At 70.8% G+C, this 114,863-nt stretch carries 95 protein-coding genes, 3 tRNA genes and 5 pseudogenes; 45 read left to right on the top strand and 58 right to left on the bottom strand.

Annotated elements, in window-relative coordinates; all coding sequences use genetic code 11:
* The first annotated feature begins 220 nt into the window (after window positions 1-220).
* Window positions 221-1,285: an Lrp/AsnC family transcriptional regulator gene (locus AQJ46_RS11715; protein WP_079072219.1), complete on the top strand. Its 1,065-nt coding sequence runs from the start codon at window positions 221-223 to the stop codon at window positions 1,283-1,285.
* A gap of 97 nt (window positions 1,286-1,382) precedes the next feature.
* Here the strand turns inward: AQJ46_RS11715 and AQJ46_RS11710 are convergent, their stop codons facing one another.
* The 12 genes from AQJ46_RS11710 to AQJ46_RS11655 all read right to left on the bottom strand — a co-directional run bounded on the left by AQJ46_RS11710 (window position 1,383) and on the right by AQJ46_RS11655 (window position 16,116).
* Window positions 1,383-2,846 carry an APC family permease gene (locus AQJ46_RS11710; RefSeq protein ID WP_059205490.1) on the bottom strand — a complete coding sequence of 488 codons (1,464 nt, stop codon included), beginning with the start codon at window positions 2,844-2,846 and terminating at the stop codon, window positions 1,383-1,385.
* A 95-nt stretch (window positions 2,847-2,941) separates the two neighbouring features.
* Complete coding sequence (gene gabT / locus AQJ46_RS11705) at window positions 2,942-4,297, bottom strand: 4-aminobutyrate--2-oxoglutarate transaminase (RefSeq protein WP_059205489.1); 1,356 nt, start codon at window positions 4,295-4,297, stop codon at window positions 2,942-2,944.
* Between the two features lie 154 nt (window positions 4,298-4,451).
* The gene (gene speB, locus AQJ46_RS11700; protein ID WP_059205488.1) at window positions 4,452-5,465 is read right to left on the bottom strand and encodes an agmatinase; all 1,014 of its coding nucleotides are present in this window, start codon (window positions 5,463-5,465) and stop codon (window positions 4,452-4,454) included.
* A 516-nt stretch (window positions 5,466-5,981) separates the two neighbouring features.
* Entirely contained in the window at window positions 5,982-7,475 is a 1,494-nt protein-coding gene (locus AQJ46_RS11695) for an aldehyde dehydrogenase family protein (RefSeq protein WP_059205487.1), read from the bottom strand.
* Window positions 7,476-7,510: 35 nt separating this feature from the next.
* Entirely contained in the window at window positions 7,511-8,950 is a 1,440-nt protein-coding gene (locus AQJ46_RS11690) for an NAD-dependent succinate-semialdehyde dehydrogenase (protein WP_059205486.1), read from the bottom strand.
* Entirely contained in the window at window positions 8,947-10,134 is a 1,188-nt protein-coding gene (locus AQJ46_RS11685; RefSeq protein WP_059205485.1) for a CaiB/BaiF CoA transferase family protein, read from the bottom strand. The genes AQJ46_RS11690 and AQJ46_RS11685 overlap by 4 nt, the downstream gene beginning before the upstream one ends.
* Window positions 10,127-11,137: a hotdog family protein gene (locus tag AQJ46_RS11680; protein ID WP_059205484.1), complete on the bottom strand. Its 1,011-nt coding sequence runs from the start codon at window positions 11,135-11,137 to the stop codon at window positions 10,127-10,129. Before AQJ46_RS11680 ends, AQJ46_RS11685 begins: the two co-directional genes overlap by 8 nt.
* A complete protein-coding gene (locus AQJ46_RS11675) occupies window positions 11,134-11,958 on the bottom strand; it encodes an HpcH/HpaI aldolase/citrate lyase family protein (RefSeq protein WP_059205483.1) in 825 nt (274 codons plus the stop codon). The genes AQJ46_RS11680 and AQJ46_RS11675 overlap by 4 nt, the downstream gene beginning before the upstream one ends.
* Window positions 11,955-13,175 carry a cytochrome P450 gene (locus AQJ46_RS11670; protein ID WP_059205482.1) on the bottom strand — a complete coding sequence of 407 codons (1,221 nt, stop codon included), beginning with the start codon at window positions 13,173-13,175 and terminating at the stop codon, window positions 11,955-11,957. Before AQJ46_RS11670 ends, AQJ46_RS11675 begins: the two co-directional genes overlap by 4 nt.
* Before the next feature lie 21 nt (window positions 13,176-13,196).
* Entirely contained in the window at window positions 13,197-14,177 is a 981-nt protein-coding gene (locus AQJ46_RS11665) for a PDR/VanB family oxidoreductase (protein ID WP_059205839.1), read from the bottom strand.
* Window positions 14,178-14,384: 207 nt separating this feature from the next.
* Window positions 14,385-15,164 carry a maleylpyruvate isomerase N-terminal domain-containing protein gene (locus AQJ46_RS11660; protein ID WP_159064014.1) on the bottom strand — a complete coding sequence of 260 codons (780 nt, stop codon included), beginning with the start codon at window positions 15,162-15,164 and terminating at the stop codon, window positions 14,385-14,387.
* 172 nt (window positions 15,165-15,336) lie between these two features.
* Entirely contained in the window at window positions 15,337-16,116 is a 780-nt protein-coding gene (locus AQJ46_RS11655) for a coniferyl-alcohol dehydrogenase (protein WP_059205480.1), read from the bottom strand.
* A gap of 288 nt (window positions 16,117-16,404) precedes the next feature.
* Here AQJ46_RS11655 and AQJ46_RS11650 point away from each other — a divergent pair, with 288 nt between their 5' ends.
* Window positions 16,405-16,719: a DMT family transporter gene (locus AQJ46_RS11650; protein ID WP_059205479.1), complete on the top strand. Its 315-nt coding sequence runs from the start codon at window positions 16,405-16,407 to the stop codon at window positions 16,717-16,719.
* A gap of 270 nt (window positions 16,720-16,989) precedes the next feature.
* Here AQJ46_RS11650 and AQJ46_RS55405 read toward each other — a convergent pair whose 3' ends face one another.
* On the bottom strand, window positions 16,990-17,142 hold the full coding sequence (locus AQJ46_RS55405; RefSeq protein ID WP_159064013.1) for a hypothetical protein: 153 nt from the start codon (window positions 17,140-17,142) through the stop codon (window positions 16,990-16,992).
* Window positions 17,143-17,154: 12 nt separating this feature from the next.
* Here AQJ46_RS55405 and AQJ46_RS52040 point away from each other — a divergent pair.
* Window positions 17,155-17,373, top strand: a pseudogene (locus AQJ46_RS52040) (oligopeptide/dipeptide ABC transporter ATP-binding protein); the annotation flags it as partial.
* A pseudogene (locus AQJ46_RS52035) lies at window positions 17,366-18,012 on the top strand (ABC transporter ATP-binding protein); the annotation flags it as partial. The pseudogenes AQJ46_RS52040 and AQJ46_RS52035, both read left to right, overlap by 8 nt.
* 121 nt (window positions 18,013-18,133) lie before the next feature.
* Here AQJ46_RS52035 and AQJ46_RS11635 read toward each other — a convergent pair.
* The 5 genes from AQJ46_RS11635 to AQJ46_RS11615 form a co-directional block, all read right to left on the bottom strand.
* Window positions 18,134-18,532, bottom strand: coding sequence for a PIN domain-containing protein (locus AQJ46_RS11635; RefSeq protein ID WP_059205476.1), 399 nt, complete (start codon window positions 18,530-18,532; stop codon window positions 18,134-18,136).
* Window positions 18,520-18,771 (bottom strand): type II toxin-antitoxin system Phd/YefM family antitoxin, encoded by a 252-nt coding sequence (locus AQJ46_RS11630; RefSeq protein WP_059205475.1) that lies wholly within the window; start codon window positions 18,769-18,771, stop codon window positions 18,520-18,522. Before AQJ46_RS11630 ends, AQJ46_RS11635 begins: the two co-directional genes overlap by 13 nt.
* 442 nt (window positions 18,772-19,213) lie before the next feature.
* A tRNA-Ile gene (locus AQJ46_RS11625) sits at window positions 19,214-19,287 on the bottom strand.
* 168 nt (window positions 19,288-19,455) lie between these two features.
* A tRNA-Asn gene (locus AQJ46_RS11620) sits at window positions 19,456-19,528 on the bottom strand.
* Window positions 19,529-19,534: 6 nt separating this feature from the next.
* Window positions 19,535-19,607 (bottom strand) — tRNA-Asn (locus AQJ46_RS11615).
* A gap of 155 nt (window positions 19,608-19,762) precedes the next feature.
* Here AQJ46_RS11615 and AQJ46_RS11610 point away from each other — a divergent pair.
* From AQJ46_RS11610 to AQJ46_RS11595, 4 genes are all read left to right on the top strand, one after another.
* Window positions 19,763-20,068 (top strand): hypothetical protein, encoded by a 306-nt coding sequence (locus AQJ46_RS11610; protein ID WP_057615653.1) that lies wholly within the window; start codon window positions 19,763-19,765, stop codon window positions 20,066-20,068.
* Between the two features lie 140 nt (window positions 20,069-20,208).
* A complete protein-coding gene (locus AQJ46_RS11605) occupies window positions 20,209-21,651 on the top strand; it encodes a xylulokinase (RefSeq protein ID WP_208616915.1) in 1,443 nt (480 codons plus the stop codon).
* Window positions 21,652-21,820: 169 nt separating this feature from the next.
* Entirely contained in the window at window positions 21,821-23,554 is a 1,734-nt protein-coding gene (locus AQJ46_RS11600) for an ABC transporter ATP-binding protein (RefSeq protein ID WP_059205473.1), read from the top strand.
* A complete protein-coding gene (locus AQJ46_RS11595) occupies window positions 23,554-25,482 on the top strand; it encodes an ABC transporter ATP-binding protein (protein ID WP_057615656.1) in 1,929 nt (642 codons plus the stop codon). Before AQJ46_RS11600 ends, AQJ46_RS11595 begins: the two co-directional genes overlap by 1 nt.
* A gap of 86 nt (window positions 25,483-25,568) precedes the next feature.
* Here the strand turns inward: AQJ46_RS11595 and AQJ46_RS11590 are convergent, their stop codons facing one another.
* From AQJ46_RS11590 to AQJ46_RS11570, 5 genes are all read right to left on the bottom strand, one after another.
* Window positions 25,569-26,858: an RNA polymerase sigma factor gene (locus tag AQJ46_RS11590; RefSeq protein ID WP_059205472.1), complete on the bottom strand. Its 1,290-nt coding sequence runs from the start codon at window positions 26,856-26,858 to the stop codon at window positions 25,569-25,571.
* A gap of 149 nt (window positions 26,859-27,007) precedes the next feature.
* The gene (gene dnaG, locus AQJ46_RS11585; RefSeq protein ID WP_059205471.1) at window positions 27,008-28,915 is read right to left on the bottom strand and encodes a DNA primase; all 1,908 of its coding nucleotides are present in this window, start codon (window positions 28,913-28,915) and stop codon (window positions 27,008-27,010) included.
* 29 nt (window positions 28,916-28,944) lie between these two features.
* Window positions 28,945-30,210 (bottom strand): NAD(P)/FAD-dependent oxidoreductase, encoded by a 1,266-nt coding sequence (locus AQJ46_RS11580; protein ID WP_059205470.1) that lies wholly within the window; start codon window positions 30,208-30,210, stop codon window positions 28,945-28,947.
* Between the two features lie 155 nt (window positions 30,211-30,365).
* The gene (locus AQJ46_RS11575; RefSeq protein WP_059205469.1) at window positions 30,366-31,607 is read right to left on the bottom strand and encodes a deoxyguanosinetriphosphate triphosphohydrolase; all 1,242 of its coding nucleotides are present in this window, start codon (window positions 31,605-31,607) and stop codon (window positions 30,366-30,368) included.
* 55 nt (window positions 31,608-31,662) lie between these two features.
* Window positions 31,663-32,457: a sirohydrochlorin chelatase gene (locus tag AQJ46_RS11570; protein ID WP_059205468.1), complete on the bottom strand. Its 795-nt coding sequence runs from the start codon at window positions 32,455-32,457 to the stop codon at window positions 31,663-31,665.
* A 211-nt stretch (window positions 32,458-32,668) separates the two neighbouring features.
* On the opposite strand from AQJ46_RS11570, the gene AQJ46_RS11565 reads away from it, so the two are divergent.
* Entirely contained in the window at window positions 32,669-33,358 is a 690-nt protein-coding gene (locus AQJ46_RS11565) for a SanA/YdcF family protein (RefSeq protein WP_059205467.1), read from the top strand.
* 56 nt (window positions 33,359-33,414) lie between these two features.
* On the opposite strand, the gene AQJ46_RS11560 is transcribed toward AQJ46_RS11565, so the two are convergent.
* Genes AQJ46_RS11560 through AQJ46_RS11550 form a run of 3 tightly spaced genes read right to left on the bottom strand, consistent with a single transcriptional unit; the run spans window position 33,415 to window position 36,959 of the window.
* Entirely contained in the window at window positions 33,415-34,182 is a 768-nt protein-coding gene (locus AQJ46_RS11560; protein ID WP_059205466.1) for an enoyl-CoA hydratase-related protein, read from the bottom strand.
* Between the two features lie 12 nt (window positions 34,183-34,194).
* Window positions 34,195-35,442, bottom strand: a complete 1,248-nt coding sequence (locus AQJ46_RS11555; protein ID WP_059205465.1) for a ferredoxin reductase domain-containing protein — start codon at window positions 35,440-35,442, stop codon at window positions 34,195-34,197.
* Window positions 35,439-36,959, bottom strand: coding sequence for an amino acid adenylation domain-containing protein (locus AQJ46_RS11550; RefSeq protein WP_059205464.1), 1,521 nt, complete (start codon window positions 36,957-36,959; stop codon window positions 35,439-35,441). The genes AQJ46_RS11555 and AQJ46_RS11550 overlap by 4 nt, the downstream gene beginning before the upstream one ends.
* 302 nt (window positions 36,960-37,261) lie before the next feature.
* Here AQJ46_RS11550 and AQJ46_RS11545 point away from each other — a divergent pair, with 302 nt between their 5' ends.
* The gene (locus AQJ46_RS11545; protein ID WP_059205463.1) at window positions 37,262-39,343 is read left to right on the top strand and encodes a molybdopterin oxidoreductase family protein; all 2,082 of its coding nucleotides are present in this window, start codon (window positions 37,262-37,264) and stop codon (window positions 39,341-39,343) included.
* 1,111 nt (window positions 39,344-40,454) lie between these two features.
* Here the strand turns inward: AQJ46_RS11545 and AQJ46_RS11540 are convergent.
* A complete protein-coding gene (locus tag AQJ46_RS11540; protein ID WP_208616914.1) occupies window positions 40,455-40,880 on the bottom strand; it encodes a gamma-glutamylcyclotransferase family protein in 426 nt (141 codons plus the stop codon).
* 130 nt (window positions 40,881-41,010) lie between these two features.
* Between AQJ46_RS11540 and AQJ46_RS11535 the strand changes: the two genes are divergently transcribed.
* From AQJ46_RS11535 to AQJ46_RS11525, 3 genes are all read left to right on the top strand, one after another.
* Entirely contained in the window at window positions 41,011-42,666 is a 1,656-nt protein-coding gene (locus tag AQJ46_RS11535; RefSeq protein WP_059205461.1) for a M4 family metallopeptidase, read from the top strand.
* A gap of 68 nt (window positions 42,667-42,734) precedes the next feature.
* On the top strand, window positions 42,735-43,079 hold the full coding sequence (locus AQJ46_RS11530; RefSeq protein ID WP_107117245.1) for a hypothetical protein: 345 nt from the start codon (window positions 42,735-42,737) through the stop codon (window positions 43,077-43,079).
* 82 nt (window positions 43,080-43,161) lie between these two features.
* Window positions 43,162-44,064 carry an aminoglycoside phosphotransferase family protein gene (locus tag AQJ46_RS11525; RefSeq protein WP_059205459.1) on the top strand — a complete coding sequence of 301 codons (903 nt, stop codon included), beginning with the start codon at window positions 43,162-43,164 and terminating at the stop codon, window positions 44,062-44,064.
* 240 nt (window positions 44,065-44,304) lie between these two features.
* Here the strand turns inward: AQJ46_RS11525 and AQJ46_RS11520 are convergent, their stop codons facing one another.
* Window positions 44,305-44,733: a VOC family protein gene (locus AQJ46_RS11520; protein ID WP_059205838.1), complete on the bottom strand. Its 429-nt coding sequence runs from the start codon at window positions 44,731-44,733 to the stop codon at window positions 44,305-44,307.
* A gap of 63 nt (window positions 44,734-44,796) precedes the next feature.
* Window positions 44,797-45,378, bottom strand: a complete 582-nt coding sequence (locus tag AQJ46_RS11515; protein WP_059205458.1) for an NADPH-dependent FMN reductase — start codon at window positions 45,376-45,378, stop codon at window positions 44,797-44,799.
* A 275-nt stretch (window positions 45,379-45,653) separates the two neighbouring features.
* Between AQJ46_RS11515 and AQJ46_RS11510 the strand changes: the two genes are divergently transcribed.
* Both AQJ46_RS11510 and AQJ46_RS11505 read left to right on the top strand, forming a co-directional pair.
* A complete protein-coding gene (locus tag AQJ46_RS11510; RefSeq protein ID WP_059205457.1) occupies window positions 45,654-46,172 on the top strand; it encodes a hypothetical protein in 519 nt (172 codons plus the stop codon).
* A gap of 111 nt (window positions 46,173-46,283) precedes the next feature.
* Window positions 46,284-46,916: a class F sortase gene (locus tag AQJ46_RS11505; RefSeq protein WP_059205456.1), complete on the top strand. Its 633-nt coding sequence runs from the start codon at window positions 46,284-46,286 to the stop codon at window positions 46,914-46,916.
* Here the strand turns inward: AQJ46_RS11505 and cpt are convergent.
* Window positions 46,900-47,445, bottom strand: coding sequence for a chloramphenicol phosphotransferase CPT (gene cpt / locus AQJ46_RS11500; protein ID WP_059205455.1), 546 nt, complete (start codon window positions 47,443-47,445; stop codon window positions 46,900-46,902). The genes AQJ46_RS11505 and cpt overlap by 17 nt on opposite strands.
* A gap of 375 nt (window positions 47,446-47,820) precedes the next feature.
* Here cpt and AQJ46_RS11495 point away from each other — a divergent pair, with 375 nt between their 5' ends.
* The 6 genes from AQJ46_RS11495 (at window position 47,821) to AQJ46_RS11470 (ending at window position 54,182) form a co-directional block, all read left to right on the top strand.
* Window positions 47,821-49,035 (top strand): NAD(P)/FAD-dependent oxidoreductase, encoded by a 1,215-nt coding sequence (locus AQJ46_RS11495; protein WP_059205454.1) that lies wholly within the window; start codon window positions 47,821-47,823, stop codon window positions 49,033-49,035.
* Between the two features lies 1 nt (window position 49,036).
* Window positions 49,037-51,631 (top strand): nitrite reductase large subunit NirB, encoded by a 2,595-nt coding sequence (gene nirB / locus AQJ46_RS11490; RefSeq protein WP_059205453.1) that lies wholly within the window; start codon window positions 49,037-49,039, stop codon window positions 51,629-51,631.
* Entirely contained in the window at window positions 51,628-51,978 is a 351-nt protein-coding gene (gene nirD / locus AQJ46_RS11485) for a nitrite reductase small subunit NirD (RefSeq protein ID WP_057615701.1), read from the top strand. The genes nirB and nirD overlap by 4 nt, the downstream gene beginning before the upstream one ends.
* A gap of 46 nt (window positions 51,979-52,024) precedes the next feature.
* Window positions 52,025-52,609, top strand: a complete 585-nt coding sequence (locus AQJ46_RS11480) for a TetR/AcrR family transcriptional regulator (protein ID WP_059205452.1) — start codon at window positions 52,025-52,027, stop codon at window positions 52,607-52,609.
* 89 nt (window positions 52,610-52,698) lie between these two features.
* Complete coding sequence (locus AQJ46_RS11475) at window positions 52,699-53,460, top strand: SDR family NAD(P)-dependent oxidoreductase (protein WP_059205451.1); 762 nt, start codon at window positions 52,699-52,701, stop codon at window positions 53,458-53,460.
* Between the two features lie 71 nt (window positions 53,461-53,531).
* Window positions 53,532-54,182 carry a LysE family translocator gene (locus AQJ46_RS11470; RefSeq protein WP_059205450.1) on the top strand — a complete coding sequence of 217 codons (651 nt, stop codon included), beginning with the start codon at window positions 53,532-53,534 and terminating at the stop codon, window positions 54,180-54,182.
* 4 nt (window positions 54,183-54,186) lie between these two features.
* On the opposite strand, the gene AQJ46_RS11465 is transcribed toward AQJ46_RS11470, so the two are convergent.
* The 3 genes and pseudogenes from AQJ46_RS11465 to AQJ46_RS11455 all read right to left on the bottom strand — a co-directional run bounded on the left by AQJ46_RS11465 (window position 54,187) and on the right by AQJ46_RS11455 (window position 58,054).
* Window positions 54,187-55,113, bottom strand: coding sequence for an oxidoreductase (locus AQJ46_RS11465; protein ID WP_059205449.1), 927 nt, complete (start codon window positions 55,111-55,113; stop codon window positions 54,187-54,189).
* A 716-nt stretch (window positions 55,114-55,829) separates the two neighbouring features.
* Window positions 55,830-57,452: pseudogene (locus AQJ46_RS11460) on the bottom strand (SulP family inorganic anion transporter); the annotation flags it as partial.
* Window positions 57,449-58,054 carry a carbonic anhydrase gene (locus tag AQJ46_RS11455; protein ID WP_059205448.1) on the bottom strand — a complete coding sequence of 202 codons (606 nt, stop codon included), beginning with the start codon at window positions 58,052-58,054 and terminating at the stop codon, window positions 57,449-57,451. The pseudogene AQJ46_RS11460 and the gene AQJ46_RS11455, both read right to left, overlap by 4 nt.
* A gap of 195 nt (window positions 58,055-58,249) precedes the next feature.
* Between AQJ46_RS11455 and AQJ46_RS11450 the strand changes: the two genes are divergently transcribed.
* The 3 genes from AQJ46_RS11450 to AQJ46_RS11440 all read left to right on the top strand — a co-directional run bounded on the left by AQJ46_RS11450 (window position 58,250) and on the right by AQJ46_RS11440 (window position 61,051).
* Entirely contained in the window at window positions 58,250-58,954 is a 705-nt protein-coding gene (locus AQJ46_RS11450; protein ID WP_059205447.1) for a response regulator transcription factor, read from the top strand.
* Window positions 58,951-60,456, top strand: a complete 1,506-nt coding sequence (locus AQJ46_RS11445; protein ID WP_059205446.1) for a sensor histidine kinase — start codon at window positions 58,951-58,953, stop codon at window positions 60,454-60,456. Before AQJ46_RS11450 ends, AQJ46_RS11445 begins: the two co-directional genes overlap by 4 nt.
* Before the next feature lie 127 nt (window positions 60,457-60,583).
* On the top strand, window positions 60,584-61,051 hold the full coding sequence (locus AQJ46_RS11440) for an excalibur calcium-binding domain-containing protein (protein WP_059205445.1): 468 nt from the start codon (window positions 60,584-60,586) through the stop codon (window positions 61,049-61,051).
* Between the two features lie 160 nt (window positions 61,052-61,211).
* Here the strand turns inward: AQJ46_RS11440 and ppdK are convergent, their stop codons facing one another.
* Entirely contained in the window at window positions 61,212-63,932 is a 2,721-nt protein-coding gene (gene ppdK, locus AQJ46_RS11435) for a pyruvate, phosphate dikinase (protein ID WP_059205444.1), read from the bottom strand.
* Window positions 63,933-64,350: 418 nt separating this feature from the next.
* Window positions 64,351-65,553 carry an ROK family transcriptional regulator gene (locus tag AQJ46_RS11430; RefSeq protein WP_059205443.1) on the bottom strand — a complete coding sequence of 401 codons (1,203 nt, stop codon included), beginning with the start codon at window positions 65,551-65,553 and terminating at the stop codon, window positions 64,351-64,353.
* A gap of 119 nt (window positions 65,554-65,672) precedes the next feature.
* Here AQJ46_RS11430 and AQJ46_RS11425 point away from each other — a divergent pair, with 119 nt between their 5' ends.
* From AQJ46_RS11425 to AQJ46_RS11415, 3 genes are all read left to right on the top strand, one after another.
* On the top strand, window positions 65,673-67,097 hold the full coding sequence (locus AQJ46_RS11425; RefSeq protein ID WP_059205442.1) for an MGH1-like glycoside hydrolase domain-containing protein: 1,425 nt from the start codon (window positions 65,673-65,675) through the stop codon (window positions 67,095-67,097).
* Window positions 67,094-69,034 carry an amylo-alpha-1,6-glucosidase gene (locus AQJ46_RS11420; RefSeq protein ID WP_059205441.1) on the top strand — a complete coding sequence of 647 codons (1,941 nt, stop codon included), beginning with the start codon at window positions 67,094-67,096 and terminating at the stop codon, window positions 69,032-69,034. The genes AQJ46_RS11425 and AQJ46_RS11420 overlap by 4 nt, the downstream gene beginning before the upstream one ends.
* 176 nt (window positions 69,035-69,210) lie before the next feature.
* Complete coding sequence (locus tag AQJ46_RS11415) at window positions 69,211-70,962, top strand: alkaline phosphatase family protein (protein ID WP_208616913.1); 1,752 nt, start codon at window positions 69,211-69,213, stop codon at window positions 70,960-70,962.
* Window positions 70,963-71,479: 517 nt separating this feature from the next.
* Here the strand turns inward: AQJ46_RS11415 and dusB are convergent.
* Window positions 71,480-72,637, bottom strand: a complete 1,158-nt coding sequence (gene dusB, locus AQJ46_RS11410; protein WP_059205440.1) for a tRNA dihydrouridine synthase DusB — start codon at window positions 72,635-72,637, stop codon at window positions 71,480-71,482.
* Window positions 72,638-72,733: 96 nt separating this feature from the next.
* Between dusB and AQJ46_RS11405 the strand changes: the two genes are divergently transcribed.
* Window positions 72,734-74,179 carry an MFS transporter gene (locus AQJ46_RS11405; protein WP_059205836.1) on the top strand — a complete coding sequence of 482 codons (1,446 nt, stop codon included), beginning with the start codon at window positions 72,734-72,736 and terminating at the stop codon, window positions 74,177-74,179.
* Window positions 74,180-74,292: 113 nt separating this feature from the next.
* Here AQJ46_RS11405 and AQJ46_RS11400 read toward each other — a convergent pair.
* The 7 genes and pseudogenes from AQJ46_RS11400 to AQJ46_RS11370 all read right to left on the bottom strand — a co-directional run.
* A pseudogene (locus AQJ46_RS11400) lies at window positions 74,293-74,718 on the bottom strand (hypothetical protein); the annotation flags it as partial.
* A 306-nt stretch (window positions 74,719-75,024) separates the two neighbouring features.
* A complete protein-coding gene (locus AQJ46_RS11395; RefSeq protein WP_059205438.1) occupies window positions 75,025-75,888 on the bottom strand; it encodes a LysR family transcriptional regulator in 864 nt (287 codons plus the stop codon).
* 13 nt (window positions 75,889-75,901) lie between these two features.
* Window positions 75,902-77,131: an MFS transporter gene (locus AQJ46_RS11390; protein ID WP_063803792.1), complete on the bottom strand. Its 1,230-nt coding sequence runs from the start codon at window positions 77,129-77,131 to the stop codon at window positions 75,902-75,904.
* The gene (locus AQJ46_RS11385) at window positions 77,128-78,183 is read right to left on the bottom strand and encodes a Gfo/Idh/MocA family oxidoreductase (protein WP_059205437.1); all 1,056 of its coding nucleotides are present in this window, start codon (window positions 78,181-78,183) and stop codon (window positions 77,128-77,130) included. Before AQJ46_RS11385 ends, AQJ46_RS11390 begins: the two co-directional genes overlap by 4 nt.
* Window positions 78,180-78,689, bottom strand: coding sequence for a GNAT family N-acetyltransferase (locus AQJ46_RS11380; RefSeq protein ID WP_059205436.1), 510 nt, complete (start codon window positions 78,687-78,689; stop codon window positions 78,180-78,182). Before AQJ46_RS11380 ends, AQJ46_RS11385 begins: the two co-directional genes overlap by 4 nt.
* Window positions 78,686-79,912 carry a 5-aminolevulinate synthase gene (gene hemA, locus AQJ46_RS11375; protein WP_059205435.1) on the bottom strand — a complete coding sequence of 409 codons (1,227 nt, stop codon included), beginning with the start codon at window positions 79,910-79,912 and terminating at the stop codon, window positions 78,686-78,688. Before hemA ends, AQJ46_RS11380 begins: the two co-directional genes overlap by 4 nt.
* A gap of 167 nt (window positions 79,913-80,079) precedes the next feature.
* Window positions 80,080-80,982 (bottom strand): MmyB family transcriptional regulator, encoded by a 903-nt coding sequence (locus tag AQJ46_RS11370; protein ID WP_059205434.1) that lies wholly within the window; start codon window positions 80,980-80,982, stop codon window positions 80,080-80,082.
* Window positions 80,983-81,077: 95 nt separating this feature from the next.
* Between AQJ46_RS11370 and AQJ46_RS11365 the strand changes: the two genes are divergently transcribed.
* The gene (locus AQJ46_RS11365) at window positions 81,078-82,511 is read left to right on the top strand and encodes an MFS transporter (protein WP_059205433.1); all 1,434 of its coding nucleotides are present in this window, start codon (window positions 81,078-81,080) and stop codon (window positions 82,509-82,511) included.
* Window positions 82,512-82,609: 98 nt separating this feature from the next.
* A complete protein-coding gene (locus AQJ46_RS11360; protein ID WP_059205432.1) occupies window positions 82,610-82,816 on the top strand; it encodes a hypothetical protein in 207 nt (68 codons plus the stop codon).
* Window positions 82,817-82,822: 6 nt separating this feature from the next.
* Here the strand turns inward: AQJ46_RS11360 and AQJ46_RS11355 are convergent, their stop codons facing one another.
* From AQJ46_RS11355 to AQJ46_RS11340, 4 genes are all read right to left on the bottom strand, one after another.
* Window positions 82,823-83,407, bottom strand: coding sequence for a TetR family transcriptional regulator (locus AQJ46_RS11355; RefSeq protein ID WP_059205431.1), 585 nt, complete (start codon window positions 83,405-83,407; stop codon window positions 82,823-82,825).
* Window positions 83,408-83,432: 25 nt separating this feature from the next.
* Window positions 83,433-84,443: an aldo/keto reductase gene (locus AQJ46_RS11350; RefSeq protein ID WP_059205430.1), complete on the bottom strand. Its 1,011-nt coding sequence runs from the start codon at window positions 84,441-84,443 to the stop codon at window positions 83,433-83,435.
* A 67-nt stretch (window positions 84,444-84,510) separates the two neighbouring features.
* Window positions 84,511-85,122 carry a LysE family translocator gene (locus AQJ46_RS11345; protein ID WP_059205429.1) on the bottom strand — a complete coding sequence of 204 codons (612 nt, stop codon included), beginning with the start codon at window positions 85,120-85,122 and terminating at the stop codon, window positions 84,511-84,513.
* Between the two features lie 82 nt (window positions 85,123-85,204).
* A complete protein-coding gene (locus AQJ46_RS11340) occupies window positions 85,205-86,587 on the bottom strand; it encodes a glycine--tRNA ligase (RefSeq protein WP_057615743.1) in 1,383 nt (460 codons plus the stop codon).
* Window positions 86,588-86,749: 162 nt separating this feature from the next.
* Between AQJ46_RS11340 and AQJ46_RS11335 the strand changes: the two genes are divergently transcribed.
* From AQJ46_RS11335 to AQJ46_RS11315, 5 genes are all read left to right on the top strand, one after another.
* Complete coding sequence (locus tag AQJ46_RS11335) at window positions 86,750-87,697, top strand: metal ABC transporter substrate-binding protein (protein ID WP_059205428.1); 948 nt, start codon at window positions 86,750-86,752, stop codon at window positions 87,695-87,697.
* On the top strand, window positions 87,694-88,470 hold the full coding sequence (locus AQJ46_RS11330) for a metal ABC transporter ATP-binding protein (RefSeq protein ID WP_057615747.1): 777 nt from the start codon (window positions 87,694-87,696) through the stop codon (window positions 88,468-88,470). The genes AQJ46_RS11335 and AQJ46_RS11330 overlap by 4 nt, the downstream gene beginning before the upstream one ends.
* Window positions 88,470-89,372: a metal ABC transporter permease gene (locus AQJ46_RS11325; RefSeq protein ID WP_059205427.1), complete on the top strand. Its 903-nt coding sequence runs from the start codon at window positions 88,470-88,472 to the stop codon at window positions 89,370-89,372. Before AQJ46_RS11330 ends, AQJ46_RS11325 begins: the two co-directional genes overlap by 1 nt.
* Window positions 89,373-89,428: 56 nt before the next feature.
* Entirely contained in the window at window positions 89,429-89,845 is a 417-nt protein-coding gene (locus AQJ46_RS11320; RefSeq protein ID WP_057615751.1) for a Fur family transcriptional regulator, read from the top strand.
* Window positions 89,846-89,994: 149 nt separating this feature from the next.
* Entirely contained in the window at window positions 89,995-92,394 is a 2,400-nt protein-coding gene (locus AQJ46_RS11315; RefSeq protein WP_059205426.1) for a M4 family metallopeptidase, read from the top strand.
* 34 nt (window positions 92,395-92,428) lie between these two features.
* Here the strand turns inward: AQJ46_RS11315 and AQJ46_RS11310 are convergent, their stop codons facing one another.
* The 3 genes from AQJ46_RS11310 to AQJ46_RS11300 form a co-directional block, all read right to left on the bottom strand.
* The gene (locus tag AQJ46_RS11310) at window positions 92,429-93,277 is read right to left on the bottom strand and encodes an isoprenyl transferase (RefSeq protein ID WP_057615755.1); all 849 of its coding nucleotides are present in this window, start codon (window positions 93,275-93,277) and stop codon (window positions 92,429-92,431) included.
* 19 nt (window positions 93,278-93,296) lie between these two features.
* Window positions 93,297-94,049 (bottom strand): DNA repair protein RecO, encoded by a 753-nt coding sequence (recO, locus tag AQJ46_RS11305; protein ID WP_059205425.1) that lies wholly within the window; start codon window positions 94,047-94,049, stop codon window positions 93,297-93,299.
* Between the two features lie 70 nt (window positions 94,050-94,119).
* Window positions 94,120-95,079 (bottom strand): FAD-dependent oxidoreductase, encoded by a 960-nt coding sequence (locus tag AQJ46_RS11300; RefSeq protein WP_059205835.1) that lies wholly within the window; start codon window positions 95,077-95,079, stop codon window positions 94,120-94,122.
* 192 nt (window positions 95,080-95,271) lie between these two features.
* On the opposite strand from AQJ46_RS11300, the gene AQJ46_RS11295 reads away from it, so the two are divergent.
* On the top strand, window positions 95,272-96,753 hold the full coding sequence (locus AQJ46_RS11295) for an alpha/beta hydrolase (RefSeq protein ID WP_059205424.1): 1,482 nt from the start codon (window positions 95,272-95,274) through the stop codon (window positions 96,751-96,753).
* Here the strand turns inward: AQJ46_RS11295 and AQJ46_RS11290 are convergent.
* A complete protein-coding gene (locus AQJ46_RS11290; protein WP_059205423.1) occupies window positions 96,741-97,862 on the bottom strand; it encodes a hypothetical protein in 1,122 nt (373 codons plus the stop codon). The two genes, AQJ46_RS11295 and AQJ46_RS11290, sit on opposite strands and share 13 nt — an antisense overlap.
* 111 nt (window positions 97,863-97,973) lie before the next feature.
* Between AQJ46_RS11290 and bla the strand changes: the two genes are divergently transcribed.
* Window positions 97,974-98,903 carry a class A beta-lactamase gene (gene bla, locus AQJ46_RS11285; RefSeq protein WP_059205422.1) on the top strand — a complete coding sequence of 310 codons (930 nt, stop codon included), beginning with the start codon at window positions 97,974-97,976 and terminating at the stop codon, window positions 98,901-98,903.
* Here the strand turns inward: bla and AQJ46_RS11280 are convergent.
* Window positions 98,878-99,315 carry a protein-tyrosine phosphatase family protein gene (locus AQJ46_RS11280; RefSeq protein WP_225887299.1) on the bottom strand — a complete coding sequence of 146 codons (438 nt, stop codon included), beginning with the start codon at window positions 99,313-99,315 and terminating at the stop codon, window positions 98,878-98,880. The genes bla and AQJ46_RS11280 overlap by 26 nt on opposite strands.
* An 81-nt stretch (window positions 99,316-99,396) precedes the next feature.
* Here AQJ46_RS11280 and AQJ46_RS11275 point away from each other — a divergent pair, with 81 nt between their 5' ends.
* From AQJ46_RS11275 to AQJ46_RS11265, 3 genes are all read left to right on the top strand, one after another.
* Entirely contained in the window at window positions 99,397-99,924 is a 528-nt protein-coding gene (locus AQJ46_RS11275) for a SigE family RNA polymerase sigma factor (protein ID WP_057615769.1), read from the top strand.
* Window positions 99,921-100,841, top strand: a complete 921-nt coding sequence (locus AQJ46_RS11270) for a hypothetical protein (RefSeq protein ID WP_059205420.1) — start codon at window positions 99,921-99,923, stop codon at window positions 100,839-100,841. Before AQJ46_RS11275 ends, AQJ46_RS11270 begins: the two co-directional genes overlap by 4 nt.
* A gap of 94 nt (window positions 100,842-100,935) precedes the next feature.
* Window positions 100,936-101,871 carry a dihydrodipicolinate synthase family protein gene (locus AQJ46_RS11265; RefSeq protein ID WP_059205419.1) on the top strand — a complete coding sequence of 312 codons (936 nt, stop codon included), beginning with the start codon at window positions 100,936-100,938 and terminating at the stop codon, window positions 101,869-101,871.
* A 3-nt stretch (window positions 101,872-101,874) separates the two neighbouring features.
* Here AQJ46_RS11265 and AQJ46_RS11260 read toward each other — a convergent pair.
* The 5 genes and pseudogenes from AQJ46_RS11260 to leuA all read right to left on the bottom strand — a co-directional run bounded on the left by AQJ46_RS11260 (window position 101,875) and on the right by leuA (window position 108,642).
* Window positions 101,875-102,545, bottom strand: a pseudogene (locus tag AQJ46_RS11260) (response regulator transcription factor).
* Complete coding sequence (locus AQJ46_RS11255; RefSeq protein ID WP_059205418.1) at window positions 102,542-103,831, bottom strand: sensor histidine kinase; 1,290 nt, start codon at window positions 103,829-103,831, stop codon at window positions 102,542-102,544. Before AQJ46_RS11255 ends, AQJ46_RS11260 begins: the two are co-directional and overlap by 4 nt.
* Window positions 103,828-105,903 (bottom strand): MMPL family transporter, encoded by a 2,076-nt coding sequence (locus AQJ46_RS11250; protein WP_107117244.1) that lies wholly within the window; start codon window positions 105,901-105,903, stop codon window positions 103,828-103,830. The genes AQJ46_RS11255 and AQJ46_RS11250 overlap by 4 nt, the downstream gene beginning before the upstream one ends.
* Before the next feature lie 138 nt (window positions 105,904-106,041).
* Window positions 106,042-106,734 (bottom strand): TerB family tellurite resistance protein, encoded by a 693-nt coding sequence (locus AQJ46_RS11245; protein WP_059205416.1) that lies wholly within the window; start codon window positions 106,732-106,734, stop codon window positions 106,042-106,044.
* A gap of 186 nt (window positions 106,735-106,920) precedes the next feature.
* On the bottom strand, window positions 106,921-108,642 hold the full coding sequence (gene leuA / locus AQJ46_RS11240; RefSeq protein ID WP_059205415.1) for a 2-isopropylmalate synthase: 1,722 nt from the start codon (window positions 108,640-108,642) through the stop codon (window positions 106,921-106,923).
* A gap of 329 nt (window positions 108,643-108,971) precedes the next feature.
* On the opposite strand from leuA, the gene AQJ46_RS11235 reads away from it, so the two are divergent.
* The 4 genes from AQJ46_RS11235 to AQJ46_RS11220 are packed head-to-tail and all read left to right on the top strand — an operon-like array spanning window position 108,972 to window position 112,943.
* The gene (locus AQJ46_RS11235; RefSeq protein ID WP_059205414.1) at window positions 108,972-110,039 is read left to right on the top strand and encodes a M4 family metallopeptidase; all 1,068 of its coding nucleotides are present in this window, start codon (window positions 108,972-108,974) and stop codon (window positions 110,037-110,039) included.
* Between the two features lie 21 nt (window positions 110,040-110,060).
* Entirely contained in the window at window positions 110,061-110,327 is a 267-nt protein-coding gene (locus AQJ46_RS11230; RefSeq protein WP_059205413.1) for a protealysin inhibitor emfourin, read from the top strand.
* Window positions 110,328-110,385: 58 nt separating this feature from the next.
* Entirely contained in the window at window positions 110,386-111,708 is a 1,323-nt protein-coding gene (locus tag AQJ46_RS11225) for a GH1 family beta-glucosidase (RefSeq protein ID WP_059205412.1), read from the top strand.
* The gene (locus tag AQJ46_RS11220) at window positions 111,705-112,943 is read left to right on the top strand and encodes an MFS transporter (protein ID WP_059205411.1); all 1,239 of its coding nucleotides are present in this window, start codon (window positions 111,705-111,707) and stop codon (window positions 112,941-112,943) included. The genes AQJ46_RS11225 and AQJ46_RS11220 overlap by 4 nt, the downstream gene beginning before the upstream one ends.
* A 94-nt stretch (window positions 112,944-113,037) precedes the next feature.
* Here AQJ46_RS11220 and AQJ46_RS11215 read toward each other — a convergent pair whose 3' ends face one another.
* Window positions 113,038-113,892, bottom strand: coding sequence for an NAD-dependent epimerase/dehydratase family protein (locus AQJ46_RS11215; protein WP_059205410.1), 855 nt, complete (start codon window positions 113,890-113,892; stop codon window positions 113,038-113,040).
* Between the two features lie 118 nt (window positions 113,893-114,010).
* Here AQJ46_RS11215 and AQJ46_RS11210 point away from each other — a divergent pair.
* Window positions 114,011-114,863, top strand: an 853-nt coding sequence (locus AQJ46_RS11210) for a helix-turn-helix transcriptional regulator (RefSeq protein WP_057615797.1), incomplete at its 3' end; no start/stop codon positions are given.

Raw genomic sequence — 114,863 nt, 5'->3', positions numbered from 1 at the left:
GCACCAGTCCGTCTCCGGCTCATCCGGGAACGCGGGCTGATCGTCGAGGTAGTTCGAGCTCTGACGGGCCGACCCAGGGAAACCTTGAGGGTGCGTGAGCGCGGCCGGGGAGCCGAGGGCATGCCACGTCCGCCTCCGCCCCAGGCGGAGCGGGCAGACGCGACCCAAAGACCGAGTCGGCCGCGCGGAACTGCGAGCATCTCTTGCAGATGGTCCAGTAATGCAAACTTCACGGGTTGCGGAGGTACGATATGAAATCGTAGCGCCACCTGAGGGGGACCACATTTTGGAAACGTCAAGCCAGTCCGCAGGTAGGTCATCGAGGGGCAGGGAGGCTCCTGGAGGGCTGCTCGATGCTGTCGATCAGCAGCTCGTCAAACTTCTCATCGCAGACGGGCGAGCGGGGTACGCGGACCTCGGCGCTCGGGTCGAACTGTCGGGCGACGCGGTACGTGAACGGCTGAAGCGCCTGATCGCCGACGATGTGATTCACGTGATCGGCAGCGTCTCCCCCACCACGGTGGGCTTGGACAGCTTTGCGTTGGTGGGAATCACGGTGCGAGGGCCAGTACTCCCAGTGGCCCGAGCACTGGCAGAGATCCCCGAGGCCGACCTTGTCGTGCAGACGACCGGGATGTTCGACATCATCGTCGAACTCGTGTGCCGGGACGACCGAGAACTGCTCCGGGTCCTCGACGAGTCGGTGCGTGGCATTCCGGGAGTACTCACCTGTCTTGCCATGCAATACCTGTCGGTGGAGAAGTACGCGACAGAAGGCTCCCAGCAGCTCCTCCTCGGTGGGGGGCGTCCCGGCACCGCTACAGGCGCGGGCGCGAGGGAGGAGTTCGATGATTCCGACCGTGCCCTGATCGCTGTTCTCCAGCGGGACGGCCGGGCCTCGTTCAAGGAGTTGGCGGAGCAGTCGGGCGTGCCGTACGCAAGCGCCCGCCGCCGGGTGCTACGCCTCCTTGAACGGGACGTGGTCAGGATCGTGACCATCACCAACCAGCTTCTGTACGGTCGGCGGGTACAGGCAGGGGTGGGACTGCGGGTGCAGGGGCCGATCCCCGAGGTCGTGCACGCCCTACGAGAGATCGACGAGGTGGAAGTGGTAGCGGCGACCACCGGGCCGTACGACCTGCTGCTGGAGGTCAGCTGCGCGAGTCGGGCGGATCTGTACCACCTGACCGGCACGGTGCTCCGCCAGATCACCGGCATCACCTCGACGGAGACGTTCGGCTACATCGACATACACAAGCTGCCCTATACCTGGACGGCCCTGTGAGTTCGCTGGTCCCCGTGGGAGCCGACGTGGGTGTGTCGCCTGCGACAGGCAGCACACCCAGGTCCTGGAGTCCTTGCGAGCGGTAATCGCGAGGTGCTCATGCGCCATCCGCAGCAGGCACCGGCGGGGCCGCCGACGGTGGGTCGGCGAGGCGCGCCACCTTGGCCCGGACCTTGAACCACAGGGTGAAACCGAGGAGGGCCACGAAAGCCATGGCCAGGAGCACGGCGTAGTTCTCGTACCAGGGCAGCTGGGGCGACCTGGGCCAGACGATGTTGACCAGCTCGAAGACCAGCCAGAGCGCCGCCACGACCGTGATGGGGTAGCCCCATCGCCCCAGAGTGACGCGCCCAGGTGTCCAACGTCCGCGCAGTCGGTAGACGAGGACCGCCACGACGGGCATCGCGAAGGCGACGAAGAAGCCGCCGGTCGAGAAACTCACGAGGGTGTTGTAGAACTTCGCCGAGAAGCCGGCGCAGAGCACGATCATGGACAGCGTGCCGGCCGTGACAACGGCGGCCAGGGGGTACTGGTGGCGCCCGGCGAGCTTGGAGAGGCGGCCCGAAGCAGGCAGCACGTCGTCGCGTGCGAAGGACCAGATGATGCGCGACGCACTGGTCTGCGCGGCCATCATGCTCGCGAGGAACCCGATCACGATCAGGATGAACAGGGGCTTGGTGACGCTATTGCCCAGCGCGGCCTGAGCCGTCTCGGCGGTGGGGTCGAGCATTGCACCCGAGACGACGGCCTTCATGTCCGGTATGGCCAGAATGAGAGCGAGCCCCGAGAAGAGCACGACGGCACCGATCGCCAGCAGCGACGCCACCATGGCCTTCGGGACGTTCCGCTCGGCGTCGACCACCTCCTCCGCGATGGCGCCGGCGCTCTCGAAGCCCACGAACGCCCAGCCGACGAAGCCCACCGCCGCGAACAGACCCGTCCAGAGCCAGTCTCCGCCGCCCGTTCCGGCGGTGTCGAAGATGACGCTCAACGGCTGGTTGCGGTGCCCGATCAGCAGGATGCTTCCGAGCACGATGCTGCCGACCACCTCAGCCGTCAGGCTGAGTACGGCGAAGGTCTTGACGGCCTTCGGCCCTGCCGCGTTGAGGGCGGTCACCACCAGCGTCACAGCAATCGCGACCAGGACCTTCGTCGTGCTCCCGAAGGGCTGCGTACCGAGAATGATCGGCAGGAAGGTGGCCACGTAGTAGGCACCCCCGGCGACGGCGACCATCAGCGACCACATGTACGCCCAGCCGGCGAACCAGCCGTAGTGCTCCCCGGCCAGGCGGCGTGACCACTGGTACACACTGCCCTCGAACGGCCACTTCGAGGCGAGTTGCGCGAAGACACCGGCCACAAGAAGCTGCCCGACGAGAACGATCAGGAAGGCCCACCAGCCGGCAGGCCCGGCGGAGGTCACGACCAGGGCGAAGACTCCGTAGAGCGCCACGATCGGGGAGATGAAGACAAAGGCGATCGTGAAGGCACTACGGAGGGTGAACTCCTTCTTGAGTCCGCCCGAGACCGCATCCGGCGGCGTCAGCTGCTCGGTCGTCATGGCGTCCCCCTAAGGGACGAAGTGCTGCCTGCTCTACACATCATGTACCTCCAGCGGGGGGTGTCGGGGATCCGCGAGTTGCCTGAGGGGGGTCTTTACTGACGGGCTTCCAGAGCCTCGTGGAGGATGTCGAGGCCCTCGTTGAGGAGGTCCTCGCCGATGACGAGCGGGGGGAGGAAGCGGATGACGTTGCCGTAGGTGCCGGTCACCAGGACCAGGGCACCCTGCTGGTGGCAAGCAGCCGCCAGAGCTGCCGCCGCCTCCGGATTCGGCTCCTTGGTCGCACGGTCCTTGACCAGCTCGATGGCGATCATGGCGCCGCGACCGCGAACGTCACCGATGACGTCGAACCTCTCTGCCATGGCGGTGAGGCGGGGTTTCATGATCGCCTCAATGTTCTTCGCCCTGGCGTTGAGGTCCATCTCCTTCATCGTCTCGATCGCACCGAGTGCAGCCGCACAGGCGATCGGGTTGCCGCCGTACGTGCCGCCCAGGCCGCCCGCGTGCGCGGCGTCCATGATCTCGGCGCGTCCGGTGACGGCGGCGAGCGGGAGGCCGCCCGCGATGCCCTTCGCCGTGGTGATCAGGTCCGGGACGATGCCCTCGTCCTCGCAGGCGAACCACTGCCCGGTGCGGCAGAAGCCGGACTGGATCTCGTCGGCGACGAAGACGATGCCGTTGTCCGCGGCGAACCTGCTCAGTGCGGGCAGGAAGCCCTTCGCCGGCTCGATCACGCCGCCCTCACCGAGCAGCGGCTCGATGATGATCGCGGCGACGTTCCGGGGGCCGACCTGCCTGGTGATCTGGTCGATGGCCTGCGCGGCGGCCTCGGGACCGGCGTTCTCCGGACCGGTCGGCCAGCGGTACCCGTATGCCAAGGGCACCCGGTAGACCTCGGGTGCGAACGGGCCGAAGCCGTGCTTGAAAGGCATGTTCTTCGCCGTCAGCGCCATCGTCAGGTTCGTCCGGCCGTGGTACCCGTGGTCGAACACGACCACGGCCTGCCTCCCGGTGTACACGCGGGCGGCCTTCACGGCGTTCTCCACGGCCTCGGCACCGCTGTTGAACAGCGCGGACTTCTTGGCGTGGTCACCCGGCGTGAGGTCTGCGAGTGCCTCGCAGACCTGCACATAGCCTTCGTACGGAGTGACGCTGAAGGCGGTGTGCGTGAACTGTGCCGCCTGGTCGGAGAGGCGGCGTACCACCGCTTCCGCAGCGTTGCCGACCACCGTGACCCCGAGACCTGAGCCGAGGTCGATCAGCCGGTTGCCGTCGACGTCTTCGACGATCCCGCCCCCCGCACGCGCCGCGAAAACCGGTAGGACCGTGGCGATGGCGTCCGCGACAACGCTCTTCTTGCGCGTCATCAGTTCCTGCGACCTGGGGCCGGGAATCGCGGTGAGGATGCGGCGTTCCTGAGGAACGGCCGGGCCTCCGGGCAGTACGGTCATGACGACTCCTGGAAAAGATGTGCGGATGACGCCAACGCTAGCGACGACGGTGACATTGGCATCAAAAGCTTGTCAAGAGTTCACTCTCTGAAAAAATCCAGAGCAATTGATGATTCGAGTGAACACCGCGCCGCATGTAGGGGCAGCGAGGCCGTCACGCCCCGCGCGTGCTGCCCGGAGCTCGCGACGGGTCGATCTTCGGTGCCCAGGCGGACAGCAGCTCGTAGCCGACATGGGCCGCGGCGACACCGGTGATCTCTGCGTGGTCGTACGCGGGGGCGACCTCGACGATGTCCGCACCGACCACGTTCAGACCGCTGGTGGCGCGCAGCAGCATGAGCAGTTCGCGGGCCGTGAGTCCGCCGGACTCGGGTGTGCCGGTGCCCGGCGCGAAGGCCGGGTCGAGAACGTCGATGTCGACCGAGACGTAGACGGGGCGTTCGCCGAGTCGGGCACGCATGCGTTCGACGGTGCCGCGCACGCCGATGTCCTCGATCTCTTCGCAGCGCACGGGTGCGAAGCCGAGTGCACGGTCATGGTCCATGTCGCCGGGCCCGTACAAGCCGCCGCGAATGCCGACGTGCATGCATCCTTCGCGGTCCAGCAGCCCCTCCTCGCCGGCGCGGCGGAAGGGCGTGCCGTGCAGGTAGGGGGTGTTGAAGTAGGTGTCCCAGGTGTCGAGGTGCGCGTCGAAGTGCAGGACGGATATCGGCCCGTGCCGGGCGTGCAGCGCGCGCAGCACCGGCAGGGCGATGGTGTGGTCGCCGCCGAGGACGAGCACCTTGTCCGCGCGTTCCAGGACGCTGCGGGCACCCTGCTCGATGGAGGTGATGGCGGCGGGGATGTCGTAGGGGTGGGCGGTGATGTCGCCGAGGTCGACGACCTGCTGGCCGAGGAAGGGCCAGGCGTCGGCCTCGGGGTTGTAGGGGCGCAGCAGGCGGGAGGCGATACGGATGTGCTGGGGGCCGAATCGGGCACCGGGCCGGTAGCTGACACCGGCGTCGAAGGGGACACCGACGACGGCCACGTCGAGATCGCCGGTCTCGTGGGGGCGCGGCAGCGAGGCGAAGGTGGTGGGTCCCGCGAAGCGGGGGACCTGGGTGAAGTCGGTCTGTCCAACCACCTGGTCGAGGCGGACCCGGGGCTGGGGAGGCAGGGGGGTGCCCATGTTGGCGCCTTTCTTGGGGATGCGGTGGTGGTCACAGCAGACTGGCGAGTCCCTTGCGGACTCCCTCTGCCAGCTGCTCGAGTTCTGTGTCGGTGACGCACAGGGCCGGTGAGATCTGCAGGCCGCCGGAAGCGAACGGACGGGTCAGAACGCCGGCGTCACGGATGGCGTGCACCGCGCGGTGGACGAGGGAGGGGTCCTTGCGACAGTTCGCTCGGGCCGGCCCAGAGCCTGCGAGCGGTCGGTCAGTTCGTCGGTCGGCGCGTTGGCGTAGTCGCCGAAGGTGGAGTACACGTGCAGGCGCGGAAGTTGGGCGTGGGCCGCGTCGGCGATCTCGCGACGCCCGTAGTCGGCGTGGCAGAACCAGTTGGTCCCGAGCGGCAGACATGTCCTGGGCAGACATGTCCTGGAAGGGATGCCCGTGGGCAGAGGTGTTCCGGGTGGCACTGGGCATTGCGTGAGTTCCTCAGTTGCGGGGACGACCGATCCGATTGAGGCGGCCGGCCCAGGACCGGCCTACAGGTCGATCACCGTGGTCTTGAGCTCGGTGTAGTGGTCGACGGCAGCCGAACCCAGCTCGCGGCCGAACCCGGACGCCTTCACACCGCCGAAGGGCAGGGTGGGGTGGAAGACCCCGTAGGTGTTGACCCACACGGTGCCTGCGCGCAGGCGCCGGGAGACGCGGTGTACGCGGGAGGCGTTCGTGGTCCACACGGATGAAGCCAGCCCGTAGGCGGAACCGTTGGCCAGTCGGAGGGCCTCGCCCTCGTCGTCGAAGGGCAGCACGGTCAGGACCGGGCCGAAGACTTCTTCCTGTTCGATGCGCTGCCCCGGCCGGGCTCCGGTGACGACAGTCGGGGCGACGAAGAAGCCCTCCTCGTCGGGCAGTTCAGATGTGGTCTCGACGTTGGCACCCTCTGCGGCCGCCTGGTCGACGAATGCGGCGACACGGTCGCGCTGTACGGCCGAGACGAGCGGCCCCAGGCTGGTCGCCGGAGCCAGGCCGTGACCGAGGGACAGCCGGCGGGTGCGGCTGATGAGTTCGGCGACGAACTCATCATGGACGCGACGGTCGATGATCAGGCGGCTGCCGGCGACGCATACTTGTCCGGCGTTGGTCCAGATGCCCCCCATCACACCGTCGATCGCGGCGTCCAGGTCTGCGTCGGCGAAGACCAACTGGGGGCTCTTGCCGCCGAGTTCGAGGCTGACCTTGGTGAGGGTGCCGGCGGCGGCGCGCATCACGGCCTGGCCGGTGCGGGTCGATCCGGTGAACGCGATCTTGTCGATCCCCTGGATTGCCGTGAGCGCCGCGCCGGTCGCTCCGGCCCCGGGAAGGATGTTGACCACGCCGTCCGGGACACCGGCCATCGCGCACAGCTGCGCGAGGTAGGCCGTCGACAGGACCGTCTGCTCCGACGGCTTGGCCACGAAGGTGTTGCCGAACGCGAGGGCGGGCGCCAGCTTGTACATGAGAATGGGCAGCGGGTAGTTCCACGGCGTGATGGCCGCGCATACTCCGATCGCCTCGCGGGTGCCGGTAGCGACGAAACGGCGCGGTGCGGGGATGACCGAGCCCTCGACCTTCGTGGCCCACCCCGCGTAGTAGCGCAGCACGGCGACCGCCTCCTCGATGTCGAGGCGGGCCTCGGCCAGAGGCTTGCCGGTGTCCAGGGCCTCCAGCTGGGCCACGACCTCGGCGTCCTTCTCCAACAGGTCGGCGAGGTGGCGCAGCGTCTGCTCGCGCACCTCCGGGTCCAGCTCGCTCCAGCGACCGTCGTCGAAGGCCCTGCGGGCGGCAGCCACGGCGTCGGTGACGTCCTCGGCCGACGAGGCGGCGTAGGCGGTGACGGGCAGGCCGGTGCCCGGGTCGATCACATCAATGAGGGTGTCGGAGCGGGCCGTGCGCCAACTGCCGTCGATGAAGGGGCCCAGCGGCGGCTTGTCGAGCCAGCTGAGCACGGTGGACGACAGCAGGCCGCGTACTTCGGGGGTCAGTTGTGCGGTCATGGGATGCTCGTTTCTGTACGTCGCCGGTGCGGACGTCACCACTGGGTGGCGATGTACTTGGTCTCGAGGAACTCGTGGATGCCGTGCCGTCCGCCCTCGCGGCCGATGCCGCTCTGCTTGACGCCGCCGAACGGCGCGGCGGGGTCGGAGAACACGCCGGTGTTCAGGCCGACCATGCCGGACTCCAGTTGTTCGGCCACGCTCAGACCGCGCCGCAGGTCCTGCGTGAAGACGTAGGACCCCAGGCCCATTTCGGTGCCGTTGGCCATCTCGATCACGGCGTCGTCGGAGTCGAAGGAGACCACCGGCGCGACGGGCCCGAACAGCTCGTGGTCGAGCACGGGGGCGGTGGGCGGGACGTCGTCGATCAGGGTGGGCGAGAAGTAGTAACCCCTCTCCTTGAGGGGGCTGCCGCCCAGCACCACCCTGCCGCCGGAGTCGACGGCCGACTGGACCGCCTCGGTGAGGGAGTCACGCGCGGAAGCCGAGGCCATCGGGCCGACCTGCACCGACCGCACATGGCCAGGGCCCACCTCGAGTTCGGCCAGGCCCTTGGCCAGCCGGGAGACGAACTCGTCGTGCACGGAGGCGTGGACGTAGAACCGGTTGGCGGCGGTGCACGCCTCGGCGTTGTGCCGCATCTTGGCCACCAGCGCGCCGGAGACGGCCGCGTCCAGGTCGGCGTCGGAGAAGACGATGAACGGGGCGTTGCCCCCCAGTTCCATCGACGTCTTCAGCACCCGCTCGGCGGCCTGGCCGAGGAGGGCACTGCCTACGCGGGTGGAGCCGGTGAAGGACAGGGCGCGTACCGGCCCGCGGGCGACGAGCTCGGCGGTGAGGGAGACGTCGCGGGCCGTGGGTACCACGTTGACCACTCCGGCGGGGACGCCCGCCTCGGTGAGCAGGCGGGCCAGGTACAGCGAGGTCAGTGGCGTCTGTCGGGACGGTTTGACGACGACCGTGCAGCCGGCGGCCAGCGCCGGCGCGACCTTCCGCGTGATCATCGCGGCGGGCAGGTTCCACGGGGTCAGCAGCAGGGACACCCCGACCGGCTGGGAGATCTCGATGATCCGCCGCTCGCCGGAAGGCGCCATCCCGAGGTGGCCCGGAATGCGGACGGCTTCCTCGCTGTACCAGCGGAAGAACTCGGCCGCGTAGGCGACCTCGGCCTCGGCGTCCGTGCGCGCCTTGCCGTTCTCGGCGGTGATCAGAGCGGCGAGTTCGTTCTTCGCCGCGATGATGAGTTCGAAGGCACGGCGCAGAATCTCGGCTCGCTCCCGCGGCGCGCGTCGGCTCCACTCGGGCAGCGCGGCGGCAGCGGCCGCGGCCGCGTCCTTGCCGTCCTCGACGGTGGCGTCCGCCACGCTCGTGAGGATCTGCTCGGTGGCGGGGTCCTCCACGGGGAACGTGCCGCCGTCCGCGGCGGGACGGAAGGCGCCGTCGATGAACAGCTCGGTGGGGGCGGAGGGGATCACTGGGGCACCTCACTGGAGTTGGGCGTACGGAACTCGTCGTTGTCGGCGCCGAGCCGGGGAACGGGTCCCGGTCGCGCGCCCCGGCCGTCGAACAGCAGGGGCAGGCGCGGCAGGCTGAGTGCGGTGCCGTCGGTACGCCGGGCCCGCTCGTCGTCGATCGGCGCGAACAGGCCGCGGTGGGCCAGCTGTTCGCAGGCCCGGACGTCGGCGATGGTCTGCACGAGGCCGGCCGGCTGCCCCGTCTCACGCAACGCGGCGACCGCCTCGTGACGATCCTTGTCCTTGGCCCACTCCTCCAGGAGCGGCACGATCCGGCCCGCCATGTGCTCGGCACGCTTGAGGGTGGTGTCCAGCTCCGGGTCGCTCTCCAGCTCGGGGCGGCCCAGCGCGGCGCAACAACGGCGCCACATCTCCTCGGTCGGGATCACGATGGACACCCAGCCTCCGTCGCCGGCCCGGAACGCGCCGACGGGGCTGAACCGGTCGATGCCCCGGGTGGGGATCTCGCCGGTGTACTCGTGCAAGGTCAGCGGGCGTTCCAGGAAGGCCGCGCCGATGTCGTACATGGCGGCGTCCACGTGGGAGCCGTGGCCGGTGGCGGCCCTGCCCACGAGCGCGGTGAGGATGCCGATGGTGGCGTAGATGCCCGCCATCAGGTCCATGGTCCCCATGGGCGCCAGGCCGGGCGGGCCGTCCTGCTCACCGATGAGGCTGGACAGGCCGCTCATGCCCTGGATGACGGAGTCGAACGCGGGCCACTTCGCGTAGGGGCCGCCGTTGGTCCCGAATCCGGAGATCTCGCAGATCACCAGGCGAGGGAAGCGTTGGCGCAGGTCCTCGGGGGCGAGGCCCTGCCGTTCCAGAGAGCCGGGCCGCAGGTTGCTGACCAGGACGTCGGCTGTCGCGAGGAGTTCCTCGAAGGTCCGGCGGTCGTCGTCGGTGGACAGGTTCAGCTCGACGGACTTCTTGCCTCGGTTGTAGGAGGCGAAGCCGCCGCTGATGTAGTCGTCGTCGGGCCCGACCTTGGGGTCGTACCAGCGGCGCGGGTCGCCGGTGGTGGGGCGCTCCACCTTGATGATCTCGGCGCCGGCGTCGGCGAGCAGCTGGGTGCAGTAGGGCGCGGCGATGTACTGCTCCAGCGAGACGACACGGATGCCGTCGAGGAGTTCGAGGCCGTCAGCCATGGTCTTCTCCGATCGTTCCGGCAACCAGTGCCACGGGGCGGAAGTCGAGGACCTCGACCGGTTCGCTTCCCGGCCTGCGGGCCTGTCCGCGGATGCGGAAAGCGACCAGGGCCCCGCTGTCGACGGGCAGCGCCTCCTCACAGGTGATGTGGAAGGAGAGCAGGTCGTCCTCGAAGGACGGGGCCAGGTGATCGCACGAGCGCCAGCCCACGACGGCGGCCAGACCGGGCACGAGCCGGGACAAGGACGCCTGGGCTAGCGCGACGACGTGTCCGCCGTAGACCAGGCGACGCCCCTGCTGGCCGCGTGCCGGGTCGCGGTGGGCGGCGGCCTGGTTCTGGGTCAGCCGGACCAGGTCCAGGGCGCCGCTGATGGAGTCGCGCAGCGGATCGCCTGCCTGCCAGCCGGCTTCGGGCAGCGGGGCGGTGGAGAGGCGGGCGAGGTCCCAGCCCTTCGGTACGGCCGGCAGCAGTTCCGTCAGGCTGCGGCCGGAGTCGGCGTTGCCGATGTCCCCGGCCTCGATCAGGTGGTTCTGGCTCCGGACGGGCAGGAGGGCCAGGCGTTCCAGCGAGGCGACCAGTTCGCCGTGCTGGTCACGTGTCTCGATCGCCAGCAACACCTTTGCCCGGCGGCCCTTGCCGTTGTCGCGGGTGAAGGCGCGGGCGACGGGGGTGACGGTCGAGGTCAGTGTCGTGCCCACCGGGATCTGCTGATGCACGGTCACGTCGCGGTAGAACAGGTTGGCGATGACGATCCTGGTGGCGACGGTGGACTGACCGATGGCGACCTGGAGGGCGAGCGCGGAGTTCACCACACGTGCCGCACGGCCGGTGGTGGCGTGTGACAGCGGAAGGCTCAGGGCCAAGCGGGCGGGGTCGCCGCTGATCGCCTGGTACTGGGCGGCCAGGCCCTCGTCGATGGTGATGGCCGGGGCAGCGGGCAGCGGCTCACCGATGGTGAAGTCGTCGCCGTAGGGGCCGTCGAGGTAGGGGGAAGTGCTCATCGGTCTGTCTCCGCGAGGATGTGCTGGGCCCGGTCGATGACAGGCCGGTCGACCATCGCTCCGGCCACCTTGATCGCGCCGGTGGCCGGGGTCTCCCGTACGGCGTCGACGACCTGGCGTGCCCAGGCGGCCATGTCCGGGGTGGGGCCGAACGCGGTGGTGACGGCGTCGAGTTGGGCGGGGTGGACGCACAGCTTGCCGGTGAAGCCCAGCGCCGCCTGCAGCGTGCAGTCCGCGTGAAGCTGCTGGGGGTCGCCTACGGCTGCCGTGGGCCCGGCGATCGAGGCAATGGCGGCGCCGGCGGCGCTGTTGACGATGCGGGCCTGCGCCCAGGTGGTGTCCTGCGCGTGCAGGCCCCCGCTGCGGGCGAGTTCGCTTCGGTAGTCCAGCTCGCCGAACATCAGGGCTCGCACCGACGGATGGGCCGCGACGTCCCAGGCATGCTCGACGCCGTCGGCGGTCTCGATCAGCGCCACCAGAGGCAGCTCGCACCGGCCGGCCAGGATGTCCACGGTTGCCGGGGTGGCCTTGGGCAGCACCAGCGCGTCGATGTGTTCGGCCACATCCTTGATCGCGGCGAGGTCCGCATCCAGGTGGGGTGAGGAGGCGGCGTTGACGCGCAGCCACAGTCCGCGCGGCGCGGCGGCCAGCCCCTCTGCCGCCTGGACGAACAACTCTCGGGCGACGGCCTTGGCGGTCTCGGCGACTCCGTCTTCGAGGTCGACCATCAGCGCGGAGGCCGTCGCCTGCCGCGCCTTGTCGAGGAACCGCTCGGAGGAGGCGGGAACCGCCAGCACGGTACGAGTGAAGGGAGTCGTCATGCCGGGGTGTACCTCACCGGGAGAGCGGCCAGCCCGTTGACGAAGTTGGAGTGCAGCCGCTCGGGCTCACCGCTGACCTCGATGTCGGGCAGCCGGGCGAAGAGCTCCTCGAAGAAGATGGTCATCTCCTTGCGGGCGAGCACCGCCCCCAGACAGAAGTGCGGACCGCCGCCGCCGAAGGCCACATGCCGCTCTTCGGCGCGGGCGAAGTCGAGTTCCCCTGCCCGCTCGATGACGCTCTCGTCGCGGTTGGCCGACGTGTACCACATCACAACCTTGTCGCCCTTGGCGATGGGCTGGCCGGCGAGCTCCGTGTCGCGAGTGGCGGTGCGGCGGAAGTAGCGCACCGGCGTGACCCAGCGGACGATCTCCTCGACAGCGCGCGGCGCCAGCTGCTGGAAGTCGCTCTGCCAACGGCGCCGCTGCTCGGGGTGGAGGGACAGCGCGTACATGCCCTGCCCGATGCTGGTCGCGGTGGTCTCGATGCCGGCAGTCGCCAGCAGGGCGAAGAAGACGGCGATCTCGTGGTCGCTCATGTGCCGGCCGTCGACCTGTGCGGTCAGTAGCTTGCGCAGGAACGACGCGGAGTCGGAGACCTGCTCGCGGGCCAACGCCACCAGGCTCTCGGCGTAGGCGATGATCTCCAGCATGGCGTTGTACGCCTCGGCTGTGCCGTACGCGGACAGCGCGGTTCCGGTGAGGGCCACGAGGCGCGCGCGGTCGTCCACCGGGACGCCGAGCAGCTCGCAGATGATCTGCGCCGGGAAGTCACCGACCATGTCCTGCATGAAGTCGCACCCGTCCTGTGCCGCGACTCGGTCGATACATCGGCGGGCGTGCAGGCGGATGGTGTCGCCGAGGGCTTCCACCGTCCGCGGGGTCAGGACCCGGTTGACGATGGCCCGGTGGTGGGCGTGCGCGGCACCGCTCATGTTGAGCATGCCGCCGAAGATGTGGACCATCTCCGGTGTCATGTCGACGATCTCGGTGCCGTGGTCGGAGGTGAAGGTCTCCTGGTCGCGGCTGACCTCGACCACGTCCTCGAAGCGCACGACCGACCAGAAGCCGCGGCCCCCCTCGGGGAACCAGTCGGACGGCGGCTCTTCGTGCCAGTGCACGGCCTTTTCGCGGCGCATCTCGGCGAACGCGGCTTCGATGTCTTTCTGCAGCCAGAACTCCGGCAGGGCCGGGTTGTGGGCCTGAGTCTTGTCAACCATGGGTGCGGCCTGTTCCAGGGGTCAGAGGTCGAGGGTGAGCTTGCGGGACAGGCAACGGCCGACGCAGATCATCATCGTCTCGTTGCTGTCCCGTTCTTCGGGGGTGAGTACCTGGTCCCGGTGATCGGGGGTGCCGTCCAGGACGCCGGTCTCACAGGAGCCGCAGTAGCCCTCCTCGCAGGAGAAGGGAACCTGCGGCACTACCTCTCGTACGACGTCGATCAGACGCCGGTCGACCGGGACGGTCAGGGTGCGACCCGAGCGGGCCAGTTCGACCTCGAACTCGGTGTTGGTCCCCGACTCGGCATCGTCGGCGTCCTGCGGCTTGGCTCCGAACCGCTCCAGGTGCAGCGCCCCCGGCGGCAGCAGCAGCTCGCTGAGGGTCTCGGCCGCCTGCAGCATCGGCTCGGGGCCGCACGCGTACACCGCGGTCCCCTCGGGTGCGCCGGTGAACGCGGCAGCGAAGTCCGGGTGTCCCTGCTCGTCCTGTGCCACCAGCACCACGTCGCCCTGGGAAAGCGCGGCCAGTTCGATGAGTTCGTCGGTGTAAGCCATGGACGTGCGGGTCCGGCCTCCGTAGAGCAGCCTCCAGGGAGTGCCGGTTGCGGCGGCTTCCCGGACCATCGCCAGGATGGGAGTGACCCCGATGCCTCCCGCGAGGAAGAGGTAGCGTTCGGCCGGGGCCAGCCGGAAGTGATTACGAGGCCCACGGATACCGGCCGTCGTGCCTTCGGTCAGCCGGTCGTGTACTTCCGCCGAACCACCGCGGCCTTCGGGCTCGCGGAGCACGGCGATCGTGTACTCCAGGGGCCGTTCCGGATGCCCGCACAGGGAGTACTGCCGGATGGTGCCGGAGGGAAGGACGATGTCGATGTGGGCGCCTGGCTCCCAGTCCGCAAGAGGACCGTCAGCGGGATGAGCAGCGGCGAGGGTCAGTTCCACGACGCCTTCCGCCACCTCACGGCGCCGGGTGATCGTGACCTGCTGCTCCTCGGCCGACACCACCTGCTCGCGAGGAAAGTCCTGTCCCGCCGCAGCTGTGTTTGCCCGGTCTGTCTGAGTGCTCATGAGCCGTGCCTCACTCTCCTTCGTGTACCTCTCGGCGCTACGGCCGTCGTGCTCGCGCTCCCGCCTTGTCTGGGGCGCGTTGACCGGGAATCGGCGAAGCGCGGATGGGGTGTGCGCGAGTCCGAAACCGCTGCGGCGACCTCAGAAGACGTGCAGGGCGTCCAGAACATCGGTCGCCAGCCTTTCGTCGCCTCTGATGTCGAGATCCGCCTCCCGCCAGGGCTGCCGGCGCGTTCCCCACAGGTGGAAGGAGTCGGCGGATGCGGTGATCTGGGCTTCCGACGCCGAAGACGCTCCCTGCTCGACGGAGATCCGTTTCCCTGCGGCCGCGGGCACGAGGGACCAGCTCCCGCCCCCGGGCCCGCTCAGCGACAGGACCACAGGGCGCGTCAATGAGGCAGCCAGTCGCGAGGGGGACATCTGCGGCAGCCCGGCAAGCAACCACGTCAGGCTGGCCGACATCACCGTCTCGTCTGCCGTGACCTCCAGGGCCTCAACGGTCCCTCGTGGCGCGGCGAGATCGTGGCGGAGATGGCAGTAGTGATCGAATGCGAGCGAGTCTGCGATCAGGTGAGCCGGGTAAAGCCCCGCATCATCGAAGTCGACCACGGCGGACGCGGCCGGCTCGTTCTGCATCTCAGCGAGAGCGTCCAGGGCCGGCCGGAGCAGCCGGGCGTAGTTCTCGAGTGTGTGACCGGGCTGTTCGCTTCGGAAAGCGGCGACCGCCACATCGTTGCTGCGCTCGATACTGCCGGGGAACGGAGCAGGCAGCGAGGCCGGATCGGCGATCTCCCGCAGAGTGCACACGAGGTGCACCAGCAGATCGTGATTGCTCCAGCCCGGGCATGCGCTGGGCTGCGCCCAGCCGCTGCCGTCGAGAATTCCGCCGAGCGCGAGAACGGATCGGGACAAGCGTTCCAACGCACTGACCCCATGAGATGTCATGGTTCCTCTCCCGACATCGGCTGTCTTCGCACTGTCTTCGCCTGCTCTTGCGCACAGGCCGTCACTTCCGGCGAGCGCCACGGGCCTGCACGCGGCAGGTGCCACTGCGGCCTGACCTGATACCGGCACCCAAACGGTCAGCCGCCGGTCAGACCGGCAGGGACTGACCCAGCTCGAACGCCATCTCCGCACCTGCGTCGACGACGACGTCCGTACCGTTGATCCAGCTGGATTCGGGCCCGGCAAGGAAGCCGACGACCGAGGCGATCTCCTCCGGGCGTCCGTTGCGGCCCCCGGCCAGCGCGGTCAGGGGGTCGAGCTCCTCGTGGCCCATCGAGTCGTAGAACTCGGGTAGGAGCGGGGTTTCCACCGGCCCCGGGCTCACCGTGTTGAGGCGCACATGGCCGCGGTATCGCTGGGCCGCGTAGGAAGTCCACACGATGAGGGCTTCTTTGCTGCGGGTGTAGGCGTCCTTGCCGTTCGTCAGGGCCTCGCTACCGGCCTGCACTCCCGCCTCGAAGGTCGGCGCCTGCACGAGCCGCGTGACTTCTTCGAGGTGGTCGCGCCAGTACCAGCCCGCGGTGGAAGCCACACTGACCACGGCACCCCCGGCGTTCATCCTGGGCGCAAGCCGGTCCGTGAGGTGCCGAAGCCCGAAGAAGTTCACACCCAGGACCAGCGGAACCGGCGAGGTCCCCGAGACTCCTGCGACATTGCACAGCACATCCACCGGCCGGCGGAGAGCTTCGACAGCGGCATCGATCGAGGAACAGTCGTTCAGGTCGGTCTCGATGTACTGAGCCGTGGCGCTGCCCGGCTTGCGGTCGAGCACGAAGATCTCGTCCCCCTGCGCCGAGAAACGCCGGACGACGGCGTCGCCTATCCCGGACGCCCCACCAGTGACCACCACGGTGCGAGACCTGGCCATCTTCGGTTCCCTTCGAACACCTGCGGGCTGTTGCCGCATGACCATCGCCAGGGCAACTTCGGATGCACTCACGATGACACGGAGACCCACCCAAGACAAGGGAAACTTTCAAAAAGATGAACCCCAAGGAGGTTCATTTGCATTCATCGGGCTAGTGAGCACCATTTATGTTCATCTCGAACTTGCTAACGCTTGTCCCGCGTGGAAGCCTTGCGCACAGGGCTCAACAGGCACCTGGACGAGGTGCTCCGTACCCCAGTCATGACAAGCCGCCGCAGGGAGAAGGACATGGCCTGGATCGTTCTGGTGATCTCGGGAGTGCTGGAAGCCGTATGGGCCACGGCACTGGGTAAGTCGGAGGGCTTCAGTCGACCGGTACCGACCACTGTCTTCGTGGTCGGCTTGGTGCTCAGCATGATCGGCCTGGCCTACGCGCTGCATTCAGTGCCGGTGGGCACGGGGTACGCCGTGTGGGTGGGCATCGGCGCGGTACTGACCGCGACATACGCGATGGCCTTCGACGGGGAGCCCGTCAATCTGATGAAGGTCCTCCTGCTCACCGGCATCATCGGATGCGTGGCCGGCTTGAAGCTGGCGCACTGATCGAGCTCCCGGGGTGCGCTCTCTCGACCGCCGGCCTCGGGGGCCGGGCGACGAGGGGGCCCGCAAATGCATCGCAGGGTGTAGATGTGAACGCGCCGGCAGCTTTGGCGCCGAGCGAGCGGCAGGAACCACCCATCTCGCCCGAACCGGAAGCCGTGGTCCACCTGCTGGCCTTCAGCGTCGCCCTCTTCCTCCTCGCCAAGACCCCTCTCCCGGAATCACCAAGTCCCGCGAGAACGCCGTAGGACCGTCGAGGACGGCGTCAACCGGTCACAGTCGGCGCGCGCCGAGACCGAAGATGTTCTGACGCACCATGAGAACCTGCTCGACGAGGCTCACCGAGAGCGCACGCTGCTCCAGCAGGAGGCCGTCGAGCAGAGTTTCGTGATCATCGCCGAGATGCAGGCCGAGGGTCTGCGCCAAAGGCGGCCCCTCGGCCCTCGCCACCCCTGCAGGCGCGGCCTCCTCCAGGCCCTCCCCGCCCGAGACTTCACCCCCATCCCCGGCATGCTCCCGGAACTCGGCGACCTCCCCGATGGCTGCGCGTTCGCACCGCGCTGCGAGCGGGCGACCGACGCGTGCACCGCGCTGCCGTCCCTGACGAGCAACGTCGCCTGCCACCACCCGCACGTCCCTGAGGACGCCCATGCTTGAACTGCGCGCCATCACCGCCGGATACGACCACCGCACCCCCGTGGTCCGGGACGCCACTCTGACAGTCCAACCGGGCGAAGCCGTCGGCCTCCTCGGCCCCAACGGCTGCGGGAGTCGACCCTGGCCCGGGTCGCCGCGCTCCTGCACCGCCCGGACTCCGAGATCGTGGTCCGCGACGGCAGCGCGGTCCGGCACTGGCGCCACCGTGCCCCGCGTGAGCAACGCACCGCTTTCGGCGTCGTCTTCCCGCGGCCCAGGCTGTCCGCGGATCCTCGACTGCGACTCAGGCACCTGATGGCCGGGCTCCTGCGTGCCACCGGCCGCCGCGACTCGGCCACCGAGCGGGTCCCCGAGCTCGCCACCACCGTCGGCCTCACCCCCGACCTACTGGGCAGACGTCCCCACGAAGTCAGCGACGGTCAACTCCAACGCGCCTGCCTCGCCCGCGCCCTCGTCCTGCGGCCCCGCTGGCTGATCTGCGACGAAATGACGGCGATGCGCGACGCGTCGACAACTGCCGTGCTGGTCGACGTGGTTGAGGACTACCGGCGAACCACCGGCGCGGGGCTGCTCGCCGTAGGACATGACCGTACGCTCCTGAACCGCTGGTGTGATCGCACGCTCCACTGGGAGACACTCGGCGCGGTGAGCAGCACCCGACCAAAAAGTCGCGCGTATTGGCCTTGCGGACCGACATTCCTGCCCGACGTCCCCTGCCCGGAACGGCGTCGAAAACCCTCAGCTGCCTGCCAACGGCCTATCACACCTGACGTACCCGAACGCCGGGAAGGTCGTCGAAGCGGGCCCGCTTGTCGTAGGTGACCACCGTGCGCGCGGTGGTCAGCGCGGTGGCCGCGATGATCAGGTCATGGGCACCTCGGGGCTGGCCGGCTCTGCGGACGTGGGCGAGCAGCCGTGCGTGCGCGCGGGCCACGTCCACGGTGTATTCCTCGACCGGGATGGTGGCGAGGACGGTGTCGACGAAGGACTGGCGGGCGACCCGGTTGGTGTCGTCCGCCAGTTCCACGCCCTGGAGCAGTTCCGCCGCCGTGATGGCGGCGATCGCTGGATCGTCGTCGTCGGCCAGCGCCTGGTCGAGGGAGATCTTCCGGCGCTCGATCGCGATCAGCACGCCGGTGTCCAGGATCAGTCGCTCCACGGATCGTCCAGCGTCAACAGATCACGTGTGGCGGTCACGTCGTCCTCGAAGGCGTCGTCGAGCGTGCCGACATGAGGCAGGAGAGCGTCCTTCACAGCCCGCCCCGTGGCCTTGGGTGCGGGAGCGAGCACGGCCAGACGCTTGCCTCCGCGGGTGATCACGATGGTTTCCCCGCGTTCCGCACTGTCCAGCACGGAGGCGAAGTTCCGTGACGCTTCGGTAGCGGTCATCGTCTTCATGACCTGATTTTCTCAGAGAATCTGATACCCGACAAGACATGTGGTGAACCGGCAGGGCTCCGGGCCGGCGAGCGATCGCCCCCGGGGGCCGTTTTCAGTACGGCCGTTATCCCAGCAATCACCTCGGCCACCGCACCCTCGGACGGACGACCGCACCCACACGCCGCCCAGAACAGCGGGCCGACTCGAAGATCACCAGATGGCACTTGCGATTCCTCGCGTCCAGCCGGCGCCCAGAATCCAGTGCCCAACCAGCCACAGGATCCGTGTATCGCAAGTTCAACCGCTGCGAACTGGAACATCCGTGCAGGTCAGGGGCGCTCGCTCCACCGACACCGGCAACGAGGCCGAACTCACGAGCAGCGGATTCAGTCCGTTCAGGCGAAGTTGACGATCCGACACCCAAAAATGAACGTTTCCGCAGGTCAGAAGCCTGCACAAGTGGGGCGGGTGGGACTCGAACCCACGGCCGACGGATTATGAGTCCGCTGCTCTAACCGGCTGAGCTACCGCCCCATAGCGGCGTGTCGCGTACATGCGTGCGCGCCGTCTGCCGCAGCATAGCCGCTCATACGATCTCCTGCCTCGCAGGGGCGACTTCGCATGCCCTTGAGGACTACGCCGTGACCTGCACGGTTGCGGTGGACATGAAAAAGGACCCCATCGGGGTCCTCCTTCTTCCTGCTCTCCCGACTGGACTCGAACCAGTAACCTGCCGGTTAACAGCCGGCTGCTCTGCCAATTGAGCTACGGAAGATCGAAGCTCCCCCGACTGGACTCGAACCAGTAACCTGCCGGTTAACAGCCGGCTGCTCTGCCAATTGAGCTACGGAGGATCGCCTCGTTGCATCGAACGTACCTCCCTGGGTATTCGCCAGGGGGCGGGCGCTCGCTGCGACACATACATTAGCGCAAGCAGGGGGGTGCTCCGCCAATCGGTTCCTCCGACACCGACATCGCACCGGAGACCTACACAAGAAGGGTGGCCGCCATGCGCTACAAGCTCACGTTCGTGGTCGGACTGACTCTGGGTTACGTGCTGGGCACCCGTGCCGGGCGCGAGCGCTACGAACAGTTGAAGAAGTCCGCCCGCCAGGTGTCCCAGAACCCCGCCGTCCGCAACACCGCGGAGACGGCGGCCCAGCAGGGCCGCCAGTTCGCCGGCAAGGCCTACCACGCGGTCAGCGACAAGGTCGGCGACCGGGTGCCGGAGTCCGTGACCCAGCGGGTGCGTTCGCTCCGGGACCGCAACACGAACGGTGCGCCGGAGGACGACTGGGGCACCAGCAACACGTGAAGCCGACAGTGACGCACACCACCCGCAGACGCGGGGCGTGCCGGTCCGCGGCTCGGCCATGAGGCGCGAGCGGTCCCGGCGGTCCCACGTCGGCGCATCCGTGCGCGCCGTTACGACGCTACGCCCATAGAATTTGCGCCATGGGGATAGTCGCCGGGTTGGACAGCTCACCCGATTTCACTCGCATCGTCGTCTGCGACGCAGACACCGGTGCCGTGCTCAAGCAGGGGTATGCCGCGCACCCGGTGGAAGGCGGCGGCCGCGCATCCGACGTCGATCCCCAGGCGTGGCTCCTCTCCCTCGGTGAAGCCGCCGGCGGCGGTCTCCTCGAGGGCGTGCAGGCCATCGGTGTGTCGTCGCAGCAGAACGCCGTCGTACCCCTCGACGCCCAGGGCAACACCGTCCGTCCCGCCATGGTGGGCGGCGACAAGCGCGCGCAGGTCGCCGCGGCCGACCTCGTCGACGCGCTCGGCGGGCGCGAGGCGTGGGCGCAGGCGGTGGGGTGTGTGCCGCAGGCGCCGCAGCCCGTCACCAAGCTGCGCTGGCTGAACAAGACCGAGCCCGACGCCGCCCTGCGCACCGCCGTGCTCCTCCAGGCGCACGACTGGCTGGTGTGGCAGCTCCTCGGCCGGCCGGTCAGAAGGACCACCGACCGCGGCGGCGCCTCCGGCACCGGCTACTGGTCCGCGGCCACCGGCGCCTACCGCGCCGACCTCGTCGAGCTGGCCCTCGGCCACCAGGCGATGCTCCCCGAGGTGATCGGACCCTCGGACGCGGCCGGTACGACCCCGGAGGGGCTGCTGATCTCCGCGGGGACCGGTGAGACCATGGCCGCCGCCTTCGGCCTCGGGATCGGGCTCGGCGACGCCGTGGTGTCGCTGGGCGCCTCCGGGTCCGTGATGGCCGTGCACCCCGAGGCCCTCGTCGACAACAGCGGGATGATCACCTCCCTGGCCGACGCGACCGGCATGCACCTGCCCGTCGTCACCACCCTGAACGCCGTACGGACCCTGCGCGGGGCCGCCGAGATGCTCGGGCTGAACGACCTGGAAAGCCTGTCCGAGCTGGCGATGAAGTCGACACCGGGCGCCCACGGCCTCGTACTGCTGCCCTATCTGGAAGGTGAGCGGACGCCGAACCTGCCGCACACCGCGGGGACGCTGAGCGGGCTGCGGCGGGAGTCGATGAAGCCGGAGCATCTGGCACGGGCCGCGTTCGAGGGCATGCTGTGCGGGCTCGCCGACGCGCTCGACGTGCTGCGCGGCCGGGGTGTCGAGGTGCGGCGGGTCTTCCTGCTGGGGGCGGCCGCCGAGCTGTCCGCCGTACAGGCCGCCGCGCCCGCGCTGTTCGGCGCGCAGGTCGTCGTGCCGCAGCCCGCGGACTACGCGGCGATCGGTGCCGCCCGGCAGGCGGCCTGGGCGCTCGGGGTCTCGCAGGGCACGCTCGATCCGCGCACCCCGCCGATGTGGCAGGGACCGGCCGCGCAGGTCCTGGAGCCCGGCGAGGAGCTGGCGGTGGGGCAGGCGGTGCGCCAGCAGTACGTGTCGGTGCGGGAGCAGACCTACCCGGGAGCGTTCCGGTAGGCAAGTGGCGGAACGTAAGAGTCCGGTAGGAGTCCCGGCCCGGGAGGACCCGTAAGGCCGTAGGAAGCACTGCTGTCGGCTTAATCGGTTGAGGTAACACGGGTGGGGTGTTCGACGATAGGGGCCAGGGGCAACCACCCGCCCCGTCGCCGACTCCGAGAGACGTAGCGTGCTCATACGACTTCTGCGGACCTATCTCAGGCCCTACAAGAAATCCATCACCATCCTGGTGCTGCTGCAGTTCCTGCAGACCTGCGCCACCCTCTACCTGCCCACGCTGAACGCGGACATCATCGACAACGGTGTCGTGAACGGCGACACCGGCTACATCCTGAGCTTCGGCGCCCTGATGATCGGCATCTCGCTGGTGCAGGTGGTGTGCAACATCGGGGCCGTGTTCTACGGCGCCCGGACCGCGGCCGCGCTCGGCCGGGACCTGCGGGCGGCGGTCTTCGACCGGGTGCAGTCGTTCTCGGCGCGCGAGGTCGGCCAGTTCGGTGCGCCCACGCTGATCACCCGTACGACCAATGACGTTCAGCAGGTCCAGATGCTGGCCCTGATGACGTTCACCCTGCTGGTGTCGGCGCCCATCATGTGCGTGGGCGGCATCGTGCTGGCGCTCGGCCTGGACGTGCCGCTGTCCGGGGTGCTGGTGGCCGTGGTGCCGACGCTGGGCATCTGTGTGACGTTGATCGTACGGCGGCTGCGGCCGCTGTTCCGGTCCATGCAGGTGCGTCTCGACACGGTGAACCGGGTGCTGCGCGAGCAGATCACCGGCAACCGGGTCATCCGGGCGTTCGTGCGCGACACGTACGAGGAGGACCGTTTCCGGAAGGCGAACAGCGACCTGACGGAGATCTCCCTCAAGACCGGCAACCTGCTCGCGCTGATGTTCCCCGTGGTCATGACGACGGTGAACCTGTCCTCCATCGCGGTGGTGTGGTTCGGTGCCCACCGGATCGACAGCGGCGGGATGCAGATCGGTGATCTGACCGCGTTCCTCGCCTATCTGATGCAGATCGTCATGTCCGTGATGATGGCCACCTTCATGTTCATGATGGTGCCGCGCGCGGAGGTGTGCGCCGAGCGCGTCCAGGAGGTCCTCGACACCTCCTCCAGCGTGGTGCCTCCGCCGGCCCCCGTCCGCGAGCTGCGGCGGCACGGGCATCTGGAGATCCGGGGCGCGGGCTTCCGCTACCCGGGCGCCGAGGAGCCGGTGCTCAAGGCGATCGACCTGGTGGCCCGGCCCGGCGAGGTGACCGCCGTGATCGGCTCGACCGGCAGCGGCAAGTCCACGCTGCTCGGGCTCGTCCCCCGGCTGTTCGACGCGACCGACGGCGAGGTACTCGTCGACGGGGTGGCCGTCGCCGAGGTCGACCCCGTGCTGCTGGCCAAGACCGTCGGGCTCGTGCCGCAGAAGCCGTACCTCTTCGCGGGCACGGTCGCCACGAACCTTCGCTACGGCAATCCGGACGCCACGGACGAGGAGTTGTGGCACGCGCTGGAGGTGGCGCAGGCCAAGGACTTCGTCTCCGGGCTGGAGAACGGCCTCGACTCCCCCATCGCGCAGGGCGGCACCAACGTCTCCGGTGGTCAGCGGCAGCGGCTCGCCATCGCGCGCACGCTCGTGCAGCGACCGGAGATCTACCTCTTCGACGACTCCTTCTCCGCCCTCGACTACGCGACCGACGCGGCCCTTCGTGCGGCGCTCGCCGAGGAGACCTCGGAGGCGACCGTCGTGATCGTCGCCCAGCGGGTGGCCACCATCCGCGACGCCGACCGGATCGTCGTCCTCGACGAGGGCCGGGTCGTCGGCACCGGCACCCACCGCGAGCTGATGGCGGACAACGAGACCTACCGGGAGATCGTGCTCTCCCAGCTCACGGAAGCGGAGGCTGCCTGATGGCCGGGCCCATGGGGCGCATGATGGCCGGCACCGGTCCCGAGAACCGGTCGATCGACTTCAAGGTGTCGGGCAGGCGGCTGCTCGCCCAGTTCAAGCCGGAGCGGCTGACCCTCTACGCGATGCTGTTCTGCGTCGTGCTGAGCGTCGGCCTCAACGTGGTCGGGCCGAAGATCCTCGGCCAGGCCACCGACCTGGTCTTCGCGGGCATCATCGGACGGCAGATGCCCTCCGGCGCCAGCAAGGAGGAGGTCCTCGCGTCGATGCGGGAACGCGGCGACGGTCAGGTCGCCGACATGCTCCGCAGCACCGACTTCACGCCCGGCGAGGGCATCGACTTCACCGCCGTAGGACATGTGCTGCTGTTCGCGGTCGGGGTGTTCCTCGTCGCGGGGCTGCTGATGGCGGTGGCGACTCGGCTGGTCAACCGGACCGTCAACCGCACGATGTTCCGGATGCGCGAGGACGTGCAGACGAAGCTGTCGCGGCTGCCTCTGTCGTACTTCGACAAGCGCCAGCGCGGTGAGGTCCTGTCCCGGGCGACGAACGACATCGACAACATCGGGCAGACCCTCCAGCAGTCGATGGGCCAGCTCATCAACTCGCTGCTCACCATCATCGGTGTGCTCGCGATGATGTTCTGGGTGTCCTGGCTGCTGGCCCTGGTCGCGCTGGTCACCGTGCCGCTGTCGTTCGTGGTCGCCACGCGCGTGGGCAAGCGTTCGCAGCCGCACTTCGTGCAGCAGTGGCGCACCACGGGCAAGCTCAACGCCCACATCGAGGAGATGTACACCGGGCACAACCTGGTGAAGGTGTTCGGCCGCCAGGACGAGTCGGCCGCGCAGTTCGCCGAGCAGAACGAGGCGCTGTACGAGGCCGGGTTCAAGGCGCAGTTCAACAGCGGGGTCATGCAGCCGCTGATGATGTTCGTCTCGAACATCAACTACGTGCTGGTGGCGGTCGTGGGCGGGCTGCGGGTCGCGTCCGGCTCGCTGTCCATCGGTGACGTGCAGGCCTTCATCCAGTACTCCCGGCAGTTCTCGATGCCGCTCACGCAGGTCGCGTCGATGGCGAACCTCGTGCAGTCGGGTGTCGCCTCGGCCGAGCGGATCTTCGAACTCCTGGACGCGGAGGAGCAGGAGGCGGACCCGGTGTCGAGCGCGAAGCCCGAGGAACTGCGCGGGCGGGTCGCTCTGGAGCATGTCTCCTTCCGCTACGACCCCGAGAAGCCGCTCATCGAGGACCTCTCGCTCAAGGTCGAACCAGGACACACGGTCGCGATCGTCGGCCCTACGGGTGCGGGCAAGACCACCCTGGTCAACCTCCTCATGCGGTTCTACGACGTCTCGGGCGGCCGGATCACCCTCGACGGCGTGGACATCGCCCGCATGTCCCGGGACGACCTGCGCGCCGGGATCGGGATGGTGCTCCAGGACACCTGGCTGTTCGGGGGCACGATCGCGGAGAACATCGCGTACGGCGCCTCGCGGGAGGTCACTCCGGGCGAGATCGAGGAGGCGGCCCGGGCGGCCCACGCGGACCGGTTCATCCGGACCCTCCCCGACGGCTACGACACCGTGATCGACGACGAGGGCAGCGGGGTGAGCGCGGGTGAGAAGCAGCTCATCACCATCGCCCGGGCGTTCCTGTCGGACCCGGTGATCCTGGTGCTGGACGAGGCGACGTCCTCGGTGGACACCCGCACGGAGGTCCTGATCCAGAAGGCGATGGCCAAACTGGCCCACGGCCGCACGTCGTTCGTGATCGCGCACCGTCTGTCGACCATCCGCGACGCCGACACCATCCTGGTGATGGAGAACGGCTCGATCGTCGAACAGGGCACGCACACGGACCTGTTGACCGCGGACGGAGCGTACGCGCGGCTGTACAAGGCACAGTTCGCGCAGGCGGTGGCCGAGGTGGACTGATCACCGGGGGGGCTGGACCCACCCAGGGGCGCGGGGAACTGCGCGACCAGCCCCCCACGCACCCGCACCCGCACCCGCACCCGGCGTCAATCCAGATAGCCCCTCAGCTGATCCGCAAAAGCGTGATCCCGCAGCTTGTTCAGAGTCTTCGACTCGATCTGCCGTATCCGCTCCCGGGTCACTCCGAAGATGCGGCCGATCTCCTCCAGTGTGCGGGCGCGGCCGTCGGCCAGGCCGTACCGGAGCTGGACGACCTTGCGCTCGCGTTCGCCCAGGGTCGACAGCACCGCCTCCAAGTGCTCCCTGAGGAGCAGGAACGCCGCCGACTCGACCGGCGAGGCGGCGTCGCCGTCCTCGATGAGGTCGCCGAGGGCCACGTCGTCCTCCTCGCCGACCGGCGCGTGCAACGACACCGGTTCCTGGGCCAGGCGCAGGACCTCGCTGACGCGCTCGGGGGCGAGGTCGAGGTGAGCGGCGACCTCTTCCGGGGTCGGTTCGTAGCCGCGTTCCTGGAGCATGCGGCGTTGGACGCGGACGACCCGGTTGATCAACTCGACGACGTGGACCGGGACTCGGATCGTCCGGGCCTGGTCGGCGAGGGCCCGGGACATGGCCTGGCGGATCCACCAGGTGGCATAGGTGGAGAACTTGTAGCCGCGGGCGTAGTCGAACTTCTCGACCGCCCGGATCAGGCCGAGGTTTCCTTCCTGGACCAGGTCGAGCATGGTCAGGCCGCGGCCGACGTACCGTTTCGCGACGGACACGACGAGACGCAGGTTCGCCTCGATGAGGCGGCGCTTGGCCATGCGGCCCAGCACGACCAGGCGGTCCAGGTCGAGCGCCAACTGGCTGTCCAGGTCAGGGGCGTTGCTCAGTTTCTCCTCGGCGAACAGGCCGGCCTCGACCCGGCGGGCGAGGTCGACCTCCTCGGCCGCGGTGAGCAGCGGGATACGGCCGATCTCCCGCAGGTACTGGCGGAACAGGTCCGAGGACGGGCCGCCGGTGTCGACGCGGCCGCGGGGCGGCTCGGGCGGTTCGACCGGCTCGGTCTCCACGCTCTCGAGGGCTTCCGCGGGCGGGGTGTCCGGCTCCGCCTCGGGGTGGTGCGCGACACGGCTCTGCGGGGGCACCGCGACGAGTACGTCGGTCTCGGCGTCCTGCTCTGTCGTGTCGTCCGTACCGTTCTCGGTCTGTGTCAGGGTCTGGGTCTGCACGGGGGCGACCTCCAGGATGATCGCTGCCAAGGAGTGCGGCAGCGGTACTTCGGGGGCGGAGTCGGCGGCCTCGCCGCTGTCCGTCCCGTACGCGATGAGCGGAACCGCGGGGGTATGGGACCCGCTGGGGACGGATCGGCCGCGCTCCGAGGACTCAGGCACCGGAACCCAGTGTGGAGTACGACACATCGCCGCCACGAGGGGCGTGCGGGGACTTTTTGAGTCCGGTCCGTGACCGCCTGGTTACTTTGCCTTACGAGTAGGCGGACCGACGGCCCCCAAACCACTTGAAAGGCGTACGGGAACCGGCGCTAGAGAGCGGCCGCGCCCTGCTCCCGCAGTGCCTGGCCGTACTGCTGGAGGACCCACACCTCGTTCTGTACGGCGGCCAGGTGGGCCGGGTCGCCGCCGGAGCCGAGGCGGATCAGGGTGCCCTGGATCTCCTGGATACGGCGGTCGACGGCGCGGCGGCGGACGGTGACAAGCTGGTCGCCCGCGTAGTTCTCGTCGACCGTCTTGCGCATGATCGCCTCGACGGCCAGCTCCGTGACCATGGCGCGGACCGCGTCGTCGGGGGCGGCCTCGCGGACCCGGACGAGGTAGTCCTGGGAGTCCTGGACGCCGTACTCCGCGCCGCCCGCGTCCATGATGGCCTGGCGTACGGCGGCGTAGGGCGGGGCGGTGAACTCGTCGATGCCGTACGCGTCGAAGGCCGGGGAGACCAGCTCGGGGCGCTGCAGGGCGAGCTTGAGCAGCTCGCGCTCGGTGGCGTAGACGGGGTTGCGCAGAGTGAGGGCGGGGCCGGAGACGGCGGGGCGGTGGGCTCCGTCGTACGACGGCTGCTGCGGGCCGCGCCCCGACGGGGCCGGGCCCCTGCCGCCGCGGTCGCGGGACCAACGGGCCAGCTGGGCCACCCTCTTGACCACGAACTGGGTGTCGAGGATGCCGAGCATGCCGGCGAGCTGGACGGCGACCTCGTGCTGGGCGCCGCTGTTCTTGATGCGGGCGACGATCGGGGCGGCCTCGTCGAGGGCCGCGGCGCGGCCGGCGGGGGTGTCGAGGTCGTAGCGGACGACGATCTGGCGCAGCGCGAACTCGAAGAGCGGGGTGCGGGGTTCGGCCAGGTCGGCGACTGCCTCGTCGCCCTTGGCGAGGCGCAGCTCGCAGGGGTCCATGCCGTCGGGGGCGATCGCGATGTAGGTCTCGGCGGCGAACTTCTGGTCGTCCTCGAAGGCGCGCAGGGCCGCCTTCTGGCCGGCCGCGTCGCCGTCGAAGGTGAAGATCACGCGGGCCGAGCCGTTGTCCATCAGCAGCCGGCGCAGGATCTTGATGTGGTCGCCGCCGAAGGCCGTGCCGCAGGTCGCGATCGCGGTCGTCACGCCGGCGAGGTGGCACGCCATGACGTCCGTGTAGCCCTCGACGACGACCGCGCGGGACACCTTGGCGATGTCCTTCTTCGCGAGGTCGATGCCGTAGAGGACCTGGGACTTCTTGTAGATCGCCGTGTCGGGCGTGTTGAGGTACTTCGGGCCGTTGTCCGCCTCGTAGAGCTTGCGCGCGCCGAAGCCGACGACGTCTCCACCGATGTCGCGGATGGGCCACATCAGCCGGCCGCGGAAGCGGTCGATGGGACCGCGGCGGCCCTCCTGGGAGAGACCGGAGAGCAGGAGCTCCTTGTCGGTGAAGCCCTTGCCGCGCAGGAAGCGGGTGAGGTGGTCCCAGCCCTGGGGGCTGTAGCCGACGGAGAAGTGCGCGGCAGCGGCCTGGTCGAAGCCGCGCTCGGCGAGGAACTGGCGGCCGGTGTCGGCCTCCGGACTGGTGGCCAGCTGCTCCATGTACCAGTCGGCGGCGATCTTGTGGGCCTCGACCAGGCGGATGCGCTCGCCGCGCTGGTGGGAGGGGTTGTAGCCACCCTCCTCGTACCGCAGGGTGATGCCGGCCTGGCCTGCCAGGCGCTCGACCGCCTCGGAGAAGGAGAGGTGGTCGACCTTCATCACGAACGTGATGGTGTCGCCGCCCTCCTGGCAGCCGAAGCAGTGGAAGAGCCCCTTGCTCGGACTGACCTGGAAGGACGGCGACTTCTCGTCATGGAAGGGGCACAGGCCCTTGAGGTTGCCACCGCCCGCGTTGCGCAGCTGGAGGTACTCGGACACCACGGCGTCGATCGGGACCGCGTCCCGTACCGCCTTCACGTCCTCGTCGTTGATCCGTCCTGCCACGCGTGAAGTCTACGGGGAGGTACTGACACCTACGGGACGAGGCTGACGAGTGGAACGTGCGGGTCCGCCAGCGCCTCCGTGTCCACCTGAGCCCTGGATCGGATCAGTCCCTGAATCGGCTCTGTGACGTCCCACACGTTGACGTTCATCCCGGCCAGCACACGGCCCTGCTTCACCCAGAAGGCGATGAACTCCCGCTTCCCGGCGTCTCCCCGGATCACCACTTCGTCGTACGAGCCCGGGGGCGCCCAGCCGCTGTACTCCATTCCCAGGTCGTACTGGTCGGAGAAGAAGTAGGGCACCCGGTCGTACGTCACCTGGCGGCCCAGCATCGCTCGCGCCGCCGCGGGGCCGCCGTTGAGCGCGTTGGCCCAGTGCTCGACGCGTAGCCGGTTGCCGAAGAGGGCGTGGTGGAAGGAGGCCACGTCGCCCGCCGCGTAGATGTCCGGGTCGGAGGTGCGCAGTTGTTCGTCCACGGCGACACCGCCGCCGTGCGCCCGGTCCGCCAGTTCGAGCCCGGCCGCCTCCGCGAGAGCCACGCGCGGGGCCGCGCCGACCGCCGCGAGGACGTCGTGCGCGGGATGCTCCTCGCCGTCGTCGGTACGGGCCGCGAGGACCATGCCGTCCTGCCCGACGATCTCCGTCAGTCTCGCGCCGAAGTGGAAGCGGACACCGCGCTCGCGGTGCAGCTCGGCGAAGAGGTTGCCGAGCTCGGGGCCGAGGACCGAGTACAGGGGGGTCGACAGGGGCTCGACGACGGTGACCTCGGCGCCGTACTCCCGGGCCGCCGCCGCGACCTCCAGGCCGATCCAGCCGGCGCCTGCGATCACGATGTGGCCGTTGTCCCTGCCCAGGGCGGCCAGGACGCCCTTGAGACGCTCGGCGTGGGCGAGGCGGCGCAGGTGATGGACGCCCGCGAGGTCGGTCCCGGGAATGTCCAGACGGCGTGGTTCCGCGCCCGTCGCCAGCAGCAGCTTGTCGTAGCGGACGACGGTGCCGTCCTCGCCGAAGCGGACCGTCTTCGCCGTCCGGTCGATGGCGTCCACGGTCTCGCCGAGGTGCAGCTCGATGTCGTTTCGCGCGTACCAGGCGGGTTCGTGGACGAAGACGCTGTCACGCTCCTCCTTGCCGAGGAGGTAGCCCTTGGAGAGCGGCGGGCGCTCGTAGGGGTGGTCGCGTTCGTCGCAGATCAGTATCACGCGGCCCGTGAAGCCCTCCGTGCGGAGCGTCTCGGCCGCCTTCGCGCCGGCGAGTCCTCCTCCGACGATGACAAATGTCTGATCCGCGTCGACCACTTGATGCCTCCTCGTAAGGGTGCCGCCACATGGGAGCGTCCCGCACGGAGTGTGATGGGGGAAGAGGGAGTGGCCCGATCAGGCCACGGAGGGTCACATTCGGTCTCGATTCACGTCACTCCCGTTCCCTTCACACAACTTGTGTCCCGCAAGCATCACAGGTGTCCCGTGAGACGGGCGTGAAGCGAACGGGCGGAAGCGTCGGTGAGGGACGCGATCTGGTCCACGATCACCCGCTTGCGCGCCCGGTCGCCGGGCGCGTCGTCGAACAGCGCGCGGAACTGGGGCTCGAGGCCGTCCGGGGCGCGGACGGTGAGCACCTCGGCCAGTTCGGCGACGACGATCCGCTGGTCGGCCCGCAGCCGCTCCTGCTCGGCGCGCTGCATGACATACCGGTCGGCGACGGCCTTGAGGACCGCGCACTCCAGGCGGGCCTCGTGCGGTACGACGAGTTCGGCGTCGTATCTCGTGAGTCTCCCGGTGCCGTACCGCTCGCGCGTGGCGGCTTCGGCGGACAGGCAGAAGCGGCCGATGAGCTGGCTGGTGGCGTCCTTGAGGCGGGCCTGCGCGACGGCCGAACCGTCGTAGGCGTGCGGCCACCAGGGCTGGTCCTGGAGGCGGTCGAGGGCTTCCGCGAGTTCCGCCGGGTCGGTGTCCGCGGGCACGTACCGGCTGAGGGCCACCTCGAAGACGGCCCGGCGTTCGGGTTCGGCGTGCAGGTGGTTGGGGTCGATGTGGCCCGCGTGCAGGCCGTCCTCGACGTCGTGGACCGAGTAGGCCACGTCGTCGGCCCAGTCCATCACCTGGGCCTCGAAGGTGGTGCGGGTGCCCGGGGCGTCCTTGCGGATCCAGTCGAAGACGGGGCGGTCGTCCTCGTAGACGCCGAACTTCCGGGACGGGTGCCCTCCGCGGGGCCAGGGGTACTTGGTGGCGGCGTCGAGGGTGGCTCGGGTGAGGTTCAGTCCCACCGATCCCTCGTCGGTGAAGCGTTTGGGCTCGATGCGGGTCAGGAGCCGCAGGGACTGGGCGTTGCCCTCGAAGCCGCCGCAGTCGTCGGCGAACTCGTTCAGCGCCTGTTCGCCGTTGTGGCCGAACGGGGGGTGGCCGAGGTCGTGGGCCAGACAGGCGGCCTCGACCAGGTCCGGGTCACAGCCGAGCGCTGCGCCGAGCTCACGGCCGACCTGGGCGCACTCCAGGGAGTGGGTGAGCCGGGTGCGGGGGCTGGCGTCCCAGGCGTGGCTGCGGGTTCCTGGTGTGACGACCTGTGTCTTGCCGGCGAGCCTCCTGAGCGCGGCGGAGTGGAGGATGCGGGCGCGGTCGCGCTGGAAGGCGGTGCGGCCGGGGCGTTTGTCGGGTTCTGGGGCCCAGCGTTCGGTTGACTGCAGGTCGTACGGCATGTCTCGACAGTACGGGCAGGGACTGACATTTCGCCGGTACGTCTGCCGGGTGCTGTCACACGGCGAGTGCGGGCAGTTCGGGGCTGGTCGCGCCCCTTCGGCCGGCGACCTGGTCGTAGCGGTGCAGGATCAGGTCCGCCATCGCGGGGTGGGTGCCCAGGGGGGCCGAGGCGATCCATGGGGCCTTCCCCGCGCACTGGGTCGCGAACAGACCCGGGGCCGTGAAGTACGACGCCACCGCCACCCTGTCGCGACCTCGCGCCGCCAGTGCGCGGATCGCCGTGTCGACCGTCGGGGTCGCCGCGGAGGCGTAGGCCGGGACCACCGGGACGCCCAGGCGGGCCGACAGAAGGTGAGCCGTGCGGCGGGTGTCCACGGCCGAGTCGGGGTCGCGGGAGCCCGCCGCCGCAAGGACCACCGCGCTGGTGCGGCGGGTCTCCTCGTCCGTGCTCCAGCCCGCCTCGATCAGGCGAGCGTGCAGGGTCTCCACGAGCAGCGGGTGCGGGCCCAGCGGGGCGGCCACGCGCGCGCGTGCCGCGGAGGCCGCCGCCATCTCCGGGATGTCGCGCTTCACGTGGTAGCCGCGGCTGAGCAACAGCGGGACCAGGACCGCCTCCGCCGTACCCAGGGAGGCCAGTGTGTCCGGCAGCAGGGGTTCGTTCAGCTCGATGTGGCCCAGGTGCACCGGCAGGCCGGGGCGCTGCTCGCGGACCTGGTCCAGGAGCCTGTGGACCGTGTTCAGGGTGCGCGGGTCGCGGCTGCCGTGGGCCACCAGGACGAGCGCCGGCGGCTCGGGGCGGCGCCTGTCGTCGAGGGAGACGAGGCCGGGCTGGCTGCTGATCCGGTTCATGGAACGATGGTGACGGCCTGAGGTTGCCACCCCGTTTCACGGCAATAACGCGTGCTTTCCGACGGTTCACCATGCGGGGCGCGGCGGTGTGAGGCGGTGTGACCTGCGCATTCTCGTAGGGCAGTGAGCCTGGTCACGCACCGCCGGGCGAACCGATCGGCCTGCCGGTACGTCTCTCGTTGTCGAAGGGTCGACCGGGGAAGGACCGTCCATGCGACTGCCGAGGGTGCGCAGACCCCGCCTGCCACGCACGCGTGCCGGGCGGCGCAGGCTCGTGCAGGCCGTGATGGCGGGGTGTGTGCTCGCGCTGCTGCCGTCGACCTGGATGTACGTCGTGACGGGTGACCGGCTGCGGACGACGGCCGACGTGCCGCGCACCGAGGTGGCCGTCGTCTTCGGAGCCGGGCTGTGGGACGGCGAGCCGTCGCCGTATCTCGCCCATCGGCTCGACGCGGCGGCGAAGCTGTACCGGGAGAACCGGATCGAGGTCGTCCTCGTCACCGGCGACAACAGCCGTGAGGACTACGACGAGCCCGACGCCATGCGCGCGTACCTGACCCGCCACGGCGTGCCGGACACGCGGATCGTCAGCGACTACGCCGGTTTCGACACCTGGGACTCCTGCGTCCGCGCCAGGAAGATCTTCGGCGTCCACAGGGCGGTGCTCATCAGCCAGGGGTTCCACATCCGGCGCGCGGTCGCGCTCTGCCAGGCGGCGGGTGTCACGTCGTACGGCATCGGTGTCGAGGCCAAGCACGACGCCACCTGGTACTACGGCGGCACCCGCGAGCTCTTCGCGGCCGGCAAGGCGGCTGTGGACGTGGTGCTCCGGCCGGATCCGCGGTTCCTGGGGCCGAAGGAGCCGGGTGTGACGGACGCGCTGGCCTCGGCCCGCCGTTGAGGCTGCTGAGGTGACCCGGGAGGCGGGGCGCGGCGCCCCGCCTCCCGGGCGCGCCGTCACCGACCGGTGAAGCGCGGGGCGCGTTTCTCGAGGAACGCGGTCATGCCCTCCTTCTGGTCGGCCGTCGCGAACAGGGCGTGGAAGACCCGGCGTTCGAAGCGGATGCCGTCGCGCAGGCCGGTCTCGAGGGCCTGGTGCACGCACTCACGGGCCGCCCTGACCGCCGTACGCCCGTACGACGCGATCGTCGCGGCCGCCTCCAGGGCCTCCGGCAGGACCCGGTCGTCCGGTACGACCCGGGAGACGAGACCGCAGCGTCCCGCCTCCCGCGCGTCCATCGTGCGGCCGGTGAGGACCAGGTCCATCGCCTTCGCGTGGCCGACCAGGCGGGTCAGGCGCTGGGTGCCGCCGATGCCCGGGATCACGCCCAGCTTGATCTCCGGCTGTCCGAAGACGGCCGACTCCCCCGCGATGACGAGATCGCACATCATCGCCAGTTCGCACCCTCCGCCCAGCGCATGGCCGTTGACGGCGGCGATCTTCGGGGTGCTCAGATCCGCGAACTCCTCCCACGCGGCGAAGTAGTCCTCGGCCGCCATGTCCACGGCCGACTTCGCGGCCATCTCCCTGATGTCGGCTCCCGCCGCGAAGACCCGTTCCGAGCCGGTGACGACGTAGCAGCCGACCTCGGGGTCCTCGTCCAACGGGCGCAGGACGCCGAGGAGTTCGGACAGCAACTCGGAGCTGAGCGCGTTGCGGACGTGCGGGCGGTGCAGACGTACGGTCACGACCCCGCCGTGCCGTTCGAGCTTCAGGTTGTTCATCGACGTCCCCTTCTAGGAGTCCCAGATCGCGCCGTACGCCGGGATCCCCCGCCGTTCCAGGCCGTGCACCACCTGCCAGGTCAGCCTCTTGTTGGAGATGCAGATGACCGCCTCGGCGCCGAAGTCCCGGTAGGCCTCGTACGCGAGGCGCACCATGTCGGGCTTGCCGCGCCGTGAGGTGTCCCAGACCAGGGCGTGCGGCTGGACGGCGAGGATCTCGTCGACGAGGGCGTCGCCGTAGGTGGTGCGGGGGTCGCGGGTCGCCCAGACCAGGCGGGAGGGGACCTCGGCGGCGAGGAGGTGGGGCAGGCAGGGGCCGATGCCGCTGCCGGTCGCCACGTAGACCACCTTCGTGAACAGGGTCTCGATGTTGGCGACTCCGGCCGTGGTGATGCCCTTCACCCAGACCTTCGCCGGGAGGTCGTCGATGAAGGCGCCCGTCCAGTCCCCGGCCCGGGAGATGGTGAGCCGGAAACCGGGCTCGCCGGGTGCGGGGACGTTGGCGAAGGAGTGCCATTCCCTCAGCGGGCTGCGGCTGATCGCGGTGGAGGAGCCCGCGAAGGGGGTCTCGCCGTGGTCGAAGCGGGCCAGCACGACGTGGGAGGAGGGGCGTTCGAGGCGTACGGCCACCTTGCGCAGCCGTAGCCAGGGCAGCGCCACGCTGAAGGTGACCATTGCGAGCACCGCCAGTGACGCCGGTCCCGCGGACGACAGCAGGGTGTGCGTCCAGAACAGGGCGAGGGCCGTCCAGCCGCCGAAGCGGTGGATCTTCTCGAAGTGGTCGTGGTGGCGGGAGCGGAACGGGGGCAGGGCGGTGGCGACGATGAGTGCGAGGAGGGCCAGCAGGGTCCAGCCGACCGCCGTCAGGGGGCCGTTGGGTGTCGTGACCGTCAGCGCCAGGAACCAGGCCGTCCCGGCCAGTGCTCCGCCGACGTGCAGTCCGCCGAAGTGGTAGACCTTCCCGAGCGTCCAGCGGATCTTCAGCGGCCAGGTCGTCGGGGGCCAAGTGGCCAGCCGGAAGAAGAGGTTGACGACATACTGCTGGCGGACGATCACGGTGAGGGCGAGGTTGGCGAGCGCCGCGTGGCCAAGGGTCTGCGTCGACAGCGGCCAACCCGCCCACAGGAAGGCCAGGTTGGCCGCGATCACCAGTCCGGCCAACCGGTTGTAGTGCATCAGCCGCGGGTGCTTCAGGAGCCGCCTCGCCGCGGAGGTGAGGGGTGGGAGGTCGGTCGTCTCGCGCACGGGTGCGGTCGTCATCGGGCCACCGCCAAGCGCTCGTCGGCCATCCGCAGCAGCGCCTGCTTGTCGATCTTGCCGCGGTCGGTCTCCGGTAGGTGTGTCAGGGTCATGACACTCTCGGGCACGCAGTAATACGGCAACGCCTCCGCCACCGCCCGCCTCGCCGCGTCGGGGTCCACGTCCGCCGGGCAGACGAACGACACCAGGGTCCGCGCATCCCGCTTCAGGGTCACCGCGCGGGCGCAGCCCTCGACCGATTCCAGGACCGAGGAGACGGAGTCGAGTTCGACCCGGAAGCCGCGGACCTTGACCTGGTCGTCGGTGCGGCCGAGGTGTTCGAGCTCGCCGTCGGGGGTCCAGCGGCCGAGGTCGCGGGTGCGGAACATACGGTGGTCGCCGCCGAGAAAGGGGTCGGGGGCATAGCGCTCGGCGTTCAGCACGGGGTTGTCCAGGTAGCCCGCCGAGACACCGTCACCGCCCGCCCACATCTCGCCGACCGCGCCGATGGGCAGCGGGCGACGGTCGGCGTCCAGGACGTAGACCGTGTTGTTGGGGGTGGGGCGGCCGATGGTCAGCAGGGGGGCCGCCGGGTCGTGGCGGCTCATCGTGTTGACGATGGTCGTCTCGGTCGGGCCGCAGCAGTTGTAGAAGGCGGCCTGGCGGGCCCAGCGGTCGGCGAGGGGGCGCGGGCAGGGCTCTCCGGCGACGGCGACCGTGCGGACGCGCGGGCAGACGGCCGGGTCGATGCCGGACAGGACGGTCGGCGTGGCGATCAGGACGTCGGCCGTACGGGCCGTCGCGGTGATGTCCCGGCCACGGATGACGAGGGTGCCGCCGTGGGTGAGGCAGCCGAGGATCTCCCAGGCCGCCATGTCGAAGGCCACGTTGAGCAGGTGGGCCACGCGGTCGCCGGGGCGGATGCCGAGGCCGCCGGGTTCGGTGAGGAGGAGGCCCGCGACGTTGCGGTGGGTGACCTTCACGCCGTTGGGGCTTCCGGTGGTGCCGGAGGTGAACAGGACGTAGCAGCCGCCATCGGGGCGCACGGTCGGCGGGGGCGCGCTCGCCGGCTCGTACGGCAGCGGTTCGTCGAGGGTGATCACGTGGGGGCCCCGCGGGACGCGGGCCGCGTGCTCGGTGAGGGTCAGGACGATCCGGGTGCGGGCGGTGCGGATCACGTGGGCGAGCTGGGCCGGGGGCGCGAGGCCGATGTCCTGGGGGACGTAGGCGGCGCCCGCCTTCAGGATGCCGAGCAGGCCGACGAGCATCGGGATGGAGCGGCGCACGAAGAGTCCGACGTGGTCACCGGGCCGTACGCCCTCGCGGATCAGGCGGGTGGCGAGGGCGTCGGCGTACCGGTCGAGCTCGCCGTAGGTGATCGTCGCGCCGGCGTGTTCGGCGGCCGCGGCGCGCGGGGTGGCGGCCGCGTGGCGCTCGACGGCGCGGTGGACGAGCGGGTCGGGGACGGGGACGGCGGGGCCGTGGCCGTAGACCCGGAAGAAGTACCGGTCGCGGGGGGCCAAATGGCGCAGAGACATGCTGGGGGAACCTCCTGGCTGGCTTATCGCATGACGGTTTGCCTGGCGCCAAGCTGGATCCGCGCTCGACAGTAGCCGCAGTTTTTCAACACTCAACAATGCGTGCTCGGCCAAACACGCAACGGAATGCGCCACATGTGGCGTCTTTCACATCGCAGGCAACTTCCGTACCGCCCTGCGACGACTCTCAGGTGGGCGAGTATGCGCCTCACCGCTCCCGGGCGCCGATCGGGAGGTCGCCGTCTTGGCCGCGTAACACGGAGCCGTCCTCGGCGTAACACGGCCGAAGCACGCTGAAAGGCATGCAGAACACCGCGACGCCCACGCACTGCCCGTACTGCGCCCTGCAGTGCGGCATGAACCTGACCCCCGCTCCGGACGGGACCGTCGAGGTGAGCGAGCGCGCGGACTTCCCGGTGAACCGGGGGGCGCTGTGCGGCAAGGGCCGTACGGCACCCGCGGTGCTCTCGTCCCGGGTGCGCCTGACCTCCCCGTTGGTGCGCTCCGGGGGCACACTCGTGCCCGCCGGCTGGGACGAGGCGCTGGACCGGATCGCCGAGGGGCTGTCCCGCACGCGCGCGGAGCATGGCCCGGACGCGTGCGGGGTCTTCGGCGGGGGCGGCCTGACGAACGAGAAGGCGTACACGCTCGGCAAGTTCGCGCGGGTCGTCCTCGGCACCTCGCAGATCGACTACAACGGGCGCTTCTGCATGTCGTCCGCGGCGGCCGGCGGCATGAAGGCCTTCGGCCTGGACCGGGGGCTGCCCTTCCCGCTCGAGGACATCCCGAAGTCCGGGTGTGTGATCCTCGTCGGCTCGAACCTCGCCGAGACCATGCCGCCGTCCTTGCGGTTCTTCACCGAACTGAGGGAGAACGGCGGCACGTTGATCGTCATCGACCCGCGCCGCACCAAGACCGCCGAACAGGCCGACCTGCATCTGATGCCCCGGCCGGGGACGGACCTCGCGCTGGCGCTCGGTCTGCTGCACCTGGTCGTCGCCGAGGGGCTGGTCGACGAGGAGTACGTCCGTGAGCGCACGGCCGGCTGGGAGGACGCGCGGGCCGCCGCGATGGCCCACTGGCCGGAGTACGTGGAGCGGATCACCGGCGTTCCGGTGCCCCAGCTCCGGGAGACCGTACGGATGTTCTGCGAGCCCGAGACGGCGATGGTGCTCACCGCGCGCGGGCCCGAGCAGCAGTCCAAGGGCACCGACACCGTGAGCGCGTGGATCAACCTGTGCCTGGCGACCGGGCGCGCGGGTCGGCCGTACAGCGGATACGGCTGTCTGACCGGGCAGGGCAACGGACAGGGCGGGCGCGAACACGGCCAGAAGGCCGACCAGTTGCCCGGCTACCGCAAGCTGGACGACCCGGCGGCACGGGCGCATGTCGCCGAGGTGTGGGGCGTGGACCCCGACTCGCTCCCCGGGCCGGGTCGCAGCGCCTACGAGTTGCTCGACGCGCTCGGCACGGACATCAAGTCGCTGCTGCTGATGGGCTCCAACCCGGTGGTGTCGGCACCGCACGCCGCGCACATCGAGGAGCGCATCAAGTCCCTGGACTTCCTTGCCGTCTGTGACGTCGTCCTCTCGGAGACGGCCGCCCTGGCGGACGTGGTCCTGCCGGTCACGCAGTGGGCCGAGGAGACGGGCACGACCACCAACCTGGAGGGGCGGGTGCTGCTGCGCCGGCAGGCGATCACGGCGCCGGACGGCATCCGCAGCGACCTGGAGGTCATGCACGAACTCGCCGACCGCCTCGGGGTGGAGAAGGGCTTCCCGACCGACCCCGAGGAGGTCTTCGAGGAGCTGCGCCGGGCGAGCGCGGGGGGCCCTGCCGACTACTCCGGGATCACCTACCGGCGGCTGGCGGAGGAGAACGGCGTGTTCTGGCCGTGTCCGACCGAGGACATGGTGGTGCACCCAGGCACTCCGCGCCTCTTCCTGGACCGCTTCGCCACCCCGGACGGCCGGGCCCGCTTCGTCCCCGTCTCGCACCGGGCGATCGCGGAGGAGCCCGACGAGGAGTACCCGGTGCTGCTGACGACCGGCCGGGTCGTGGCGCAGTACCAGTCCGGGGCGCAGACCCGCCGGGTGGACGAGCTGAACGCCGCCGCGCCGGGGCCGTTCGTGGAGCTGCACCCGCGGCTCGCGGAGCGGCTGGGGGCGGCCGAGGGCGACCCGGTCGCCGTGGTCTCACGGCGCGGACGAGCCGTGGCACCGGCCCGCATCACGCTCGGCATCCGTCCGGACACCGTCTTCATGCCGTTCCACTGGTACGGCGAGGGCCGCGCCAACACCCTCACCAATCCGGCCCTGGACCCGACGTCACGGATGCCGGAGTTCAAGGCGTGCGCGGTGCGGGTGGAGGCGGTCAAGTCGTAGGGGATGTGCGGCTGGTGGGGGTGGAGGCGAGCCTCTGGGGCGTCGCGCTGCGGTGGTGCGCGGGGCTGATGCGCCGGGGCGGACGCCGAGCCGGTACGCCGGGCCAGTGCATCAGGACCGTGCGCTGACCGGCGTATGAGGGCCGTGCGCCTGACCGCTGCGCTGGGACGTACGCCGGGCCGATGCCGAGCCGGTACACCAGGGCGGACGCCCAGCCGGTAAAACGCCGGGGCTGATGCGCCAGGGCGGAGACCCGGCCCGGAACGCCCGGGGGCAGACGCCGAGCCGGTGCACCGGGGCCGGTGTGCCAAGGCAGACGCCGAGACGGTGCGCCGGGCCAGTGCGTCAGAACCGTGCGCCGGACCGGCGTATGAGAGCCATACGCCGGACCGCTGCGCTGGGACGTACGCCGGGCCGATGCCGAGCCGGTACACCAGGGCGGACGCCCAGCCGGTAAAACGCCGGGGCTGATGCGCCAGGGCGGAGACCCGGCCCGGAACGCCCGGGGGCAGACGCCGAGACGGTGCACCGGGGCCGGTGTGCCAAGGCAGACGCCGAGACGGTGCGCCGGGGCCGGTGTGCCAAGGCAGACGCCGAGACGGTGCGCCGGGCCAGTGCGTCAGAACCGTGCGCCGGACCGGCGTATGAGGGCCATGCGCCGGACCGCTGCGCTGGGGCGGTACGCCGGGGCGGTACGCCGGGACGGTGCGCCAGGGCAGACGCAGCCCGGTACGCCGGGCCGATGCACCGGGACGCACGCCCAGCCGGTACGCCGGACCGGTGTACCGGAGCAAAGGCAGGAACGCCCCGGGGCAGACGCGAGCCGATGCACCGGAGCGGAGGCCGGGCCGGTGCGCCAAGGCAGGTGTGCCAGGACGGACACCCGGCCGGAGCGCCAGGGCGGAGGCCCAGCCGGTAAAACGCCGGGGCTGATGCGCCAGGGCGGAGACCGGGCCCGGAACGCCGGGGGCAGACGCCGAGCCGGTGTACCAGGGCCGGTGTGCCAAGGCGGACGCCGAGACGGTGCGCCGGAGCCGTGCCCTTTCCGTCAGGGTCGGCGGCGGCAGCCCGGCTCGGCCCCGGCCCCCGTGCGGGCGGTCGCTCGCACCGCTCAGCGGCGGGACAGCCAGTCGCCGCTCTCGATCAGCTTGCCGCGTGCCCGCAGGCCGGCCGTGACGGAGGGCGCGGCCACGTACACCCATGCGCGCACGGCCGTGCCGTCGGCGGTCCTGGTCACCTCACGCGCGACCCGTTCGTAGAGGTTGCGCGGGTCGCCCGGGGCGTACTCCTCCAACTCGTCCAGGGTGGCGAGCAGTTCGTCGTACTCCTCGGCGCCGGCGGTCACGAGCTCGCCGAAAACCGGTCCGCCGCCCGGTTCCTCGACGGCGTACGGATAGCCGGGGCCGTCGTAGAGCAGCGCGCCGGTGAGTCGGCCCGGTCCCTCGGAGCGGATACGGCCGCGCAGGAAGAGGTCGTGGTTGGCCTCGCCGGGGCGGAGCGTGCCGTAGACGAAGAACGGGAGGCCGGCAGGAGTCACAGAAACGATTCTCTCCCCTCACAAACCTGCACGTGACACGGTATGGACACGGCTTGTCATGACCTCTTAAATCTTGGTCAACGTCCGCGCCACCCCCACGCGCCGCGTTGGCGCCTTTCAGAGGAGACCGATGAGTCGGATACGGCCGTACGTCCGAGGTGCCCGTTCCCGCCGTCTCGCCACCGCCGGAGTCGCCGCCACCGCCGCCACCCTGCTGGCCGCCGCCCTCTCCCCCGCCGCCGGTGCGGCCGACAGGCCGACCAGGGCCACCGCGCTCGAGAACGCCGCCTCCGTCCTGGCCGACCGGGCCTCGGCGCTGGGCCTCACCTCCGCCCAGGACACGAAGGTCCGTGACGTGATCGTCGACGCCGACGGCACCCAGCACGTCCGCTACGACCGTACCTACCGCCAACTGCCCGTACTGGGCGGCGACTTCGTGGTCCACCTGGCGCCGGACGGGGCGTACAAGAGCTCCTCGCGCGCCACGAAACGCGCGATATCCCTCTCCAGCGTCACCCCCGCCCTGTCCGCCCCGAAGGCGGCCGACCTCGCGGCGAACGCCCTCAAGGCGGCCAACCTCGGCGAGACACTGAAGAAGCTGACCGCCAAGCCGCAGCTGGTCGTCGACGCCCTGCACGGGGCGCCGAAGCTGGCCTGGCAGACGAACGCCGCCGCACAGGACTCCCTCGGCAACCCGGTGGCACGGACGGTGCTCACGGACGCGCGGACGGGTGCGCAGATCGACGCGTGGGACAGCATCGAGCAGGCGGCCGGCGACGGCAAGTCGCTGTACAGCGGGACGGTTTCGCTGCAGACGACGCAGTCGGGGTCGACGTACCAGCTGAAGGACGCGACCCGCGGGAACACCTACACCGGCGACGCGGCCAACAAGACCGACCTGTGCTTCCTGAACATCTGCATCAGCCGGGCGCCCGCGACCCTGTTCACCGACGCCGACAACCACTGGGGCACGGGGGCGACTTCGGACCGAGCCACGGCGGCGGTCGACGCGCAGTACGGCACCGACGTCACCTGGGACTACTACAAGAACGTCCACGGCAGGAACGGCATCGGCGGGGACGGCAAGGGCTCCTACAACCGCGTCCACTACGGCACGAACTACAACAACGCCTTCTGGGACGACAGTTGCTTCTGCATGACGTACGGCGACGGTGACGGGACCCAGCTCGGTCCGCTGGTGTCGCTGGACGTGGCGGGCCACGAGATGTCCCACGGCGTGACCTCGAAGACGGCGGCGCTGACGTACTCGGGCGAGTCGGGCGGCCTCAACGAGGCGACCTCCGACATCTTCGGCACGCTGGTGGAGTTCTACGCGGGCAACTCCTCGGACACCGGCGACTATCTGATCGGCGAGAAGATCGTCCGCTCCGGCTTCGGACGCGACGCCCTGCGCTACATGGACAAGCCCTCCAAGGACGGCAGCTCCGCCGACTCCTGGAGCAGCTCGGTCGGCAACCTCGACGTCCACTACTCCTCCGGCGTCGCGAACCACTTCGCGTATCTGCTGGCGGAGGGCAGCGGCGCCAAGACGATCAACGGCGTCAGCTACAACTCCCCCACCTCCAACGGCTCCACGGTCACCGGGATCGGCCGCGACAAGCTGGGCGCCATCTGGTACCGGGCGCTGACGGTCTACATGACGTCCTCGACGAACTACGCGGGGGCGCGGACGGCCACACTGAACGCGGCGAAGGATCTGTACGGCGCGGGCAGCACGGAGTACAACGCGGTGGCGGCGGCCTGGAGCGCGGTGAACGTGAACTGAGGGCTCTTGCTTGTGACACGGCCGCCCGGGGATCCTGGGCGGCCGTACGCATGGGCGGAGGAGGACGGTTGAGCGAGGACGACCCGCACATCCATGTCGAGGTGAAGGTGGTCCGTGGCGAGGCCGCCGTCCGCAACATGCTCGCGGCCACCTTCGGCCTGGCCGGGGACCTGCCGAGCGTCGTCGCCACCGGGTGCGGGCTGCGGGTGCCGTACGCCATGACCTCGCCGCGACCGGACCACGTGACCTGCCTGCCCTGCCGGGATCACGCCCGCTCGGAGCATCTGCGCTTCGCCGACGAGATCGAGCGTCTCGGCCGGCTGCCGGGCTCGTCCGTCACCCCCGCCGAGGCCCGGCAGGTCGCGGCACGGCATCGCGCGCTCGCGGAGAGGTTCTCCGGCCGGGAGGGCTGACGAAAAGCGATGGCATGGGGCTCGGGCACGCGGTTACGCTCCACCGCCGATGCGCACCTACCCCCCCTTCTCTTGGAGCCGCATGTCCGCCGCCACCACGAAGATGCACGCCGACGAGCTCGACATCGACGCGGCGCTGGTCGAGGGGCTGATCGCGGATCAGTTTCCGGAGTGGGACGGACTTTCCGTGAGCCGGGTCGAGTCCTCCGGGACCGACAACGCGATGTACCGGCTCGGGGACGACTTGGTCGTACGGCTGCCCCGGTTGCCCGGTGGGGCGGGGCAGATCTCCTTGGAACACCGGTGGTTGCCCGGTCTGGCACCGCAGCTGCCGCTGGCCGTGCCGGAGCCGTTGGCGCTGGGGGAGCCGGCGCGGGGGTACGGGCTGCCGTGGGGCGTGTACCGGTGGCTGGCCGGGGCCAACGCCTACGACTCACCGATCCGCGAACGCACGGAGGCCGCCGTCGAGTTGGGGCGGTTCCTCGTCGCGCTACGAGAGGTCGACGCCACCGGTGCGCCGACGTCCGTCCGTGGTGGGCACCTCCACGGGCGTGACGACTACGCCCGGCTCGCGATCCGTGACCTCGACACCGACGGAGTCCTAGACGCCGACCGCGCGACCCGGCTCTGGGACGAGACGCTCCAACTGCCCCGGTGGGAAGGGGAACCCGTCTGGCTCCACGCCGATCTCCTGCCCGGCAACCTGCTCACCGAGAACGGCCGACTCACCGCGGTCATCGACTTCGGCTGCCTCGGGAGCGGGGACCCGGCGGCGGACATGCTGCCGGCGTGGACGCTGTTCGACGGCGAGAGCCGCGAGGTGTTCCGCGCGGCGGCCGCCGTCGACGACGCCACCTGGGAGCGGGGGCGCGGCTGGGCCCTGCGCTTCGGGGTGGGCGCAGCGCACTACTACCGGGGCGGAAAGAACCCCGTGCTCGCCGCCGTGGGCATGCGAGCCCTGCAAGAAGCGATCGCCGCGCCCTAGGCCAGGACTGGGCCCGGTCCGGCAGACCGGACCGGACCGACGCCGCGGAGGCGGGGGGCGCGGAGGGGCCCTGCGCTTCGGGGCGGGAAGAACCCCACGCTCGCGGCAGTGGGCATGCGGGTCGTGGAGGAAGCGCTCGTCGCGGTCCAGGCCCCTGTCCCGCGGACCAGGCCGACGGCTTCGAGACAGGGGCTGCACGCACTCCCCGGGTGACCGGCGGCGACGCAATCGGAGCGGGCCCTAGCCGAAGTCCGGAAGGGTGAGGGTGCCGTCCTCCGCCAGAGGGAAGCCGGGGTTGTACGCCAGCTCCCAGGCGTGGCCGTCCGGGTCCGTGAAGGCGCTGGAGTAGAAGCCGATCTCGTTCACCGCGGCGGGTTTGGTGATGGTGCCGCCCGCCTCCGCCACCTTCGCGAGGAGGGCGTCGACCTCCGCCTCCGAACGGACGTTGTGGGCGAGGGCGATGCCGCCGAAGCCGTACGCCGGGCCCGGTTCGAGGCCGCAGTCCGCCGCCAGTTTCTCCCGGCTCCACAGGACCAGGCCCAGCCCCCCGGCCTGGAAGAAGACGGTCTCCGCGACCTCCTGGCCCCGCCAGCCCAAAGCCTCGTAGAAGGCCTTGGAGCGGGCCAGGTCCGAGACGCCCAGCGTGATCAGGGTGATGCGCTGTTCCATGCCCATCGCCTCACCGTAGCGCCGACACGAGAGCCCGGCGCGACATCCCCGACCGCCGGCCGTTCACCCTCCGTACGGCATGGCGGCCCTCCCCTCCCTCAGCACCCGCCCCCACCACACCAGCTGGTCCAGCATCGTCTTCGCCGCGGCGTCCGGGCCCGACGGATCCTTCGGGCGGCCGTCGGCGAAGGAACCCCCGGCGTTGTGGAAGCTCACCGTGTCCCTGACCGTCACCGCGTGGAGTTCGGCGAAGACCTGGCGGAGGTGTTCCACCGCTCGCAGGCCGCCCGAGATGCCGCCGTACGAGACGAGGGCCACCGGCTTGGCCTGCCACTCCGTGAAGTGCCAGTCGATCAGGTTCTTCAGGCCGGCCGGGTACGAGTGGTTGTACTCGGGGGTGAGGACCACGAAGGCGTCCGCCGACGCGAGTTTCGGGGTCACCGCGGCGAGGGCGGCGGTCGCCTCGGGGCTCGGCGCCATGGTCATGGGCAAGTCGGTCGCGGCCACGTCCACGATGTCGGGGACCAGGTCGTCGCGGTCCCGGAGGCGGTCGAGGAGCCAGTCGGCGACGACAGGGCCGAAGCGGCCGTGGCGGTTGCTGCCGATGACCAGGGCGACGCGGAGAGGAGCGGTGTCTGTCTGCATGAGGGACAGCCTGATACCTCGACCAAAGTTGAGGTCAAGCACGGATCAGGGGCGACGGGTCACCCGTTCACACGCGCGCCCCGCACTCTTCGGGTTCTCTTCGGCGACCCGCCCGCCGTACGGCGATGACCTGCTGAAACTCCGGCCGAACCGGCCCGGGGCGCAGTGACCTGACACCCATTCACCACATTTCTGACGAACTCTCAGGAAGCGGGCTCGGCCCACTGCCACTTACCTCGAAGGCAGGGATCCCCTCGAGAGCTCGAAGGAGCATCATGCGCCCCACCGCCCGGCTGCTGACCGGCAGCGCGCTCGTCGTCGCCGCGGGTCTCGTCTGTGCGCCCGCGTACGCGGGGGACTCGGACGGTCTCGAGATCTTCCCGTCGTCCGCGGTGCCGGGCGGTCAGGTCACGGTGAACACGGCCGCGTGCGGGGACGGCGGTACCGCGCAGGGGGACGCCAGCGCGGTGGGCGCGGACTCGTTCACGCTGGCGCCCAGCACGCACGAGGGTGACGCGATCGGACAGTTCCGGGTGCCGTCGAGCGCGCAGCCGGGGACGTACGAGATCGCCGCGACCTGCGCGGAGGGCGGCCGCCGGGTGACCGGTGACCTGGTGGTCACGCTGACCTCGCAGCGTCAGCCGGTGCATCCCAGAGGAAGTGTGAAGACGGGGGTCGGTGGCGCTCTGGGCCCCGATCCCGTGCAGACCGCGGCCGGTGTGGCGGCTCTCGCCGTCGCCGCCGCGGGCGGTACCTGGCTCCTGCATCGCCGGGCGAGAGGCGACGGGATCTGACGGACACCCTCCGCTGTCCGTCCGCCGGTACCGCATGTCCCCTCCCCCTCCGGGTCCGACGCCCCTCGCGGCCCGGAGGGGGACGGGCAGGCCGTCGAGGAGGAGGTTCCCGTGCGCAAGCGCAGCTTCGGCAACACCGTCATAGCGGGCGTCACCGTGGTGGCCCTGTGCACCGGCGCGTGGCTGCTGCGCAGCGGCGCCGAGACGCATGCCCCGCCGCAGCCGTCCGCGGCCCAGGCGCACTCCCGCACAGGGGGCACCGGCGGCCGAGCCGGGGTGCCCGCGCTGCCGCCGTCCCCGCCGGACCGTGTGCGCATCCCCGCGATCGGCGTGGACGCGCCGCTGATGGGCCTCGCCCTCACCCGGAGCGGCAGCCTCGACGTCCCGCCGGCCGGCCGGAAGAACCTCGCCGGCTGGTACGAGGCCGGCACCACCCCGGGCGAGACGGGCACCGCGATCGTCGCCGGGCATGTCGACAACGCCGAGGGACCCGCCGTCTTCTACGACCTCGGCGCCCTCCGGAAGGACAGCGCGATCGAGGTGGACCGGCGCGACGGAAGCGTCGCGGTGTTCACGGTGGACGCGGTCGAGGTGTACGGCGCGAAGGACTTCCCCGACGAGAAGGTGTACGGGGCCGCGAGCAGGCCCGAGCTGCGGGTGATCACCTGCGGCGGGGGCTACTCGCGCTCGACCGGTTACCGGGGGAACGTGGTGGTGTTCGCGCACCTCACGGGGAACCGCTGACGACCGCCTCGGCGATGGCGCGCGCGCAGTCCAGGGCCTCGGTGTGGGTGGTGTCGACCTCGATGTCGTAGACCACGCCCTGGTGGACGAGTTCCGCCTGCTTCTCGGCCATCCCCCGCGAGCGGTCGCCCCGGACGATCTCCCGCCCCGCGGCCACCTCCGCTTCGCACCGGACGCCGACCCACAGCACGTCCAGTCCGTCCAGCGACTTCCGCCACCGTTCCTGCGAGTGCGCGCCGCCCAGGAACACGTCGTCGACGATCACCCGGGCGCCCGCCCAGGCCGTCGCGGCGACCCCGGCCCGCCAGGCCGCCTCCAGACGCGTGAACTCCTCGCCCACGCTCACTCCGCCGTCCGCCGCGAACTCGATGCCCGTGCCGGAGGACTGGAGCGAGGCGGGCATCGACTCGACGAACCCGTCGATCCCGAAGGCCAGCCACGGATCCGGCAGGACCGCCTGCAGACAGCGCACGATCCCGGACTTGCCCGAGCTGGAACCCCCATTGAGCACGATCACCTGAGTCGTCACGGCGTCACGGTAGCGTCAGGCGAGCGATTGTTCGTACGCAATAAATGCCGAGGAAGGCACAGGCGACCGGGGGTCGTGCGCGCACAGGGCCCCCGGGGGACACCCCGGACCGCGTGATCGTTGCGGCGGAACGTGCGTCCCGTCACACCGCGGCGGAACGGGGGCGCTGTCGAGGGGGCTGACGGAGGACGGGTCGTAGACCACGCCGTACGCCCTCACCGGCACCGACGCCCTCCCCGCGGCCCTCCTCACAGTGCGCACCGGCCGTCCGCGCCGAACCCTCACATCCGGTCCGGGCATCTGCTGAGGGCAGCGTTCCTCGCGGGAAACAGATGTGATGCGGTCGGGTAACACCCGCAACGCACGCTCCTGAACATGACCTCGAATACGCGTGTGGTGGTGATCGGCGCCGGGCTCGCGGGCGTCCGGCTCGCCCGGCGGCTCGGAGAGCTCGGCACGCCCGTGACGCTCGTCGGCGAGGAGGAGCACCGCCCGTACAACCGGGTGCTCCTCGCCGAGGTGCTGGCGGGACGGTACACCCCGGACGTCATCGCGCTTCCGGCGCCGGCCGCGCTGACCCGTGCCCGGGTCCTGGGCATCGACCGCGAGGCGCGGACCGTCGAGTGCGCGGACGGTTCGAAGATCGCATACGACCGGCTGGTTCTGGCCACCGGCTCGAACCCGGTACTGCCGCCGCTGCGCGGTCTGTTCACCCCCGACCACGAGCTGCCGGAGGGCGTCCACGCCTTCCGCACCATGGACGACTGCCTGGGTCTGTCCAAGGCGGTCCGGCCCGGAGTGAAGGCGGTCGTGATCGGCGGCGGCCTCCTCGGTGTCTCGGCCGCCCGCGCGCTCGCCCAGCGTGGCGCCCAGGTCATGCTGGCCCAGCAGTCCGAGCGGCTGATGGAGCGCCAGCTCGACCCGAGCGCGTCCAAGCTCGTCCGGCGCCACCTCGCAGACCTCGGCGTCGAGGTCCACACCGATCTGCGCGTCCGTGACGTGCGCTGCGTCGGCGGCGCGGTCCGCTCGGTCGAGATGGCCGACGGATACGCCCTCGACGCCGAGATCGTGGTCCTGGCCTGCGGGGTCCACCCCCGTGTCGGTCTCGCGCAGACCGCGGGCCTTCAGGTCCGCAAGGGAGTCGTCGTCGACGACGAACTGCGCACGTCCGACCCGTACATCCACGCCATCGGCGACTGCGCCCAGCACGACGGCAATGTCTACGGCCTCGCCACCCCGGCCCTCGAACAGGCCGATGTGCTCGCCGAGTTGCTGGCCGGTCGGGGGAACGCCCGCTACACCGGCACTCGTTCGCTGACCCGGCTCACGCTGCCCGGGCAGACCGCCTTCGACCTGGCGGCGTTCGGCGAGACCGAGGCGCTCCCGGGCGACGACGTCGTCCAGCTCGCGGACGCCACCCGCGGCACCTATCGCAAGGTCGTCGTCCGCGACGACCGCCTGGTCGGCGGGGTTCTCGTCGGCGAACTCGGCACCGTCGGCGCGCTCGCCCGCGCCTGGGAGGGAGCAGAGCCGCTCCCCTCCGACGGCGGCCCGCTGCTCCACCTGCTCACCAACGATGGAGGCTCCTGAGATGACCGCCACCCCGGGGCCCACCCCCACGATCGTGCTCGTCGGCCACGGCATGGTCGGCCAGCGCTTCCTCGAAGCACTCGCCGAGCGCGGCATGACCGCCACCCACCGCGTGGTCGTGCTGTGCGAGGAGCCGCGTCCCGCGTACGACCGCGTCGCGCTCACCTCGTACTTCTCGGGCAAGACGCCCGAGGACCTCTCCATGACGGACATGGAGTTCATCGAGACGCACGGCATCGAGCTGTACGTCGGCGACCCGGCCGTCGCTGTCGACCGCGAGGCGAAGAAGGTCACCGCGAAGTCCGGGCAGGTCTTCGAGTACGAGACCCTCGTCCTCGCCACCGGCTCCTACCCGTTCGTGCCGCCGGTCCCCAACAAGGACGCCCAGGGCTGTTTCGTCTACCGCACCATCGAGGACCTCCTCGCCATCGAGGAGTACGCGAAGACCCGCACCACCGGTGCCGTGGTCGGCGGCGGTCTGCTCGGACTGGAGGCGGCCGGCGCGCTGAAGGGTCTCGGACTGACCTCCCACATCGTGGAGTTCGCGCCGCGGCTGATGCCGGTGCAGGTCGACGAGGGCGGTGGCGCGGCGCTGCTGCGCACCATCGAGGAGATGGGCCTGAGCGTCCACACCGGGGTGGGCACGCAGGAGATCGTGGTCGACGCCGAGGGTGCCGTCACCGGCATGAAGCTCTCCGACGGCAGCGAACTCGCCACCGACCTGGTGGTGTTCAGCGCCGGTGTCCGCCCCCGCGACCAGCTGGCCCGCGACTGCGGTCTGACGGTCGGCGAACGCGGCGGCATCACCGTCGACGAGCAGTGCCGTACGGTCTCCGACCCGCATGTCTTCGCGATCGGCGAGTGCGCGCTGGCCTGCGACGGCCGGGTGTACGGCCTGGTGGCCCCCGGTTACGAGCAGGCCGAGACGGCCGCGGCGACCATCGCCTCCGACGAGGCCGCCTTCCTCGGCGCCGACCTGTCCACCAAGCTGAAGCTGCTCGGCGTGGACGTCGCCTCTTTCGGTGACGCGCACGGCGCGACCGCGGACTGCCTCGACGTCGTCTACTCCGACTCGCGTGCGGGCCTGTACAAGAAGCTGGTCATCGGCCGCGACGGCACGCTGCTCGGCGGCATCCTGGTCGGCGACGCGGAGGCGTACGGCACGCTGAAGGCGTTCACCGGTTCGGTCCCGCCGGTCAAGCCCGAGTCGCTGGTGCTGCCCGCCGGTGCCGGGGAGTCCGTCCAGCTCGGCCCGACCGCGCTGCCGGACGACGCGATCATCTGCTCCTGCAACAACGTCCGCAAGGGCACGATCCGCGCCGCGGTCACCGACCACCAGTGCACGACCGTGCCCGAGGTGAAGAAGTGCACCAAGGCCGGTACGACCTGCGGCAGTTGCGTCAAGGTGCTCGGCCAGCTCGTCACCGCCGAGCTGGAGGCGTCCGGCGTCGAGGTCGACAAGGGCCTGTGCGGCTGCTTCTCGCAGACCCGCGAGGAGCTCTACGAGATCGTCCTCGCCCTGCGCATCAACACCTACCAGGACCTGCTGGACCGCTACGGCCGCGACGACGCCAAGGGCGGCGACGGCTGCGAGGTCTGCAAGCCGGCGGTCGGCTCGATCATCGCCTCCCTCGCCCCGACCATCGGCGCGAGCGGCTATGTCCTGGACGGCGAGCAGGCGTCGCTGCAGGACTCCAACGACCACTTCCTCGCCAACATCCAGAAGAACGGCTCCTACTCGGTCGTCCCGCGCATCCCCGGCGGTGAGATCACCCCGGAGGGCCTCATCGTGATCGGCGAGATCGCCCGCGACTTCGGTCTCTACACGAAGATCACCGGTGGTCAGCGGATCGACATGTTCGGCGCCCGCGTCGAACAACTCCCGCTGATCTGGACCCGGTTGGTGGACGCCGGCTTCGAGTCCGGCCACGCCTACGGCAAGTCCCTGCGCACGGTGAAGTCCTGCGTCGGCCAGACCTGGTGCCGCTACGGCGTCCAGGACTCGGTCCGCATGGCGATCGACCTGGAGCTGCGCTACCGGGGCCTGAGGTCGCCGCACAAGCTCAAGTCGGCGGTCTCCGGCTGCGCCCGCGAGTGCGCCGAGGCCCAGTCGAAGGACTTCGGCGTCATCGCCACCTCCAACGGCTGGAACCTCTACGTCGGCGGCAACGGCGGCGCGACCCCCCGCCACGCGGACCTGCTGGCCCAGGACCTCTCGGACGCCGAACTGATCAAGCTGATCGACCGGTTCCTGATGTTCTACATCCGCACCGCGGACCGTCTGGAGCGCACCTCGACCTGGCTGGAGCGCATCCCGGGCGGCCTGGACCACGTCCGTGACGTGGTCGTGGAGGACTCCCTCGGCATCTGCGAGGAGCTGGAGTCCCTGATGACGGCCCACGTGGCGCACTACGCCGACGAGTGGGCGACCACCATCAACGACCCCGAGAAGCTCGCCCGGTTCGTGTCCTTCGTGAACGCCCCCGACACCCCCGACCCGGTCGTCGGCTTCGTCCCCGAGCGCGACCAGATCAAGCCCGACCTGCCGCTGCTGACCATCGGCCACCGCCCCCTGGAAGGAAGCGCCCAGCGATGACCCTGGCACCCGAGACCACCGACCTGAAGGTCGAACTCCAGCTGAACGACGACTGGTTCGCGGTCTGCGAGCTGGCCCGGCTGCTCCCCGGCCGGGGCGTGGCGGCCCTGCTGCCCGACGGCCGTCAGGCCGCCCTGTTCCGCGACCGCGCCGGCAACCTGTACGCCGTCGACAACCGCGACCCCTTCGGCGGCGCGGCGGTCCTCTCCCGCGGCCTGACCGGCACCCACCAGGGACGGCCGTTCGTGGCCTCACCGCTGCTGAAGCAGCGCTTCGACCTGGAGACCGGGCAGTGCCTGGACGACGAGTCGGTGCGGATCACGACGTACGCGGTGCGGGCGGCGTAGAAACCTTTCTTGACCGACCGTTCTCGATAAGCCTAGGCTGCGACACGTGGCCAGGACCAAGGAGTTCGATCCCGAGGCCGCGCTGCAGGCAGCTCTGGAGCTGTTCTGGCGGCGCGGCTACGAGGCGACGTCGATGTCCGACCTCGTGGAGCACCTCGGTATCGGGCGGGCCAGCATCTACGCCACCTTCGGCAGCAAGCACGAGCTGTACCTGAGGGCACTGGACCGCTACGACCGGGCAGGACTCCCGCCGATCGTGCGGGAGCTGTCCCAGCCGGGGCCCGCGCTGCCGGCCGTGCGGACGGTCGTACGGCGGTACGCCACGGAGGCCGCCGACGAGCAACTGCGCCAAAACGGCTGCATGGTCACCAACGCGGCGGCCGAACTGGCCCCGCACGACCCGGCGGCCGCGCGCCACGTCGAGCGCAATTGGGACCAGCTGGAGACCGTGCTGCACTCGGCGCTGGTCCGCGCGCAGGCGCAGGGCGAACTGCCGGCGGACCGCGACCCGTTGACCCTCGCCAGGATGCTGCTGGTGCTGCTCCAGGGGCTGCGTGTCGTCGGCAAGGCGTCGGCGGACCCGGCACGGGTGCGGGACGCGGCGGAACAGGCATTGGCGCTGCTCGACTGAACCCTTTCAGGGCGGGCGGCGCCCCTTTTTTTTGCCGCCATACTGAACCGATCGGTCAAGAATAAGTCGGTCAAGAATCAGGGGAGATCATGACGCGCTTCATCGGCAGGACCGCTCTCGTCACCGGCGCGGGCTCGGGAATCGGCCGGGCCATCGCCCTGGCGTTCGCCGCGGAGGGTGCGCAGGTGGTCGTCGCCGGACGCGGGCGGGAGCCGCTGACGGAAACGGTCCGGCTGATCGAGGAGGCGGGCGGCAAGGCACTCATGGTGACGGGGGACGTCGCGCGGGACGCCGAGATGCAGGCCGTCGTGGACGTCGCGGTGGACCGCTTCGGCTCGCTCGACGTGGCCGTCAACAACGCGGGGGTGTTCCGGGGCGGGCAGCCCCTGGCCGAACTGTCGTCGGCGGACTGGCAGGAACAGCTCGACATCAACCTCACCGGGATGTTCCTGGCGCTCCGGGCCGAGATCCGCCAGATGCGCTCGCAGCCCTCCGGCGGCGCGATCGTGAACATCGCCTCCACCTTCGGCGCCCACACCCGCGCCCCAGGCGCCGCCGCGTACGCCGCCACGAAGGCGGCCGTCTCCGCCCTCACCCGGGGCGCGGCCCTGGACCACATCCACGACGGTGTCCGCATCAACGCGGTCAGCCCCGGCGCGGTGGACACCCCGATGTCCCTGCGCCCCGGCGAGACGGAGGCGGACCGCGCCGAGCGTGCGAAGGCCGCCCTCCCCCTGGGCCGTGTCTCGACCACGTCCGAGATCGCCGCCGCCGTCCTGTACCTGGCCTCGGACGACGCCTCCTCGGTGGTGGGCACCGACCTGGTGGTGGACAGCGGGGCGACGGCCTGACAGTCCACCGGCGAAGATCGGCCGGAGAAAATCCGCTGGAGGGCGCGGGTCCCCCGTGCTTGCATGGCGCCATGGTGCCCACCGACCGTCTCCTCGCCTTCGCGGCCATGTCGTTCCTGCTGATCGTGGTCCCCGGACCCAGCGTGCTGTTCGTGATCGGCCGGGCACTCGCTCAGGGCCGGCGTGCCGCCCTGACCACGGTGGCGGGGAACACGGTCGGCGCCTATGTGCTGGTGCTGGCCGTCGCGTTCGGGGTCGGTTCGATCGTGGAGCGCTCGGTCCTGGTCTTCACCACGCTCAAGCTCGCCGGAGCCGCCTACCTCGTGTACCTGGGCGTCAAGGCGTGGCGCGGGCGCGGGTCGCTGCGCGCGGCGTTCGCCGAGGACGTGACGGCTGCGGCGGCGGGGCACGGCGGTCTGCGGACGTTCTGGGAGGGGTTCGCGGTCGGCGTGACCAACCCCAAGACCATCGTGTTCTTCGCCGCCGTACTGCCGCAGTTCGTGGACCGCGGTCAGGGCCATGTGGCCGCGCAGATGCTGCTGCTCGGGCTGGTGTTCAACGTCATCGCGCTGGTCTCCGACGCCGTGTGGGGGCTGGTCGCGGCGACCGCGCGGGGCTGGTTCGCCCGCTCGCCGCGCCGCCTCTCCCTGGTGGGCGGGGTCGGCGGACTGACCATGATCGGACTGGGTGTGACGGTGGCGGTGACCGGCCGGAAGGACTGAGAGCTCAGACCTTCAGAGCGTCGTACGTCACCCCCGTGAGCTCCTCCGAGGCGGTCCAAAGGCGTGGGGACGCCCGGTCGTCGCGGGTCCAGGGGGCCCGCCAGGAGGGGGCCGGGGAACCGCGCCAGCCCCCGAGCGAGGGGCCGGTGAAGGAGTCGGGGGGTACGTCGGGGGCGGTGGCGGCGTAGAGGGTGGGCAGGGCCCCGGCGTCGGCGGACTGGGCGAAGAAACGGTTGCCGACCCGCATGAAGCGTTCCGCGGCCCTGCGGCCTGCCATCTTCGGGCCCGCCGTCTGGAGGTTGGTGGCCGCGTACCCGGGGTGCGCCGCCGCCGCGACCACGTCCGAGCCGTGGGCCGCCAGCCTGCGGGCCAGTTCGTGGACGAAGAGAAGGTTGGCGGTCTTGGAGCGGGCGTAGGCGACCCAACGGCGGTAGCGACGCTCGCTGTTGAGGTCGTCGATGTCGATGTTGGCCAGCGCGTGCGCCGTGCTGGAGACGGTCACGACGCGTGCCGCGGGTGTCTCGAGAAGCGTGGGCAGCAGCAGGCCGGTCAGCGCGAAGTGGCCCAGGTGGTTCGTGCCGAACTGCGTCTCGAAGCCGTCCGCCGTCGTGCCGTACGGCAGTGCCATCACGCCCGCGTTGTTGATCAGCAGGTCGAGGCGGTCGTAGGGGTACGCCGCCGCGAACTGCCGTACGGAGGACAGGTCCCCGAGATCCAGGCGGGCGAACTGCACCTCCGCTTCCGGCACTTCGGCGACCAGCCGCTCCCCGGCCCCGGCACCGCGCGCCTCGCTGCGGCAGGCGAGCAGCACGCGGGCGCCCCTACGGGCCAGCTCCCGCGCGGTGGCGTACCCGATCCCGCTGTTGGCCCCGGTGACGACGGCCACGCGTCCGCTCTGATCGGGGATGGCCTTCACGTTCCAGCCGGACATGACCGGGCTCCCTCCGCAGACGGTGGGCCTCAGCCTACGAGCGGAGGGCGCGGCGCGTAATCGTCCGGCACGGGCCGCGTGTCCAGGTAGAACCATTCGGCCCCGGGGCCCGGCTCACCTGGGAACGCCTCGGCTGCGGAAGCGGCCGGGGTGCGGAAGCCGTCGGGCCGGGTGCCGGGCGCGTCGTCAGCCCCGGCTGCGGAGAAGTCGTGGGCATCGGAGATGTCGGGCCAGGAGGCGACGGGTCCGGCTCCGGCGGCCCCCGTATCGAATGGGCGCCCCTCGCCACCGGCGGCTGTGTCGGAGACCTGGCCGCCGAGGGCCGGCTCGGCGGAGGTCCTGCTCCCGAATGCCCACTCGCCCGGTACCCCGGCACCGACCGACCTCGCCCCGGCGCCCTCCGCCCCGGCACCCGCGGACGTCGTCCAAGCGCCCATCGCCCCAGCACCCCCGGACGCCGCCCGAGCACCCAGCGCCCCGGCACCTCCGGACGCCACCCCGGGACTCGCCGCCCCAGCGCCCACGGACTCCGCCCCCGTGCCCTCCGCCCCAGCCCCCACGGACGTCGACCAGGCACCCGCCGCACCGGCACCCAGTGCACCGGCATCTGCGGACACCGCCCCCGCTCCAGCACCGGCACCGGCACCGGCACCCCTGGACGCCATCCCCGCACCCACCACGTCGGCACCGCCGGACGCCGCCCCGACAGTCCGCGCGTCGGCCGCCGAGGTCGCCGCCGTCGCCGCGACCACCCCCGGCCCCGGCATCAGCAGTTCCACCCGCAGCCCCCTCCCCCGCTGCTGGGCCGTGAACTCCTCCACCTGGCTGCGGCAGGCGTGGTCCAGGTGGGTCACGCCGGTGAGGTCGAGGCGGATGCGCGGCTTGCCGGAGGCGGCCGCGGCCTCCAGGGCCTCGATGACCTTCGGCAGGCGCAGGAAGGTCGCGTTGCCGGCCATGACGATCTTCGCGGTGTCGTCCTCGATGTGCTGCCGGATCACGGTCTGCGACATGCGCAGGGCGGCCAGCACGATGCCCGCCGCGAGCCCCACGAGCACGCCCTCCAGCAGCGCGGTCGCCACGATGACGAGCGTGGTGACGGTCATGACCACGAACTCGCCCCGGTCCTGGCGCCACATCTTCGGGAACTCCTCCGGCGCGAGCAGCTTCCACCCGCTGTGCACCAGGACCCCGGCCAGTACCGAGATCGGGATCAGCGCGAGGACCTGCGGGAGCAGCAGCGCGAAGGCCAGCAGCCACAGACCGTGCAGGGTGCGGGAGAGCCGGGTCTTCGCGCCCGCCTGGACGTTCGCCGAACTGCGTGCGACCACGGCCGTGATCGGAAGCGCGCCGAGGATGCCGGCCACCGTGTTCCCGGCGCCCTGGGCCACGAGTTCGGTGTTGTAGCGGGTGCGCGGACCGCTGTGCATGCGGTCCACGGCCGCCGCCGTAAAGAGGCTCTCCGCCGAGGCGATGACCGTGAAGGTGAGGATCGACGTGATGATGGCCGCGTCGGCGAGACCCGCGAACTGCTCGGCGCCCGGCACCTGGACGGCCGCGAGCAGGTTGCCGACCTGGAGGGTCTTCACCTCGACCCCGGGCAGCGCGGCGACCGCGATCCCGATGCCCACCGCGACCAGCGCGGCCGGGACCTTCCTGACCGGTCCCGGTGCCTTCTTCCACACGAAGCTCAGGACAACGGTGACGATGCCGAGCAGCAGCGCGGTCATCGCCTGCCGGTCGGTCAGGACGTTCGCGAGCAGCCCGGGGATCCCGGCCATGTTCTCGATCGGTGCGCCGGGCGCCTTGTCGTCGGCCATCGGATAGGCCTGGCTGAACATCAGCGGCAGCCCGATCCCGGCGAGCATGCCCTGCACGACGGCGATCGAGATGGCCTGGAACATCCGCCCGAGCCGTACGACACCGAGCACGACCTGGAGGATCCCCGAGCACAGGACGATCACCCCGAGCATGGCCACCCCGTGCTCGGCGACCGTCTCCGCGACCAGCGCGGCGAGCCCCGCGGCGGGTCCGCTGACCTGCAAGGTGCTGCCGCGGACCGCGCCGACCACGAGTCCGCCGATCACCCCGGAGATGATGCCCAGTTCGGCCGGGACCCCGGAGGCGACGGCCACCCCGATGCAGAGCGGCAGGGCGACGAGGAACACGACGAGGGAGGCGGTGATCTCGGTGCCGAGGTCGCCCTTCGGGCCGTTCGAGCCCTTGGGTGCCTGTGGGCTGCTCGGCTCCCGCGAGTCGGCCGGTTGTCCCGAACTCCTCGGTTCCCTACGGCCTTTCGGCGCGGCCCTGTCCCCCCGTCCCCGCGCATGTGCCCCGCTCATCCGGCGTGCACCCGGAAGCGGCCGTCCTCGTCGAGCTCGTGCACCTGGCCGTTGTCGACCTCGTAGTACCAGCCGTGCAACCGCAGCCGGTCGCTGTCGAGCCGCTGCCGCACCACGGGGTAACTCCGCAGCGCGGCGAGCTGGTTGACGACGTTGCGCTGGACGACGTCGGAGAGCTCCAGGTCGTCGGGGGCGCCGGTGAGCACGGGGGCAAGGGACGGGCGGGCCAGGCCCAGCCACGCGTCCACCCCGGGCAGCGCGGTCAGGTCGTCGCCGGAGCGCAGCGCCCCCATCGCCCCGCAGTGTGAGTGACCGCACACGACCACGTCCTGAACCCCGAGCACCTCCAGTGCGTACTCGATGGTGGCGGCCTCACCACCTGCCGCGTGCTGTCCGTACGACGGCACGATATTGCCCGCGTTGCGCAGCTCGAATATCTCACCGGGCCGGGCGCCGGTGATCAGTGCGGGTATGACTCGCGAATCCGAGCAGGTAATGAAGAGTGCCTCCGGGTATTGCCCCTCGGTCAGTTTCCGGTATTCGCCGCTCTCGAAATCGACCCGCCGCCTGAACGAGCGCGCACGGTCCAGCAATGCCTTCAAGGGTGCCTCCTGAGCTGGCAGTTCGACCAGTGCGCATCACCGTAGAGGGACGATGTACAGAGGAAGGTTAAAAGCGGGCCAGAGCGCGGCCAGAAGCAGGACATTCTTTTTCCCGACTCCCGGTACGAGCCTGCTTCTTGTAGCGTGTCGGGCACAGGGCAGAGAATATGAATTCGGGTGGGAGAGATAAGACGTATGGGCCTGCGCGTGCTGCTCATCGAGGACGACGAGACGATCGCCGAACCCCTGGCCGAGGGCCTCGGTCACTTCGGCCTGACGGTCGATCACGTGACCACCGGCAGCGAGGGGCTGAGAGGGCCGCACGGCGATGTCGTACTCCTGGACCTGGGGCTGCCGGACATGGACGGCATCGACGTCTGCCGGGGCATCCGTGAGGTCTCCGACGTCCCGATCGTCATCCTCAGCGCGCGCGGGGAGGAGGCCGACCGGGTCCTGGGCCTGGAACTCGGCGCCGACGACTATCTCGCGAAGCCGTTCAGCGTAAGGGAGTTGGTGGCCCGGGTGCGGGCCGTGACCCGGCGGACGCGGCGCACGCAGGAGGCCGCCGTCCCGCCGCCCACGGCGGCTCCCGCGCCCGAACCCGGTCCGCTCGCCGTGGACCGCCGTACCCGGCAGGTCTGGATCGGCGAGGCCCAAGTACCGCTCACACCCAAGGAGTTCGACCTGCTCGCGCTGCTCACCGAGGACCCGGGCGCGGTCTACTCCCGGCAGCAGATCCTGGACCGGGTCTGGGACCCGTTCTACGAAGGCCCGACGAAGACTCTGGACGTCCATGTCGCCTCGCTGCGAAGGAAGTTGGGGCATCCGGCCTGGATCCAGACGCTGCGCGGGGTCGGCTTCCGGCTGGCGGTGCACACCGGACCGGCCGGGCCGGCATGACGCGCCGGATCCTGCTCAGCTATCTCACTCTGGCCACCCTGGTGCTGCTCTGCCTGGAGATCCCGCTGGGGTTCGTGTACTCACGCGGCGAGCGGGAGCGGGTGGTGGGCGCCGCGCGGGACGAGGCCGAGTCGGTCTCCGCGTACGCGGCGCTGGCACTGGAGACGGGCCGCGCCGAGCGGGACCTGCCCCAGCGGGTGGTCCACTGTGCCGCGCGCATCGGCGGGAAGGTCGTCGTCGTGGACGAGGCGGGCGCGCTGCTGGCCTCCTCGCACCCGCTGTCCGGGAAGGCGTCCGCCGCCCTGGCCTCCCGGCCGGGCATCGTGGCGGCGCTGCGGGGCGCGTCGACGGCGGACGTGCGCACCTCCACGATCGGCGGGGTCGAGTACCTGTCGGTCGCCGCGCCCATGGGCCACGGCGCTCAGGGTGCCGTGTGGCTGACGGTCCCCACCCGGATGGTGCACGAGCGCGTCCATCACGTGTGGCTGCTGCTCGCCCTCGGCGGGCTCGGTGTCCTCACGGCCGTCGTCCTCGTGGGCTTCGGCATCGCGCGCTGGACCGGCCGCCCCATCCGTGAACTGGAGCGGGCCACACACGAGTTGGCGGACGGAGGCCGCGCGACGCCGGTGGCGGTGACCAAGGGCCCGCCCGAAGTCCGCAGTCTGGCCGCCGCGTTCAACCGTACGGCGGCCCGGCTCGCCCATCTTCTCGACGCTCAGCGCGCCTTCGCGGGCGAGGCCTCGCACCAGCTCAAGACGCCGCTGGCCGCGCTGCGGCTGCGCCTGGAGAACCTGGAGCCGAGCGTGTCCGCGCGCGGCCGGGGCAGCCTGACCGCGGCCGTGACGGAGACCGACCGGCTGGCCCGGATGGTGGAGGGGCTGCTCGCGATGGCCCGGCTGGAGGAGCACGCGGCGACGCGGCGCCCGGTGGACGTCGGCGAGGTCTGCGCGGAGCGGCACCGCACCTGGCTGCCTCTCTACGGCCGGCAGGGTGTCTCGCTGGTCCTGTTCGCGGGCAGCGGGGGCCCGGTCCTCGCGCTCCCGGGCGCCGTGGAGCAGATCCTGGACAACCTCCTGTCCAACGCGCTGCGCGCCTCGCCGGCCGGCAGCACGGTGACCGTGGAACTGCGTCCGAACGCCCCGTCCCGCCGCGCCCTCCACCCCGGCTGGGTGGACCTGCACGTCACCGACGAGGGACCCGGCATGACGGCCGACCAGCGCGCCCGCGCCTTCGACCGCTTCTGGCGCGCACCGGGCGCCCCCAAGGGCGGCACCGGTCTGGGCCTCGCCCTGGTCCAGCGGCTGGCGCACGCGAGCGGCGGCGAGGCGAGCCTGCGCGCGGCGGCGACGGGCGGCCTGGACGCGGTGGTCCGCCTGCCGTCGGCACAGGGACCGACGCTGGGGCAGCATCCGGGAAGGCCGGGCGGGCGCCGCAGAGAGGCACCGGCGGTGCGGGCGCCGGCGGGGGACGAGCGGGAGTTCGTCGGGCGGCATCCCGTGTGAGGTGACGGGGCAGTTCCGGACGTAACGCCATCTGACATGTAATGGTCACGGAATGACCACTTCACCTCCACAACCGTGACGACGGCAATACGGTCATCCCCTCACGTAACACCTCCAGGGGGACGACATGGCCAACCCGTACAACAATCAGCCCGCGCCGCCGTGGCCGCCGACGCCCGCTTCCCGGCCCGCCCCCAAGTGGGCCCGGAAGCGGTACGTCCTGCCCGCCCTCGCGCTCGCGCTCTTCCTCGGGGTCGGCATAGGCAGCGGCGACCCGGACAAGACGACGAGCGACGCGAAGCCGGCCGCCGCCAAGCCACGGCCGACAGTGACCGTGACAGCGACGACCACGGCGACGGCTGAACCGGAACCGGCCGCCACGGTGACCGCCACGAAGACGGTCAAGGTCACCAGGACGGTCACGGCACAGGCCGAGGCGGACACCGGCTCCGGGTCCGATCCGGACCCAGACAGCGTCTACTACGCCAACTGCACCGAGGCCCGCGCCGCCGGCGCCGCACCGATCCACCGAGGCGAGCCGGGCTACGCCTCCCACCTGGACCGCGACAACGACGGGGTGGCCTGCGACAGCTGACCCGTCGGCAGCGGGCTCGCGGCCTCGGCCGCAGGCGAAAGGGCGGCACCCCCGCACAGGGTGCCGCCTTTCGTGGTCCGGAGCCGCCGCCCATCGGATGAGGGTCGGGGACGGGCGGCGGATCCGGGGTCTGAGGGGCCGTCAGAGGCCGTCAGAGGCCCTACCGGTGGTCGCTGCCGTTCGCCGTGATCGCCGCGCGACCCGCCTCCAGGCGGGCCACCGGGATGCGGAACGGGGAGCAGGAGACGTAGTCCAGACCCACCTCGTGGAAGAAGTGGACCGACTCCGGGTCGCCGCCGTGCTCGCCGCAGACGCCGAGCTTGAGGTCGGGGCGGGTCTTGCGGCCCGCCTCGGCGGCCAGCTTCACCAGGGAGCCCACGCCGTCCTTGTCGATCGTCTCGAACGGGGAGACGCCGAAGATGCCCTTCTCCAGGTAGGCCGTGAAGAAGCTCGCCTCCACGTCGTCCCGGCTGAAGCCCCACACCGTCTGGGTGAGGTCGTTGGTGCCGAAGGAGAAGAACTCCGCGGCCTCCGCGATCTGACCGGCGGTCAGCGCGGCGCGCGGGAGTTCGATCATCGTGCCGATCGACAGCTTCAGCTCCACACCCGTCGCCGCCTCGACCTCCGCGACGACCTGGTCGGCCTCCTCGCGGACGATCTCCAGCTCCTGGACCGTGCCCACCAGCGGGATCATGATCTCCGCGCGCGGGTCGCCCTTGGCGTTCTTGCGTTCGGCCGCGGCCTCGGCGATCGCGCGGACCTGCATGGTGAACAGACCGGGGATGACCAGGCCGAGGCGCACTCCGCGCAGGCCCAGCATGGGGTTCTGCTCGTGCAGCCGGTGCACGGCCTGGAGCAGCCGCAGTTCGTTCTCGTGCGGCTCCTGACGGGACTCCGCCAACGCCACGCGGACCGACAGTTCGGTGATGTCGGGCAGGAACTCGTGCAGCGGCGGGTCCAGCAGCCGTACCGTCACCGGCAGCCCGTCCATCGCCGAGAACAGCTCCACGAAGTCCTGCTTCTGCAGCGGGAGCAGCGCCTTCAGCGACTCCTCGCGCTCGGCCTCCGTGTCGGCCAGGATCAGCCGCTCGACCAGCTCGCGGCGGTCCCCGAGGAACATGTGCTCGGTACGGCACAGGCCGATGCCCTGGGCGCCGAAGCGACGGGCGCGCATCGCGTCCTCGGCGTTGTCCGCGTTGGCCCGCACCCGCAGGCGCCGCTTGCGGTCCGCGAACGCCATGATCCGGTGCACGGCCTCGACCAGCTCGTCGGCGTCGTTGGCGCCCGCGTGCATCCGGCCCTCGAAGTACTCGACGACCGGCGACGGCACGACCGGCACCTCGCCCAGGTAGACCTTGCCCGACGAGCCGTCGATGGAGATCAGGTCGCCTTCCTCGACGACGTGTCCGCCCGGGACCGTCATCCGGCGGCGCTTGGTGTCGACCTCCAGCTCCTCCGCGCCACAGACACAGGTCTTGCCCATGCCGCGCGCGACCACGGCCGCGTGGGAGGTCTTGCCGCCGCGCGAGGTCAGGATGCCCTCGGCCGCGATCATGCCGTCGAGGTCGTCGGGGTTGGTCTCCCGGCGGACCAGGATGACCTTCTCGCCCGAACGCGACCACTTCACCGCGGTGTACGAGTCGAAGACCGCCTTGCCGACGGCCGCGCCCGGCGAGGCCGCGATGCCCCGGCCGACCTGCGCGACCTTGGTGTTCTCGTCGAAGCGCGGGAACATCAGCTGGGCGAGCTGGGCGCCGGTGACACGCTGGAGCGCCTCCGCCTCGTCGATCAGACCCTGGTCCACCAGCTGGGTCGCGATCCGGAAGGCCGCACCCGCCGTGCGCTTGCCGACCCGGGTCTGGAGCATCCACAGCTGACCGCGCTCGATGGTGAACTCGATGTCGCAGAGGTCCTTGTAGTGGTTCTCCAGCGTCTCCATGATCTGCATCAGCTGGTCGTACGACTTCTTGTCGATCTGCTCCAGCTCCGCGAGCGGGACGGTGTTGCGGATGCCCGCGACGACGTCCTCGCCCTGGGCGTTCTGGAGGTAGTCGCCGTAGACGCCCTGGTGGCCGGAGGCGGGGTCACGGGTGAACGCGACGCCGGTGCCCGAGTCGGGGCCGAGGTTGCCGAAGACCATCGAGCAGACGTTGACCGCGGTGCCCAGGTCGCCGGGGATGCGCTCCTGGCGGCGGTAGAGCTTGGCGCGGTCGGTGTTCCAGGAGTCGAAGACCGCGTGGATGGCGAGGTCCATCTGCTCGCGCGGGTCCTGCGGGAAGTCCCGGCCCGCCTCCTTCTTGACGATCTTCTTGAAGGCGGTGACGAGCTTCTTGAGGTCGGCGGCCTCCAGGTCGGTGTCGACCGTGACCTTCTTGGCCTCCTTGGCCCTCTCGAGGGCCTCCTCGAAGAGGTCGCCGTCGACGCCGAGGACGGTCTTGCCGAACATCTGGATGAGCCGTCGGTAGGAGTCCCAGGCGAAACGGTCGTCGCCGGCCTGCTTGGCGAGCCCCTGGACCGACTTGTCGGAGAGACCGATGTTCAGGACCGTGTCCATCATTCCCGGCATGGAGAACTTCGCGCCGGAGCGGACCGAGACGAGCAGCGGGTCGTCGGCCTGGCCGAGCTTCTTGCCCATGCGCTGCTCCAGCGCGTCGAGGTGCGCACTCACCTCGTCACGCAGTGCCGCGGGCTCCTCGCCGCTGTCCAGGTAGACCTTGCAGGCTTCCGTCGTGATGGTGAAGCCGGGGGGAACGGGGAGTCCCAGGTTGGTCATCTCGGCGAGGTTCGCGCCCTTGCCACCCAGGAGGTCCTTGAGGTCCTTGTTTCCCTCGGTGAAGTCGTAGACGAACTTTGCTACGTGGGGTTCTTTGTTTTCCGACACGGGTCTCGACTCCCTCGAGGACGCGGTGGCTGCCCTGACGGCGAGGAACATACCCAGATCGAAGGCGCCTGGGTACGTCTACTCGGGCGTCATACGCCCGTAACCAGTCGTCCGCCAGCGGATCGAAAGTCAAAGCTTGGCAAGCGACACGCGGCAGATGTTTTCACTTCTTGAACGCGGCGACACCCCCAGACCCTCTTAGCCGCTCATTCGAGCGGCTATTCGCACGCCTGATTTCGATCGATGAACGATCAAGGGGTGGCACTCAGTGCCACCCCTTGGAGAAGTGCAGTCGCCCAAGATCCGCTCATCCGAGCGGCACCCTTCTCAAGGGTGGCGAGAATCACGCTGCCACAGGGTGCCGGATTTCACCATGCGGACGCGCATCCGGACGCAAACGGGGCCGGAAACAGGGGCGTCATACGCCCATGGCCAGCAGCCTCTCCTCGATCCGCTCGGGCGCGTACAGATGCTCCACGACCAGCGCACCCACCCCGATCAGCCCGGCCCGCTCCCCCAGCCGCGAGGTCACGACCTCCAGCCGGGCGGTGGAGCGGGGCAGCGCCCGCTGGTACAGCAGCTCCCGGACGCCCGTGAGGAAGGGAGTACCGGCCAGATCTCCGGCGATCATCAGGACCCCGGGGTTCAGCAGCGTCACGACGGTCGCCAGCACGTCCCCGACCTGCCGGCCCGCATCGCGTGCGAGCGCCGCCGCCTCCGGATGCCCGGACGCGAGCAGGTCGCGCACATCCGAGCCCGAGGCCGCCGGCACCCCGGTCGCCGCCAGCCGCCGCGCCACGGCACCGCCGCTCGCGACGGCGGCGAGACAGCCGTAGGAACCGCAGCGGCACAGCGCCTCCGCGCCCGCCGGGACCCGGATATGACCGAGGTCGCCCGCGCCGCCGTCGATGCCCCGGTAGACCGAGCCGTCGACCACGACTCCGGCGCCGATGCCGGTCGAGACCTTGACCAGCACGAACGCCGAGCAGTCGGGGTAGGCCGTGCGCTGTTCGCCGTACGCCATGAGGTTGGCGTCGTTGTCGACGAGCACCGGGACCGGACCGGTCCCGGTGTGCTCGGTGAAGGCTCCGGCCAGGCGCCCTCGTATGTCGTAGCCGTCCCAGCCGGGCATGATCGGCGGCTGGACCACCCGGCCGCTCTCCAGGTCGACCGGGCCCGGCACGGCGAGCCCGATCCCGCAGACCTCCTCCGCGCGGTGCCCCGCCTTCTCCAGCAGCTCGGCGAACCAGCGGCCCAGCTCGCCGAGCACGGCGTCCGGGCCGTCCTCGATCGCCAGGGTGCCGCTGTGCTCGGCGAGGATCTCGCCGGTCAGGGACAGCACGCACGCACGCGCGTGCCGGGTCTCCAGGTCGGCGGCGAGGACGACGGCATGGGCGTCGTCGAACTCCAGGGTGATGGAGGGGCGGCCGCCCAGCGGGGAGTCGACGGGGCCCCCGGCGCCCTCGCGCAGCCAGCCCGCGCGGAAGAGCCGGTCGAGGCGCTGGCCGACGGTCGCCCGGGACAGTCCGGTGGCCTGCTGGAGCGCCCCGCGCGTGACGGCTCGCCCGCTGCGGACCAGTTCGAGCAGATCTCCGGCGCCGGTCTGCGTCCGTCCGGTCATGCGCACCCCCTTGTGTTTCTCAACTCTGCATTACATTCTGAGTTTTGCGTGTTAAATAGACGTAACCCTACGGTAGCCCTGACCGAACCGCTCGGTCACACGTCTTCGGGGAGCCCCGAGTGGATCGCACTGCCCAGCTCATCACCCCTTCCGCGGCGCGCTCGATCGCATACGATCCGCCGGGCTCGTCGCATTCCCTGCACGTCAGGGCGGCGAGGGTGCTGGAGGGCAACTGGACCGGCGTCTCCACGGTGCCCTCGCGCAGTCTGTACCCGCACCAGTGGTCCTGGGACTCCGCGTTCATCGCGATCGGCCTGCGCCACCTGTCCCCGCTGCGGGCCCAGACGGAGCTGGAGACGCTGCTGGCGGCCCAGTGGGGTGACGGGCGCGTCCCGCACATCGTCTTCAACCCCTCCGTACCGCTCGACGCGTACTTCCCGAGCCCCGACTTCTGGCGCTCCTCGACCGCGGGGCGCGCCGCGGGCGCCCCGCGCACCGTACAGACGTCCGGCATCGTGCAGCCACCGGTCCACGCCCTGGCGGTGTGGCTGGTCCACCGCGCCGACCCGGGTCTGTCCCGTGCGCGCGGCTTCCTCGCCCGGATGTACCCACGGCTGGCCGCCTGGCACCGTTACCTCCTGCACCGCCGCGACCTGGGCGGAGGCGGCCTCGCGTCCGTCGTGCACCCCTGGGAACAGGGTATGGACAACAGCCCCGCCTGGGACCTCCCGCTCTCCCGCGTCACCCCGGCCCCGGCCCGCTCCTTCCGTCGCGCCGACCTGGACCACGGAGCCGCCGAGGACCGGCCGACGGATCTGGACTACGGGCGGTACGTGCGGCTGGCGACGGACTACCGGGACGCCCGGTACGCCGACGGCGGCGGCCAGTTCGCCGTCGAGGACCCCGCCTTCAACGCCCTGCTCATCGCCTCCGAACACGCCCTCGCCCGGATCGCCGACGAACTGGGGGCGCCCGGCACGGCCCGCCACGCGCGCGCGGAGCGGCTGACGGCGGCGCTGGTGGACCGGCTGTGGGATCCGGCGAACGGGATGTTCCTCTGCCGGGACCTGCGAGGATCCGCCCAGGACCGGCGCGGCGCCCTGATCCCCGAGCGCGGAGTCTCCGGCCTGCTCCCCCTGCTGCTCCCCGGCCTCCCGCGGGACATCGTCACGGCGGTCGTACGAACCGCCTCCGGCCCCCACTTCGGCCTCGGCACCACCACCCGCCTCCTGCCCAGCTACGACCTCCTCGGCGAGGCCTTCGACCCGCACCGCTACTGGCGCGGCCCGGCCTGGTTCAACACCGCCTGGCTGCTGGAGCGCGGACTGCGCACCCACGGCGAGCACCGACGGGCCGACGCGGTGCGGGAGTCGGCCCTCGAACTCGCCGGGACCACCGACTTCGCGGAGTACGTCGACCCGTACACCGGAGAGGCCTGCGGGGCGACCGGCTTCAGCTGGACCGCCGCGCTCGCGCTCGACCTGCTGCACAGCGACACCACAGTCACGGCGGACATGGGACTCAAGGGAGGGAACCGGCGATGACGGACCGGCATCATCTGCTTGTGCACGGCGGGACGTTCGCTGCCGTGGGTGACGGCGGGGACATCAGCGGGGTCCGGGGCGGCGGCAGCTCCCCCGACGGGCTGTTCGTACGCGACGCCCGGCACCTGAGCCGCTGGCAGCTCACGGTCGACGGCGCGGTACCGGAGGCCCTGTCGCCGGTGGCCGACGGCGACACCGCGCGCTGTGTCCTCGTCCCGCGCGGCGGCCGCCAGGAGCCGCCCGCCTGCACACTCTTCCGCGAACAGGCAGTGGGGGAGGGCTCGTTCGTCGAATCCCTCCGGGTCACCAGCAACCGCCCGGTGCCGACGACGGTCCGCCTCGCGGTCACCGCCGACGCCGACTTCACCGACCAGTTCGAACTCCGCTCCGACTACCGCACCTACACGAAGACCGGCGCGACCCGCCGCCGCGAAATCCTCGACGACGGCGTGGAGTTCACCTACCAGCGCGCCGAATGGCGTTCCTGTACGACGGTGACGGCCGACCCCGCCCCGGACGGCGTCGAGGAGACGGGCACCGGAGCCAGGCGCCTGGTCTGGACGCTGGACCTGGAGCCGCACGGCACGGCCGAGCTGACGCTGCGGGTGATGGCCCGCCCGCACGGCGACAAGCGGGCCCGCCGGGTACCGAGCTCTCCGGCCGCACTGAACAACCAACTCATCGCGCTGGAAGGCGAGTTCGTGGAGGGCATCGCCTTCCCGACCGGCTGGCCTGAGCTCGCCGCCGCGTGCGCCCGCGGTCTCGCCGACCTCGCCTCGCTCCAGGTCCCGGCGACCGGTCCCGACGGCGAGGAACTGCGCGTCCCGGCCGCCGGAGCCCCCTGGTTCCTGACCCTGCTGGGCCGGGACGCCCTGCTCACCTCGCTCTTCGCCCTCCCCTACCGGCCCCAGCTGGCCGCCGCGACGCTCCCCGCGCTCGCCGCGACCCAGGCGACCGAGACAGGCGCGGCCTCCGTGGCCCAGCCCGGCAAGATCGTGCACGAGGTGCGGCACGGAGAACTGGCCCACTTCGGGCAGGTGCCGTACGGCCGCTACTACGGCTCGGTCGACGCCACCCCCCTGTTCCTCATCCTGCTCGGCGCCTACGTGGAACACACCGGTGACCTCCCGCTCGCCCGGCGTCTGGAGCCCCACGCCCGTGCGGCGATCGGCTGGATGCTCGACCACGGCGGACTCACCTCGCGCGGCTACCTCGTCTACCGCGCCGACCAGGGCGGCCTCGCCAACCAGAACTGGAAGGACTCCCCCGGCGCGATCTGCGGCGCCGACGGAGCACGGGCGAGCGGACCGGTGATGGCGGCGGGCGCCCAGGGCTACGCGTACGACGCGCTGCGCCGGACCGCGTGGGTCGCGCGCACGGTGTGGGAGGACGAGACCTACGCGGCGCTCCTCGAGCAGGCCGCGGCGGATCTGCGCGACCGCTTCCAGCGGGACTTCTGGATGCCGGACCGTGCCTTCCCCGCACTCGCCCTGGACGGCGAGGGCCGGCAGGTCGACGCGCTGGCCTCCGACGCCGGGCATCTGCTGTGGTCGGGGCTGCTCGACAAGGAGTACGGGGAGCTGGTGGGGCGGCGGTTGCTGGAGCCGGACTTCTTCTCCGGGTGGGGGGTGCGGACACTGGCGGCCGGACAGGCGGCCTATCACCCGCTCTCGTATCACCGGGGGTCGGTGTGGCCGCACGACAACGCGTTGATCACGCTGGGGCTGTCCCGGTACGGGCTGCATGACGAGGCACGCACGGTGGCGCACGGGCTGGTGGACGCGGCGACGGCCGCCGGGCACCGCTTGCCGGAAGTCCTCGCCGGGTACGGGCGGGAGACCCATGGAGAGCCGGTGCCGTATCCGCACGCGTGTGTGCGGGAGGCGCGGTCCGCCGCGGCGCCGCTCGCGCTGCTGACGGCGGTGGGGGGCGCGTAGTGCTCGGCGGGTGAGGCCGTGGGAAAAGCCCTCACCTGACCGTTGACCACGCGTTTGCCCGGTGTTTGCCCGCAGCGGTGAACTGCTGCCGGAAGCGGGACGTACGGGAATGTGGCGGATCCGAGACCCCATATCGGATCCGCCTCCTACCAGGACCCGTACGGAAGGACCCTCGGGTGTCCGAGACCCTTGCAGAGAGCACGTCACCCGAGGCCGAGGCGACGGGTACGGACAGCACGCCGGCCGAGAAGCCGTCCCTGCGCGCGCGTCTCGCCCGCCGGCGGGACGCTCACCCCACCGCCGTACGCAACACGCGGTGGACCCTCAACATCCTCGCCGCCCTGCTCGTCCTCGGCGCCCTGCTCATGCCGAACAAGGTCGCCTATCTGCACCCGCGGGCGTTCGTGCGGATTCCGGCGGAGGCGATCCTTGGGGCGGCCGTGGCGCTGGCGCTGCCGCGTCGGCCGCGGCTGGTGGTGGCCGTGGTGTCCGGGGTGGGGCTCGGAGTGATGACGATCCTGAACCTGCTCGACATGGGATTCAACGACTACCTCGGGCGGCCCTTCAATGCCGTCCTCGACTGGGAGTTGCTCGACGACGCGCAGTCGTATGTCGCGGACTCGATGGGCAAGGGAGTGGCGGTCGGTGCCGCGGTCGGCGCGGTGGTCCTGGTCCTTCTCGCGTTGGCCGTCATGTCGCTGGCGATGGTCCGGCTGAGCAATGTGCTGGTCCTGGACCGGCAGACCGCCACCCGGGGCACCCTCCTCGCGGCCACCGTCTGGGTCACCTGCTCCGCGCTCGGTCTGCAGATCTTCGGCACTCCGCTGGCCTCCGAGCACACCGCCGCGCTCGCCACCACCCAGGCCAAGCGGGTGCTGTACACCGTGCGGGACGAGGCGGAGTTCCAGAAGGTGGCCAAGGTCGACGCCTTCGGGAACACGCCCGGCTCCCAGCTGGTGCCCGACCTGCGCGGCAAGGACATGATCTTCACCTTCATCGAGAGCTACGGCCGCAGCGCCGTCGAGGACCCGGCCATCGCGCCCGGCGTGGACAAGACCCTCGACACCAGCACCGCGGCCCTCGCGAAGGCCGGCTTCCACGCGAAGAGCGGGTGGCTGACCTCGGCGACGTACGGCGGCAGCAGCTGGCTGGGCCACTCCACGACCCTCTCCGGCCTCTGGATCGACAACCAGCAGCGCTACCGGACGGTCATGGCCAGCGACCACCTCAGCCTCACCAAGGCCTTCAAGAAGACCGGCGCCTGGGACACGGTGGGGGTGATGCCGGGCATCCAGAAGGGCTGGCCCGAGCAGAAGTACTACGACCTCGACAAGGTCTACAACGCCTTCCAACTCGGCTACCACGGACCCAAGTTCAGCTGGTCGACGATGCCCGACCAGTACGCCCTGGAGGCCTACCAGCGCCAGGTCCACGGCAAGAAGCGCGACAAGCCGCTGATGTCCGAGATCATCCTGACCTCCAGCCACCAGCCCTGGGCGCCCATCCCGAAGATGGTCGACTGGGACGACCTGGGCGACGGCTCGATCTTCAAGGGCATCCAGAAGGCGGGCAACAAACCGTCCGACATCATCGCCGACTCCACCCGCTCCAAGCAGGAGTACGGCAAGTCCATCTCGTACTCGGTCACTTCACTGACCCAGTGGCTGGAGCGCTACGGCAGCGACGACACGGTCCTCGTCTTCCTCGGCGACCACCAGCCGATCGCCCGGGTCAGCGGGGAGAACGCCAGCCGTGACGTGCCGATCTCGATCGTCGCCAAGGATCCGAAGGTTCTCGACAAGATCGCGTCCTGGAACTGGACGGACGGCCTGAAGCCGGCACACAACGCCCCGGTCTGGAAGATGAGCTCCTTCCGAGACCGCTTCCTGACGGCGTACGGCTCGACGCCGCATCCGTCAAAGGGGTAACGCCGCGCTGGGCTTGGGCGGGCGCCTAGGGGGGTGCCGGGCGGGGTTGTCGGGCGGGTGCGGGTGAGTGGGGGCTGGTCGCGCAGTTCCCCGCGCCCCTGGGGAGTTGCAGCCACCGGCGCCACGACGGACCGATCCTCACCTCGCACGCCAGGACGGGCCCTTCGTCACCTCGCGCACCACGACGGACCGTTCGCCGCACGCCGCACCACGACGGGCCGTGGAGGGGGAGTCGCGCGCCACGATGGGCCGGTAGCCGCGTACGGCGCGAAGGGGACGGGGTGGGGGGTGTCCGCCCGCAGCGGCCGGCGTCCGTTACCGAGGACCGCCCAAGCAACAGCAACAGCAACCGCCGGACCGAGGACGGATACCCCCCCACCCCGGCCCCGACCCACGACACACCCGCACGCGCTACACCAGCCCCCACCGGAGCCGCAACGGGCCGCCGCAGGCATCCAGGGGCGCGGGGAACTGCGCACAACGCCCGCCCCCACCGAACCCGCACCCGCACGACCGGTCAACCCCCCGACGTGTCCAGCTCCGCGTCCTCCCCGACCCCCGCCCCACAGTCGTACGGGTCCTTCAGCCAGCCGTCCGGGAGGACCACCCGGTTGTTGCCGGACGTGCGGCCACGCGGACCGTCCGCGCCCGTCGGCCAGGGCTGGTCCAGGTCCAACTCGTCCAGGCCCGACCGGAGTTCCGCCAACGACGACGTGATCGCGAGCCGCTTGCGCATCTCACTGCCGACCGCGAAGCCCTTCAGGTACCAGGCCACGTGCTTACGGAAGTCGATGACACCGCGGGACTCGTCACCGATCCACTCGCCGAGGAGCGTGGCGTGGCGGACCATGACATCCGCCACCTCGCGCAACGAAGGCCGCGCGATGTCCTCCGTACGCCCTTCGAACGCCGCCACCAGGTCCGCAAACAGCCACGGCCGCCCCAGACACCCCCGCCCGACGACCACCCCGTCGCAGCCGGTGGACGCCACCATCCGCAACGCGTCCGACGCCGACCAGATGTCCCCGTTGCCGAGCACGGGAATCTCCGGCACGTGTTCCTTCAGGCGGGCGATCGCGTCCCAGTCCGCCGTGCCGCCGTAGTGCTGGGCGGCCGTACGGCCGTGCAGCGCGATGGAGGTGACCCCCTCCTCGACCGCGATCCGCCCGGCGTCCAGATACGTCATGTGGTCGTCGTCGATGCCCTTGCGCATCTTCATCGTGACCGGCAGATCCCCCGCCCCGCTCACGGCCTCGCGCAGGATCGCCCGGAGCAGAGGACGCTTGTACGGCAGCGCGGACCCGCCCCCCTTCCGCGTCACCTTCGGCACCGGGCACCCGAAGTTGAGGTCGATGTGGTCGGCGAGATCCTCCTCCGCGATCATGCGGACGGCCTTGCCGACGGTGGCGGGGTCGACGCCGTACAGCTGGATCGAACGAGGCGTCTCGCTCTCGTCGAAGTGGATCAGCTGCATGGTCTTCTCGTTGCGCTCGACGAGCGCCCGGGTCGTGATCATCTCGCTGACGAACAGCCCCTTGCCCCCGCTGAACTCCCTGCACAGGGTGCGGAAGGGCGCGTTGGTGATCCCGGCCATCGGAGCCAGGACGACAGGCGGCTGAACGGTGTGCGGACCGATCCGCAGGGGCGTGTTCTCGGTGAGCGCGGTCGTGGACATTCCCCCATTGTCACGCACGGCCCGGGGTGCCCCCGCATTGATCATGTACCAACCATTAGTTAGACGCACTATTGAAATCGGCGTACGATGGCGCGCATGCCCGAGCTCAGCCAACGCCGACGCATGCTGGTACTCGCGATCTGCTGTATGAGCCTGCTGATCGTGAGTCTCGACACCACCGCCCTCAACGTCGCCCTGCCCGCCATGCAGCGAGGCCTGGACGCGAGCACGGCGGGTCTCCAGTGGACGATCGACGCGTACACCCTCGTCCTCGCCTCGCTGCTGATGCTGGCCGGCTCCACGGGAGACCGGATCGGCCGCAAGCGTGTCTTCATGGCGGGCCTGATCGTGTTCACGATCGGCTCCGCGCTGTGTTCCGCCGCGCCCGACCTGGAGGCGCTGATCGCCTTCCGCATGGTGCAGGCGGTCGGCGGTTCGATGCTCAACCCGGTCGCGATGTCGATCATCACCAACACCTTCACGGACCCGCGCGAGCGCGCCCGGGCGATCGGGGTGTGGGGCGCGGTCGTCGGCATCTCCATGGCCGCGGGACCGCTGGTCGGCGGCGTGCTCGTGGACTCGGTCGGCTGGCGCTCGATCTTCTGGGTCAACCTGCCGGTCGGCCTCGCGGCCCTGCTGCTCACCCTGCGGTACGTCCCCGAGTCCCGGGCACCCAAGGCCCGCCGTCCCGACCCGGTCGGACAGGTCCTGGTGATCGCGCTGTTCGGCTCACTGACGTACGCGATCATCGAGGCGCCGGCCTCGGGGTTCTCCTCCGTCCTGCCCTTCGCCGTCGTGGCCGTCGTCGCCCTGGCCGGACTGCTCTGGTACGAGCCCCGGCGCGACGAGCCCCTCATCGACCTGCGGTTCTTCCGGTCCGCGCCGTTCAGCGGGGCCACGGTGATCGCGATCAGCGCGTTCGCGGGGCTTGGCGGGTTCCTGTTCCTGTCGACGCTGTATCTGCAGAACGTCCGCGGGCTGGACGCGCTGCACGCCGGCCTGTGGATGCTGCCGATGGCGGTGCCGATGTTCCTGTGCGCGCCCCTCGCCGGGCGGCTGGTGGGGAGCCGGGGGCCGCGGCTGCCGTTGGTGATCGCGGGGATCGCCATGACCGTGAGCGGGGTGCTCTTCGCGGCCTTCGACGCGGAGACGTCCGACGTCACGCTGTTCCTCGGGTACGTGTTGTTCGGGATCGGGTTCGGGTTCGTCAACGCGCCGATCACGAACACGGCGGTGTCGGGGATGCCGCGGGCCCAGGCCGGGGTCGCGGCCGCGGTCGCGTCCACGAGTCGGCAGCTCGGGCAGACGCTGGGTGTCGCGGTGATCGGGGCGGTGTTGGCCTCGGGGGTGGGTGCGTCTTCGTACGGGGAGAAGTTCGTGCCCGCTGCGGTGCCGGGGTGGTGGATTCTGGCCGGGTGCGGGGTCGCGGTGCTGGTGCTCGGGGCGGTGACCACTGGGCCGTGGGCCCGGCGTTCCGCTGAACGGACGGCTGAGCGGTTGGAGTCGGTTGAAGTTCGCGAGGCGGCGGGGGTCAGCGCGTAGTTCGGCGACCGCGGGTCGGTGGGGGCTGGTCGCGCCCACGCGGCGGTAGCCGCACATCGATACCGCCCCGGGCCCCTGGGTCAGTCACCCTCAGCGCAACCGATCTCGACGACGTCGGCGTCCTGGGGGCGGGCGATGGTGAGAACGCCACCGCCACCCTCGGCGTCGTCATCGCCATCGCCGTCGTCGTCGCGGAGTTGGTCGATGATGTCCCTCAACGGCCGCTCGGCGTCCACGACTTGGTCCGCGAGGCCGGTGAAGTCGGCCAGCGCGGGGTCGTCCACGACGACGACGCGGAGTCCAGCGCGCCGGGCCGCGTCCAGCACGGCCTCCGCCCAGGGGTCTGCGCCCGCGCCCGGGGTGCGCAGGGCGCTCGGGTGCAGGAGGACGGTGCCGACGGTCTCCAGTTGGCGCAGCCGGTCCGGGTCGCGCACCAGGACGCCGGAGCGGGACAGCGTTGCGCTCAGTACGGCGTGGAAGGCGGCGGGACCGTAACGCGCGGCCTTCGGGGAGCCCGCGAGGACCGCCTCCGCGGCCTCGGTCACGCAAGAAGCGCGACAAACAAGCACCGCGAGCCGTCGGCCGCGCGGGGACACCGCTCCGACCCGGTCCAGCGCTCCACCGGCCACCCGGCCCACCGTCCCGGCCCCGGGAACCTTCCCCAGCACCGACGCGGCCGCCCGCGGCGGCTGCGGAGGCCCCTGCGCCGTTGACGGTGATCCTGACTCTGCTACCTGCTGCGCGACTTCTGCTCGGCCATGACTCGCCTCGCCTGTGGGGGGTCTTCTCTTCCGACCGACCGGGTTCCCGCACTGCGGGCGATCATCCCCACCGGCGACAACCGGTCAGGCGCTCTGGAGCACCGGCCTCTCCGCGTCCCGCAACGCCTTGGAGAGGTTCTCCGCGTGCGGATGGGGGTTGGTGCGCGGATGGACGTAGTGCAGGACCGCGGGCGGGGCGCCGGTGAGGGGGAGGTACAGGACGTCGGGATCGGGATGCTGAGTGGCGACCGACTTCGGCAGGACGCCCACGCCCCGGCGGGCGGCGACGGCGTGCAGGTACTCGTCCAGGTTGGCGGCCTCGGCACCGATCTCGGGCCGGGCGTCGGCGGGCCAGTCGCCGGGCGCCAGGGTGCCGCTGACCGTGTTCAGGACGAGGCAGCGGCGGCCCAGGTCCCGCCAGCCGACCCGGGAACGCGTGGCGAGGGTCGAGCGGACCGACACCGCGGCGACCCGCTCCTCGCGGGCGATCTCCACGGTGTGGAGGCGGGGATCCTCGACCGGGCCCCACAGCAGCGCGGCGTCCACGGCCCCGGTATGGACGCCGGCCAGCCGCTCGTCCCGGCGTACCGGCTGGACCAGGACATGGTGCCGGCGTTCGACGAGGTCGATGGCGTCACGACCGCGGCGGCGGGGGAAGCCCCAGGTGTAGCCGAGGCTGAGGGGCTCCTCCTGCGGGACGGGACGCAGGGCCGCTTCGAGGCGGGGCAGCAGGACCTGGAGCTCGGCGCGGAGGCGTTCACCGTCCGGGGTCAGCCGGGGGTGGCGGGTGGTCCGGTCGAGCAGCCGGCAGCCGACGTGGTCCTCCAGCCTGCGGATGGTGCGGCTGAGCGTGGGCTGGGGGATGCCGAGCCGTTCCGCGGCCCGGGTGAAGTGCTGTTCCTCCGCCAAGGTGAGGAAACAGCGCAGCTGTTGCAGTCCTACGTCCATTGTCACGACGGTACTACTCACCCGCGGTGACCGATTCCGGCGTGCGCGCGTTCCGGCCGGCCTCCTCCTCCGCGTCGGCCGATCGGGGCATGCGGACCAGAACCAGGTGCAGCACCAGCCCGACGGCCACGAGCGCGCCCGTCCAGTACGGCAGGTCCGCGGGGGCCACTCCGGCGGCGAGGGTGACCCCGCCCAGGGCGGAGCCGAGCGCGCTGCCGAGGTAGACGGCCGAGCTGTTGAGGGAGACCGCGACGGGCGCCTGGTCAGGTCGGGCGGCGATGAGCTGGTGCTGCTGGGGCACCTGGAGCGCCCAGCCGGTCGCGCCCCACACCACCAGCGGCACGGCGAGCACCCAGGTGGCCCGGGCCGCGACGGGCAGCAGCAGGTGGGAGAGGCACAGCAGGAGCAGGACGACGGTGACGACGGCGTACGGCCGTCCCGTGCGGTCGACGATCCGGCCGATCAGCAGGCTTCCGGCCACACCGCCCAGGCCCCAGGCCCACATCGCGCCGAGCGTCCCGTCGATGCCGCCCGCGTCGGCGAGGAAGGGCGCGAGGTAGGTGTACAGGCCGAGGCTGGTGACACCGGCGATGAGGGACACCCCGGCGATCGCGGCCACGGGACGCCGGGCCAGGATGCGGGCCCGCTCGCGCAGGGGCGGCGGCGGGGCGGCCTCCAGGCGGGGCAGCGCGAGGACGATCCCGGCGATGGCGACGGCGCCGAGGCCGGTGATCAGCCACAGCGTGCCGCGCCAGCCGACGTGGTCGGCGAGCAGCACGCCGACCGGTACGCCGATGACCGTGCCGATGCTCATCCCGCCCATGACGAGGGCGAGGGCCCGGCCGCGCCGTTCCTCACCGGCGAGGGAGGCCGCGGTGGCGGCGGCCATGGGTGAGTAGACACCCGCGCCGACGCCCGCGAGGGCCCGGGCGACGAGCAGCACGGCCAGGCTGCCGGCGAGGGCGGTGAGCGCGTTGGCGGCGGTGAACAGCAGCAGGGCCGCGGTCAGGATGGTCTTGGCGGGCCGTCCGGCCAGCGCGGTGGCGAACACCGGTGCGGCGAGGGCGTAGCAGAGGGTGAAGAGGGTCACCATCTGGCCCGCCGCGGACTCGCTGGTGTGCAGGTCGGCGGCGACCTTGGGCAGCAGTCCGGCCATGACGTAGGCGTCGAGGCCGAGCGCGAAGGCTCCGAGGACGAGGATGTAGAGCCGGTTCATGGGGGTGGTGGGGGTGGATGTGGTCATCCGAGGCGCTCCCAGTCCACTTCGGTCACCGGAGTGCGGCCGTGTGGGAAGTAGCGGGCCGGTCCGGTGATGCGGGCGGCGGTTTCGATGTCGTTGAGCAGGCGCTGCGTCCCGACGGACTCGGCGAGCCCGGCGAACGGCACCCTTGGCGGTGTCCCGTCGGCGACATGGCGTACGACGTCCAGCGCGAGGCGGCGGAGTTTGACGACCGCGCGCTGTGCGTCGGGCACCTCGACGTCCCTGGTGTCGACCTCGCACAGGGTGTGTTCCTGGCCGTCCTCGCGCCGCCAGACGCGCAGGTGGTCTGCGTCCCAGACCGGGGTGTCGTAGACGCAACTGGCGTACACGAGCTGTCCGCGCCGGTCCCGGAAGGCGAGGTCGACGGTGCGCTGGCGGACGATGTTGGTGAAGCTGCTGTACACCGTCACCGGAGCCTCGCCGAGCGTGGCGGTCAGGGCGACGCTGTCGAGGACGTCGGGTCCGGAGACCGAGAAGTCGGAGGTGACGCCGAGGGCGTCGCGCACCCTCAGGGGCTCGTCGCCTCCTGTGACGTACCGGACCAGGTCGAGGCTGTGGATGACCTCGCTGGTGACGCCGACGGTCGGGCGGTGGTCGTTGATGCGGTCCTTGCCCCACGTCAAGTGGGCGCGGACGAGCCGTAGTTCGTGCTCGTGGACGTAGGTGCGCAGCGCTTCGGTGGCCTCCGAGTAGCGCTCGACCAGGTCCAGGGCGAACCCCCTGGCGCCGGTGAGGGCCTTGGCGACGGCGTCCAGGTCGTCGTGCGGGGAGGTGAGGGGCTTCTCCGCGAGGACGAAGCCGCGGTAACCGTGCAGCCGGGTGAGGATGTCCGCGTGGGCGGAGTCGGTGGCGGCCACCACCACCAGGTCGGGGACGTGTTCCGCGAGGGCTCCCTCCAGGGTCGGGAAGTACGGGATGTCCTCCCGGGTGCGGTGCCGTGCGTGATAGGCCAGTCCGAACGACTGGCCCAGGCTGCGGAAGGCGGTCAGGAAGCGGGAGCCGGCGTAGCCCATGCCGACGATGAGGATCTTCACGCGACGGCACTCCTCGGGGGCAGGGTGCGGAACAGCAACTCCTCGCCGCTGGGGGCGAACCCGAGCTTCTGGTAGAAGCCGGAGGCGTTCTCGGTGGTCTGCAGCAGCACCTCGTCGACGCCCTGTCCGGCGAGCCAGCCGTGCAGGTGTTCCAGCAGCCGGGCGCCGAGCCCCTGGCCTCGCGAGGCCGGGTCGACGACGACGGACTGGAGCCAGCCCGCGCGCCCCGAGGGGCAGGCCGGTGAGGGGGCGCGCCGGTCGACGATCGCGGTCGCGCAGGCGGCGAGACCGGTCCCGTCGGGGAGGGGTACGACGGCGACCCGGAGGTCGTCCGCATGGGTGAGCTGCTCGGCCAGCCAGGCGCGGTAGTCGCGCCGCCAGGACTCCCGGGCGGCCGGACTGCCCGCCTTGTAGGGCAGGTTGGTGTCGGGCGCGTCGAGCAGGTGGGCGCGCAGCCGGACGAGTTCCTCGATGTCCGCCGGGCCGGCGGGACGGACGACGGTCATGCCGCCACCGCCTCGGCGGGCCGCTCCGCGGCGGTGCCGAGGACCTCGGAGAGCGCCTCGACGAGGTGGGCGATGTCGGCGTCGGTGTGGTTCGGGGTGACGTTGACGCGGAATCGCTCCGTCCCGACGGGCACGGTCGGGGAGTTGATCGGCTGGAGGTAGACGTCGTACTCCTCCAGCAGTCGTACGGCGGCCCGCTTGCACGCGGTGGCGTCGCCGACCAGGACGGGCAGGACGTGGGTGGTGCTGCACGGCATCACGGTGATGCCGGCCGCGGCGAGCGCGTCGCGCAGCCGGCGGGTCTTGTCGTGCAGGGTCCGCCGTTCCGCCTCGGAGTTCTTGAGGTGTTCGACGCTCGCGTGGCAGGCGGCCACGACGGCGGGCGGCAGGGAGGTCGTGAAGATGAAGCCGGAGGCGAAGCTGCGCACCGCGTCCACGAGGGTCGCCGAGCCGGCTATGTAGCCGCCGATCACGCCGATCGCCTTGGCCATGGTGCCCTGCACGATGTCGACGAGGTGGTCGACACCGAGGTCGGCGGCGAGCCCGGAGCCGCGCGGACCGTACATGCCGATCGCGTGGACCTCGTCGAGGAACGTCAACGCGTTGTGCTCGCGGGCGAGTTCGGCGATCTCCTCGATCGGGGCGACATCGCCGTCCATGGAGTACACGGACTCGAACACCACGATCTTCGCCCGGTCGTGGGGCTGCGCGGTCAGCAACTCCCTGAGGTGGTCGACGTCGTTGTGACGGAACACCGCCCGTTCGGCCCGGGTGCTGCGGATGCCGTTGATCAGCGAGGCGTGGTTCAGCTCGTCGGAGAGGACGATCGGGTCGGGCAGCAGCCTGAGAAGGCACTGGAGGGTGGCGTCGTTGGAGCCGTAGCCGGTCGGGAAGACCAACGCGGCCTCCTTGCCGTGCCATTCGGCGAGCGAGGTCTCAAGTGCCCTGTAGTGGGCGTGGGTTCCGCCGATGTTGCGCGAACCCCCCGATCCGGCCCCGTACTCGTCGACCGCGCGGTGCATGGCCTCGAGAACCTTGGGGTGCTGGGACATGCCGAGGTAGTCGTTGCTGCACCAGACGGTCACTTCCCGCCGGGTGCCGTCGGCAAGGCGGCGCAGTGCCGTCGGATAGGCACCCGCCCGCCGGTCGATGTCCACGAACTCCCGGTACTGTCCGCCCGCTTGCAGGTCACGCAGTTTGGCCGACAGGAACTGCTCGTACACGCTGTTGCTCTCCCCTTTGACTGGGCCGCACTTGTGGTGCGGCCGCGATCAGCCCGGGAAGTACATCGAGCGGACGGGGGCGCGATCCAATGCACCAGGTGCATGTTGCATCCATCTGGTGCATACGACGAGGTGGGAGCGGTGGGAGAAGGGCACTGAGATCTCGCTCACGCCGAAGGACGCGGGGTCCGTTCCAGAGCGATCGCGTGCAGCTTCTCCAGCCGCAGCCGGGACTCCTCGTCCGCGGGGGCGTAGGTCACCATGCGCGGCCCCGCCTCCGGGCCGAGCCACAGGTCGGTGTGGTCGACGGAGACATGGCCGACGTAACGGTTCATGAACTCCTTGCGGCGGCCCCGGTGTTCGATGACCTCGTGCCGGTCCCAGACCTCGCGGAACTCCGGGGACTCCGTGCGCAGCCGCTTCAGGAGCATCTTCCAGCCGGGCTCGGCGAGGTGTCCGGCCATGGTGGCACGGAAGCGGGCGGCCATCAGGCGCTGCGCCTCCGGCAGGTGGACGATCGAGGAGCGCCAGTCGTCGTCGGTGTAGGAGAGGATCATGCAGTTGCGGTCCTCGGGCGGCACCGCGTCCAGGTCGCACAGCAGCAGGCCGTAGGTGCGGTTGTAGGCGAGGATGTCGTAGCGGCTGTTCTGCACGCAGGCCGGGACCGGCTCAAGCTGTTCGAGGACCTGCTGGATCGCCGGGGTGATCGACGGGCAGACGGTGGCCGGCGTCGGGTCTACGGCCCCGGCGAGCTGGAAGAGGTGCGAGCGCTCGGTCGGGTCCAGCAGCAGTGCACGGGCGAGGGCGTCCAGGACCTGCACGGAGACCTGGATGTCACGGGCCTGCTCCAGCCAGGTGTACCAGGTGACGCCGACCGCGGAGAGCTGGGCGACCTCCTCCCGGCGCAGGCCCGGGGTGCGGCGCCGGCGGCCGCGGGGCAGACCGACCTGTTCGGGGGCGATGTGCTCGCGGCGGTGGCGCAGGAAGGCGGCGAGCTCATGGCGCCGGATCGCCGAGGCGGACGCGGTCGGTATCACCGGTACGGCTGTCTCCTGGACCATGGTCGTCATGCCTCCAGCCTGCCTCCGTCGGGACCCTGTTGCCAGGTGGTTCTTCTACCAGGATAAGAAGACTCTGGTACCCCTCTGGGAGCGGGCGCAGGCTCATGGGCGTGACCACCGAAACCACCACTCCACACTCCGCCCGCCCGGCCGCGCCACCCCAGCTGGGCGGCCTCGGACTGTTCACGGTGCTGCTCGCCGCGGCACTCCCCCTCATCGACTTCTTCATCGTCAACGTCGCGCTGCCCACCATCGGCGCGGACCTCTCCGCGAGCGAGTCGGTCCTCGAACTCGTCGTGGCGGGTTACGGGTTGTCGTACGCCGTCCTCCTCGTCCTCGGCGGCCGCCTCGGCGACCTCTTCGGACGGCGCCGGCTGTTCCTGGGCGGCATGCTGGCCTTCGGGCTGACCTCGCTGGCATGCGGGCTCGCGCCGACCGCGTGGACGCTGGTCGCGGCGCGGGTCGCCCAGGGCGCCGCGTCGGCGGCGATGCTGCCGCAGGTGCTCGCCACGATCCAGTCGGCGACGGCCGGACCCCGCCGGGCGCGGGCGATGGGCCTGTACGGCGCCACGGCGGGCCTCGCCATGGTGGCCGGCCAGATCCTCGGCGGTGTCCTGGTGGCGGCCGACATCGCGGGCACGAGCTGGCGGGCGGCGTTCCTGGTGAACGTCCCGGTCGTCCTGCTCGGCCTGTTCCTCGCGGCCCGTACGGTCCCCGAGACCCGTTCCCCCCGCCCGGAGCCGGTGGACGGCCCCGGCACGGTCCTGCTGGCGGCGACCCTGCTCGCGCTGCTGGCCCCGCTGACCGAGGGCAGGGCGGCGGGCTGGCCGCTGTGGACGTGGCTGTCGCTGGCGGCGTTCCCGTTCCTGGCGTGGGCGTTCTTCGCGGTGGAGCTCAGGGCGGACCGCGGGGGCCGCACTCCCCTGGTCCCGCCGAGCCTCTTCGAGCTGGTGTCCCTGCGCCGCGGTCTGCTGCTGATCCTGCCCTTCTCGATGGGCTTCGCGGGCTTCATGTTCGTGATCGCGGTGGCGCTCCAGGAGGGGGCGGGCCGCAGCCCCGTCCAGGCGGGTCTCGCGCTGGTCCCGCTGGCGGTGACGTTCCTGTTCACGTCGATCGCCGGACCGCGGCTGATCGCCCGCCACGGCACCCGGGTGGTGACCGCGGGCGCGCTGATCCAGGGGGTCGGCCTGGGCCTGATGATCCTGGCCGCGCACTCCTCCTGGCCGGACCTCGGTCTGCTCCCCCTCCTCCCCGGCGGCGCGATCGCCGGCGTCGGCCAGGCCCTCCAACTGCCCGTGGTCTTCCGGATCGTCCTGTCCGAGGTGCCGCCCGCCCGGGCCGGTGTCGGCAGCGGCGTGATGGTCACCACCCAGCAGGTCTCCCTGGCCCTCGGCGTGGCCACGCTGGGCACCCTCTTCCTCGCCCTGGCGCCGGGCATGGGCATGCGGGACGCCCTGGTGACGACGCTCCTCGTCCAGTTGGCCGGGGTGGCCCTGACGGGCATACTGAGCCTGCGTCTGCCGCGCACGATCGACTGACCGGGCCGCCGGCCCGGCTCAAGTCCTCGCGAACGCCCCGTGAAGATACTGCTGTTGATGTTGTTCTTGCTGCACACTCCTAGCCGGAGGCGAGGCACATGTTGCAGATCAACACGAGCAGGGTGAGCCGCTGGGACCAGCACGGCCGCGAACACGTGGTCCAAGTGCAGCGCAAGGGCGCGCAACGCACGATCAGATGTGACACCTGCGGCTGGCGCAAGGGAGCGCAGTTCCTGCCCTGGCTGAAGGCGGAGGAACACCTGGCGGAAGAACACCAGGCGACGGTGGACCCGTCGCAGACGTAGCGGCTCTCAGGCCTTCAGGCCGCGTACCAGCAGGTCCAGCAGCGCCGTGAACTCCTCTTCCGCGCCCGGCTTTTCCCACTCACCGGCATAGCCGGGGTCGTGGAAGAGGGCCGTGGCCTGGAAGAGGGCTCGGGCCGTGGTGGCCGGGGCGGTGACGGTGAAGGTGCCCGCGTCGATGCCGTCCTGGACGACGCGGGTCAGCTGGTCGGTCAGCTCGGTGAGGTGCTCGACGACCGCCTCGTTCTCACCGGTCAGCACCGTGTACGTGGCGAACAGTTCCGGATCGTCGCCCGCCTTGCGGCGCTTGGCCTCGAAGAGCGCGGCAAGCCACTCCCGCAGCCGGGCCTCCGGGTCACGGTCCGCCTCGGCGACTCCGGCCAGCATCCCCGTCGTCCGGTCCAGCCACCGCTTCGTCACCGCCTCCCGCAGCGCCGCCTTCGTCCGGAAGTGCCGGTAGACGCTGCCATGGCTGACGCCGAGCGCGCGGGCCACGTCGACCACGGTGGCCTTGGCCGGGCCGTGGCGGCGCAGCACCTCCTCGGTTGCTTCGAGGATGCGCTCGGCGGTCAGGGTCTCGGTGCTCGGTGGCATGCCTAGACCGTACCTGGCACGGTGTTCACCGTTCGCTGTCGAGCATGGCCATCAGCGGGGCCGCGTACCGCTGGCCGGCCGCCGCGTCCGCCGGTACGGCGTCCTCGATGGCCGCGAGGTCGGCGGCGTCCAGGATCACGTCCAGGGCGCCGAGTGCCTCGCCGAGCCGTTCGCGGGTCCTCGCGCCGATCAGCGGCACGATGTCGTCACCTCGCGAGAGCACCCAGGCGATGGCGATCTGCGCGACCGTGACGCCCTTCTGTTCGGCGATCTTGCGCAGGGACTCGACCAGCGTGAGGTTGTGCTGGAGGTTCTCGCCCTGGAAGCGGGGCGAGTGGGCGCGGAAGTCGTTGGCGGCGAGCTGCCGGTCGGCCGTGAGGTGGCCGGAGATCAACCCGCGGGAGAGCACTCCGTACGCGGTGACGGAGATGCCCAGCTCGCGCAGGGTGGGCAGGATCTCCCGCTCGGGGCCACGGGATATGAGGGCGTACTCGATCTGGAGGTCGGCGATCGGGGCGGTCGCGGCCGCCCGGCGGATGGTGTCGGCGCCGACCTCGCTGAGCCCGATGTGCCGGACCCAGCCCTTCTCCACCAGTTCGGCGATCGCGCCGACGGTCTCCTCGATCGGCACCTGCGGGTCGAGCCGGGAGGGCCGGTAGACGTCGATGTGGTCGACGCCGAGGCGCTGCAGGGAGTACGCGGCGAAGTTCTTCACGGCGCCGGGGCGGCCGTCGAAGCCGGCCCAGGCGCCGTCCGGGTCGCGCAGGGCGCCGAACTTCACGCTGAGCAGCGCGTTCTCGCGCAGGGCGGCCGGGGCGGTGCGCAGTGCCTCGCTGATCAGCAGTTCGTTGTGGCCCATGCCGTAGAAGTCGCCGGTGTCCAGCAGGGTGACGCCGGCCTCCAGGGCGGCGTGGATGGTGGCGATCGACTCCGCGCGGTCCGTCTCGCCGTACATGCCGGACATGCCCATGCAGCCGAGGCCGAGGGCGGAGACCTGGGGGCCGGTGGTTCCGAGGGTTCGGGTTCGCATCGTCATGACGTTCACCTTGCCATGACAGCTGACAGATTTCAATATCTGTCAGCTGTCATCTGTCATGCGGTGCTCACGCGTCGGTCGTGGCCAGCTTGGCTCCGAGCAGCACGAAGGAGGCCGCGAAACTCCGCCGCAGCCAGGCCATGACCCGGGGCCGGGAGATCACATGGCTGCGGACCGAGGCCGCGAGCACCCCGTAGGCGGCGAAGACCAGGAAGGTCGCGAGCATGAAGACGCCGCTCAGCACCAGCATGCGCGGCAGCGCGTGCGGCTCGGTCAGGCTCACGAACTGGGGCAGGAACGCGAAGAAGAAGATCGTCAGCTTCGGGTTGAGGAGGTTGATCAGCACCCCCCGGGCGATCACGCGCCCCGCGGACAGGGGCGCGCCGCCCTGGTCGACCTCGATCACCTCTTTGTCCCGCACGGTCGCCCAGGCCATGTACAGGAGGTAGGCGACCCCGGCGTACTTCACCGCCTGGAATGCGACCGCACTCGCGTTCAGCAGCGCGGCGAGCCCGGTGACGGTGGCCAGGACGTGCGGCACGATCCCGAGCGTGCAGGCGAACGCGGCGACGACGCTCGCGCGAGGACCGCGGGAGAGCCCGGCGGCGAGCGTGTAGACGACTCCGGTGCCGGGAGTGGCGACCACGACGAGGGTGGTGAGGAGAAAGGCGAGGCTCATGGGGCCAGCCTGGACACGCAACGGCCCCCGACACAGGGCCAAAGCGAGGCCTGTATCGGGGGCCAAAGACGAACGGGTGGAGCTAGCAGCCGACGAGGCGCCCGGCCAGGTAACCCTCGATCTGGTCGAGAGACACCCGCTCCTGCTTCATGGAGTCCCGCTCGCGGACCGTCACCGCGTTGTCCTCGAGGGTGTCGAAGTCGACCGTCACGCAGTACGGCGTACCGATCTCGTCCTGGCGCCGGTAACGGCGGCCGATGGCGCCGGCGTCGTCGAACTCGATGTTCCAGTTCTGCCGCAGCGCCTGGGCGAGACCCTTGGCCTTCGGGGACAGCTCGGCGTTGCGGGAGAGCGGGAGGACCGCGACCTTCACCGGGGCCAGGCGGTGGTCGAGGCGCAGTACGGTGCGCTTCTCCAGCTTGCCCTTGGCGTTGGGCGCCTCGTCCTCGACGTACGCGTCGAGCAGGAACGCCAGCATCGCGCGGCCGACACCCGCCGCGGGCTCGATGACGTACGGCGTCCAGCGCTCGCCGGCCTCCTGGTCGTAGTAGGCGAGGTCCTGGCCGGAGGCCTTGGAGTGGGCGCCGAGGTCGTAGTCGGTGCGGTTGGCCACGCCCTCCAGCTCACCCCACTCGTTGCCGCCGAACTGGAAGCGGTACTCGATGTCGGCGGTGCGCTTGGAGTAGTGCGAGAGCTTCTCGGCCGGGTGCTCGTACCAGCGCATGTTCTCCTCGCGGAGACCCAGGCCCGTGTACCAGTTCCAGCGCTGCTCCATCCAGTACTCCTGCCACTTCTCGTCCTCGCCCGGCTTGACGAAGAACTCCATCTCCATCTGCTCGAACTCGCGGGTGCGGAAGATGAAGTTGCCGGGCGTGATCTCGTTGCGGAAGGACTTGCCCATCTGCGCGATGCCGAACGGCGGCTTCTTGCGCGAAGCGACCTGCACCTGGGCGAAGTTGGTGAAGATGCCCTGGGCGGTCTCGGGGCGCAGGTAGGCGATGGAGCCGGTGTCCTGCGTCGGGCCGAGGTGCGTGGAGAGCAGACCCGAGAACTGCTTCGGCTCGGTGAACTGGCCCTTGTTGCCGCAGTTGGGGCAGTTGATGTCCGCCAGGCCGTTCTCCGGCTCGCGCTTGTGCTTGGCCTCGTAGGCCTCGATCAGGTGGTCCGCGCGGAACCGCTTGTGGCAGGAGGTGCACTCGGTGAGCGGGTCGGAGAAGGTGGCGACGTGACCGGACGCGACCCAGACCTCGGGGGCCAGGATCACGGACGAGTCGATACCGACCACGTCCTCGCGGGACGTCACCATGTAACGCCACCACTGACGCTTCAGGTTCTCCTTGAGCTCGACACCCAGCGGTCCGTAGTCCCAGGCGGCCTTCTGGCCACCGTAGATCTCACTGCAGGGGAATACGAAGCCACGGCGCTTGCTCAGGCTGACGATGGTGTCGATCTTGTCGGCGGCCACGGTGCTCTCTTCATTACGACGACGGGCGACGAAGCAATCTCTACGGAGCAGTGCTTCAGAGCGAATGCTTCAGGTTACCGGCGGAGGCTGCCCCCCAATCAAATCGGTGCCGCTCAGCCCGTTTGTTGACAACGGTTTCCATATTTGATGAAAATGACTGTCATGAACGTACGACGTCACCTCATACCCGCGGTCGCCGCGGCCGCGGCCCTCGCCGGCCTCTCCGCCTGCTCCACCGACAGTGCCGCCGCGGGCGGCACCGGCAAGTTCGACGTCGTCGCGTCCTTCTACCCGATGGCCTTCCTCGCCGAGCAGATCGGCGGCGACCATGTGAGCGTCACCAGCCTGACCGAGCCCGGTCAGGAGCCGCACGACCTGGAGATCAGCGCCAAGCAGACCGCGCAGCTCCAGGAGTCCGACGCGGTGCTCTACCTCAAGAACCTCCAGCCCTCCGTCGACGACGCGGTGAACCAGTCCGAGATCAAGACCAAGATCGACGCCTCTTCCCTCACCGAGCTGGAGAAGCACGGCAACGAGGTCGGCGGCCACGCGGCCGAACACGACGACCACGCGAACGGTGAACTCGAGGGTCTCGACCCCCACATCTGGCTCGACCCGGTGCGCTACGCCCAGGTCGCCGAGGGCGTCGGCAAGGCCTTCGAGAAGGCCGACCCGGACCACGCGGCCGACTACCGGGCGCGCACCGCGGCTCTCGTGAAGAAGCTCGACGCCCTGAACACCGAGTTCGAGACCGGGCTCAAGAACACCGACACCAAGGTCTTCGTCACCACGCACGCCGCCTTCGGCTACCTCGCCGAGCGCTACGGCCTCACCGAGGAGGCCATCAACGGCCTCGACCCCGAGTCGGAGCCCAGCGCCGACCGCGTCAAGGACCTTGAGAAGATGGCGAAGGCGGACGGCGTCACGACCGTGTTCTACGAGACGCTCGTCAGCGACAAGACCGCGAAGACCATCGCCTCCGACGCCGGGCTCAAGACGGACGTCCTCGACCCGATCGAGGGCATCACCGCCAAGTCCCGCGGCAAGGACTACTTCGCGGTCCAGGAAGCCAACCTCAAGGCGCTGCAGAGCGCACTGGGAGCGAAATGACACCGGAGGACGGCATGACCGAGCCCGTCATCGCGCTGCGCGGAGTCCGCGCCGACCTGGGCTCGCGGCCCGTCCTGCGCGGCATCGACCTCACCGTGCACCGCGGTGAGGTCGTCGCGCTGCTCGGCGCCAACGGCTCCGGCAAGTCCACCGCGATCCGCACGATCATCGGCCAAGTGCCCCTGTCCGCGGGGGAGATCGAGCTCTTCGGCACCCCGCGCGGGCGGTTCGGGGACTGGGCGCGGGTCGGGTACGTCCCGCAGCGCACCACCGCCGCGGGCGGCGTCCCCGCGACCGTCACCGAGATCGTCTCCTCCGGGCGCCTGTCCCGGGCCCGTTTCGGTGTGCTGCGCAAGGCCGACAAGGAAGCCGTGCGCCGGGCCCTGGAGCTGGTCGGCATGGCGGACCGCGCGAAGGACTCCGTCGACGCCCTCTCCGGAGGCCAGCACCAGCGGGTGCTGATCGCCCGCGCGCTCGCCTCCGAACCCGAGCTGCTGATCATGGACGAGCCGATGGCGGGCGTGGACCTGGCCAGCCAGGAGGTGCTGGCGCGGACGCTCGGGGAACAGGTCGCCCAGGGCACCTCGGTCCTGCTCGTGCTGCACGAACTCGGCCCGCTGGAGCCCCTGATCGACCGGGCGGTCGTCCTGCGCGACGGCTGCGTCCAGCACGACGGCCCACCCCCGCGAGCCGTCGGCCAGCACGCCCTGCCCGGCCATGACCACGTCCACCCCCACGACCACGAGCCGATCCGCACGGGACTGCTGAGCTGATGGACTTCCTCGACTACGCCTTCATGCAGCGGGCGCTGCTCGCCGCCGTCCTGGTCGGCATCACCGCCCCCGCCGTCGGTATCTACCTCGTCCAGCGCCGCCAGGCCCTCATGGGCGACGGCATCGGCCATGTCGCGATGACCGGCGTAGGCCTCGGCTTCCTGCTCTCCTGGTCGCCGGTGTGGATGGCGACCCTGATCTCGGTCCTGGGCGCGGTCCTCATGGAGCTGATCCGCTGGTACGGCAGGACCCGGGGCGACATCGCCCTCGCGATGCTCTTCTACGGCGGTATGGCCGGCGGCGTGATGTTCATCAACCTCGCGCCCGGCGGCTCGAACGCCAACCTGACGTCGTACCTCTTCGGCTCCCTGTCGACCGTGAGTCAGTCCGACGTGACGGCGATCTGCCTGCTCGCCGCGTTCGTGGTGCTCGTCACCCTCGGTCTGCGCCGGCAGCTTTTCGCGGTCAGCCAGGACGAGGAGTTCGCGCGGGTCACCGGTCTGCCCGTGCGGGCGCTCAACCTGCTGACGGCGGTCACGGCCGCGGTGACGGTGACCGTCGCGATGCGCGTGGTCGGGCTGCTGCTGGTGAGCGCGCTGATGGTGGTGCCGGTGGCGGCGGCGCAGCAGCTCAGCCGGAGCTTCGCGGCGACCTTCGCGATCGCGGTGGCGATCGGCGTGACGGTGACCATCGGCGGCACCGTGACCTCGTACTACCAGGACGTGCCGCCCGGCGCGACGATCGTGCTGCTGACCATCGGGGCCTTCGTCGTGCTGACGGGGCTGGCCACCCCGCTGGCCAGGCGACGGGCCCGGGCGGCCGCCGCCGCGCGCCCCGTCCCGGACCCCGCGGAGTGTGCGATTCCGGCCAGTCGGGAGGCGGACGGCACGGTCGGCGTCTGACCCGGCACAGGCCGGACTGGCACAATGGCCCGGCAGGCCGATCGAAGGAGGAACCCGTGACGACCGCAGGACCGCCCGTGAAGGGCCGCGCCACCCGGCAGCGGGCCGCTGTGGCGGCGGCCCTCGACGAGGTCGACGAGTTCCGCAGCGCGCAGGAACTGCACGACATGCTCAAGCACAAGGGCGACGCCGTCGGTCTGACCACGGTCTACCGCACGCTCCAGAACCTCGCCGACGCGGGCGAGGTCGACGTCCTGCGCACCTCCGACGGCGAGTCCGTCTACCGCCGCTGCTCCAGCGGCGAGCACCACCACCACCTGGTCTGCCGGGTCTGCGGCAAGGCGGTGGAGGTCGAGGGACCGGCCGTCGAGAAGTGGGCCGACGCCATCGCCGCCGAGCACGGATACGTCAACGTGGCGCACACCGTGGAGATCTTCGGCACCTGCGCGGACTGCGCGGCCGCCCAGGGCTGACCCACAAGGGCCTCACAGCCGAGCCGAGGGTTAACCCTTGACTCGGCCTCCTTTGCATGACATGGACGGGTCAACAGTGCCACGCTCCCCCCAGCTCTCACGCAGTTCCCGCACGGCACCTCCACCCCGTCGTAGCAGTAGGAGTACGAGTGAGACCCTCCCCACGAAGATCAGCCGTCGCCGCGTCCTTGGTCGCCGCCGCGTCCCTCCTCGCCGTAGGCGTCCAGACGGTCCCCGCCGCCGCCGGGCCCGCCTCCCCCCACCCCAGCCCGCTGCGTGCCGGAGGGCTGGAAGCCAAGCTCTCCCCCGCCCAGCGCACCGCACTGATCAAGAGCGCGTCCGGCAAGGCCGGGGCGACCGCCGGCTCCCTCGGCCTCGGCGCCAAGGAGAAGCTGGTCGTCAAGGACGTCGTCAAGGACAACGACGGCACCCTGCACACCCGCTACGAGCGCACCTACGACGGCCTCCCCGTCCTCGGCGGCGACTTGGTCGTGCACACGCCCCCGGCCTCCCTGGCGGCCGGCACCGTGAGCACCACCTTCAACAACAACCGCCGTACCGTCTCGGTCAAGTCCACGACCGCGACCTTCGGCAAGGCGGCCGCCGAGACCAAGGCGCTGAAGACCGCCAAGGCGCTCAAGGCCGAGAAGCCCGCCGCGCAGAGCGCCCGCAAGGTGATCTGGGCCGGCTCCGGCACCCCGAAGCTCGCGTGGGAGACGGTGGTCTCCGGCTTCCAGGACGACGGCACGCCCAGCAAGCTGCACGTCGTCACCGACGCCACGACCGGCGCCGAGCTCTCCCGCTTCGAGGGCGTCGAGACCGGCACCGGAAACAGCCAGTACAGCGGCACGGTCACCATGGGCACCACGCTGTCCGGTTCGACGTACCAGCTGTACGACACCTCGCGCGGCGGCCACAAGACGTACAGCCTCAACAACGGCACCTCGGGCACCGGCACCCTGATGACCGACGCCGACGACGTCTGGGGCACGGGCTCCGGCTCCAACACCCAGACCGCCGGTGTGGATGCCCACTACGGCGCCCAGGAGACCTGGGACTTCTACAAGAACACCTTCGGCCGCAGCGGCATCAAGAACGACGGTGTCGCCGCCTACAGCCGCGTCCACTACAGCTCGGCGTACGTCAACGCCTTCTGGGACGACGACTGCTTCTGCATGACCTACGGCGACGGCACCGGCAGCACCCACGCGCTGACCTCGCTCGACGTGGCCGGCCACGAGATGACCCACGGCGTCACCTCCAACACGGCAGGGCTCAACTACACCGGTGAGTCAGGGGGGTTGAACGAGGCGACCTCCGACATCTTCGGCACCGGCGTGGAGTTCTACGCCAACAACTCGACCGACGTGGGCGACTACCTCATCGGCGAGAAGATCGACATCAACGGCGACGGCACGCCGCTGCGGTACATGGACAAGCCCAGCAAGGACGGCGGCTCGGCCGACAGCTGGTACTCGGGCGTCGGCAACCTCGACGTGCACTACTCGTCCGGGCCCGCGAACCACATGTTCTACCTGCTCTCCGAGGGCAGCGGCAGCAAGACCATCAACGGGGTCACGTACAACAGCACGACCTCCGACGGTGTCGCCGTCGCCGGGATCGGCCGGGCCGCCGCCCTGCAGATCTGGTACAAGGCGCTGACGACGTACATGACGTCGAGCACCACCTACGCGGGGGCCCGCACCGCCGCCCTGAACGCGGCCGCCGCCCTCTACGGCTCGAGCTCCGCGCAGTACGCCGGGGTCGGCAACGCCTTCGCGGGCATCAACGTCGGCAGCCACATCACCGTGCCGTCGACCGGCGTGACGGTGACCAACCCGGGCAGCCAGTCCACCACGGTCGGGACGGCCGTGAGCCTGCAGGTCTCGGCCAGTTCCACCAACAGCGGCTCACTGACCTACGCCGCGACCGGACTGCCCACCGGTCTGTCGATCAGCAGCTCCACGGGGCTGATCTCCGGGACCCCGACCACGGCCGGCAGCTACAGCACCACGGTCACGGTGACCGACAGCACCGGAGCCACCGGCACGGCGTCCTTCACCTGGACGGTGAGCTCGTCCGGCGGCGGCAGCTGCACCTCCGCCCAGCTGCTGGGCAACCAGGGCTTCGAGTCGGGCAGCACCACCTGGACCGCGAGCAGCGGAGTGATCACCAACTCCAGCAGCCAGGCCGCCCGCACCGGCTCGTACAAGGCGTGGCTGGACGGCTACGGCTCCACCCACACCGACACGCTCTCGCAGTCGGTGACGATCCCGAGCGGCTGCACGGGAACGACGTTCACCTTCTACCTGCACGTCGACACCGCGGAGACCACCACCAGCACGCAGTACGACAAGCTGACGGTGACCGCCGGGTCGACGACCCTGGCCACGTACTCGAACCTGAACGCGGCCTCCGGGTACGTCCAGAAGTCCTTCAGCCTGTCGGGCTTCGCCGGTCAGACGGTCGCCCTGAAGTTCACCGGCGTCGAGGACTCCTCGCTCCAGACCAGCTTCGTGATCGACGACACCGCGGTGACGACGAGCTGATCCCCTGAACGACGACGACGGGGCGGGTCGGAGGTCAGTCCTCCGGCTCGCCCTTCATCGCTTCCTCCATGGCGAGCAGTTCCTCGTTCGGGACGGCTCCGCCGAAGCGCCGGTCCCGGGAGGCGAACTCCATGCACGCCCGCCACAGGTCACGGCGGTCGAAGTCGGGCCACAGGACGTCCTGGAACACCATTTCGGCGTAGGCGCTCTGCCAGAGCAGGTAGTTGGAGGTGCGCTGCTCACCGCTGGGCCGCAGGAAGAGGTCCACGTCGGGCATGTCCGGGTAGTACAGGTACTTCGCGAGGGTCTTCTCGTTGACCTTGGACGGGTCGAGGCGGCCCGCCTTCACGTCCTCGGCGAGGGCCTGCGCGGCATCGGCGATCTCGGCCCGGCCGCCGTAGTTCATGCAGAAGTACAGGGTCAGTTTGTCGTTGCCCTTGGTCTGCTCCTGGGCGACCTGGAGCTCCTTGGCGACGGACTTCCACAGCTTGGGCATCCGCCCCACCCAGCGCACCCGGACACCGAGCTCGTCGAGCTGATCACGCGTCTTGCGGATGAAGTCGCGGTTGAAGTTCATGAGGAAGCGGACCTCGTCGGGCGAGCGCTTCCAGTTCTCGGTGGAGAAGGCGTAGAGGGAGATGTTGCGCACACCCATCTCGATCGAGCCCTGGAGCACGTCCAGCACCCGCTCGGCGCCGACCTTGTGCCCTTCCGTCCTGGGCAGGCCGCGCTGCTTGGCCCATCGGCCGTTCCCGTCCATGACGATCGCCACATGCTCGGGGATCAGCTCACCGGGGAGCTTCGGCGCGCGGGCGCCGGACGGGTGCGGCTCGGGCGCCTTGTACTCACGGCGCTGACGACCGAGGATCCCGCGTACGACCATGGTGGTTCCCGTCTCCCTCTCAGGGTTGCTTCTCTACGTAACGCAGGGATCTGAGCCCGCGTTCCAGATGCCAGTGCAGGTAGGCGGACACCAGCCCGCTGCCCTCCCGGACATACCGCGGCTCACTCGCGTCCGCGGTCTCCCAGTCTCCCGTAAGCAGCGCGGCGAGGAGTTCCAGGGTCTGCGGCGACGGTACGACGCTGCCGGGCACCCGGCAGTCCACGCAGACCGAGCCTCCGGCTGCCACGGAGAAGAACCGGTTCGGCCCGGTCATTCCGCACTTCGCGCAATCGCTGAAGCTGGGCGCGTAGCCGTTGACGGCGAGGGAGCGCAGGAGGAAGGCGTCGAGGACGAGGTGGGGCGCGTGTTCGCCCCGGGCGAGGGTGCGCAGGGCCCCGACGAGCAGCAGGTACTGCTGCACCGCGGGCTCGCCCTCGTGGTCGGTGAACCGCTCGGCGGTCTCCAGCATGGCCGTCCCGGCGGTGTACCGGGCGTAGTCCGCGACGATCCCGCCACCGTACGGAGCGATGGTCTCGCTCTGCGTGCACAGCGGCAGCCCGCGCCCCACCAGCTCGCTCCCCCGCGAGAAGAACTGCACGTCGACATGTGAGAAGGGCTCCAGCCGCGCCCCGAACTTCGACTTGGTCCGCCGCACCCCCCTGGCCACGGCCCGCACCCGCCCGTGTCCGCGCGTGAGCAGCGTGATGATCCGGTCCGCTTCCCCCAGCTTCTGCGTCCGCAGCACGACCCCGTCGTCGCGGAAGAGACTCATCGCGCGCCTCCACCCTGGGTGCGCGGCGCGATGGCGTCGTAGCGGAACAGACTCATGAGCCCATTCTCGCCTACGCGAGAACCCTGGCGGCCCGGACGCGGTCCACGACCTCGCGGGCACAGCCCCAGGACAGGGTCAGCCCCGCTCCGCCGTGGCCGTAGTTGTGCACCAGCAGCCGGTCGCCCCGCCACTCCTCCGCGAGCCGGACACCGGTGCGGACCGGTCGCAGGCCCACCCGCCGGCCGAGCACGCGGGCGTCGGCGAGCGACGGCTCCACGGCGGTACAGCGCCGTACGATCTCCCGGGTCGCCGCCTCGTCGGGCCGCAGTTCCCAGCTTCCCGGCTCGGCCGTGCCGCCCAGGACCACCGCGTCGGCGTGCGGGTAGATGTAGGTGAGGTCCTCCGCGCCGGGGGTGTCGTCGCAGAAGAAGGCCCCGATCCCTGGGTTCTCGACCACGACGATCTGCCCCCGCACCGCGTCCACCGCCGGGTCGTCCGCGAGGAACCGGGCTTCCGCGCCCGCGCAGTTGACGACCACCGGTGTCTCCCGGAGCGCCTCGCCGAGGGTGTCGTAGCGGCGCTGCCGCAAGGATCCGCCGGCTCGCTCCAGCCGTCGTACGAGATGGTCCAGATAACGGGGCATGTCGACGAGCGGCGCCCGGTAGCGCCAGCCGGTGACATAGCCGTCGCGGAGGTCCTCCGGTGGGCACGGGAGTGCGCCGACCACGCTGCCCCAGGCCGGCATCTCGCAGGGGATCCGGGACTCGTGCGTGCCCTCCATGAGACGGATTCCGGTGTCCGGGTCCGTGCTCAGCGCGGTCAGCTCCGCCAGCGTCCGCCGACTCCAGACGTCGACGAGGTCGCGCGGCTCGACCAGATACGGGTCCCACATCGCGCCCGCGGCCGCCGAGGTCGTCGCGCCGGGGAGCCGGTCGGTGTCCACCCGGACGTCCAGGCCGGCCTCCGCCAGACACACCGCCGTGGTGAGCCCCGAGACCCCGGCGCCGATCACCACCACACTGGCCGCCACCACTGCCTCGCCTCCGTCGTCGGGGACTCCGAGGCTAACCGAACCGGCACAAACACCCCCACCGCCACTTCGGCCATTCTCCGAACACCCCTGGGGCGGGTGGACCCGAGAGTCCCCAGGGGGGTAAACCCCCCTGGGGATCGGGCAGTTGACCGGATGGGGTCGTGGCGCTCGATCCGCGAGGCTCCTGCCATGAAGCAGATGACGAAAAGCCTCGCCCTGATCGCCGCCGCCTCGGGTGTCGTCTTCGGTGTCCTGACCCCGCTGTCCGCCTCCGCCTCCTCCGGCGCCCAGGCGCTGAAGTGGACCACGTGCGAGGGCAGCGGTCTCGATCCGCGTCAGCGGTGCGCGACCGTCTCCGTGCCCATGGACTACGCCGACCCGGACGGCCCGCAGATCGAGATCGCCGTCTCCCGTATCCGCAGCGAGAATCCGGACGCCCGGCGCGGTGCCCTGCTGCTGATCCCCGGCGGACCCGGTGGTGACAGCATGAACGACCCGTCCAGGAAGGGGCAGAAGCTGCCGCAGTCCGTGCGGGACGCCTATGACCTGATCGGGTTCGCGCCGCGCGGGATGGCGCCCTCGACGGCCGTCGACTGCGGGCTGGAGCAGCGGGACCTGGCCCGGACGACCCTGCTGCCCTGGCCCGCCCCGGACGGCTCCGTCGACGCGACCATGGCCGCGGGGAAGCGCATGGCCGACGCCTGCGCGCGCAACGGCGGCGCGCTCATCCGGCACATCAGTACGCTCAACGAGGCCCGCGACCTCGACCGCGTGCGCGCCGCGCTCGGCGAGCGCAAGGTGTCCGCGTGGGGCGTGTCCTACGGCACCTATGTCGGCGCCGCCTACCTCCAGTTGTTCCCGCAGCGCACCGACCGCGTGGTCCTGGACAGCAACGACCACCCCGACCCCGTCCTCGCGGAGCGCGCCTGGCTCGCCGCGTTCGAGCGGGGCGCCGAGGACAACTTCCCGGAGTTCGCCAAGTGGGCCTCCGCGCCCGGCAATCCGGACCGCCTCGCCGACACGGCCGCCGAGGTGCGCCCGCTCTTCCTCGGCCTCGCCGCCCGTCTCGACCGGGAGCCGATCCCCTGGCCGGGCGCCAACCCGGCGGAACTCAACGGCAACGTCCTGCGCCAGTCGATGCTCGACTCCTTCTACGACCCCGACGACTACCCGGCACTGACCCGGCTGATCCGCGCCGCGCAGCAGGGCACCGTGCCGCCCGCGCCGGCGGGGCCGCCCGAGGCCGTCCTGCAGAACGTCACCGCGGTCGCCGCCGCCACCATCTGCAACGACGCCGACTGGCCGAGCGACCCGGAGATCTACCGCAAGGGCGTGGCCGAGAGCCGCGCGAAGTACCCGCTGACCGGGGGCATGCCGAGGAACGCGATGCCGTGCGCCGCCTGGCCGTGGGAGCCGAGGGAGGCACCGGTGCACGTCACCGACCGCGGTCCCGCCAACGTCCTGATGGTGCAGAACGAACGGGACGTGGCCACCCCGCTCAGCGGTGCCCTCAAGCTCCGCGAGGCGCTCGGCGGGCGTGCCGTCATGGTCACCAACGACTCCACCGGCCACGACGCCTACCTCGACAACGGCACCGCGTGCGGTGACGCGACCGTGTCCCGCTTCCTGGCCACGGGCAAGCGGCCGGCCGCGGACCTCTACTGCGAGTGAGCGCACCTTCCGTACCGGCGGGCCAGCGCGTGGAACGCCTCCTTCGGTTCCCAGTGCCAGTCCGAACGCGGGTCGTCGGGGCGGTCCTTGACCGCCTTGGCGATGCCGTAGCTCGCCATGTCGAGGTCGTGGCGGGGGTCGTCGGGGCGATGGGGGGCGTCGGCGGTGAGGAACTCGAAGGCCATCGCCGCATAGAGGCCCATCGACTCGAAGACGTCGAGGAGTTGGGTGAGATGGACGGCCTGGGTGTGCTCGCTGCGGACGACGTCTCCCCTGATCTCCGGCGGGTTCTTGTCGTAGTCGACGATGTTCCAGCCCATACCGCCCGCCTCGGGGGCGCCCACGAAGGCGCAGGTGCCGAACTCGGTGATGGCGACCGGCTTGCCCCGGCGCAGGTACTGCCGCAACTCCCTTACGTAGTCCCGTGGTCGGCGGAAGGAGGAGTAGTAGTCGATGCCGACCACGTCGAACAGGTTCCAGTCGACCTCGTCGTCCTGGGCGGCGGCGTAACTGAGACGGCCGTGGAAGACCGAGCGGCCCACCTCGGCCGCCTTCGCGGTGAAGCGGTCCAGCTCGCGCTGCATCCGCACCGGGTCGAAGCTGCCCTTCATCCGGTTCTCGACGCGCTCCAGGACCGTGTCCCCCGGCAGGATCCCCGGCACGAACAGCCAGAACTCGCAGCCCACGCTGAGCTCGACGCTCGCACCCTGCCGGCGCAGCCGCTCCGCGAACCGGCCGCACTCGGCGAGATGGTCGAGGATGTCCCGCCGCGGGACGTCCCCGAGGGTCGGCTGGAGCCAGACGTGCAGCCCGCGTTCGGCGGCCTCGGCGGCGGTGGCGGTGAGGCGTTCGACGCCGTCGCCGGTGACGTCGAGGGTGTCGGCGTGCAGGTCGTCGCGGATGGCGCGGACGTCGGCGCGCATGCGGGCGGCGTTCCAGGCGGTGGCGGGGGTCTCGCCCTCGCCGACGGTGTAGACGACGCCGTGACGGGTGAGTCCTTGCCGGCGTCCCTTCGCATCGGCCCGTCCCGCGGGCAGGAGCGCCGCGGCCCCCACGGCAGCGGCCCCGGCGAGAAACTGTGCCCGGTTGATCCCCGTTGTCTTCTCCATGCCGCCACTGTGTCGGCCGCGGACGGGCCTGTCCGTCCGCCGATGGTCTACGGAGGTGCAACCAAGGGATGACCGCGGACGTCGATCATTGACGAGAAGTGAACCGACGAGATCGACCGCTGTCCCCGAGCGAAGGAGAGAAAGATCTTAGGCTCCGGAAAACTGTCCCGCCGCGCCCTCCTGGCCGCCGGCACGGCCACCGTCCTGACCGGCACGACCGCGTACGCCGCCGACGACGTCACCGCCCGTCTGCGCGCGCTGGAAGAGCGGTACGACGCCCGGCTCGGCGTCTTCGCCCACCACCTCGCCACCAAGCGGTCCGTCCGCTTCCGGGCCGGCGAGCGCTTCCCGATGTGCTCCCTGTTCAAGTCCCTCGCGGCCGCCGCCGTCCTGCGCGACCTGGACCGCGACGGCGAGGTCCTCGCCCGCCGGATCCACTACACCGAGGACGACCTGGTGATCCCGGGCTCGGACCAGACGGCCGCGCATCTAGCGGAGGGCATGACGATCGCCGAGCTCGCCGAGGTGGCCATCACCCACAGCGACAACGCGGCCGGCAACCTCCTCCTGCGCGAACTCGGCGGCCCCACCGCGATCACCCGCTTCGCCCGCTCCCTCGGCGACCGGGTGACCCGCCTCGACCGCTGGGAGCCCGAGCTCAACACCGCCGAGCCGTGGCGGCGCACGGACACGACGAGCCCGTACGCCATCGGTCGCACCTACGGCCGACTGGTCCTCGGCGACGCGCTGAACCGCCGGGACCGTGAGCTGCTCACGCACTGGCTGCTGAACAACACGACCAGCGTGGACCGCTTCCACGCGGGACTGCCGAAGACGTGGACGATCGCCGACAAGACGGGCAGCGGCTCCTACGGAACCGCCAACGACGTGGGCGTGGTCTGGACCGACGACGGCGACCCGATCGTCCTGGCCGTGCTGTCGACGATGCCCGCGCAGGACGCCGTACGCGACGACGCGCTGGTCGCCGACGCGGCGCGGGCGGTCGCCGACACCCTCACCCGACCGGCCGGAACCGCCTGACGTACCGGCGCTGCCACGGCGTCTCCACCGCCCGTCGGTCGTAGTGCTCCCGGACGTAGGCCACCGCCCTCTCCGGGGGCACGCCGTCCAGAACCGCCAGGCAGGCCAGGGCCGTTCCGGTGCGGCCGCGGCCGCCTCCGCAGGCGATCTCGACCCGTTCCTCGGCGGTCCGCCGCCATGCCTCCGTCAGTACCGTGCGGCACTCCTCCCGGTCCGCCGGCAGCCGGAAGTCCGGCCAGCGGAGCCAGTGGGAGGTCCAGGGAACCTCCGGCGGGCTGCCGCCGAGCAGATAGATTCCGTACGACGGTCTCGGCGTGTCCGGGTCCAGCGCGTGCCGCAGGCCCCGGCCCCGTACCAGGCGTCCGGACGGCAGCCGGAGGACACCGGGTCCCTGTTCGTCCCACCCGTTCATGACCCCATTCGAACCTGTCATCGACGCCCGGGCAACCGAATCCGCCCCCACCGTGGTCTGGTGGGCGAGGGAGGGTGCTTGATGCAGGCCGAACAAGAGGATCGGTTCCAGGAATTCGTCAGAGCCAGGTGGTCGCACCTCGTGCGGACCGCCTATCTGCTCACCGGCGACGCCCATCACGCCGAGGACCTGACGCAGACGGCGCTGGCGAAGGCGTACCGCTCCTGGCGGCGCGTGTCGGGCAGCGACAACCCGGAGGCATACGTCCGGCGGATGCTCGTCACCTGCAACAGTGACCGCTTCCGCAAGCGGCGCGTGAAGGAGTCGCTGACCGACGCGCCGCCGGAGCGGGCGGGGCGGGACGAGGCCGTGGCGCGGGTCGAGGAGCGCGGGGTGCTGTTGGGCGCGTTGGCCGGGCTGCCGCCCCGGCAGCGGGCGGTGGTCGTCATGCGGTACTGGGAGGACCTGTCGGAGGCGGAGGTCGCCGAGGTGCTCGGCTGCTCCCCGGGCACGGTCAAGAGCCAGGCGTCCAAGGGGCTGGCGAAGTTGCGTACGTATCCGGGGCTCGCGCAGGTCATGGACCGCGCCCCGCAGGGAGGCACGAAATGAGCGAAGAGGAGCGGGACTTCGAGGAGCAGCTGCGAGAGTTGCTCTCCGAGGACGCGTACACGATCCGGCCGTCGCCGGTGCCCTATCCGCAGATCCGCCGCCAGGGCGTGGTCGAGCGGCGCCGCCGGGTGGCCGTGGCCGGGGCGGTCCTGGCGACCCTGGCCGCGGTGCCGGTGGGGGCGTTCGCGGCGGGCGGCGGGGGCACGGGGACGGCCGACACGGCGACGACACCGACGGCGTCCGCGAGCGCCACGCCGACATCCACTCCCACTCCCACCCCCTCCCCCACGCCCAGTGGACCCGCGGGACCGGCCACGGCGGGGCAGCTGCGGGACGGGATCACACGGGAGCAGGCCGTGGAGGGACTGGACAACTGCATCGCCGAACACCGGAAGAACGTCGCCATGGGCGCCCGCGACTTGAACCTGGGCAAGGCCGACGACTACCGGATCATCCTGGCGCTGAAGAGCACCGGTGACCTCAACTCGCCCGGTGACGGCGTCTTCGTGGTCGCCGTGCAGGAGAAGCCGTCGGAGGTCCGGCTGGTCTGCAACATCAAGGGCGGCGTCGCCTCCGGGCTCAACTACAGCGGCGGCAGCGACCGGCAGCCGGACTCCCCGCCGGTGCTGGCCGACATGAACGGCAACAAGCTCTACCAGCAGTCGTTCCTGAACAAGGGCAACTGGAAACTGCCGTTCAGCTGGGGCTTCATCGGCACGGTGGATCCGACGGTGGCCAAGGTGACCGTCTCCTACGGCGGCGTCGGCAGCGAGGCCGTCCTCGACCACGGCTGGTTCGTCGCCGCCGGCACCCTGACCCAGCAGGTCACCAGGAACCCGCACATCAAGGGCTACGACAAGGGCGGCAAGCTGATCTACGACTCCGACGAGGACAAGACGTACCAGCAGGTGCAGTAGCGAGGCGGCTCGCGACGGGGGGCGCCGTACAGGGGTCGGCGCCCCCTCACCCTGTGCGGGAGGATCAGCGGACGGCCGATCCCGAGGAGCCCCGATGACCCTTCCCGCCCCGCTGACCGGTGTCGTCCCGCCCGTCTGCACGCCCCTGACACCGGACCGCGAGGTGGACGTCCCCTCGCTGCTCAGGCTCGTCGACCATCTGGTCGCGGGCGGGGTGCACGGGCTGTTCGTGCTCGGTACGTCGTCCGAGGCGGCCTTCCTGACGGACGCCCAGCGCAGGCTGGTGGTGGAGACGGTGGCCGGACACGTCGGGGGCCGGCTGCCCGTGCTGGCCGGGGTGATCGACATGACGACGGCCCGGGTCCTGGACCATGTGCGGGCGGTGACGGCGGCGGGCGCCGACGCGGTGGTCGTCACCGCCCCGTTCTACGCCAGTACCCACCCGGTGGAGATCGCCCGCCACTACCGGCTGGTCGCGGCCGGCAGCCCGGTGCCGGTCATCGCGTACGACCTGCCGAGCGGTGTCCACACCAAGCTTCCCGCGGACGTGGTCCTGGACCTGGCCGCCGACGGCGTCCTGGCCGGCCTCAAGGACTCCAGCGGAGACCTCGCCGGCTTCCGCACGGTCGCCTCCGGCGCCTGCGCCCACCCCGACATCACCGGGTTCAGTGCCCTGACCGGCTCCGAACTCTTCGTCGACGCGGCCCTGGCCGTCGGCGCGGACGGGGCGGTGCCCGGTCTGGCCAACGTCGACCCCGAGGGATACGTCCGTCTCGACCGCCTGTTCCGCGCGGGTGACCGGGAGGCGGCCCGCGCCGAACAGGAGCGGCTGTGCGCCCTGTTCGGCATGGTGGGCGTGGGCGACCGGGCCCGCATGGGCGCATCGTCGTCGGCGCTCGGCGCCTTCAAGGCGGCCCTGTATCTGCGGGGCGTGATCGACTGCCCGGCGACGGCGGAGCCGCAGGTGCCGTTGTCGGAGGCGGAGGTGGCGCGGGTGGGCGAATTCCTGGCCGGGGCCGGGCTGCTCTGAGCTCTACAGGGTCCCCGGAGTCACCATCCCCGACTCGTACGCCACGATGACCAGTTGCGCCCGGTCCCGCACCCCCAGCTTCCCCATGATCCGGCTGACGTGGGTCTTCGCGGTGAGCGGACTGAGGCCCAGGGCCTCGGCGATCTCGGTGTTGTTCAGGCCACGCGCGACCAGCGCCAGCACCTCGCGCTCCCGGTCGGAGAGGCACTCGGGCCCACCGCCCGGCACCGGCATCGGCACCGACGGGCTGCGCGGAACCGCTCGATCAGCCGGGCCGTCGGCCCTGGGGAGAGAAGCGCCTCGCCGGCCGCCACCGTGCGGATGGCGTCGAGGAGTTCGGCCGGCCGGGTGTCCTTCACCAGGAACCCTGAGGCGCCCGCGCGCAGCGCCTCGACGATGTTCTCGTCGGTGTCGTAGGTGGTCAGGACCAGCACCCGCACCCCGGCGAGCTCCTCGTCGGCCGCGATGAGCCGGGTCGCCTCGATGCCGTCCAGGTCGGGCATGCGGATGTCCATCACCACCAGGTCGGGTCGCACTTCGCGGGCCGCCCCCACGGCCTCCCGTCCGCTGCCCGCCTCTCCGACGACCTCCATGTCCCGCGCCGACTCGACGAGCATGGCGAACGCGGCCCGCACCAGGGTCTGGTCGTCGGCGAGCAGCACGCGGATGGTCATACGGTTCCCTCCCCCATGGTGAGCGGCAGCGCCGCCGTCACCTCGAAGCCGCCGTCCGGGCGTGGTCCGGCGTCGAGTGTGCCACCGACACTGCGGGCCCGCTCCCGCATGCCGACGAGCCCGAAGCCGGGGGTGTTGCCGGGGGTGGGCCCGGTGCCGTCGTCGGTCACCGAGACCCGCAGGGCGCCCGGTTCGTCGTACAGCCTCAGGCGTACGGCGGGTTCGGGTCCCGCGTGCCGGACCGCGTTGGTGAGCGCCTCCTGGACGATCCGGTAGGCGGCGGCACCGACGGCGGGCGGCGGATCGGAACGGATGCGCAGGTCCTGTTCGACGCGGGCGCCCGAGAGCCGGGCCGCCGCGACGAGGTCGGGCAGGCCGTCGAGGCCCGGCAGCGGGCCGCGGGTGTCGGACAGGCCGTGCTCGTGCTCGCGCAGCACCTCCAGGGTGGTACGGAGTTCGCCGCGCGCGGTCCGGCAGGTATCGGCGATGTCGTCGAGGGACTTGGCGACCGCCTCCCGGTCGAGGCGTTCGGGGTCGGCCGCCAGGACGTGCGCGGCGACGGACGTCTGGACACCGATCAGGGTGATGCTGTGGGCGAGCAGGTCGTGCAGGTCACGGGCGATCCGCAGACGTTCCTCGGCGACCCGGCGGCGGGCCTCCTCCTCGCGGGTGCGTTCGGCGCGGACGGCGCGCTCGACGATGGAGGCGACGTACTGGCGGTAGTAGCGGACGTCGATGCCGCAGAAGAGGACCGCGATGATCCAGCCGGAGGTCTGCAGCAGTTCGAGGGCCCGGTGGGCGTTGACGGTGAGCATCACGGTCAGCGAGACACTCAGCACGACGGCGCCCGTCAGGACCGTCCGCAGGGGGCGGCCGGTGACGGCGACCGTGTAGAGGGCGACGTAGGTGACGAGGGTGGGGGCCGCGTGGTTGTTGTCGAGGGCGTGGTACGGCGCGATCAGCGCCACCATCGCGGCCAGTACGAGCAGCGGACGGCGGCGGCGCCACACGAGCGGCACGTGGGCGGCGAGCAGCAGCGTCCAGCCGAGGGCGTCCGGGCGGCGGCCGTCGTCGATGAACAGGCCGGCGCAGACGGCCGCCACCGCCAGCACGACGGCGAGCAGCGCGTCGTTGCGGGTGCCGTGCGGGGCGGTCCGCGGGTCGCGGTTGACCGCCGCCATGATCCGGTCCCCCAGCCGGGGCCTCGTGGTCTCGTGCACGGTGTCATCCTCGGGGAGGAAGGCGCCCTTCCGGGAGGGAAGGGCGCCCAGGAACGACCTCGTCACACTCGTTCCGGCTGACGCTCGGTCCGCACCGGCGGCTCGGGCGCCCGGGACAGCGGGCCCGGCCACCACACCTTCCGCCGCAGCGCGACGGCCGCGCTGGTGACGAGGTAGGTCCGCACGAGGAAGGTGTCGAGGAGCACGCCCACCGCGATCACGAAGCCCAGCTCGACGAGTTGGACCAGCGGCATGTTGGTGAGCACCGCGAAGGTTGCCGCGAGGACCAGGCCCGCCGAGGCGATGACCCCGCCCGTCGTGCGCAGCGCGGTGAGGGCGGCGGTGACCGGTTCGGCGCCGGCCAGGGACTCCTCGCGCATGCGGTGCATCAGGAAGATGCCGTAGTCGACGCCGAGGGCGACCAGGAACACGAAGGACAGCAGCCCGAGCCCCGGATCGGTGCCCTCGAACCCGAACACCGGCCCGAAGACCAGTCCGCCGATGCCGAGGGCGGCGCCCCACACGGCGACCACGGCGGCCACGAGGATCAGCGGCGCGACGAGGGACCGCAGCAGGGCGATCAGGATGAGCAGCACGGAGACGAGGACGATCGGTACGACGATCGTCCGGTCCCGTGCGTTGGTGTCCTTCAGGTCGAGCTGCTCGGCGCTGGGCCCGCCGACGTAGGAGCCGTCGAGCCGGTCCCGCAGTGCCTTGATGGTCGCGGTCTCCCCGGCGGACTGCGGGGCGCTCTTCGCCGTGACGGCGATCTCGGTCCAGCCGTCTCCGGTACGGCCTCGCTGGGCGCTGTCGACGCCGTCCGTGCCACGGATCGCGGCGAGGGTCGCGTCGGCGCGGTCGGCCGGGGTGATGACGCCGATGGGCTGCGTGCCCCGCTCCGGATAGGCCTCGGCGAGCGTCCCCATGGCGGCGACGGCGTCGGGCCTGCTGGTGAAGGAGTCCTCCTGCTTGATGCTGCCGGGCAGGTTCAGCACGCCCAGTGCCAGCGCCCCGAGCAGTACGGCCCCGCCGGCCAGCACGGTGAGCGGCCGCCGCCCGGCCGAGCTGCCCATCGCGGCGAACAGCGACCGGCGGACCTTGGGGGTGCTGCCGTAGCGCGGCACCAGCGGCCAGAACACCCGGCGGCCGAGGAGCACGAGGACCGCGGGCAGCAGGGTCATCATCGCGGCGAGCGCGACCAGCACCCCGACCGTCCCCAACGGGCCCATGCCGCGGCTGCTGTTGAGGTCGGCGGCGAGCAGACACAGCAGGCCCGCGGCCACGGTCCCGGAGGAGGCGAGCACGGCGGGCCCGCAGCCCTTCAGCGCGGCCGCCATGGCGTCGTACGGCCGCTCGGTCCGCCGTAGCTCCTCCCGGTACCGGGAGACGAGCAGCAGCGCGTAGTCGGTCCCGGCGCCGAACACGAGGATCGTCATGATGCCGGAGCTCTGACCGGTGACGGAGGTTCCGAAGCCCTGGTTGAGCCCGTAGGCGACGGCCCGCGCCAGGAACTCCGACATGCCCGCGACCCCGAGCGGCACCAGCCACAGCAGTGGACTGCGGTAGATGACGATCAGCAGCAGGGCCACCACCGCGGCGGTGGTGTAGAGCAGCGGCCCGCCGAGCGAGTCGTAGACCTCGCCGGCATCGGTGGCGAGGGCCCCTTCCCCGCCGACCTCGACGCCGAGCCCGTCCTCGCCCTTCGCGATGTCCCGCACGTCGTTGACGAGGCGGTCGCGGGCCTTTTCGTCCGTTCCCGGCTCGGTGCTGGCGACGGGATACATCACGGTGGTCCCGTCCTTGGACGGAATGCCCCGCGGCTGGGCGGTGAGCGTGTGCGCGTCAGCGATCCGCCCGATCTGCTCGGCGGCGGTCGCCTTGTCGGCCGCCGTCAGCCCGCCGTCCCGGTGGTAGACGACGACCATCTGCGTGGCCTCGCCTCCGGGCAGCCGGTCCTGGATCTTCGCGACCTGCGTCGAGTCCGCGCTCGCCGGCAGATAGTCCACGGCCCGGTCCCGCTGCACGTCGGCGAGCTTCGACGCGAACGGCGACACGGCCGCCAGCACGACGATCCACAATCCCAGCACCAGCCAGGGCACAGCACCTCGTCGCCGTGCGCTCATCTTTGCGGCCCCCATCGACGGGCCTCCCTCCGGTTCGGATGTCTGGATCGCTTCCAGACTCCCGGCGAAAGGGCCGGTGTTCGTCGGGCGGGAGGGCGAGTCGGGCGGTACTGCCGGGGGTGGCCCGGGGCGCGGACTACTCCCCGGGGAGTATCAGGACGGCGTCCGGGCCGCGACCAGCAGCCTGGTCACGTCGTCCGCGCAGATCGTCAGGGCCGTGCCCACCGTGGTGAGCACGTCCCGCTCCGCCGGGGTGTACGGGCCGTCCGCGAGGGCGATGCGGGCGGCCTGGAGGAGGATCGACTCGCGGCCCGCCGGGGCGAGGTGAGGGGCGAGCGGGTCGAGGGCCTCGTGGAGCTCTATGGCGAGGCCGGCTCCGCAGGGGCGGTCGTAGACCCGGCCGGTGTCCTGGGCGAGGGCCTCGACCAGGGCCTCCAGCTGGTCCTCCGTGCAGTCGTCGAAGCCCGCCGCGCGGACCGTGGCGGCCGCGGTCTCCAGGGAGGTGCGCGAGCAGGTGCCGCCCGCCGCCAGGACCGCGAGCGCGACGGTGTGGACGGCGTCGCGGAGCATCGCGGAGAAGCGGGTCGTGGTCGGGTGGTCGAGGACGTCCGTGCCGAAGTGGCGTCGGCAGGCCGCGCATTCCACCACCGGGCCGGTGTCACCGCGCGGCAGGACCGGGACGCCCAGCAGCACGAGGCGGCGACGGCCGGTCAGGCGCTGGAAGTTGCGGTCGCCCCCGCATCCGGGGCAGAAGAACTCGCCGTCGCCGACGGTCGTCCACGCGGTACGGGTGCCCAGGAGGCGCGCAGGCCTGGCGGCACCGGTTCGTCCCCGTCCTGGCAGCACGTCGCACCTCCGCGTAACGCCGCGGCAACATCGCCGCGCTTGCGTGATGTTAGCCACATCAGCGGGGCGGAGTCAGCCCCCCGACGAGACCTACCCGTGACCTCCACGTGCCGGTGGCCGATAAACGACGGGGGCCTTGATCGCCGTATACGGCGGCCAAGGCCCCAAAATCACCGGTCAGAGGGATTATCGAGCGGCTCGGTTGACGGCGGAGACGACCGCCTTCAGTGACGCACGCGTCGTGTTCGCGTCGATGCCGATTCCCCACAGAACCTTGCCGTCGATCGCGCATTCGATGTAGGAGGCGGCCTGCGCGGAGGCACCCTCGCTCATCGTGTGCTCCTGGTAGTCCAGCAGCCGGGCGTCGATGCCGACCTTGGACAGTGCGTCGAAGAAGGCCGAGATCGGCCCGTTGCCGCTACCGGTGAGGACCGTGTCCTCGCCGTCGACCGTCGCCTCGACCCGCAGCGTGTCCACGCCGTCGGTGTCCGTCGTCGACTGGCCGTTCCTGACCTGGATACGGCCCCACGGGTTCTCGGGGTTGGGCAGGTACTCGTCCTGGAAGGTCGCCCAGATGTCGGAGCCGGTGACCTCGCCGCCCTCGGCGTCCGTCTTGGCCTGGATGAGCTTCGAGAACTCGATCTGCATCCGGCGGGGCAGGTCCAGCTTGTGGTCGTTCTTCAGGACGTACGCGATACCGCCCTTGCCGGACTGCGAGTTGACCCGGATCACGGCTTCGTACGAACGGCCGACGTCCTTGGGGTCGATCGGCAGGTACGGGACCGCCCACTCGATGTCGTCGACGGTGACGCCCTTCGCGGCCGCGTCGGCCTCCATGGCGTCGAAGCCCTTCTTGATGGCGTCCTGGTGGGAGCCGGAGAAGGACGTGTAGACCAGGTCGCCCACGTACGGGTGGCGCGGGTGGACCTCCATCTGGTTGCAGTACTCCCACGTACGACGGATCTCGTCGATGTCGGAGAAGTCGATCTGCGGGTCGACGCCCTGCGAGAACAGGTTCATGCCCAGGGTGACCAGGTCGACGTTGCCGGTGCGCTCGCCCTGCCCGAACAGACAGCCCTCGACGCGGTCGGCGCCGGCCATCAGGGCCAGCTCGGCGGCGGCGACGGCGGTGCCGCGGTCGTTGTGCGGGTGGACGGAGATGACGACGTGCTCGCGGCGGGAGATGTTGCGGCTCATCCACTCGAAGCGGTCCGCGTGCGTGGACGGGGTCGAACGCTCCACCGTGGCGGGCAGGTTGAGGATGATCTCGCGGCCCGGACCCGGCTGGTAGACGTCCATCACCGCCTCGCAGACCTCCAGCGCGAAGTCCAGCTCGGTGTCGGTGAAGATCTCGGGGCTGTACTGGTAGCCGAACTCCGTCTCCGGGCCCAGCAGCTTCTCCGCGTACTCCATCACCAGGCGGGTGCCGTCGACGGCGATCTGCTTGATGTCGTCCTTGGAGCCGCGGAAGACCACACGGCGGAAGACGGGAGCCGTGGCGTTGTACAGGTGGACGGTCGCGCGCTTGGCGCCCTTCAGCGACTCGACGGTCCGCTCGATCAGGTCCTCGCGGGCCTGGGTCAGTACGGAGATGGTGACGTCGTCCGGGATCGCGCCCGGCTCCTCGACGATCGACCGTACGAAATCGAAGTCCGTCTGCCCGGAGGCCGGGAAACCGACCTCGATCTCCTTGTAGCCCATCTTGACCAGCTGATCGAACATCCGGCGCTTGCGCTCGGGCGACATCGGGTCGATCAGTGCCTGGTTGCCGTCACGCAGGTCGGTGGAGAGCCAGCGGGGGGCGACGGTGATCCGGTTGTTCGGCCAGGTGCGGTCCGGGATGTCGACCTGGTCGTACCGGCCGTACTTGTGGATCGGCATGGTGCTGGGCTGCTGGCGGTTCGCCATGATTGCGGGGCTCCTCAGGATGTCCGGGAAGGACGGCCGACACGCAACGCGAAGCTCCGCGGGGAGGGAGTCGACCTGGACTACAGGCCCTCGCCGCGGCAGCTAAGAAGAAGCAGCCCGAAACGCATGATGCGCAGCATGCTAGCGGAGCCGCTCCCCGTGCGGGGCGCCGTATCAGTATGCGGGACCAGGGAATCGAAAGGGAGAGAAGTGGACAAAAAGTGCGCCATACCACTTCGTCACGGAGTGTGCGCATGCCTGTCCGCATATTTCACCAATCATGGTTGCGGGTAGTGACACGGTCATGACTCAGTGCAAGGGTGCCGGGCATGACGACTCACGGGGGCTTCGAGCCCGTCTTCTGCACCGTCATTCCGCCGCATGTCCTCGACAAGCTGGCCCGGAACGACGACCCCGCACTCTCCGGTCCCGCCCGGCGCACCTTGATGCGCGACAGCGAGCTGCGCGGCCGCCGCCGTGTGACGACCGAGTTCGGCCTCGCGGCCGCGCCGACGGCGAAGGCACCGTCGGACCAGCCGCTGCGCACCATCTACGACGCCGGGCACAAGACCGGCCTGCCCGGCAGGAAGGTCCGCGCCGAGGGCTCCGAGCCCGGCCAGGACGCCACGGTCAACCGCGCCTACGCCGGTCTCGGCGCCACCTTCGACCTCTACCTGAAGGCCTACACGCGCCACTCGATCGACGGCGACGGCCTCCCGCTCGACGCGACCGTCCACTTCGACGAGAACTACAACAACGCCTTCTGGAACGGCGAGCAGATGGTGTTCGGCGACGGCGACGGCGAGATCTTCCTCGACTTCACCATCCCGATCGACGTCATCGGCCACGAACTGACCCACGGCGTCACGCAGTACACGGCGAACCTCACCTACTACGGCCAGCCGGGCGCCCTCAACGAGTCGATGTCCGACGTCTTCGGCTCGCTCATCAAGCAGTACACGCTCGGCCAGACCGCCGCCGAGGCCGACTGGCTGATCGGCGCGGGCCTGCTCGCGCCCAGCGTCTCGGGCAAGGCCCTGCGGTCCATGAAGGAGCCGGGCAGCGCGTACGACGACGACGTGCTCGGCAAGGACCCGCAGCCCGCGACGATGGACGACTACGTCCGCACCGGCCGCGACAACGGCGGCGTGCACATCAACTCCGGCATCCCCAACCACGCGTTCTACCTGGTGGCCAACGCGCTCGGTGGTCACGCCTGGGAGAAGGCGGGACAGATCTGGTACGACGTCCTGACCGGCGGCGAACTCTCGGACCGGGCCCTGTTCACCGACTTCGCGAAGCTCACGGTCGCGGCGGCGAAGGCCCGCTTCGACGAGGGTGACGAACTCCAGGCCGTGTCCAAGGCCTGGGAGCAGGTCGGGGTGCGGATCCTCTGAGTCCGTACTAGACAGGGACCCATGCGTATTCAGGTGCGGCGCACGGGCGGATTCGCGGGCATCGAGCGGCACAAGGAGGTCGACACCTCCGGGCGGCCCGATGCCCACGAATGGCGGGCCCTGGCCGAGAAGGCTCTCGCCGCCGGGCGGGGCACCCGGCCCATCGGGGTTCCGGACGGCTTCAGTTACGAGATCACCGTGGACGGGAGGACGGTGTACGCGGCCGATCCCCGGTTGACGGAGGAGCAGCGGGAACTGATCTCGAAGGTGCTCAAAGAGGGCGCGTAACTGCTTGTTCACGCCTGCCCGTTGACTTCCCTACCCGCCGGTACGGATGATCCGGCGCATGGCGACTCAAGAGCATGCGATCCCACGGTTCCCGGCCGGCTTCCTGTGGGGCGTCTCGACCTCGGCCCATCAGATCGAGGGCGCGGTGGACGAGCGTGAGCAGTCCGTGTGGGACACCTTCACGGCCGAACCGGGACGGGTGAAGGACGGCTCGACGGCGGCGGTGGCCTGCGACCACTACCACCGCTACCGCGAGGACGTCTCCCTCCTGGCCGGCCTGGGCGTGGACGCGTACCGCTTCTCGATCTCCTGGCCGCGGGTGCGCTCCGAGGGCGGTCTCGACTTCTACGACCGTCTCGTGGACGAACTGGTCGCGGCGGGCGTACGTCCGGTCCCGACGCTCTTCCACTGGGACCTGCCGGTGGCGTTGCAGGCGAACGGCGGCTGGCTGGAGCGGGACGCGGCGTCCCGGTTCGCCGAGTACGTGTCCCTCGTGGCCGACCGTCTCGGCGACCGCGTCAAGAAGTGGATCACCCTCAACGAGCCCGCCGAACACACCCTGTTCGGTCACGCGCTCGGTGCCCACGCCCCGGGCAAGCAGCTGATGTTCGACGCGCTGCCCGCCGCCCACCACCAACTCCTCGGCCACGGCCTGGCCGTCCAGGCACTGCGCGCGTCCGGCGCCACGGACATCGGGATCGCCAACTCGCACGGGCCCACCTGGCCGGCCTCCCGGGAGCAACCTGACCTGGAGGCGGCGGACTTCTACGACCTGCTCCTGAACCGGCTGTTCGCCGAACCGGTCCTGCTGGGTGAATACCCGTCCGGGCTGGGCGAGTTGATGCCCGGCGACGTCGCCGCCGACCTCAAGATCATCAGTGAGCCGCTGGACTTCTACGGCGTCAACTACTACGCCCCGACCCGCGTGGGCGCCCCGCAGGGCGAGGACATCGAGTTCGGCGGCCTGACGATCCCCGCCGAACTCCCCTTCTCCGTCCAGGAGATCGAGAACGTCCCGGTGACGGACTTCGGCTGGCCGGTGGTCCCGGAGGGGCTCACCGAACTCCTCACCACCTTCCATGAGCGCTACGGCGACCGGCTCCCGCCCGTCGTCATCACGGAGAACGGCTGCTCCTACGAGGGCGTCGACGACCAGGACCGGATCGCCTACCTGGACGGCCACGTCCGCGCCCTGCACCAGGCCGTCGAGGCAGGCGTGGACGTGCGCGGGTACTTCGTGTGGTCGCTGATGGACAACTTCGAGTGGGCGGAGGGGTACGCACGCCGGTTCGGGCTGGTGCACGTCGACTTCGAGACGCTGGCCAGGACCCCGAAGGCGTCGTACGCCTGGTACCAGGAGCTGCTCCGGGCGCAGAGGTGAGCACGGCTCTCTCGGAGCCCGTCGAGCGCGTCGGCAAGGGCTGGACGACATCCCTGTCGCTGGCCAACGTGGCGATCTGGGTGGGCTGGTACGGCCCGCTGCAGATCCTGCTGGCCCGGCAGGCGGAGGACTTCGCGCCCGGCGCCGGGATGTCGAAGGAGACGCTGCTGGCCTGGGTGACCGGCGTGGGCGCGGTGGTGTCGCTGGCGGCGAACCCGTTCTTCGGCGCGCTGTCGGACCGGACCACGGCCCGCCGGGGCCGCCGCAGCCCCTGGATCGTGGCCGGTGCGGCGGGCGGCGCGCTGTCGTTGCTGGTGCTCGGCGGGGCGGGCGGGCTGTGGGTCATGACGCTCGGCTGGTGTCTGGTCCAGCTGACCCTGAACGCGGCGTTCGCGGCGGTCACGGCGGCCGTGCCGGACCGGGTGCCGCGGTTCCAGCGTGGCGCGGTGGGCGGCTGGATCGGGGCGGCGCAGATCCTGGGCGCGGTCGTCGGCACGGGTCTGGCGACGGCGGCGGGCGGGATCGCGGCGGGCTATGCCGCGTGCGCGGTGTTCACGCTGGCGGGCGTGCTGCCGTACGTGCTCCGCCACCGGGATCTCCGGCTGGCGGCGGCGGACCGCCCCGCCTGGTCGTGGCGGTCGTTCGCGCGCGGCTTCTGGCTGAGCCCCCGCCGCCACCCCGACTTCGCCTGGGCCTGGCTGACCCGCTTCCTGATCAACCTCAGCAACGCGCTGGTGCTTCTCTACCTCCTCTACTACCTGCGGGACCGCCTGCACTACGACGACCCCGAGCAGGGCGTGCTGATCCTGACCGCGGTGGACAGCGTGGCGCTGCTGGCCACGGTCGTGGTGGGCGGCGTCTGGTCGGACCGGGTGGGGCGCCGCAAGCCGTTCGTGCGCTGGTCCGGCGTGCTGATGGCGGTGGCCACGGGAGTGCTCGCGGTGTGGCAGACCTGGCCGAGCGCGATCGTCGTGGCGGCACTGCTCGGGGTGGGCCTCGGGGTGTTCATGTCGGTCGACTTCGCCCTGATGACGGACGTCCTGCCGACGGCTCTGGACCGGGGCAAGGACCTGGGCGTCATCAACGTGGCCAACGCCCTCCCCCAGGTGGCCGCCCCCGCCATCGCCGCACCGATCGTCACGCACCTCGGGGGATACCGGGTCCTGTACGGATTGGCGGCGGTGGTGGGTTTGGCGGGAGCGGTGCTGGTTGGGCGTATAAGAGGCGTTGACTAGGTCTCCTCAGGGGCGCGGGACTGAATCGATGTGCGGCTCCGCCGCGTGGGCGCGACCAGCCCCCGCCGAGCCGCAGACGACAACCGGCCCAGAGCTACAGCGCTCCAGCCTCCCTCGCCGCATACACAGACGGATACACCGGCCGATACCCCAGCTCCCGCCGAATCCGCTCCGTGGACATCATCATCAGCCACGGATCGGGATCAACCCGCTCGTACAACTCGCCCGGAATCTCGACCCCGTTGAGCTGATGCAACTCCACCGCCGTCACCGGCGCGTCGTCGGCGATGTTGTACACCCGCCCCGAGATCCCCGGCGCATGCAGGATCCGCAACAGCCCCTGGGCGACATCCGCATGGTGCCCCATGTGCAGCCGCTGGGCCGACGCCCAGTTCTTCGCCCACATCAGGGACTGGGCGAGATGCGGATCCCCCTCGCCGTAGACGAAGGGAAGCCGCCCGACCCGCACGTCGAGCCCGTCCAGCGCGAACAGTTCCCGTTCGGCCTCCGCCTTGGACGCGGGATAGGCACCCCACATGGCACCGCCGGGCCGGCTCTCGTCCTCCTCCGTCAGCAGGCGCCCCCGCCCCTCGCCGTACACAAGACCGGTACTGACCTGCACGAACCGCCGAACACCGGAGGCCACCGCGGCACGGCCCAGCTCCACGGCCGCGTCCCGGTTGACGGCCCAGGCCTCCTCGTCCGGCACGCCCCGGAAGGCCGCGGCGACGTTCACGACCGCGTCGGCGCCGGCGACGGCCTTGCCGAGGACGTCGGTGTCGCGCAGATCTCCGACGACGACCTCGGCGCCGAGTTCCGCGAAGGGCTCACCGCGGGCCGTGTCCCGCACCAGCACCCGTACCTGCTCCCCGGGCCGGGACTGGGCCAGCAGCCTGGGCACGAAGCGCCGGCCGACCTGTCCCGTCGTACCTGTCACCAAAGTCAGCATGTTGTGCTCCTCTCGTCCGGACCAGAGTGGAACGGCCGCGCGGGCACCGGGAGAGACCTCTTGATCGGGGGATCGGCAGACCCTGGATAAGCCGGACGGGGTGCCGCACGCTGGAGGGGTGAACCGAGCCGAACTCGCCGACTTCCTGCGCCGTGGCCGCGCCCGGCTGAACCCGTCCGACGTGGGTCTGGCGCCGGGCGCCCGGCGCCGCACGCCCGGTCTGCGCCGCGAGGAGGTGGCGCAGCTGGCGGGGATGTCGGTGGACTACTACACGCGGCTGGAGCAGTCCCGTGGCCCCCGACCGTCCCGTCAGATGCTGACCGCGCTGGCCCGGGCGCTGCGCCTGACCGACGTGGAGCAGGACCATCTGTTCCACCTGACCGGTGAGGAGCCCCCGCGCCGCGAGACGGCGTCGGCGCACGTCCGCCCGGGGCTGCTGCTGATCCTGGACCGGCTGCACGACACCCCGGCGCAGGTGGTGAACGACTGCGGCGAGGTGCTGGCGCAGAACGCGATGGCCAAGGCCCTGGTGGGCGACGCGATGTCCCGCCCGCGCCGCGACCGCAACCTGGTCCGGCGCTTCTTCCTGGACCCGACCGCGCGCACGCTCTTCCCCGAGGAGGACCTCGCGGACCACGCGCGCACCCAGGTCGCCACCCTGCGCGCGGTGGCCGCGGCCCGCCCCGACGATCCGGAACCGACCGCGCTGGTGGCCGAACTCCGCGCGGCCAGCGAGGAGTTCGCCCGCCTGTGGGACGAACACGAGGTGTCCCAGCGCAACAAGGCGACGAAACGCTTCGTGCACCCCGTGGTCGGCCTACTGGAACTCGACTGCGAGGTCATGGTCAGCCACGAACACCACCACCTCCTGGTGGTCCACACGGCCCGCCCCGGGACGGAGGCGTACGAACGACTCCAACTGCTGAGGGTGGTGGGCCTGCAGGACCTGTCCCCACAGACGGCGACCCCCT

Origin of the sequence: Streptomyces canus (genome assembly GCF_001514145.1) — a bacterium.
GTDB classification, from domain to species: domain Bacteria; phylum Actinomycetota; class Actinomycetes; order Streptomycetales; family Streptomycetaceae; genus Streptomyces; species Streptomyces canus.
Note: the sequence above shows the minus strand (reverse complement) of the source record. Positions and strands in the feature narration are given on the sequence as shown.

Excerpts from the sequence above, each read along its gene's own strand:
- AQJ46_RS11680 (WP_059205484.1), bottom strand. The coding sequence starts at position 11,137 with ATGAGCACTTCCCCCTACCTCGACGGCCCCTACGGCGACGACTTCACC.
- AQJ46_RS11360 (WP_059205432.1), top strand. The coding sequence starts at position 82,610 with ATGTTGCAGATCAACACGAGCAGGGTGAGCCGCTGGGACCAGCACGGC.
- AQJ46_RS11290 (WP_059205423.1), bottom strand. The coding sequence starts at position 97,862 with ATGGAGAAGACAACGGGGATCAACCGGGCACAGTTTCTCGCCGGGGCC.
- AQJ46_RS11560 (WP_059205466.1), bottom strand. The coding sequence starts at position 34,182 with ATGAACAACCTGAAGCTCGAACGGCACGGCGGGGTCGTGACCGTACGT.
- AQJ46_RS11355 (WP_059205431.1), bottom strand. The coding sequence starts at position 83,407 with ATGCCACCGAGCACCGAGACCCTGACCGCCGAGCGCATCCTCGAAGCA.
- AQJ46_RS11275 (WP_057615769.1), top strand. The coding sequence starts at position 99,397 with ATGCAGGCCGAACAAGAGGATCGGTTCCAGGAATTCGTCAGAGCCAGG.
- AQJ46_RS11610 (WP_057615653.1), top strand. The coding sequence starts at position 19,763 with ATGCGCTACAAGCTCACGTTCGTGGTCGGACTGACTCTGGGTTACGTG.
- nirB (WP_059205453.1), top strand. The coding sequence starts at position 49,037 with ATGACCGCCACCCCGGGGCCCACCCCCACGATCGTGCTCGTCGGCCAC.
- AQJ46_RS11420 (WP_059205441.1), top strand. The coding sequence starts at position 67,094 with ATGACGGACCGGCATCATCTGCTTGTGCACGGCGGGACGTTCGCTGCC.
- AQJ46_RS11470 (WP_059205450.1), top strand. The coding sequence starts at position 53,532 with ATGGTGCCCACCGACCGTCTCCTCGCCTTCGCGGCCATGTCGTTCCTG.
- AQJ46_RS11650 (WP_059205479.1), top strand. The coding sequence starts at position 16,405 with ATGGCCTGGATCGTTCTGGTGATCTCGGGAGTGCTGGAAGCCGTATGG.
- AQJ46_RS11495 (WP_059205454.1), top strand. The coding sequence starts at position 47,821 with ATGACCTCGAATACGCGTGTGGTGGTGATCGGCGCCGGGCTCGCGGGC.
- AQJ46_RS11570 (WP_059205468.1), bottom strand. The coding sequence starts at position 32,457 with ATGAACCGGATCAGCAGCCAGCCCGGCCTCGTCTCCCTCGACGACAGG.
- AQJ46_RS11715 (WP_079072219.1), top strand. The coding sequence starts at position 221 with ATGCAAACTTCACGGGTTGCGGAGGTACGATATGAAATCGTAGCGCCA.
- AQJ46_RS11250 (WP_107117244.1), bottom strand. The coding sequence starts at position 105,903 with ATGGGGGCCGCAAAGATGAGCGCACGGCGACGAGGTGCTGTGCCCTGG.
- AQJ46_RS11710 (WP_059205490.1), bottom strand. The coding sequence starts at position 2,846 with ATGACGACCGAGCAGCTGACGCCGCCGGATGCGGTCTCGGGCGGACTC.
- AQJ46_RS11475 (WP_059205451.1), top strand. The coding sequence starts at position 52,699 with ATGACGCGCTTCATCGGCAGGACCGCTCTCGTCACCGGCGCGGGCTCG.
- AQJ46_RS11525 (WP_059205459.1), top strand. The coding sequence starts at position 43,162 with ATGTCCGCCGCCACCACGAAGATGCACGCCGACGAGCTCGACATCGAC.
- recO (WP_059205425.1), bottom strand. The coding sequence starts at position 94,049 with ATGAGTCTCTTCCGCGACGACGGGGTCGTGCTGCGGACGCAGAAGCTG.
- AQJ46_RS11445 (WP_059205446.1), top strand. The coding sequence starts at position 58,951 with ATGACGCGCCGGATCCTGCTCAGCTATCTCACTCTGGCCACCCTGGTG.
- AQJ46_RS11695 (WP_059205487.1), bottom strand. The coding sequence starts at position 7,475 with ATGACCGCACAACTGACCCCCGAAGTACGCGGCCTGCTGTCGTCCACC.
- AQJ46_RS11555 (WP_059205465.1), bottom strand. The coding sequence starts at position 35,442 with ATGACGACCGCACCCGTGCGCGAGACGACCGACCTCCCACCCCTCACC.
- AQJ46_RS11380 (WP_059205436.1), bottom strand. The coding sequence starts at position 78,689 with ATGACCGTCGTCCGTCCCGCCGGCCCGGCGGACATCGAGGAACTCGTC.
- AQJ46_RS11325 (WP_059205427.1), top strand. The coding sequence starts at position 88,470 with ATGGACTTCCTCGACTACGCCTTCATGCAGCGGGCGCTGCTCGCCGCC.
- AQJ46_RS11280 (WP_225887299.1), bottom strand. The coding sequence starts at position 99,315 with ATGAACGGGTGGGACGAACAGGGACCCGGTGTCCTCCGGCTGCCGTCC.
- AQJ46_RS11465 (WP_059205449.1), bottom strand. The coding sequence starts at position 55,113 with ATGTCCGGCTGGAACGTGAAGGCCATCCCCGATCAGAGCGGACGCGTG.
- AQJ46_RS11630 (WP_059205475.1), bottom strand. The coding sequence starts at position 18,771 with ATGAAGACGATGACCGCTACCGAAGCGTCACGGAACTTCGCCTCCGTG.
- AQJ46_RS11595 (WP_057615656.1), top strand. The coding sequence starts at position 23,554 with ATGGCCGGGCCCATGGGGCGCATGATGGCCGGCACCGGTCCCGAGAAC.
- AQJ46_RS11605 (WP_208616915.1), top strand. The coding sequence starts at position 20,209 with ATGGGGATAGTCGCCGGGTTGGACAGCTCACCCGATTTCACTCGCATC.
- gabT (WP_059205489.1), bottom strand. The coding sequence starts at position 4,297 with ATGACCGTACTGCCCGGAGGCCCGGCCGTTCCTCAGGAACGCCGCATC.
- AQJ46_RS11440 (WP_059205445.1), top strand. The coding sequence starts at position 60,584 with ATGGCCAACCCGTACAACAATCAGCCCGCGCCGCCGTGGCCGCCGACG.
- AQJ46_RS11565 (WP_059205467.1), top strand. The coding sequence starts at position 32,669 with ATGCGACTGCCGAGGGTGCGCAGACCCCGCCTGCCACGCACGCGTGCC.
- leuA (WP_059205415.1), bottom strand. The coding sequence starts at position 108,642 with ATGGCGAACCGCCAGCAGCCCAGCACCATGCCGATCCACAAGTACGGC.
- AQJ46_RS11430 (WP_059205443.1), bottom strand. The coding sequence starts at position 65,553 with ATGACCGGACGGACGCAGACCGGCGCCGGAGATCTGCTCGAACTGGTC.
- AQJ46_RS11405 (WP_059205836.1), top strand. The coding sequence starts at position 72,734 with ATGCCCGAGCTCAGCCAACGCCGACGCATGCTGGTACTCGCGATCTGC.
- AQJ46_RS11550 (WP_059205464.1), bottom strand. The coding sequence starts at position 36,959 with ATGTCTCTGCGCCATTTGGCCCCCCGCGACCGGTACTTCTTCCGGGTC.
- AQJ46_RS11225 (WP_059205412.1), top strand. The coding sequence starts at position 110,386 with ATGGCGACTCAAGAGCATGCGATCCCACGGTTCCCGGCCGGCTTCCTG.
- AQJ46_RS11575 (WP_059205469.1), bottom strand. The coding sequence starts at position 31,607 with ATGCCGTACGACCTGCAGTCAACCGAACGCTGGGCCCCAGAACCCGAC.
- AQJ46_RS11365 (WP_059205433.1), top strand. The coding sequence starts at position 81,078 with ATGGGCGTGACCACCGAAACCACCACTCCACACTCCGCCCGCCCGGCC.
- AQJ46_RS11270 (WP_059205420.1), top strand. The coding sequence starts at position 99,921 with ATGAGCGAAGAGGAGCGGGACTTCGAGGAGCAGCTGCGAGAGTTGCTC.
- AQJ46_RS11370 (WP_059205434.1), bottom strand. The coding sequence starts at position 80,982 with ATGACGACCATGGTCCAGGAGACAGCCGTACCGGTGATACCGACCGCG.
- AQJ46_RS11685 (WP_059205485.1), bottom strand. The coding sequence starts at position 10,134 with ATGGCTGACGGCCTCGAACTCCTCGACGGCATCCGTGTCGTCTCGCTG.
- AQJ46_RS11670 (WP_059205482.1), bottom strand. The coding sequence starts at position 13,175 with ATGGTTGACAAGACTCAGGCCCACAACCCGGCCCTGCCGGAGTTCTGG.
- AQJ46_RS11230 (WP_059205413.1), top strand. The coding sequence starts at position 110,061 with ATGCGTATTCAGGTGCGGCGCACGGGCGGATTCGCGGGCATCGAGCGG.
- AQJ46_RS11390 (WP_063803792.1), bottom strand. The coding sequence starts at position 77,131 with ATGACCACATCCACCCCCACCACCCCCATGAACCGGCTCTACATCCTC.
- nirD (WP_057615701.1), top strand. The coding sequence starts at position 51,628 with ATGACCCTGGCACCCGAGACCACCGACCTGAAGGTCGAACTCCAGCTG.
- AQJ46_RS11235 (WP_059205414.1), top strand. The coding sequence starts at position 108,972 with ATGACGACTCACGGGGGCTTCGAGCCCGTCTTCTGCACCGTCATTCCG.
- AQJ46_RS11450 (WP_059205447.1), top strand. The coding sequence starts at position 58,250 with ATGGGCCTGCGCGTGCTGCTCATCGAGGACGACGAGACGATCGCCGAA.
- AQJ46_RS11395 (WP_059205438.1), bottom strand. The coding sequence starts at position 75,888 with ATGGACGTAGGACTGCAACAGCTGCGCTGTTTCCTCACCTTGGCGGAG.
- AQJ46_RS11510 (WP_059205457.1), top strand. The coding sequence starts at position 45,654 with ATGCGCCCCACCGCCCGGCTGCTGACCGGCAGCGCGCTCGTCGTCGCC.
- AQJ46_RS11520 (WP_059205838.1), bottom strand. The coding sequence starts at position 44,733 with ATGGAACAGCGCATCACCCTGATCACGCTGGGCGTCTCGGACCTGGCC.
- AQJ46_RS11675 (WP_059205483.1), bottom strand. The coding sequence starts at position 11,958 with ATGACGACTCCCTTCACTCGTACCGTGCTGGCGGTTCCCGCCTCCTCC.
- AQJ46_RS11330 (WP_057615747.1), top strand. The coding sequence starts at position 87,694 with ATGACACCGGAGGACGGCATGACCGAGCCCGTCATCGCGCTGCGCGGA.
- AQJ46_RS11295 (WP_059205424.1), top strand. The coding sequence starts at position 95,272 with ATGAAGCAGATGACGAAAAGCCTCGCCCTGATCGCCGCCGCCTCGGGT.
- dusB (WP_059205440.1), bottom strand. The coding sequence starts at position 72,637 with ATGTCCACGACCGCGCTCACCGAGAACACGCCCCTGCGGATCGGTCCG.
- AQJ46_RS11215 (WP_059205410.1), bottom strand. The coding sequence starts at position 113,892 with ATGCTGACTTTGGTGACAGGTACGACGGGACAGGTCGGCCGGCGCTTC.
- AQJ46_RS11350 (WP_059205430.1), bottom strand. The coding sequence starts at position 84,443 with ATGACGATGCGAACCCGAACCCTCGGAACCACCGGCCCCCAGGTCTCC.
- AQJ46_RS11335 (WP_059205428.1), top strand. The coding sequence starts at position 86,750 with ATGAACGTACGACGTCACCTCATACCCGCGGTCGCCGCGGCCGCGGCC.
- AQJ46_RS11265 (WP_059205419.1), top strand. The coding sequence starts at position 100,936 with ATGACCCTTCCCGCCCCGCTGACCGGTGTCGTCCCGCCCGTCTGCACG.
- AQJ46_RS11535 (WP_059205461.1), top strand. The coding sequence starts at position 41,011 with ATGAGTCGGATACGGCCGTACGTCCGAGGTGCCCGTTCCCGCCGTCTC.
- AQJ46_RS11310 (WP_057615755.1), bottom strand. The coding sequence starts at position 93,277 with ATGGTCGTACGCGGGATCCTCGGTCGTCAGCGCCGTGAGTACAAGGCG.
- AQJ46_RS11545 (WP_059205463.1), top strand. The coding sequence starts at position 37,262 with ATGCAGAACACCGCGACGCCCACGCACTGCCCGTACTGCGCCCTGCAG.
- speB (WP_059205488.1), bottom strand. The coding sequence starts at position 5,465 with ATGGGCACCCCCCTGCCTCCCCAGCCCCGGGTCCGCCTCGACCAGGTG.
- AQJ46_RS11345 (WP_059205429.1), bottom strand. The coding sequence starts at position 85,122 with ATGAGCCTCGCCTTTCTCCTCACCACCCTCGTCGTGGTCGCCACTCCC.
- AQJ46_RS11515 (WP_059205458.1), bottom strand. The coding sequence starts at position 45,378 with ATGCAGACAGACACCGCTCCTCTCCGCGTCGCCCTGGTCATCGGCAGC.
- AQJ46_RS11655 (WP_059205480.1), bottom strand. The coding sequence starts at position 16,116 with ATGGCCAGGTCTCGCACCGTGGTGGTCACTGGTGGGGCGTCCGGGATA.